This window comes from Carboxydothermus ferrireducens DSM 11255 (assembly GCF_000427565.1).
GTDB classification, from domain to species: Bacteria; Bacillota; Z-2901; order Carboxydothermales; family Carboxydothermaceae; genus Carboxydothermus; species Carboxydothermus hydrogenoformans.
The window spans coordinates 1-115,343 of sequence record NZ_ATYG01000002.1; the positions used below are offsets into that span (position 1 = coordinate 1).

Annotated in this window: 117 protein-coding genes, 4 tRNA genes, 1 other RNA gene, 3 riboswitches and 2 other annotated features (1 of these 127 running past the window's edge); of the genes, 14 read left to right on the plus strand and 108 right to left on the minus strand. The window is 42.7% G+C overall.

Translation table 11 applies throughout. The features are described from left to right. The coding region (locus CARFE_RS0101380) for an IS110 family RNA-guided transposase (RefSeq protein ID WP_028051471.1) at window positions 1-677 on the plus strand (677 nt) is incomplete at its 5' end. Between the two features lie 352 nt (window positions 678-1,029). On the opposite strand, the gene CARFE_RS0101390 is transcribed toward CARFE_RS0101380, so the two are convergent. Beyond that, complete coding sequence (locus CARFE_RS0101390) at window positions 1,030-2,292, minus strand: methylaspartate ammonia-lyase (RefSeq protein WP_028051472.1); 1,263 nt, start codon at window positions 2,290-2,292, stop codon at window positions 1,030-1,032. Window positions 2,293-2,469: 177 nt separating this feature from the next. Here CARFE_RS0101390 and hemE point away from each other — a divergent pair, with 177 nt between their 5' ends. From hemE to hemG, 3 genes are read left to right on the plus strand one after another with little or no spacing between them, the layout of a single operon-like run. Next, a complete protein-coding gene (gene hemE, locus CARFE_RS0101395) occupies window positions 2,470-3,522 on the plus strand; it encodes a uroporphyrinogen decarboxylase (protein WP_028051473.1) in 1,053 nt (350 codons plus the stop codon). Between the two features lie 3 nt (window positions 3,523-3,525). Continuing rightward, window positions 3,526-4,404: a ferrochelatase gene (gene hemH / locus CARFE_RS0101400; protein WP_028051474.1), complete on the plus strand. Its 879-nt coding sequence runs from the start codon at window positions 3,526-3,528 to the stop codon at window positions 4,402-4,404. Window positions 4,405-4,406: 2 nt separating this feature from the next. After that, window positions 4,407-5,792: a protoporphyrinogen oxidase gene (gene hemG / locus CARFE_RS0101405; protein WP_028051475.1), complete on the plus strand. Its 1,386-nt coding sequence runs from the start codon at window positions 4,407-4,409 to the stop codon at window positions 5,790-5,792. Between the two features lie 46 nt (window positions 5,793-5,838). Here hemG and cobT read toward each other — a convergent pair whose 3' ends face one another. The 4 genes from cobT to CARFE_RS0101430 form a co-directional block, all read right to left on the minus strand. Then, the gene (gene cobT / locus CARFE_RS0101410) at window positions 5,839-6,900 is read right to left on the minus strand and encodes a nicotinate-nucleotide--dimethylbenzimidazole phosphoribosyltransferase (RefSeq protein WP_028051476.1); all 1,062 of its coding nucleotides are present in this window, start codon (window positions 6,898-6,900) and stop codon (window positions 5,839-5,841) included. A 96-nt stretch (window positions 6,901-6,996) separates the two neighbouring features. Further along, a riboswitch (cobalamin riboswitch) is annotated at window positions 6,997-7,173 on the minus strand. A gap of 54 nt (window positions 7,174-7,227) precedes the next feature. Then, window positions 7,228-8,103, minus strand: a complete 876-nt coding sequence (nrfD, locus tag CARFE_RS0101420; RefSeq protein WP_028051477.1) for an NrfD/PsrC family molybdoenzyme membrane anchor subunit — start codon at window positions 8,101-8,103, stop codon at window positions 7,228-7,230. A 13-nt stretch (window positions 8,104-8,116) separates the two neighbouring features. Further along, a complete protein-coding gene (locus CARFE_RS0101425; protein ID WP_028051478.1) occupies window positions 8,117-8,713 on the minus strand; it encodes a 4Fe-4S dicluster domain-containing protein in 597 nt (198 codons plus the stop codon). 11 nt (window positions 8,714-8,724) lie between these two features. Further along, window positions 8,725-11,400 carry a molybdopterin-dependent oxidoreductase gene (locus CARFE_RS0101430; RefSeq protein ID WP_028051479.1) on the minus strand — a complete coding sequence of 892 codons (2,676 nt, stop codon included), beginning with the start codon at window positions 11,398-11,400 and terminating at the stop codon, window positions 8,725-8,727. Between the two features lie 430 nt (window positions 11,401-11,830). Between CARFE_RS0101430 and CARFE_RS0101435 the strand changes: the two genes are divergently transcribed. The 3 genes from CARFE_RS0101435 to aroH are packed head-to-tail and all read left to right on the plus strand — an operon-like array spanning window position 11,831 to window position 14,293. After that, complete coding sequence (locus CARFE_RS0101435) at window positions 11,831-12,841, plus strand: bifunctional 3-deoxy-7-phosphoheptulonate synthase/chorismate mutase (RefSeq protein ID WP_011343409.1); 1,011 nt, start codon at window positions 11,831-11,833, stop codon at window positions 12,839-12,841. Beyond that, the gene (locus CARFE_RS13860) at window positions 12,838-13,923 is read left to right on the plus strand and encodes a prephenate dehydrogenase (protein ID WP_051250101.1); all 1,086 of its coding nucleotides are present in this window, start codon (window positions 12,838-12,840) and stop codon (window positions 13,921-13,923) included. Before CARFE_RS0101435 ends, CARFE_RS13860 begins: the two co-directional genes overlap by 4 nt. A 4-nt stretch (window positions 13,924-13,927) precedes the next feature. Further along, window positions 13,928-14,293 (plus strand): chorismate mutase, encoded by a 366-nt coding sequence (gene aroH / locus CARFE_RS0101445; RefSeq protein WP_011343407.1) that lies wholly within the window; start codon window positions 13,928-13,930, stop codon window positions 14,291-14,293. Between the two features lies 1 nt (window position 14,294). Here aroH and CARFE_RS0101450 read toward each other — a convergent pair whose 3' ends face one another. The 5 genes from CARFE_RS0101450 to CARFE_RS16115 form a co-directional block, all read right to left on the minus strand. Beyond that, window positions 14,295-14,810, minus strand: coding sequence for a hypothetical protein (locus CARFE_RS0101450; RefSeq protein WP_028051480.1), 516 nt, complete (start codon window positions 14,808-14,810; stop codon window positions 14,295-14,297). A gap of 162 nt (window positions 14,811-14,972) precedes the next feature. Next, window positions 14,973-15,785: an arginase family protein gene (locus CARFE_RS15415; RefSeq protein ID WP_028051481.1), complete on the minus strand. Its 813-nt coding sequence runs from the start codon at window positions 15,783-15,785 to the stop codon at window positions 14,973-14,975. Between the two features lie 13 nt (window positions 15,786-15,798). Continuing rightward, window positions 15,799-16,161, minus strand: coding sequence for a methylglyoxal synthase (mgsA, locus tag CARFE_RS0101460; RefSeq protein ID WP_028051482.1), 363 nt, complete (start codon window positions 16,159-16,161; stop codon window positions 15,799-15,801). A gap of 12 nt (window positions 16,162-16,173) precedes the next feature. Beyond that, window positions 16,174-17,046, minus strand: coding sequence for a DMT family transporter (locus CARFE_RS13870; RefSeq protein WP_034541418.1), 873 nt, complete (start codon window positions 17,044-17,046; stop codon window positions 16,174-16,176). Window positions 17,047-17,140: 94 nt separating this feature from the next. Beyond that, window positions 17,141-17,296: a hypothetical protein gene (locus CARFE_RS16115; RefSeq protein ID WP_154652701.1), complete on the minus strand. Its 156-nt coding sequence runs from the start codon at window positions 17,294-17,296 to the stop codon at window positions 17,141-17,143. 370 nt (window positions 17,297-17,666) lie between these two features. On the opposite strand from CARFE_RS16115, the gene CARFE_RS0101475 reads away from it, so the two are divergent. Next, window positions 17,667-17,990: a YbjQ family protein gene (locus CARFE_RS0101475; protein ID WP_028051483.1), complete on the plus strand. Its 324-nt coding sequence runs from the start codon at window positions 17,667-17,669 to the stop codon at window positions 17,988-17,990. Between the two features lie 73 nt (window positions 17,991-18,063). Next, window positions 18,064-18,402, plus strand: an RNA gene (gene rnpB, locus CARFE_RS15435) — RNase P RNA component class A. 204 nt (window positions 18,403-18,606) lie between these two features. Here rnpB and CARFE_RS0101480 read toward each other — a convergent pair. From CARFE_RS0101480 to thpR, 11 genes are all read right to left on the minus strand, one after another. Continuing rightward, window positions 18,607-19,320: a C4-type zinc ribbon domain-containing protein gene (locus CARFE_RS0101480; protein WP_028051484.1), complete on the minus strand. Its 714-nt coding sequence runs from the start codon at window positions 19,318-19,320 to the stop codon at window positions 18,607-18,609. Window positions 19,321-19,324: 4 nt separating this feature from the next. Beyond that, window positions 19,325-20,431, minus strand: coding sequence for a Nif3-like dinuclear metal center hexameric protein (locus CARFE_RS0101485; protein WP_028051485.1), 1,107 nt, complete (start codon window positions 20,429-20,431; stop codon window positions 19,325-19,327). Then, entirely contained in the window at window positions 20,410-21,108 is a 699-nt protein-coding gene (locus tag CARFE_RS0101490; RefSeq protein WP_028051486.1) for a tRNA (adenine(22)-N(1))-methyltransferase, read from the minus strand. Before CARFE_RS0101490 ends, CARFE_RS0101485 begins: the two co-directional genes overlap by 22 nt. A 125-nt stretch (window positions 21,109-21,233) precedes the next feature. Beyond that, window positions 21,234-21,309: transfer RNA gene (locus CARFE_RS0101495), tRNA-Val, on the minus strand. Between the two features lies 1 nt (window position 21,310). Next, window positions 21,311-21,386: transfer RNA gene (locus CARFE_RS0101500), tRNA-Glu, on the minus strand. A 35-nt stretch (window positions 21,387-21,421) separates the two neighbouring features. Continuing rightward, window positions 21,422-21,496: transfer RNA gene (locus tag CARFE_RS0101505), tRNA-Ile, on the minus strand. Between the two features lie 95 nt (window positions 21,497-21,591). Continuing rightward, window positions 21,592-22,704, minus strand: a complete 1,113-nt coding sequence (gene rpoD / locus CARFE_RS0101510; RefSeq protein ID WP_011343392.1) for an RNA polymerase sigma factor RpoD — start codon at window positions 22,702-22,704, stop codon at window positions 21,592-21,594. A gap of 22 nt (window positions 22,705-22,726) precedes the next feature. Further along, window positions 22,727-24,454 carry a DNA primase gene (gene dnaG / locus CARFE_RS13875; protein ID WP_051250102.1) on the minus strand — a complete coding sequence of 576 codons (1,728 nt, stop codon included), beginning with the start codon at window positions 24,452-24,454 and terminating at the stop codon, window positions 22,727-22,729. 74 nt (window positions 24,455-24,528) lie between these two features. After that, entirely contained in the window at window positions 24,529-25,527 is a 999-nt protein-coding gene (locus CARFE_RS0101520; protein ID WP_028051487.1) for a deoxyguanosinetriphosphate triphosphohydrolase, read from the minus strand. Window positions 25,528-25,541: 14 nt separating this feature from the next. Continuing rightward, window positions 25,542-26,159: a flavodoxin family protein gene (locus tag CARFE_RS0101525; protein WP_028051488.1), complete on the minus strand. Its 618-nt coding sequence runs from the start codon at window positions 26,157-26,159 to the stop codon at window positions 25,542-25,544. Between the two features lie 81 nt (window positions 26,160-26,240). Then, on the minus strand, window positions 26,241-26,774 hold the full coding sequence (gene thpR / locus CARFE_RS0101530; RefSeq protein WP_028051489.1) for an RNA 2',3'-cyclic phosphodiesterase: 534 nt from the start codon (window positions 26,772-26,774) through the stop codon (window positions 26,241-26,243). 454 nt (window positions 26,775-27,228) lie between these two features. Here thpR and CARFE_RS0101535 point away from each other — a divergent pair, with 454 nt between their 5' ends. Next, window positions 27,229-28,407: a M48 family metalloprotease gene (locus CARFE_RS0101535; protein ID WP_028051490.1), complete on the plus strand. Its 1,179-nt coding sequence runs from the start codon at window positions 27,229-27,231 to the stop codon at window positions 28,405-28,407. 50 nt (window positions 28,408-28,457) lie between these two features. On the opposite strand, the gene ppdK is transcribed toward CARFE_RS0101535, so the two are convergent. From ppdK to recO, 6 genes are all read right to left on the minus strand, one after another. Further along, window positions 28,458-31,115, minus strand: a complete 2,658-nt coding sequence (gene ppdK / locus CARFE_RS0101540) for a pyruvate, phosphate dikinase (protein WP_028051491.1) — start codon at window positions 31,113-31,115, stop codon at window positions 28,458-28,460. Further along, window positions 31,115-31,948: a pyruvate, water dikinase regulatory protein gene (locus CARFE_RS0101545; protein WP_028051492.1), complete on the minus strand. Its 834-nt coding sequence runs from the start codon at window positions 31,946-31,948 to the stop codon at window positions 31,115-31,117. The genes ppdK and CARFE_RS0101545 overlap by 1 nt, the downstream gene beginning before the upstream one ends. 9 nt (window positions 31,949-31,957) lie before the next feature. Further along, complete coding sequence (locus CARFE_RS0101550) at window positions 31,958-32,599, minus strand: helix-turn-helix transcriptional regulator (RefSeq protein WP_011343378.1); 642 nt, start codon at window positions 32,597-32,599, stop codon at window positions 31,958-31,960. Window positions 32,600-32,702: 103 nt separating this feature from the next. Beyond that, window positions 32,703-34,775, minus strand: coding sequence for a glycine--tRNA ligase subunit beta (glyS, locus tag CARFE_RS0101555; protein ID WP_028051494.1), 2,073 nt, complete (start codon window positions 34,773-34,775; stop codon window positions 32,703-32,705). A 17-nt stretch (window positions 34,776-34,792) separates the two neighbouring features. Continuing rightward, entirely contained in the window at window positions 34,793-35,665 is an 873-nt protein-coding gene (gene glyQ, locus CARFE_RS0101560) for a glycine--tRNA ligase subunit alpha (RefSeq protein WP_011343376.1), read from the minus strand. 106 nt (window positions 35,666-35,771) lie between these two features. Further along, window positions 35,772-35,976: a binding site (T-box leader), on the minus strand. A 51-nt stretch (window positions 35,977-36,027) separates the two neighbouring features. Further along, entirely contained in the window at window positions 36,028-36,750 is a 723-nt protein-coding gene (gene recO, locus CARFE_RS13880) for a DNA repair protein RecO (RefSeq protein ID WP_011343375.1), read from the minus strand. A gap of 164 nt (window positions 36,751-36,914) precedes the next feature. On the opposite strand from recO, the gene CARFE_RS0101575 reads away from it, so the two are divergent. Continuing rightward, a complete protein-coding gene (locus CARFE_RS0101575) occupies window positions 36,915-38,585 on the plus strand; it encodes a long-chain-fatty-acid--CoA ligase (protein WP_028051496.1) in 1,671 nt (556 codons plus the stop codon). 36 nt (window positions 38,586-38,621) lie between these two features. Here CARFE_RS0101575 and ldhH read toward each other — a convergent pair whose 3' ends face one another. From ldhH to CARFE_RS0101725, 30 genes are all read right to left on the minus strand, one after another. Beyond that, the gene (ldhH, locus tag CARFE_RS0101580; protein ID WP_028051497.1) at window positions 38,622-40,742 is read right to left on the minus strand and encodes an L-lactate dehydrogenase (quinone) large subunit LdhH; all 2,121 of its coding nucleotides are present in this window, start codon (window positions 40,740-40,742) and stop codon (window positions 38,622-38,624) included. Then, window positions 40,742-41,269 (minus strand): LutC/YkgG family protein, encoded by a 528-nt coding sequence (locus CARFE_RS13885; RefSeq protein WP_051250103.1) that lies wholly within the window; start codon window positions 41,267-41,269, stop codon window positions 40,742-40,744. Before CARFE_RS13885 ends, ldhH begins: the two co-directional genes overlap by 1 nt. Window positions 41,270-41,357: 88 nt before the next feature. Beyond that, window positions 41,358-42,053, minus strand: a complete 696-nt coding sequence (locus tag CARFE_RS0101590) for a FadR/GntR family transcriptional regulator (RefSeq protein WP_028051498.1) — start codon at window positions 42,051-42,053, stop codon at window positions 41,358-41,360. Window positions 42,054-42,128: 75 nt separating this feature from the next. Further along, window positions 42,129-43,373, minus strand: coding sequence for a (Fe-S)-binding protein (locus CARFE_RS0101595; RefSeq protein WP_028051499.1), 1,245 nt, complete (start codon window positions 43,371-43,373; stop codon window positions 42,129-42,131). A 12-nt stretch (window positions 43,374-43,385) separates the two neighbouring features. Next, window positions 43,386-44,753: an FAD-binding oxidoreductase gene (locus tag CARFE_RS0101600; RefSeq protein ID WP_245570741.1), complete on the minus strand. Its 1,368-nt coding sequence runs from the start codon at window positions 44,751-44,753 to the stop codon at window positions 43,386-43,388. 62 nt (window positions 44,754-44,815) lie between these two features. Next, entirely contained in the window at window positions 44,816-46,561 is a 1,746-nt protein-coding gene (locus CARFE_RS0101605) for an L-lactate permease (protein WP_028051501.1), read from the minus strand. Window positions 46,562-46,887: 326 nt separating this feature from the next. Continuing rightward, the gene (gene era / locus CARFE_RS0101610; protein WP_028051502.1) at window positions 46,888-47,784 is read right to left on the minus strand and encodes a GTPase Era; all 897 of its coding nucleotides are present in this window, start codon (window positions 47,782-47,784) and stop codon (window positions 46,888-46,890) included. Continuing rightward, on the minus strand, window positions 47,774-48,409 hold the full coding sequence (locus tag CARFE_RS0101615) for a DUF502 domain-containing protein (protein WP_034541419.1): 636 nt from the start codon (window positions 48,407-48,409) through the stop codon (window positions 47,774-47,776). Before CARFE_RS0101615 ends, era begins: the two co-directional genes overlap by 11 nt. Beyond that, window positions 48,375-48,857, minus strand: coding sequence for a diacylglycerol kinase family protein (locus CARFE_RS13890; RefSeq protein WP_084138699.1), 483 nt, complete (start codon window positions 48,855-48,857; stop codon window positions 48,375-48,377). The genes CARFE_RS0101615 and CARFE_RS13890 overlap by 35 nt, the downstream gene beginning before the upstream one ends. Window position 48,858: 1 nt before the next feature. Beyond that, window positions 48,859-49,290, minus strand: a complete 432-nt coding sequence (gene ybeY / locus CARFE_RS0101625) for an rRNA maturation RNase YbeY (protein WP_028051504.1) — start codon at window positions 49,288-49,290, stop codon at window positions 48,859-48,861. After that, complete coding sequence (locus CARFE_RS0101630) at window positions 49,287-51,377, minus strand: HD family phosphohydrolase (protein WP_051250104.1); 2,091 nt, start codon at window positions 51,375-51,377, stop codon at window positions 49,287-49,289. The genes ybeY and CARFE_RS0101630 overlap by 4 nt, the downstream gene beginning before the upstream one ends. A 19-nt stretch (window positions 51,378-51,396) precedes the next feature. Next, window positions 51,397-52,353, minus strand: coding sequence for a PhoH family protein (locus CARFE_RS0101635; protein ID WP_034541439.1), 957 nt, complete (start codon window positions 52,351-52,353; stop codon window positions 51,397-51,399). A gap of 23 nt (window positions 52,354-52,376) precedes the next feature. After that, window positions 52,377-53,522 (minus strand): sporulation protein YqfD, encoded by a 1,146-nt coding sequence (gene yqfD, locus CARFE_RS0101640; RefSeq protein ID WP_028051507.1) that lies wholly within the window; start codon window positions 53,520-53,522, stop codon window positions 52,377-52,379. A 5-nt stretch (window positions 53,523-53,527) separates the two neighbouring features. Continuing rightward, window positions 53,528-53,779 (minus strand): sporulation protein YqfC, encoded by a 252-nt coding sequence (yqfC, locus tag CARFE_RS0101645; protein ID WP_011343360.1) that lies wholly within the window; start codon window positions 53,777-53,779, stop codon window positions 53,528-53,530. A 49-nt stretch (window positions 53,780-53,828) separates the two neighbouring features. Further along, a complete protein-coding gene (locus CARFE_RS0101650; RefSeq protein ID WP_028051508.1) occupies window positions 53,829-54,275 on the minus strand; it encodes a GatB/YqeY domain-containing protein in 447 nt (148 codons plus the stop codon). A 9-nt stretch (window positions 54,276-54,284) separates the two neighbouring features. Further along, on the minus strand, window positions 54,285-54,464 hold the full coding sequence (rpsU, locus tag CARFE_RS0101655) for a 30S ribosomal protein S21 (protein WP_011343358.1): 180 nt from the start codon (window positions 54,462-54,464) through the stop codon (window positions 54,285-54,287). 41 nt (window positions 54,465-54,505) lie between these two features. Continuing rightward, window positions 54,506-54,847: a histidine triad nucleotide-binding protein gene (locus CARFE_RS0101660; protein ID WP_011343357.1), complete on the minus strand. Its 342-nt coding sequence runs from the start codon at window positions 54,845-54,847 to the stop codon at window positions 54,506-54,508. 96 nt (window positions 54,848-54,943) lie between these two features. Next, a complete protein-coding gene (mtaB, locus tag CARFE_RS0101665) occupies window positions 54,944-56,248 on the minus strand; it encodes a tRNA (N(6)-L-threonylcarbamoyladenosine(37)-C(2))-methylthiotransferase MtaB (RefSeq protein ID WP_028051509.1) in 1,305 nt (434 codons plus the stop codon). After that, a complete protein-coding gene (locus tag CARFE_RS0101670) occupies window positions 56,245-56,991 on the minus strand; it encodes a 16S rRNA (uracil(1498)-N(3))-methyltransferase (RefSeq protein ID WP_028051510.1) in 747 nt (248 codons plus the stop codon). Before CARFE_RS0101670 ends, mtaB begins: the two co-directional genes overlap by 4 nt. Window positions 56,992-56,998: 7 nt before the next feature. Continuing rightward, on the minus strand, window positions 56,999-57,916 hold the full coding sequence (gene prmA, locus CARFE_RS0101675) for a 50S ribosomal protein L11 methyltransferase (RefSeq protein ID WP_028051511.1): 918 nt from the start codon (window positions 57,914-57,916) through the stop codon (window positions 56,999-57,001). 26 nt (window positions 57,917-57,942) lie between these two features. Next, window positions 57,943-59,088: a molecular chaperone DnaJ gene (dnaJ, locus tag CARFE_RS0101680; protein ID WP_028051512.1), complete on the minus strand. Its 1,146-nt coding sequence runs from the start codon at window positions 59,086-59,088 to the stop codon at window positions 57,943-57,945. A gap of 25 nt (window positions 59,089-59,113) precedes the next feature. Next, complete coding sequence (dnaK, locus tag CARFE_RS0101685; RefSeq protein ID WP_028051513.1) at window positions 59,114-60,928, minus strand: molecular chaperone DnaK; 1,815 nt, start codon at window positions 60,926-60,928, stop codon at window positions 59,114-59,116. 19 nt (window positions 60,929-60,947) lie between these two features. After that, window positions 60,948-61,532: a nucleotide exchange factor GrpE gene (grpE, locus tag CARFE_RS13895; RefSeq protein WP_034541420.1), complete on the minus strand. Its 585-nt coding sequence runs from the start codon at window positions 61,530-61,532 to the stop codon at window positions 60,948-60,950. Further along, a complete protein-coding gene (locus CARFE_RS0101695) occupies window positions 61,516-63,081 on the minus strand; it encodes a TCP-1/cpn60 chaperonin family protein (protein ID WP_028051514.1) in 1,566 nt (521 codons plus the stop codon). The genes grpE and CARFE_RS0101695 overlap by 17 nt, the downstream gene beginning before the upstream one ends. A 15-nt stretch (window positions 63,082-63,096) precedes the next feature. Further along, complete coding sequence (gene hrcA, locus CARFE_RS0101700) at window positions 63,097-64,122, minus strand: heat-inducible transcriptional repressor HrcA (protein WP_011343349.1); 1,026 nt, start codon at window positions 64,120-64,122, stop codon at window positions 63,097-63,099. An 88-nt stretch (window positions 64,123-64,210) separates the two neighbouring features. After that, on the minus strand, window positions 64,211-65,341 hold the full coding sequence (hemW, locus tag CARFE_RS0101705; protein ID WP_028051515.1) for a radical SAM family heme chaperone HemW: 1,131 nt from the start codon (window positions 65,339-65,341) through the stop codon (window positions 64,211-64,213). Beyond that, window positions 65,325-67,136 (minus strand): translation elongation factor 4, encoded by a 1,812-nt coding sequence (gene lepA / locus CARFE_RS0101710; protein ID WP_011343347.1) that lies wholly within the window; start codon window positions 67,134-67,136, stop codon window positions 65,325-65,327. Before lepA ends, hemW begins: the two co-directional genes overlap by 17 nt. Before the next feature lie 12 nt (window positions 67,137-67,148). Further along, window positions 67,149-68,693, minus strand: a complete 1,545-nt coding sequence (gene murJ, locus CARFE_RS0101715) for a murein biosynthesis integral membrane protein MurJ (protein WP_028051516.1) — start codon at window positions 68,691-68,693, stop codon at window positions 67,149-67,151. A 99-nt stretch (window positions 68,694-68,792) separates the two neighbouring features. After that, on the minus strand, window positions 68,793-69,776 hold the full coding sequence (locus tag CARFE_RS15420; protein WP_011343345.1) for a stage II sporulation protein P: 984 nt from the start codon (window positions 69,774-69,776) through the stop codon (window positions 68,793-68,795). A gap of 66 nt (window positions 69,777-69,842) precedes the next feature. Continuing rightward, window positions 69,843-70,160, minus strand: a complete 318-nt coding sequence (locus CARFE_RS0101725) for a phage holin family protein (protein ID WP_011343344.1) — start codon at window positions 70,158-70,160, stop codon at window positions 69,843-69,845. Window positions 70,161-70,306: 146 nt separating this feature from the next. Between CARFE_RS0101725 and rpsT the strand changes: the two genes are divergently transcribed. Then, complete coding sequence (rpsT, locus tag CARFE_RS0101730) at window positions 70,307-70,579, plus strand: 30S ribosomal protein S20 (protein WP_011343343.1); 273 nt, start codon at window positions 70,307-70,309, stop codon at window positions 70,577-70,579. A 27-nt stretch (window positions 70,580-70,606) separates the two neighbouring features. Here the strand turns inward: rpsT and holA are convergent, their stop codons facing one another. From holA to CARFE_RS0101820, 17 genes are all read right to left on the minus strand, one after another. Continuing rightward, window positions 70,607-71,590, minus strand: a complete 984-nt coding sequence (gene holA / locus CARFE_RS0101735) for a DNA polymerase III subunit delta (RefSeq protein WP_028051517.1) — start codon at window positions 71,588-71,590, stop codon at window positions 70,607-70,609. Next, on the minus strand, window positions 71,568-72,146 hold the full coding sequence (locus CARFE_RS16655) for a lytic transglycosylase domain-containing protein (RefSeq protein WP_028051518.1): 579 nt from the start codon (window positions 72,144-72,146) through the stop codon (window positions 71,568-71,570). Before CARFE_RS16655 ends, holA begins: the two co-directional genes overlap by 23 nt. A 40-nt stretch (window positions 72,147-72,186) precedes the next feature. Next, on the minus strand, window positions 72,187-74,364 hold the full coding sequence (locus CARFE_RS0101745; protein WP_028051519.1) for a DNA internalization-related competence protein ComEC/Rec2: 2,178 nt from the start codon (window positions 74,362-74,364) through the stop codon (window positions 72,187-72,189). A gap of 8 nt (window positions 74,365-74,372) precedes the next feature. Then, window positions 74,373-74,987 carry a helix-hairpin-helix domain-containing protein gene (locus CARFE_RS0101750; protein ID WP_028051520.1) on the minus strand — a complete coding sequence of 205 codons (615 nt, stop codon included), beginning with the start codon at window positions 74,985-74,987 and terminating at the stop codon, window positions 74,373-74,375. 3 nt (window positions 74,988-74,990) lie between these two features. Further along, window positions 74,991-75,419, minus strand: a complete 429-nt coding sequence (locus tag CARFE_RS0101755; RefSeq protein WP_028051521.1) for an RrF2 family transcriptional regulator — start codon at window positions 75,417-75,419, stop codon at window positions 74,991-74,993. Window positions 75,420-75,650: 231 nt separating this feature from the next. Further along, complete coding sequence (locus CARFE_RS13905; RefSeq protein WP_011343337.1) at window positions 75,651-76,160, minus strand: CGGC domain-containing protein; 510 nt, start codon at window positions 76,158-76,160, stop codon at window positions 75,651-75,653. Window positions 76,161-76,234: 74 nt separating this feature from the next. Further along, window positions 76,235-77,434, minus strand: a complete 1,200-nt coding sequence (locus CARFE_RS0101765; protein WP_028051522.1) for an ATP-binding cassette domain-containing protein — start codon at window positions 77,432-77,434, stop codon at window positions 76,235-76,237. Next, complete coding sequence (locus CARFE_RS0101770; protein ID WP_034541421.1) at window positions 77,427-78,392, minus strand: FecCD family ABC transporter permease; 966 nt, start codon at window positions 78,390-78,392, stop codon at window positions 77,427-77,429. Before CARFE_RS0101770 ends, CARFE_RS0101765 begins: the two co-directional genes overlap by 8 nt. An 8-nt stretch (window positions 78,393-78,400) precedes the next feature. Then, on the minus strand, window positions 78,401-79,306 hold the full coding sequence (locus tag CARFE_RS13910; RefSeq protein WP_034541423.1) for an ABC transporter substrate-binding protein: 906 nt from the start codon (window positions 79,304-79,306) through the stop codon (window positions 78,401-78,403). Between the two features lie 107 nt (window positions 79,307-79,413). Further along, a riboswitch (cobalamin riboswitch) is annotated at window positions 79,414-79,605 on the minus strand. Between the two features lie 61 nt (window positions 79,606-79,666). After that, the gene (locus CARFE_RS0101785; protein ID WP_011343331.1) at window positions 79,667-80,308 is read right to left on the minus strand and encodes a Crp/Fnr family transcriptional regulator; all 642 of its coding nucleotides are present in this window, start codon (window positions 80,306-80,308) and stop codon (window positions 79,667-79,669) included. Window positions 80,309-80,310: 2 nt separating this feature from the next. Continuing rightward, window positions 80,311-82,776 (minus strand): leucine--tRNA ligase, encoded by a 2,466-nt coding sequence (gene leuS / locus CARFE_RS0101790; protein ID WP_028051524.1) that lies wholly within the window; start codon window positions 82,774-82,776, stop codon window positions 80,311-80,313. A 108-nt stretch (window positions 82,777-82,884) separates the two neighbouring features. After that, a tRNA-Ala gene (locus CARFE_RS0101795) sits at window positions 82,885-82,959 on the minus strand. 199 nt (window positions 82,960-83,158) lie between these two features. Beyond that, window positions 83,159-83,521 (minus strand): ribosome silencing factor, encoded by a 363-nt coding sequence (gene rsfS, locus CARFE_RS0101800; protein ID WP_011343329.1) that lies wholly within the window; start codon window positions 83,519-83,521, stop codon window positions 83,159-83,161. A 36-nt stretch (window positions 83,522-83,557) separates the two neighbouring features. Further along, window positions 83,558-84,136 carry a bis(5'-nucleosyl)-tetraphosphatase (symmetrical) YqeK gene (gene yqeK / locus CARFE_RS0101805; protein WP_161625127.1) on the minus strand — a complete coding sequence of 193 codons (579 nt, stop codon included), beginning with the start codon at window positions 84,134-84,136 and terminating at the stop codon, window positions 83,558-83,560. A gap of 46 nt (window positions 84,137-84,182) precedes the next feature. Further along, window positions 84,183-84,434 (minus strand): RNA recognition motif domain-containing protein, encoded by a 252-nt coding sequence (locus CARFE_RS0101810; RefSeq protein WP_011343327.1) that lies wholly within the window; start codon window positions 84,432-84,434, stop codon window positions 84,183-84,185. 71 nt (window positions 84,435-84,505) lie between these two features. Next, window positions 84,506-85,111, minus strand: coding sequence for a nicotinate-nucleotide adenylyltransferase (nadD, locus tag CARFE_RS0101815; protein WP_028051526.1), 606 nt, complete (start codon window positions 85,109-85,111; stop codon window positions 84,506-84,508). Further along, a complete protein-coding gene (locus CARFE_RS0101820) occupies window positions 85,093-85,278 on the minus strand; it encodes an aspartyl-phosphate phosphatase Spo0E family protein (RefSeq protein WP_028051527.1) in 186 nt (61 codons plus the stop codon). Before CARFE_RS0101820 ends, nadD begins: the two co-directional genes overlap by 19 nt. A gap of 153 nt (window positions 85,279-85,431) precedes the next feature. Between CARFE_RS0101820 and CARFE_RS0101825 the strand changes: the two genes are divergently transcribed. Further along, window positions 85,432-86,469: a class I SAM-dependent methyltransferase gene (locus CARFE_RS0101825; RefSeq protein ID WP_028051528.1), complete on the plus strand. Its 1,038-nt coding sequence runs from the start codon at window positions 85,432-85,434 to the stop codon at window positions 86,467-86,469. Here the strand turns inward: CARFE_RS0101825 and CARFE_RS0101830 are convergent. The 9 genes from CARFE_RS0101830 to CARFE_RS0101870 all read right to left on the minus strand — a co-directional run bounded on the left by CARFE_RS0101830 (window position 86,459) and on the right by CARFE_RS0101870 (window position 94,819). Further along, window positions 86,459-87,709, minus strand: a complete 1,251-nt coding sequence (locus CARFE_RS0101830; RefSeq protein WP_028051529.1) for an Nramp family divalent metal transporter — start codon at window positions 87,707-87,709, stop codon at window positions 86,459-86,461. The genes CARFE_RS0101825 and CARFE_RS0101830 overlap by 11 nt on opposite strands. Continuing rightward, window positions 87,696-88,931 carry a magnesium transporter gene (locus CARFE_RS13915; RefSeq protein ID WP_051250106.1) on the minus strand — a complete coding sequence of 412 codons (1,236 nt, stop codon included), beginning with the start codon at window positions 88,929-88,931 and terminating at the stop codon, window positions 87,696-87,698. The genes CARFE_RS0101830 and CARFE_RS13915 overlap by 14 nt, the downstream gene beginning before the upstream one ends. Window positions 88,932-88,998: 67 nt before the next feature. After that, a riboswitch (M-box (ykoK) riboswitch) is annotated at window positions 88,999-89,165 on the minus strand. Between the two features lie 144 nt (window positions 89,166-89,309). Further along, window positions 89,310-90,557 carry a glutamate-5-semialdehyde dehydrogenase gene (locus tag CARFE_RS0101840; protein WP_028051530.1) on the minus strand — a complete coding sequence of 416 codons (1,248 nt, stop codon included), beginning with the start codon at window positions 90,555-90,557 and terminating at the stop codon, window positions 89,310-89,312. A gap of 13 nt (window positions 90,558-90,570) precedes the next feature. Then, on the minus strand, window positions 90,571-91,689 hold the full coding sequence (gene proB, locus CARFE_RS0101845; RefSeq protein WP_028051531.1) for a glutamate 5-kinase: 1,119 nt from the start codon (window positions 91,687-91,689) through the stop codon (window positions 90,571-90,573). Between the two features lie 7 nt (window positions 91,690-91,696). Continuing rightward, entirely contained in the window at window positions 91,697-92,158 is a 462-nt protein-coding gene (locus CARFE_RS0101850; protein WP_028051532.1) for a YbaK/EbsC family protein, read from the minus strand. Between the two features lie 56 nt (window positions 92,159-92,214). Then, window positions 92,215-92,559 carry a winged helix-turn-helix domain-containing protein gene (locus tag CARFE_RS0101855; RefSeq protein WP_011343317.1) on the minus strand — a complete coding sequence of 115 codons (345 nt, stop codon included), beginning with the start codon at window positions 92,557-92,559 and terminating at the stop codon, window positions 92,215-92,217. Window positions 92,560-92,564: 5 nt separating this feature from the next. Beyond that, a complete protein-coding gene (locus tag CARFE_RS0101860; RefSeq protein WP_028051533.1) occupies window positions 92,565-93,260 on the minus strand; it encodes an ABC transporter ATP-binding protein in 696 nt (231 codons plus the stop codon). A gap of 2 nt (window positions 93,261-93,262) precedes the next feature. After that, a complete protein-coding gene (locus tag CARFE_RS0101865; protein ID WP_028051534.1) occupies window positions 93,263-93,955 on the minus strand; it encodes an ABC transporter permease in 693 nt (230 codons plus the stop codon). Between the two features lie 9 nt (window positions 93,956-93,964). Next, window positions 93,965-94,819 (minus strand): extracellular solute-binding protein, encoded by an 855-nt coding sequence (locus CARFE_RS0101870; protein WP_028051535.1) that lies wholly within the window; start codon window positions 94,817-94,819, stop codon window positions 93,965-93,967. Window positions 94,820-95,071: 252 nt separating this feature from the next. Between CARFE_RS0101870 and CARFE_RS0101875 the strand changes: the two genes are divergently transcribed. After that, complete coding sequence (locus CARFE_RS0101875; RefSeq protein WP_028051536.1) at window positions 95,072-96,280, plus strand: MFS transporter; 1,209 nt, start codon at window positions 95,072-95,074, stop codon at window positions 96,278-96,280. Window positions 96,281-96,313: 33 nt separating this feature from the next. Here the strand turns inward: CARFE_RS0101875 and CARFE_RS0101880 are convergent, their stop codons facing one another. From CARFE_RS0101880 to mrdA, 25 genes are all read right to left on the minus strand, one after another. Continuing rightward, complete coding sequence (locus CARFE_RS0101880) at window positions 96,314-96,697, minus strand: PAS sensor domain-containing protein (protein ID WP_011343311.1); 384 nt, start codon at window positions 96,695-96,697, stop codon at window positions 96,314-96,316. An 83-nt stretch (window positions 96,698-96,780) separates the two neighbouring features. Further along, window positions 96,781-96,930, minus strand: coding sequence for a hypothetical protein (locus CARFE_RS16120; RefSeq protein ID WP_154652703.1), 150 nt, complete (start codon window positions 96,928-96,930; stop codon window positions 96,781-96,783). Between the two features lie 56 nt (window positions 96,931-96,986). Continuing rightward, complete coding sequence (gene obgE, locus CARFE_RS0101890) at window positions 96,987-98,276, minus strand: GTPase ObgE (protein ID WP_011343309.1); 1,290 nt, start codon at window positions 98,274-98,276, stop codon at window positions 96,987-96,989. 13 nt (window positions 98,277-98,289) lie between these two features. Beyond that, window positions 98,290-98,709: a Spo0B domain-containing protein gene (locus CARFE_RS13920; protein ID WP_011343308.1), complete on the minus strand. Its 420-nt coding sequence runs from the start codon at window positions 98,707-98,709 to the stop codon at window positions 98,290-98,292. A 60-nt stretch (window positions 98,710-98,769) separates the two neighbouring features. Beyond that, window positions 98,770-99,036: a 50S ribosomal protein L27 gene (rpmA, locus tag CARFE_RS0101900; protein WP_011343307.1), complete on the minus strand. Its 267-nt coding sequence runs from the start codon at window positions 99,034-99,036 to the stop codon at window positions 98,770-98,772. An 18-nt stretch (window positions 99,037-99,054) separates the two neighbouring features. Continuing rightward, a complete protein-coding gene (gene rplU, locus CARFE_RS0101905; protein ID WP_028051537.1) occupies window positions 99,055-99,366 on the minus strand; it encodes a 50S ribosomal protein L21 in 312 nt (103 codons plus the stop codon). Between the two features lie 18 nt (window positions 99,367-99,384). Then, window positions 99,385-99,439: a sequence feature (ribosomal protein L21 leader region), on the minus strand. A gap of 124 nt (window positions 99,440-99,563) precedes the next feature. Further along, window positions 99,564-100,457, minus strand: a complete 894-nt coding sequence (locus CARFE_RS0101910) for a bis-aminopropyl spermidine synthase family protein (RefSeq protein ID WP_245570742.1) — start codon at window positions 100,455-100,457, stop codon at window positions 99,564-99,566. A gap of 367 nt (window positions 100,458-100,824) precedes the next feature. Beyond that, window positions 100,825-102,003, minus strand: a complete 1,179-nt coding sequence (locus tag CARFE_RS0101915; RefSeq protein WP_028051539.1) for an Rne/Rng family ribonuclease — start codon at window positions 102,001-102,003, stop codon at window positions 100,825-100,827. Between the two features lie 11 nt (window positions 102,004-102,014). After that, complete coding sequence (locus CARFE_RS0101920) at window positions 102,015-102,626, minus strand: TIGR03936 family radical SAM-associated protein (protein ID WP_028051540.1); 612 nt, start codon at window positions 102,624-102,626, stop codon at window positions 102,015-102,017. After that, window positions 102,610-104,475: a TIGR03960 family B12-binding radical SAM protein gene (locus CARFE_RS0101925; protein WP_179393685.1), complete on the minus strand. Its 1,866-nt coding sequence runs from the start codon at window positions 104,473-104,475 to the stop codon at window positions 102,610-102,612. Before CARFE_RS0101925 ends, CARFE_RS0101920 begins: the two co-directional genes overlap by 17 nt. Before the next feature lie 66 nt (window positions 104,476-104,541). Continuing rightward, the gene (locus CARFE_RS0101930; protein WP_028051542.1) at window positions 104,542-105,390 is read right to left on the minus strand and encodes a site-2 protease family protein; all 849 of its coding nucleotides are present in this window, start codon (window positions 105,388-105,390) and stop codon (window positions 104,542-104,544) included. After that, a complete protein-coding gene (locus tag CARFE_RS15425; protein ID WP_011343299.1) occupies window positions 105,391-106,041 on the minus strand; it encodes a murein hydrolase activator EnvC family protein in 651 nt (216 codons plus the stop codon). 62 nt (window positions 106,042-106,103) lie between these two features. Next, window positions 106,104-107,039, minus strand: a complete 936-nt coding sequence (locus tag CARFE_RS0101940) for an MBL fold metallo-hydrolase (protein ID WP_028051543.1) — start codon at window positions 107,037-107,039, stop codon at window positions 106,104-106,106. A gap of 109 nt (window positions 107,040-107,148) precedes the next feature. Beyond that, window positions 107,149-108,282 (minus strand): rod shape-determining protein RodA, encoded by a 1,134-nt coding sequence (gene rodA, locus CARFE_RS0101945; protein ID WP_028051544.1) that lies wholly within the window; start codon window positions 108,280-108,282, stop codon window positions 107,149-107,151. Window positions 108,283-108,364: 82 nt separating this feature from the next. Then, window positions 108,365-108,985 carry a NapC/NirT family cytochrome c gene (locus tag CARFE_RS0101950; protein ID WP_154652704.1) on the minus strand — a complete coding sequence of 207 codons (621 nt, stop codon included), beginning with the start codon at window positions 108,983-108,985 and terminating at the stop codon, window positions 108,365-108,367. Between the two features lie 135 nt (window positions 108,986-109,120). Continuing rightward, on the minus strand, window positions 109,121-109,813 hold the full coding sequence (locus CARFE_RS0101960) for a formate dehydrogenase subunit gamma (protein ID WP_011343294.1): 693 nt from the start codon (window positions 109,811-109,813) through the stop codon (window positions 109,121-109,123). After that, on the minus strand, window positions 109,803-110,681 hold the full coding sequence (locus CARFE_RS15430) for a cytochrome c3 family protein (protein ID WP_051250107.1): 879 nt from the start codon (window positions 110,679-110,681) through the stop codon (window positions 109,803-109,805). Before CARFE_RS15430 ends, CARFE_RS0101960 begins: the two co-directional genes overlap by 11 nt. Before the next feature lie 18 nt (window positions 110,682-110,699). Next, window positions 110,700-110,867: a hypothetical protein gene (locus CARFE_RS16125; protein ID WP_011343292.1), complete on the minus strand. Its 168-nt coding sequence runs from the start codon at window positions 110,865-110,867 to the stop codon at window positions 110,700-110,702. Between the two features lie 12 nt (window positions 110,868-110,879). Further along, on the minus strand, window positions 110,880-111,080 hold the full coding sequence (locus CARFE_RS0101975) for a hypothetical protein (protein WP_011343291.1): 201 nt from the start codon (window positions 111,078-111,080) through the stop codon (window positions 110,880-110,882). A 34-nt stretch (window positions 111,081-111,114) separates the two neighbouring features. After that, entirely contained in the window at window positions 111,115-111,327 is a 213-nt protein-coding gene (locus CARFE_RS0101980) for a hypothetical protein (protein WP_011343290.1), read from the minus strand. Window positions 111,328-111,373: 46 nt separating this feature from the next. Continuing rightward, window positions 111,374-111,580, minus strand: a complete 207-nt coding sequence (locus CARFE_RS0101985) for a hypothetical protein (RefSeq protein WP_028051547.1) — start codon at window positions 111,578-111,580, stop codon at window positions 111,374-111,376. A gap of 389 nt (window positions 111,581-111,969) precedes the next feature. Beyond that, a complete protein-coding gene (gene minE / locus CARFE_RS0101990; RefSeq protein WP_028051548.1) occupies window positions 111,970-112,251 on the minus strand; it encodes a cell division topological specificity factor MinE in 282 nt (93 codons plus the stop codon). 15 nt (window positions 112,252-112,266) lie between these two features. Beyond that, the gene (minD, locus tag CARFE_RS0101995) at window positions 112,267-113,061 is read right to left on the minus strand and encodes a septum site-determining protein MinD (RefSeq protein ID WP_011343287.1); all 795 of its coding nucleotides are present in this window, start codon (window positions 113,059-113,061) and stop codon (window positions 112,267-112,269) included. 13 nt (window positions 113,062-113,074) lie between these two features. After that, complete coding sequence (gene minC, locus CARFE_RS0102000; protein ID WP_034541428.1) at window positions 113,075-113,455, minus strand: septum site-determining protein MinC; 381 nt, start codon at window positions 113,453-113,455, stop codon at window positions 113,075-113,077. Between the two features lie 68 nt (window positions 113,456-113,523). Next, window positions 113,524-115,343, minus strand: partial view of a penicillin-binding protein 2 gene (gene mrdA, locus CARFE_RS0102005; protein ID WP_245570743.1) — the 3' portion only. The gene runs 166 nt beyond the window's last position; 1,820 of the gene's 1,986 nt are visible here — the last part of the coding sequence; its start codon lies beyond the right edge, outside the window — the gene reads right to left on this strand; its stop codon occupies window positions 113,524-113,526.

The following is a 115,343-nucleotide window of genomic DNA, read 5'->3' on the forward strand; positions in this document are numbered from 1 at the left end:
TTTTAACCGAATTCCTTTCTCCCGACGAAATTGCGGCTCGACCGCTTGATGATTTAATTGATTTTTTGGTGGAGAAAGGTAATAAACATTTTGCTGATCCTAAAGCTACTGCTGAAAAACTAAAAATCGCTGCTCGTAATGCTCATAGGTTAAGGGGTAACCTTTTGGAACCTGTCAACTTGATTTTAGCTACTAGCCTTGAAACTATTAGAACTTTAGAAAAACAAATTAAAAATATTGATAAAGCTATTGCTAAAGAAATAGCCCATTTTAAGCATACCCTTGATTCTGTCCCTGGCCTTGGCCCGGTTATCTGCGCCGGTATTATTGCTGAAATTGGTGATATCCACCGTTTCCCTAATGATTCAGCTTTAGCTAAATTTGCCGGCTTAACTTGGCGAGAGCATCAGTCAGGTGAATTTGAAGCTGATACTACGCCACTTACTAAAACCGGTAACGCTTATTTGCGTTATTACTTAATTCAGGCTGCTAATTCTGTTCGTCAGTACGAGCCTGAATACCGTGAGTTCTACTCCCGTAAATTCCGGGAAAGCAAAACTCACCATCATCGCCGTGCTTTAGTCCTTACCGCACGTAAATTAGTGCGTATGGTTGATGCTCTGCTGCGCAGCAACCAACTTTATCTGCCCAAGGGGCAAAGGAGGAATCTTGCTTAATATTTTTTAAATCCTAATTTCCATTTTTGTTACTTGTTTCCATGTTGTTTGGATTCAGGACGGTTTTCTATTGCCTTTTTTAAGTCTTAACTTCGAAAATTTTTGACCTCATGGTCTTGACATATTACCGTAGGTCTTTTAATTTTTATCTGGAGGGAGGAAGTGGGTTCACACCTCACTCCCGAAGGTTTACTTCGGGCCAGTGGATTTGCAGTCCACGGGGGCCACCAGACCCTTTCCTCCCGTTTTTATGTTATATTAATTTATTTTATTTGTAAAATTCCATTTTGTTATTTTATCTCTTGAAATTATTGCAAAAAGTAATAAAAAAACCGGAAGGTTTTCCTTCCGGTTAACCAACTTTTTTCTGAAATGTGACCTTGTTTCTCTGTAAAATCGCCAGCGTCCGCATCATTTCATTACGCATAATGGTTAATCCTTCATCAACTCCCATCCCCGGTTTAACCAGGAGTTGAGCCGGGCCTGTAGCAAGTCCCACATGAACGGTAATTTTGGCCGATACATCGGTTTCATTGCAGCTACCGCCCAAATAGGCACCGGTACCCTTTTCCTTGGCATATAAAACCGCTTCGATAATATCGTTTACCCCACCTAAATCGGGAGATTTAATTTGCACCATCCCACCGGCACCAGCATCAACAAATTCTTTAATGTCAGATAGATTATTACACCACTCATCGGCTACAATAATCACCTTACTTCCCAAAGTAATAAGTTTTTCCTGCAAGTATTTTAGTCCTTCAATCTGCCTTTCTTTTGAGCCAAGGTCCACCGGCCCTTCTATTTGTAAAGGATGGGGAGCAACCTTTTCTTCCAGTCTTGCTAAGTAATCGGCTATCCGGTCTAAATTATCATTAAATACCGTTCCCAGGGTACCGTAAACGTCAAAGTGAAACACCGGCAGGTAATCGGGGTCACCCAAGGTTTTTATTCTTTGTTTTAACCACAATGCGTATTCGGTTAAATTTTTCCCTTCCTCCCCGGTTTTGGCAGGATGGTTAAATAAACCATGGGGCAGAACATCAACCCGTTTTAAGATCATTTTATCGGCATTGATATACCGGTCGTCCCCCGACTGGGCAAATAGCGGCACCGGATTTAAAGTAAGGTCGAGCCCATACTCTTCCGCAATTACTTCGGCCATAGTAGTACGGTTTATCTTAGCCACCGCATCTAAGAGGGCCTGAGTTAAACCGTAACGTAAAGCAGTGTGGTATCTCTTACCCTGTTTATCGGTAAGAGTAGTAAAATAGCGGGCTGCTTCCCTAAAGCGAACGAGGTTATACCCTACTAATTTAGGCTTAATCTCTTCCTCAAGGACTTCTATAAAATTTTCCGCTAAAAAGACCGGATCCCGGCCATCTACCCCTGAATATTGTACCGCCACGCAATCACCAACGGCTATTTCGCCGTTTTCCAAGAAAAGCATTATCGAGACCGCCTCTCCTCCCTGGCGCACCCGGGAAAAACCAGGGGTTAAAGGCTTCCCTTTATAGGTAAAGCCATCGGCGACAGCACCGCTCTTTATTGCTTTCTGGTCATCAAAATAAAACCCGGAACTTCCTTTAACAAAAAGGACATCTTTTATTCTCATTGCCACCGCCCCCGTTTTGTATATTGTATACAGTATAATTTTAACTTTATTTTAAAAAACCTGCAAGGGCGTAGGCTTCTTATTTAAAAAAAATTCTTTTTTCGATAAAGGAATCAGCAAGAGAATATTGAATATATATATTAATTTGTGAAATTGGTAGCAGAAAGGAGAAACGAAATGAACGATACTTTCTTAAAAGCTTGCCGTCGGGAAAATACTCCCTATACGCCGGTGTGGCTTATGCGTCAGGCAGGACGTTACATGGGAGAATACATGGAAATACGAAATAAGTATTCTTTTTTGGAAATGTGTAAAACTCCCGAACTGGCTGTAGAAGTAACCCTGCAACCGGTAAGAAAGCTTGGAGTTGATGCAGCCATCTTATTTGCTGACATCCTCCTCCCTTTAGAAGGAATGGGCATTGGTTTTCGTTTTGCCAGAGACGAAGGTCCGGTAATTGACAATCCGGTTAGAACCATAGATGATGTGAAAAAAGTTCGGGTTATTACTCCTGAAGAAGATGTTCCGTATGTTTTGGAGGCTATAAAAATTTTACGCCGGGAGCTTGCCGGCAAAGTACCGCTTATCGGCTTTTCCGGAGCCCCTTTCACTTTGGCCAGTTATATTATAGAAGGAGGCGGCTCCAAAAATTATATTCAGTGCAAAAGGTTAATGTGGGAAGCTCCGGAGGCCTGGCATGAGCTTTTAGGAAAAATTGCTGAATCCACAGTTCGGTATTTAAAAGCACAAATTGCGGCAGGAGCCCAGGCGGTCCAGGTTTTTGACTCCTGGGTAGGAACCCTTTCCCCGGAAGACTACGAAAAGTATGTTTTACCTCACAGCAAATATGTTTTTGACAATCTAAAAGAAACAGGAGTTCCGATCATTCACTTTGCCAATAATGCCGGTAGTATGTTAGAATTAGTAGCTGCTGCCGGCGGCGATGTCATTGGCCTTGACTGGAGGGTAAGTCTTGACCGGGCCTGGCAAACCGTTGGTTTTAACCGGGGCGTTCAGGGTAATCTCGACCCCGTAGCCCTTTTTGCCCCTAAAGAAGTAATTCGCCAGAAAGTAAAGGAAATTTTAATTAAAGCCGGGAAACGCCCGGGACACATTTTTAACCTGGGCCATGGCATCCATAAGGAAACCCCCGTGGAAAACGCCCAATACTTAGTTGAAGTAGTCCACGAATTGAGCAGTTTAAGTTATGAACAACTTTTGGAGGCTTAAAAGATGAAAGCCGTAGTTCTGGTGGCCTTTGGCTGTCCCGATTGTTTGGAAAACATTGGACCTTTTATGGAAAGAATCATGGGCCGAACGCCTCCGCCAGCACTGATTGCAGCTGTCAGGAGTCGCTACGAAAAAATCGGCGGAAAATCCCCGCTAACGGAAATAACCAGCCAGCAGGCCAGGGCTTTAAAAACTTTACTGGGTTCCGAGTTTTTAGTGGATTTTGCCTACCAGTACTGGCGGCCGGAAATCCCTGAGGTTGTTTTTAATTTAGTCCAAAAAGGGGCAAAAACTATTTATTTTCTGCCGATGTCCGCTTTTAATTCCCAGGTTTCCACCGGAGCCTATCAAAAAACAATAAAAAATTTAGAAGAAAAATTCCCGGAAATTAAATTTTATTTTAAAGGTGGACTGGCTGAAGAACCGTATTTCATCGAAGCTCACCGTCAGCTTCTAACAACGGCTCTACAACCTTTTTCTCCAAAAAACACCGGAATCATCTTTACCGCCCACAATTTGCCCAAAAAAGCTATAGAGCAGGGCGACCCCTATTTTGCCGAGTTTTTAAAGACGGTGGAAGCAATCGCCCGGACCTTTCCTTTTCCCTGGAGGTATGCCTTTCAAAGCAAGGGAAAATCGGGCGAAGAATGGTTAAAACCGGAAGTAGATGATGTAATTATTTCCTGGCAAAACCAGGGTGTGGAAAACATTATAGTTAATCCCATCGGCTTTGTAGCCGACCATATTGAAACGCTGTACGATTTAGATATCGAGCTTAAAGAAAAGTTTTCCACTGTTAATATCGTAAGGCTTCCAGCTTTAAATGACCATCCTTTATTAATTAAAGCTTTACACCAACTGGTACAAAAAATGGAGGGGTAAAATTGCCAGATTTCTTAATAATAGGTGGGGGTATAGCCGGACTTGCTGCTGCCTATGAATTATTCCGCGAAGGTCAGGATTTTATCTTAATTGAAGAAAACGATTATTTCGGTGGTAAAGTTAAAACAATAGAACGCGAGGGTTTTATAATCGAAGGTGGTCCCGACTGCTTTCTCTCGGAAAAGCCACAGGTATTTCAAATTGCCCGGGAACTTAAATTTGAAGATAAAATTATCGGTACCAATGATGAATTTAAAGGTACTTATATTCTCTCCGGCGGAAGGCTTCACGAGCTACCGGAAGGACTAATGATGATGGTACCTACCAGAATAATCCCCTTTGCTTTAAGCCCATTGATTTCCTGGCCGGGAAAAATCCGCATGGGTATGGACCTGTTTATTCCCCGGAAAAGAGATGATGAAGACGAAAGCCTTTACAGCTTTGTAACCCGGCGTCTTGGCCGGGAAGCTTTAGAAAAAATTGCCGAACCTTTAATTGGTGGGATTCACGCGGGAACCCCAGAAGAAATGAGCGTTAAGGCAAGTTTTCCTCGCTTTGTAGAGATGGAAAAGAAATATGGAAGCCTTATCCGGGGAATGCTGGCGGCGAAAAAAGCTTCCTCAAATAGACCTAAAACTAAGTCTAATACCACTTACTTTATGAGCTTTCAAAAGGGTATGGGAGAACTTGCCGAGAATATTGTTAAAAATCTTCCCGACTACAAACTTTTTACCGGCAAAAAAGCCGTTAAGGTTACCTATCAAAAGGGAAAATACCGGACCTATTTAACTGATGGGGAAATAATTGAAAGTAAGCACGTTATCCTGGCAGTGCCCGCTTATAATGCGGCAGAACTTTTGGAAGAGATAAATAAAGACCTGGCTGAACTTTTAGCCCAGACCGGCTTTGCCTCTTCCGCTACAATCACTTTAGCCTATAGAAAAGAAGACTGGCCTTTTAAAGTAAATACCTTTGGCTTTGTAGTTCCCAGGATAGAAAAACGACATTTAATGGCCTTAACTTATAGTTCTGTAAAGTGGAGCTACCGGGTACCCGATGATAGCTATCTTTTAGTCCGGGGTTTTTTAGGGGGAGCTACCAACCAGAACGATGTCTTTTTACCGGAAAAAGAGATGGTCGAACTGGTTTTAGCGGAAATAAAAGATATCCTCGGTGTTACAGCTAAACCCCTTTTTTACGAAATTTTCCGCTGGCCCAGGGGGATGGCCCAGTATAAGGTTGGTCATTTAGAGAGACTTGCCAAAATCGAGGAGTTGGTTTTTGAAATGCCGGGACTTGCTTTAGCCGGTAGCTCCTACCGGGGAATCGGAGTTCCCGATTGTATTAAAAGCGGCCGGGAGGCGGTAAGAAATCTTTTAAATAAGTAAAAGAGGGTGCCAAACTTACACCCTCTTTTTTCTTTAATAATTGCTTTTAAGCCATTCTTTCTTCCAGTAAGGCTGAAACTTCGCTCGATGCAAAACTTCCCATTTCCCGCATGACTTTGGTAGCGGCTTCCAGGAAAAAGGCTCCAAAAACTCCCCCGGTTCCTTCCCCAAGGCGCATCTTTAGATGAAGATAAGGGGTTAACCCCAGGTATTCCATCATCAGCTTATGGCCCGGTTCGTCGGATAAGTGGGAAGGAAAAAGGAAGTTTTTAGTCTTTGAATTTAGAGAAACGGCTAACATTGCCGCCGCGGAAGAAATAAACCCATCTATAACTACCGGCACCCTCCGGGCTGCTGCCCCTAATATTAGGCCAGCAAGGCCACCAATTTCAAAACCGCCAACTTTAGCAAGGACATCAACCGCATCGTTTTTATCCGGCTGATTAATCCTTAACCCTTTTTTGATTACCTCTATTTTCTTTTGTAAGATTTCAGCTTTAATCCCCGTTCCCCGACCTACCGCCTGCTCTACGGGAATATCCATTAAAACCGCTAAAATCGCTGCCGAAGGTGTAGTATTGCCGATGCCCATATCCCCGGTAATTAAAACCTTGCTTCCTTGAGCGATTAAATCCCGGGCAACCTCTACCCCGGCCATTATGGCTTGTAGGGCTTCCTCCCGTGTCATGGCCGGGCCTTGGGTAAAGTCAGACGTACCGGAACGTACTTTTTTAACGATAAGCCCGGGTAAGTTAAGCTCCGCCCTGACTCCCATATCTACAACCTTAACTTCTACCCCGGTATGCCGGGATAAAACGTTAATTCCCGCTATACCTTCAAGAAAACAGCGGGTCATCTGGGCTGTTACTTCCACGGGAGCAACGCTCACCCCATGTTCGGTTATTCCGTGGTCGCCGGCCATAACTACCACCGTTTTCCTGCTTAAATTCGGCGCAAGCTCTCCGGTAATCCCGGCTAATTTTACCGCCATTTCCTCCAGGACTCCAAGGCTTCCCGGCGGTTTGATCAGGCTGTCTAAGTGCCGCTTTGCTTTTTCCATAGGCTCCGGGTAAAGCTCCCCAATCTGGTTTAAAACTTCCGTTAACATAGTTCATCTCCCCCTTTTATAATTTAAAAAGCCCACAGCAGTTCTACTGCTGTGGGCTTTACCATCACCCACGCTTAAAGCGGTATCGCCGTACCGCTAAAGCTCCACCTTTTGGCAGGTCTTCTGGCTTCCGGGTCATTGCCCTTTGATAAAACCTTCCCGCAAAAAGCAGTGGTTTTATCGGCTCTCCGGTTACAGCGGCGGGACCGCGCAGGACTTGCACCTGACTTCCCTATTCTCCCCTGATGGGGCACCAAAAGGCGTTTATGAAATTTTCTTGGTTTTATATTCGCTATTAATTTGAAAATTCCTCTTTTTTTATAAAATTTAATACGGCCAGGGATAGGTCAGATAACCGTGTTTTAACAGGCAGTTTCTTAAAGCAAAGCCACCAATTAGTTGAGCAACCGCAAGGGCCCCAAATCCCCAGGACAAAAAGTTTCCGGTAAAGAACATATAACCGCTAAGAATTAACGGAAAAAGTAAACCCACAATTAAAAGGCCCACTTGAAAATTAAATTTCTTCCACATTTCCTGAAAACCGTACCAGGCTTCTACCGGGCCGTTATGGGCATGCTCGTAAAAAGCAATGAAACCTCCCGAAATCACCAAATTTGCCATAAACACTACCAGGTTAAAGGTAAACGTTGACCCATTATTAGCCGGGCCAAACAAAGCCGGTATCGCTGCAAAAGCAACTCCAAAACTATTTATTAAAAACAGCACAGGCAAAAGAGGAGTATGCCATAGCGGCACCGATACCGGAGCAGAAATTAATCCGCCGGAAATCACCGGAAATAAGAATCCGGCTAAAGCTCCTATACCGCCAAACAAAAGCCGTAAGCTTTCCAAGACCGGTATAGAAACGTAAAACGGCAAAACGTATAACAATGCACCGCCAAAACTTAAAGCAATTAAGACTACGTCCCAGGAAATCCCGGAGGTTTTAATATTATTTAAAGAATATATCGCATTCAGCGGCCGCTCTAAGTCAAGAAAAAGAAGGGTCAAACCCGCCAAGGCAAAAAGTCCCATCCCAATAAGCATGCCGTAATTGCCAACTGGCGACCAGCTAAAAAGGTAATGCAAAATAAACGAAAGAGAAATAAACGCCCCGCCAATACCTCCCAGCAGCAAGTATACCGCTAAAGGCCATTCATAAGCTTCCTGACGTTCAAAAGGCAGACTATTTTCAACTGACATCGGCCATCCCCCCTTAGTAAATGTAAAAGACCTTGGGTTTGGTATTTAAATCCGGTCTTAAAGGCTTGGCAATTCCTGAAGCCACCAGTTTGGCCACTTCACTGTGCGGATCATCTAAGTCCCCAAAAATCCTGGCATGAGCCGGACAGGTTGACACGCAAGCCGGTTCCAGGCCTCTTTCTACCCGGTCAAAGCAAAAAGTACACTTGTCAATATGCACCACTTTATGTTGTGAAAGTTCCCCGTGAATTTCCCGGTTTTTGGCAACATCGTTCTTATCGTAAACATACCGGGCCCCATAGGGGCAGGCCGCCATGCAGGCTTTACAACCAAGACAGGTATCATAATTTACCAGAATGCTGCCGTTTTCATCCCGGAAAGTTGCCTGAGATGGACAGATGGTTAAACAAGCCGGTTCTTCGCAGTGCATACAAATTGTTGGTACAAAATGCCGGCCGGTATTGGGATATTCACCTTTTTCGATATCCAGCACCCGGGTGCGCCACTTATCGGACCAGTAGGGCGTCTGATTTTCGGTGGCACAGGCGGCACTGCAGGCCTGACAGCCGACGCAGGTTCGAAGGTCAATTACCATTCCGTAGCGTGCCATTGTTCTCCTCCTTACTTTATTATCCTAACGGTAAATTCCTGAGACTTAAAACCGGTCACAAAAGGTTCTACTTTATACGGAACTAAATTATTTAAAGGAATACCCATTCCCGCTGCGTTTTCTAACAGGGGGTTTTTGGTACCAAAGCTTGACGAAATAAATACGGTATCCGGCCTAATCATTTCCGTTAAAAACACTACCGCTTTCGCAGAATACTCCGGATTTTGGGCGTTTTCCAGTACCACCACATCACCATCTTTTAAATTTAAACTCTTACCTTTTTTCCGGTTAACCCAGACCCCTAAAAACTTCCCGCCTTTTACTTTCGACAAAGCCATTAAAAGGGGGTTATTGGAGTTGGTAGAAGCATATGACACCGTTGGTACTTTACCGTAAATAAAATGAAACTCGTTGGCCGCAAGTTTTACATCTTTTGTTTCCGGCGGAATATAAACAAGTCCCGGGTCCCAGTTTTTCTGATAACCGTACATTTGGACGAAACCGGCCATTAAGTAGGAGTAGAACTCCAGCCGCCCGGACATGGTGGGAACCGGCAGGTGTTTTAAAAGGGTTCCATGCTCCATTAAATGCTCCTTGGTTTCTACCAAAATAACCCCTTTTTCCCGCATTTCCTTTTCGAGTTTTTCCGGAGTAGTTTTTAGCATCTTGGCATAATGTTTAAACGAAACGTTGCGCATGGCCCGGGTAAAGGTTTGTTTTCCTTCCAAAGCCTTGCCCACTTCCTGCTTGATATCTTCATGGTCAAAACCAGCCAAAGCCGCAACGGTAGCCATGAATTTTTCCAAATTACCAAAGCCTATAGCAAATTCAAATAAAATATCGGTAGTACCTTTAGCCTGTTCCGGTCCATCTACCGCTTTAAACCGGGTGGTGTAAGCGAGATCCGGTGATGGTCCGGCCCCGTAAATAAACGGCTCATCCCGTTCGATGTAGTTTAAGTTAGGTAAAATAACATCAGCATATAAGGTCGTATCTGAGGGCAGCACGTCAATAGCCACCACAAGGGCCAAATTGGGATTAGTCAGAATTTCCTGCCAGCGGCTTTCAGGATAGTAATGGCGAATAGGGTTGGATGCATTTAAGATAATTGCTTTAATGCGGTACGGTTCACCGTTAAACATTAATTTCCCTTCTACCGCCTCTTTTAAACCGTAATCGGAAAAAGCGGGGAAAACGATAGTTTCCTTGCCTTCGGCTTTATCCTGCATAACCTTGGCAATAGCATAATGGGGATGGCCATGATACCAGGAATTAGGATCAAAAAGGATTCCTGAAGCTTTTAAGGGAAATTGGATTCCCGGAAGGTACAGTACCGGACCTTCATCCCCGGCTTTCATTTTCTCCATCGCCAGCATGATTTTTTCCCGGTATTCGGCAGACATTAGCCAGCCGCCAACGGTATCGATACCACCTACTAACGCCTGCAGCATCGCCTGAAGTCGCCGGGTATTAATAACGTTTTCATAGCGCGCACCGTGCCAGCCGGGATCCATCATTGCCGGTCTAATCGTACCAAACTCCACCGCAATTCTCTCAATGGTTTCGGCAGGTATTCCGGTTTCTTCAGAAGCCCACTCTGGAGTATAAGGAGCTGATTGTTCTATTAAAAGTTCAAAAACAGTTTTCAATTTCTGGCCGTTAAAGGTTACACCTTCCGGTAAGGTTAAAACCGGCCGAATTCCCTTGCCATCAACATCGGTATAATTGTGGTTAAAGTAACCAGGAATTTTCCGGATTTCCCCGGAAATTTCATCATAAACAAAAAAGGCTTTGGGGTATCCCTGCTCGTTTTGCTCCATTAAAGGTACAAACATCCCCTGATGTTCAACCATTAAAAACGGCATATTGGTATGCTTTACCACATATTCCCGTTCAAAAAGTCCGCGCCGCAGGATAACGTGAATCATAGCCAGGAAAAAGGCGCTGTCAGTTCCGGGTTTGATAGGAAGCCACTCATCAGCTTTAGCCGCCAGTTCTGAAAGCCTGGGATCCAAAACGACAATTTTTGCCCCGCGTTTTTTAGCCTCCGCCAATCGAACCAGGCGGCTGGTGGAAGCAGCAGCAACTCCGGAATTGGTCATAGAAAAGATAATATATCTGGCATTTTCAAAATCCGCTAAAACTTCATCGTGGACGTTAAAGTTACCGGTGACCATATCGGTGCCCAAATGACCGCTGGCTACACACTGCTGCATAGGAGCAGCTACGATGTTGGGGATACCGTTAGCAATGGCAAAGCCCAAAGCTAAAGGCATGTAAAAAACACAGGAAGTCCATCCACCCATCATGGTAATTTCCCAGGGCATAATCTGGTGTTCCTGCATTTTTTGCATTATGTAGCTGTAAGCTTCTTCCCAGGTGGCGGGCTTAAAATTCCATTCACCCCGTTTACTTCCTGGAACCCGAATTAGAGGTGTAGTAAGCCTGGCCTGGTCGTAGGTCTGGCGAAAACCGGCCTGTCCCCGGGCACAGGCTTTACCCCGGTTTAGAGGGCTATTTTCATTTCCCTCAATTTTTACCGCAACTTTTTTCCCGTTAACCTCTTTTACCCCTACTTTGAGGTTGCAGACGGTAGAACAAAAGTTGCAAATTGTTGGTACCCACTCCACCTCCCTTGAAGAAGATCCCTGTTTCTTTTTAACTTCCTCCACCTTTCTTGGATTCATGCAACAAAAAACCCCCTTATTTTAAACTATAAATCGTCTCTTTTAGAATACTTTATTTAACAGTCAAGAGCAAAAGGTTATTTCGTAAATTCTTGTGTATATTTTCGCTATTTCTTGTTTTTTTAACGATAAACCTCTTTTTTCGCATTATTTGATAATATTTTATTAATTTTACGCTACAATTGAGCAATTTTAAAATTAATTTCTTAAAAAAATTTGTTACCCCCTATTGTTATTCGAGAAAAAATGTTTTATAATACCAGAAAAATTGGTATTGTTTTTTGTAGTTTAGTAGGATGGATGGGTAGGTTAGATTGCAGGACATAGCAGGATGGTAGGAAGGGAGAATAATTTTTTATACTCCCTTAGGGAGTTTTTTTCCTTTTCACCCTTCCTCCCTGCAAAATTTTCCAAGGGAGGTTTTTTATTTATGATTGTGGTTTTTAAAAAATCCGCTACCCGCGAGCAAATTGAGGCCGTTAGAAAGAAACTCTTAGCATCCGGGTTTACCCCCCACCTTTCCGAAGGGGTAGAAAGAACCATTATTGGCATTATCGGCGATAAGAGGAACTTAGCCGATTTAAACCTTGAGTTAATGCCCGGAGTAGATACTTTAGTCCCAATTTTAAAGCCTTATAAACTTGCCAGCAAAGAATTTCGGGAAAAAACGGAAATTAATATTAAGGGGGAAACGATAGGTTCCGGTAATTTTACCATCATCGCGGGTCCCTGTGCTGTAGAGAGTAGAGAAAGTTTAAAAGCAGTAGCTCAATTCTTAAAAGATAAGGGAATTAAGTTTTTACGCGGAGGTACCTTTAAACCCCGAACTTCTCCTTACTCGTTTCAGGGACTGGGTGAGGAAGGCGTAATCATTTTACAGGAAATCGGCCAGGAATACGGTCTCATTACCGTAACGGAAGTGTTAGAAGCCAAAGATGTAGAATTTGTTGCCGAAAGAATCGACATCCTCCAGGTAGGCGCTCGAAACATGCAAAACTTTGCCCTTTTAAAAGAGCTCTCCCAGGTAGAAAATCCCGTAATCTTAAAAAGAGGTTTATCCGCCACTATTGAAGAGTGGCTTTTAGCTGCCGAATACCTCCTGTCCGGCGGAAATCAAAAGGTTATCTTATGCGAACGGGGAATCAGAACTTTCGAAACTGCTACCCGTAACACCCTTGATTTAAGTGCGGTTGCTTTGGTGAAGCAATTATCACACCTCCCGGTAATCGTGGACCCCAGCCACGCCACGGGCAAAAGGGAATTAATTTTACCCTTATCCCGGGCCGCTTTAGCCCTTGGCGCCGATGGCCTGATGATTGAAGTTCATCCAGAACCGGAAAAAGCTTTATCGGATGGCCCTCAGTCTCTTAATTTTTCCGAGTTTTCCACGCTTTATGCCGAGTTAAATACTTTACAACAGGTTCTGGAGGGGTTTAAATGAGGGAAATGAAAATCGGTATCGTAGGGCTTGGCCTAATAGGCGGCAGTCTTGCTCGGGCTTTTAGCTACCTCGGTTACCAGGTTTACGGTATCGATACAAATTCGCAGTATGTTGAACTTGCTTACAGGGAAAAAGTAATTGTTAATAACCATTCCGATTTAAATCTCCTGACTTCCTGCGATGTCGTTTTTTTGGCAACTCCGCCTGAAACAACATTGCAGCTCATACCGGCTTTAAATTTTTTAAAGCCCGAGACCATAATTACCGATACCGTTAGCATTAAAGGAGAAATTATGCAAACTGCCCGGGAAAAATTAAATAATGCTAAAAATTTTATCGGCGGTCATCCTTTAACGGGAATGGAAAGAGGAGGTTATCAGGCCGGTCACCGTTTCCTTTTTGAAAACAGCTACTATTTTTTAATTCCCGGTCCGGACGCGCCCGAGGATACGGTCACCAAGCTCAAAGGGCTTTTGGAGAAAATAGGAGCTCTGGTAATTGTCAGCGATGTTACAACCCACGACCGGATAACCGCCCAATTAAGCCATTTGCCTCATGCCATTGCTTATTCGTTATGCCGGATGTGCCAAAAGGAAGAAGACAACGAATTGTTAATGAAACTTGCTGCCGGAGGCTTTCGGGACCTCACGCGCATCGCGGCCTCAAGCCCCGAACTATGGAGCGAAATCTTATTATACAACCGTGAAGAAGTGGCCAAAAGTATCGATTTATTTATTGGGGAGCTTCTTACTCTTAAAAATTTACTTATGGCGGGAAATAAAAACGAGATCAGCGCTTTTTTAAAAGAAGGCCAGGAATTCCGGACAAATTTAAACCAAAATGGCAAGGGCTATCTTTTACCCCTTTATGACCTTACCGCCAATATTCCCGATCGCCCTGGAATGCTCGCTAAAGTAACCGGGCTATTAGCCCGCTTTAACATAAACATTAAAGATATAGAAATATTAAAAGCCCGGGAGGGCGACGGAGGAGTCTTAAAGCTTTCCTTTGCTACCTTTGAAGAACGGCAAAAAGCTTTTTCCCTTTTAGAAAAAGAAGGGTATAGGCCGGTTTTACGTTAAGGAGGTGGAAACCTTGGAAGTAGTAAAAGGCATTCGCGGGGCAATAACCGTTCCGGAAAATTCGCCAGAGGCTATTGAACGCCAAACAAAAAAATTGTTGGCCGAAATAATGTCGAAAAATAGTCTTCAAAAGGAAAAAATTATCTCCATTTTTTTTACTGCCACTCCCGATTTAAACGCCCAATTTCCAGCTACTGCGGCACGCAAAGCCGGTCTTACAGAGATACCCCTGCTTTGTGCTCAGGAAATGGACGTACCGGGAAGCTTAGAGAAAGTAATCCGTGTTCTCATCCTTACTTATCTACCCGAAAACCAGAAGGTTCAGCACCTTTACCTTGAAGGAGCGAAAGTTTTACGCCCGGACTGGTAAGCTAAAAAATAATTGCTCCCTGTAACTCCTCTACCCGGTCATAAAATTGTTCATAGGAGACTTCCACATCCTTTAAGCCAAAAAAGGAAGCAAATTTTTCCATAGTTTTTTTACTTAATTTATTTTTCCCTTGTAAAAACTCCAAAAAATCTGCAAAAGTACTGTGAGGGGTAAGAATAGCTTCATAAATTTCCTTTAACTGTTCCCGGTCGTAATCTTCCGGCTCAAAACCGGCAATCGGATCGTTGTAATATTCATCCACCACTTTGCCGTCAGAATACAGAATAAAGCTCCAGCTTTTATCACCATCCGATTCAAGAAAAAACGCTTTCGTTTGCAGTTCATTAGTTAACTCCATTATTATTTTTTCCCCTATTGCTGAATCTTCAAATAAAATTGTTATCCATTCTCCCCTTTGCGGTAACATAATAACCTGACTATCTTTTTTCCTCGCTTCAATAAACTCTTTCACAAAGTTATAATCATAACTTCTAAGCTGAAAATTTTCAAAATACATTTGTTTATCACCCTTTATTCTTCTGATTTTTCTTTTTGCATAACCTTTTTTAACTTTATTTTAACTTTTACCACAGAGTATTATTAACATTTTCAGTGTACATTATTAAAGAGATGCCATAACCTACCCCATTAAATACCCCTGTAAAGGGGTACTTTATTTTTATTCTCCCAGTAAAATCTCTAATATTTCAAGGTTTGCCCTTTCGTTTTGCGATGTAGCCCACCTCTCCCCTATCCGCTGAATTTTAAGAAGTTCGCTCCCGTATTCTCCACAAATGTCAATGCCCCAAATTTTATATTTTTCTTTCAACATCGCTAACGCAGAAAGTAATTGGTTTAATCTTAATTCTCCCTGCTCCCAGGTGGTAACCGCATCAAGAGGGTGAAGGACATCTTTGTCTATACTTATATAAATATCCTTAACTTTTAAGCTTTTATGGATTTCCGTCCAGAGATTGTTTTCATCGTAGTATCTTACCGGAATTGTCGCTTTTTTAATTTTCTTCTTCTGAGTTTGGGGAAGAAAAAGGATAATTTTTTCTCTAACCGAGGTAGGCGGAGCGCTTTTTAAACCCGAAATTTCTGTAACTCCTACTACTATTATTTGCACAACCTTTTTTAACTCAGCAACATTTAAAAGCCAGGAACCGCAAGAAATATATCCGGGAAAAGTAGGGAGTAAATCTGGATGGTTGTCAAAAACCACTACCGCTACTTCCTGAATCGGAACTCTTTTAATTAAGTAATAGGCAAGGTGGTGAAATTCCCCCAGGCCGCAAAAATTCACGCCATAAACGGTATTGCTAAGTTTTTGACAGACCGCCTGGTAATTTTCGAGACTTGTCACAATTTTTAAGTTACTTTCCGGGGGTAAACTGATAATTTTGGGTTTGAATTTTAGTAAAAGGTTTTCCTGGAGCGTAACGCTTCCGTCCAGGTCAATAACCCCTACATCTTTAAAAATCAAACCCATTACCATCCCTCTTTTAATTTAAGGCTCGTAAAAACAATTCGGCACTGCTCCAGTTGGTGGCAATTGGCACATTATGAACGTCACATACCCGTAAAAGAGCTGTTATATCCGGCTCATGAGGTTGAGCCGTTAAGGGATCGCGAAAGAAAATTACCAGTTTAATCTCTCCCGCCGCTACCATAGCTCCAATTTGTTGATCTCCCCCAAGGGGCCCGGACAAAAAACGGTGGACCGTCAGCCCCGTATTTTCCGAAATAATTTTCCCTGTTGTTCCGGTGGCAAAAAGTTCATGGCGGGCAAAAAACTCCCGGTGGGTTTTTACAAAAGCAAGAAGATCATCTTTTTTATCGTCGTGGGCTATTAAAGCAACTTTCATCAAAATCCTCCTTTAACTTCTGGTAATTTTATAAATGGCAAACAAAATTAAAACAGCACCAAGGGTGGAAAGTGGCGTTAACTTTTCCCCTAAAACAAGATAAGCCACTATTACCGCTACCACCGGTTCAACCAGACTTACCACACTCATGGTAGTGGAGTTTAAATACTTCAGGCTTTCAAAATACAATAAAAAGGGAATAACGGTTGCAAAAATAATTACATACGATATTCCAAAAACATCTCTCAAGGTAAAAACCTGGTGCATTAAAGCTTTGTTTGGGGGAATTAAAAGCCACCAAAAAACTGCTCCAAAAAGCCAGCCGTATGCCAATACCGTTATAGGACTAAAGCGGTTTAAAACTTTTTTACCGTAAATAATATAAAAGCTTTGGGATAAAGCCGATAGCAAACCCGAAAGTAAACCCATAAAAGGTAGTCTTATCTCACCATTCTGGGTTACTATCAGAAAACTTCCTAAGAGCGACATACCAATAGCGGTAAGTTTGCTTCCGGTAATTTCTTCTGCTTTAAAAAAGATACCGTAAAGGGCTACAAATACCGGTGACAGATACTGTAAAAAGACCGCTGTTGCTACATTAGTCAAGCTTATGGTATAAAAATACGTCATTTGCACCAGCGATAAGCCAAAAATTCCTAAGATAAGTAAGGAGACTATATCATCTCTACTAATTTTCACATTGATTTTTAAAATAAAAAGCAAAATAAACAGCAAAAGAGCGCTTACGGTAAGTCTTATCTGTACCAAAACCACCGGATCTAAATTGTTAATCAATAAGTAGCGGGTAACGGTACCGTTTATACCCCACAAAGAAGTAGCCAAAATCGCCAAAACCAATCCCTTTATTCGTTCGTTATCCCCCACTCCCAAAACCTCCGTTTTTAGAATTAATTATACCATTTCTTTATTTAAAAAAAATAATAAAAAAAGGTGGCTTTTCGGCCACCGGTGGAGGGATTTAAAGAACAGCCCCGCTTTTTGCTTGTCTTTTTTCTCCACAAGCTCTTATTTGTTTTTTAAAAACTTTTAAAACCCTTTCTTTAGATTTCCGACATACCCTGCTTGTTTGCTGCCCTTTTTCTGCCAGCATCAAAAGCTCAATATTTGCTTCCATATATGCCTTAACCGCTACCCATCGTTATCTTAAATTAGAGCTTCCTGTTCTTTTAAAACCTTAGCTTATACCGCCTAAGTTCCCTTGCAAGAACTAAAGCGGGAGCTGTTTTTTAAATTCAGGGACATTTATCGGGAGGAGGGGATTGGGAGTGGGGAGGGGGGGACCTCTTTTTGTCCTCCCGACTTGTCCTTTCGTTTTCATAATAATTGATAATTGTTACTGATATATTAAGACAATGTTAAGAAATGGTTACAAATAATGAGTTTTTTCGACATTACTCGACACACTAATAAGGTAACTTATTTTCCCTATTATTACAGCATAATTTTTGTTAAAATAAAAAAAAATACCCGGGAGGTGTCCTTTAATGCTTTTAGCTACAAGCGGAAGATTGGATGGTTTTAAAGTTACAAAATATCTGGGTATTGTAACCGGAGAAGCAATCATGGGAACAAACTTTATCCGGGATTTACTTGCATCCATTAGCGATATTATTGGCGGTCGGTCGGGGGCTTATGAGCAACAGCTGGAAGAAGCAAGAAATATAGTTTTAAATGAGATGAGTGAGAGAGCCAAACGACTTGGAGCAAACGCCGTTATTGGAATAAGCTTAGACTATGAAAGTGTTGGGCAGTCAATGCTCATGGTAGTTGCAACGGGAACTGCCGTTTATATCGAACCCGAAATTTAAGATACCATTATTTGTTGCTTGCAGAGGTAACAGGAGAAAATTATAATTATTTAATGACAAAACTGAATAAAAGCGAGTAAGCCGGATGACCGCGGGGAGAAATCCCTGAGGAAAGTCCGAGCTCCATAGGGCAGGATGCCGGGTAACGCCCGGTGGAGGCGACTCCAAGGAAAGTGCCACAGAAACAAACCGCCGGCGCTACGCGCCGGTAAGGGTGGAAAGGTGAGGTAAGAGCTCACCAGCGGGCAGGTAACTGTCCGGCTAGGCAAACCCCATCCGGAGCAAGACCAAATAGGGGGACGATAGAGTGGCCCGCTCTGTCCCCGGGTTGGTCGCTTAAGGCCTCTGGTGACAGAGGTCTCAGATAGATGGTCATCCTCGACAGAACTCGGCTTACAGGCTTACTCGCTTGAAAAAAAGGCTATAAGCCCTATTCAAAAGGGCTTATAGCCTTAAAATTTGAAGGATAAATAGAGAGGAAGTTACCTTCATTATAAAGTAATATCTCCGTAAATTGCAATAATAATAAAAAATTTTTATGACCTCAAATCCATAAAAACCCTGATATTTCTTAATTTTTTCGTCGTTTTTTGTTTTATTTATCTGTTAGTTTTCATTATTCGGGATAATATAACAAACGTTTACAATTTGGGCAAATACTTCCTTCTCCCTGCCCGAGCTTTAATTTTTTGGTGAGTTCAAAGGGTAAACTCATAAAACACCCATAACACGTTTCTTTCTCTACCACCGCTACCGGATTTAAATACTTCTCTTTTAACTCCTTATATTTTGCATAATAGGGATTTTCTTTAAGTTTTTCTTGCTCCCGCGCTAACTTTTGCCGAAGAGCCTCTAAATTCCTTTGATATTCTTCTTCTGCAAACTTTATCTCTTCTTGCCATTTCAAAAGCCGTTCTTTACCCCTGGTGAGTTTATCTTTAAGTTTTTTCAATTCTTCTTTTAATTCTTCTTCCCGGTCAATAATTTCCAGTAACCGCTCTTCTTTATCGGATTTCTCGTTTTTTAATAATTCAAGCTTAAACTGATACTGTTCAATTTGCTTTAAATTTGTACCTTCCCGGTAAAGCTTTTGCTCAAACTCATTTATTTTGTCAGTCAATTCCAGTAATTCCTCTTCTAATTTCTTGATTTCTTCTTCCGTTTTTGCTAACTCGTCTTTAATTTCATAAAATATTTTTCGGGTGCTTTCCCAGGTTTTCCGGGCCATATTAAAACTTTCCCGATTAACCAATATCCGCTCATCATTTGCTAATTTCCGCTCTTCTTCTTCTAAAAGCATAAACTTATATAATTCGCTAATATACTGCAAAATATTACCCCCTGCTGCTTTTAAAAAATTTAAATACCGGCTCCCCCATCTCCACAACAATACTTAAGCCTTCAATTTTTCTTAAAAGGGGAAGCAAAAGTTCAGTAAATATTCTTTCCGTTTCCCAGTGCCCGGCATCGATAAAATTTAAACCGGCTTCTATCATTGAAACCGCTTCGTGGTATTTTATATCCCCGCTTAGAAAAATATCCGCCCCCGCAAACTTAGCTTTTGGCCAATAACTACCGCCGGCTCCCGTTACCACCGCCACTTTTTTCGGAACCGAATTTAAATCACCCCCGTATCTTAAATTTTCTATCCCTAATTTCTCCGCCACTAAAGCTAAAAAATCTTTAAAGCTTTTTTTACCGGTTAACCCGATTCTTCCCATTCCTCCCAGATAATTTTTGTTCTCCAAAGGATAGATATCGTACGCCACCTCTTCATAGGGATGGACTTTTAACATAGCCTTTACCACTTTTGCTAAAAGTCTTTCCGGAACAATTGTTTCGATCTTAACTTCTTCTACCCTTTCCAGCTTTCCCACCGCACCGATATACGGATTTGTACCTTCAAGGGGTAAAAAAGTCCCAATACCCCGGGTGTTAAAAGTACAGTGAGAATAATTGCCGATAAAACCCGCTCCTGCAGCTCCCATCGCTTCTCTAACCGTCTCCCAGTGGGATTCCGGAACAAAAACGGAAAGTTTATAAAGTTTCTCAAAAATTTCCTCCCCCAGGGGCTTAACTTCCTGAAGTTCTAAAAGCTCTGCTAAATAATCGTTTATTCCCCCGAAAGCCACATCTAAATTGGTGTGAATGGCATACACCGAAATTTGCTTTTCCAGAAGTTTTAACAGGGGCAGAGCTTCCTTTCGCTCAAAAGTCAGGGACTTAAGCGGTTTAAGAAAGAGGGGATGGTGGGTAATTATTAAATCAACCTTTTCGTTTAAAGCAAAATCAACGGTAGCTGCGGTGATATCCAAAGCCAGTAAGACCTTATGTACTTCCTTTTCAAAATAAATCTGCCAGCCGGGATTATCCCACTCCATTGCCAATTTCCGTGGAAATTTTTCTTCAATAACCGCCGCTATTTCCTGCGGATGGGCCAACTTTTTAACACCTCCTCAAGATAATTTAAAATCTCACTAATTTCCCTAACCTTTTCTAAATCTTTCACTTGCGCCTTTTGTAAATTAATCAGGATTTTCCGGTATTTTTCTTTTTGCCCTGCTAAATATTTTTTCGTAAGTTCATCCCTACTCTTAAGCAAGACCGGTCCTAAGCCAATTTCAACGTTATCTAAATTCTCCATTTTACCGGCCTCAGCAACAATAACTTCGTAAAGTCTGCTTTTTTCTTCCACCAGTTCCTCGGCAATAATTCGGTAACCTCTTGACACCAGTTTTAAGCGTAAAGCATAACTATCCGTCATCGGTTGCAGGATAAGGCGAACTTCCCGGGCAATTTCCGGTCGACCTTCGATAATCCGCGCAATAGTATTCCCACCCATACCCGCAATTACCACACTTTTAACTTCCCCCGGTTTTAAAGGAGATAACCCGTCTCCCTGTCTTAACTCAATTTTTTCCAAAAGCCCGTATTCTTTAACTTCGCTCTGAGCGTGATTCAGGGGCATTTCATTTAAATCGGTAGCAATTACTTTTGGACAGATATTGTGGATTACTAAATAAATTGGTAGTTTTGCATGGTCCGTACCAATATCCGCTGCAGGTTCACCGGTAATTACGTGTTTTGCTAACGCTTTTAATCTTTCCGTTAACTCCATTTTTCCTCCTGAGTAACTTTTTAAATATGTTTAATTATATTTTCAATAATTATACAGCATCTTCCTCAAAAAAGGTAGTAAAAACAAAAAACCCCAAACCTTACAGGTTTGAGGTTTATATTCCATGGTGGGCGGTGACAGGATCGAACTGCCGACCCCCTGCTTGTAAGGCAGGTGCTCTCCCAGCTGAGCTAACCGCCCCTGGTGACCCCACCGGGATTCGAACCCGGGTTACCGCCTTGAAAGGGCGGTGTCTTAGGCCTCTTGACCATGGGGCCACATACTCTTAACTTCGAGCCTTCCGGCCTTAACATGGTGGGCCCACCAGGATTTGAACCTGGGACCTACCGGTTATGAGCCGGCAGCTCTACCGCTGAGCTATGGGCCCGAATTTCATTTGTTACCGCGACATGATTTATTATATGAGATATTTTTAATTTGGTCAAGAAGTTTTTTAAAAGATTTTTGTGGTATTTTTTACTTCTATTCCAGAAAATCTTTCAGCTTTTTACTCCGGCTTGGATGGCGAAGTTTTCGTAAAGCCTTGGCTTCAATTTGGCGAATCCGCTCCCGGGTAACACCAAAGATCTGCCCGACCTCTTCTAAGGTCCGGGCACGACCGTCATCCAGGCCAAAGCGAAGTCTTAGGACCTTTTGCTCCCTTTCGGTTAAAGTTTTTAAAACCTCATCTAACTGTTCCCGCAGTAAAGTGTAAGAAGCTTCTTCTACGGGAGCTTTGGCATCGGGATCTTCGACAAAATCTCCGAGGTGAGAATCTTCTTCCTCTCCAATCGGTGTTTCCAAAGACACCGGTTCCTGGGCAATTTTCATAATCTCCCTTACTTTATCCTCAGAAATACCCATTTCCTTGGCTATTTCTTCCGGGGTAGGTTCCCGCCCAAGTTCCTGGAGAAGATTTCTCGAAACGCGAATTAATTTGTTTATCGTTTCCACCATGTGTACCGGAATTCTAATGGTCCGGGCCTGGTCAGCTATAGCCCGGGTTATGGCCTGTCTTATCCACCAGGTAGCATACGTGGAAAACTTGTAACCTTTACGATAATCAAACTTTTCCACCGCTTTTAATAAACCAAGATTGCCTTCCTGAATTAAATCCAAAAACAACATGCCCCTGCCCACATACCGTTTGGCAATGCTTACCACAAGGCGCAAGTTGGCTTCGGCAAGTTTCCTTTTAGCTTCTTCATCGCCTTCTTCCTTCCTTTTGGCAAGCTCTATTTCTTCTTCCGGCGTTAGCAAGGGAACGCGGCCGATTTCTTTTAAATACATCCGGACCGGATCATCGATAGCAATCCCTTCCGGAATGGTTAAATCTAAATCGACCTCGTCAATGTCGGAAGGCTTAAAATCAACGTCGTCATCTAAGCTATTAATAGAATCAAGCTCCAACTCCGGTATTTCCGGTACCACTTCTATTCCCTGGTTGGCCAAGTATTCGTACAGTTCATCGATTTGTTCCGAATTTATATCGACGTTTTGTAAGCTGTCAAGTAAATCATTATAGGTTAAAACGCCGCGCTTTTTACCTTTTTCAACAATTTCCATAAGCTTTTCATTTTGCATTATTTCCTTCATGCCGCATTCCCCCCTTTCTTCGTTAGTTTTTTTGGGTAAGTTCCTGCAGTTTGTTTAATAATAACTGGAGTTTTTCCCAGTTTCCTTCTTTTTCCGCTAAAGATATTTCCAATGTTAACCTTTGAACTTGCTGCTTTTTATAATGTTCTTCAAGATAGCGAACATACCCTTCATAAAGGGTCTTCGGATCCCCTTCCGGGCAGTTAATCCTTAAATAGGTCATGTAACTATATAATGGATCTTCCCGGTCAGGGAACTTATTTTCCTTTAGGTAATTAAAGACTTCCTGGTTTTTTCCCTGAAACTCATAGAAAAAAAAGTCATTTAAAAATTCTTTTTGATACTCAGGATATTCTAATAACAAACCCAATAACTCACTTTCAACTTTTAAAAGGCCATAATTTTTGTGTTCATTAGTTATATTTTCTCCAAAACTTGAATTATTTAAAGATTTTTCTTCATTTTTATAAATCTCTCGGCGAATTTCGTCCACTAATGCCCCTTCGCTCATTTTAAGCTTGCTGGCAATGCCGCCTATTCTTTCGGCAAACAAAGCCGGAGTTTTTTCGTACTCTAAAACCAGATAAGGGATAAGCTTTTTTAACAGCGCCCTTTGTTCGTTAAGATTTAAAGCGCTCTTTTCTTTAAGCTCTAATTCTAATAAAAATTCCGCAGGAGTTTTGGCTTTTTCTATTTCTTCTAAAAAAGCAGTTGCACCCCGATTTTTAATAAGCTCATCGGGATCTTTAAATTCTCCAAGACGAATGATTTTAATGCTTAAATCAGCCCTGGCCCGAACCAGCATTTCCAGTGCTCTATAGGCTGCTTTTTCTCCCGCCTGGTCGCTATCGTAAGCTAAGATTATTTCCTCAATATAACCGTAGTTTTTTAAAAAATTTAAATGTTCTTCGGTAAATGCCGTACCCAAACACGCAATAGCATTTTTAACTCCTGCCTGATGTAAAGAAATCACGTCAAAATATCCTTCAACTAAAATGGCCTGTCTTTTTTCCCTGATTGTGGTTCGGGCTTGTTTAAAACCGTAAAAAAGCTTACCCTTGTCAAAAATCACCGATTGGGGTGAATTAAAATACTTGGGCTTTTCCTCGCCCAGGGCTCTTCCCCCAAAACCTACCACCCGGCCCTCCCGGTCGAATATGGGAAAGATAAGCCTTCCAGCAAAACGGTCGGAAAAAGTCCCGCTATAACTTTTTGTCACAATTCCTATTTTAACCAGTTCCCCCGGATTATAACCTTTACTGCTTAAAAAAGCCGGCAAAGCTTTGGCGGATGGAGCAAAGCCTAACATAAAATCTTTAACCGTTTCCTCGGTAATACCCCTGCTTTGCAGGTAATCCCGGGCTTTCCCGGCAGCTTCGGTTTTTAAAATTTCATGGTAAAATTTTGCCGCTAAAAGTAACATTCGGTACAGATGTTCGTTTTTATTATACGCTTTTCCCGTTTCCGGAAGTTCAATGTTATATTTTTTCGCCAAATAAAAGACGGCTTCTTTAAAATTCAACCTTTCTTTTTCCATGATAAAACTAAAAATATCGCCGCCTTTTTGGCAACCAAAGCAGTAATACAGGTTTTTTTCCGGTGAAACCGAAAAGGAAGGGGTTTTTTCATTATGAAAGGGACATAATCCTACATAGTTCCTTCCCGACTTTTTCAGCCTGGTATATTCGCTTACTAAATCAACTAAATCGACCCGGTTCCTAATTTTTTCTACAACCTCTTGAAAGGACACGGTTTTCACCGCTCTCTTAATAATAGTTATTCTCTTTTTTTTCGCTTTTTCCTGCTGCTTCGACAAATAAGTTTTTAGGTTAAAGGATGAGGTATAAACAATTCTTTATATACTTTTAAGGCAAAACGGTCGGTCATCCCGGCAATATAGTCCGCTACAGCCCTTTCGGGTCCTTCGTTTTTAACGATATTTTGAAATTCCTCGGGTAATTGATATACATTTTCTAAATAATGTTCATAAAGCATTTTTATAAGAAATTTGGCTTTTTTCTCTTCTTTTTTCGGTTCGCTTCCAATATAAACCGTTCTAAACAAAAAATTTCTAAGTTCTAACATCGCCCATTCCACATCTTGACTCATCGTAATTTGCGGCTTATCCAAGCTATTTTTAATTACGTCAGTTACCATGGTGTTAATCCGGTCCCGGTGGCGAAAGCCAAGAATTTTTAAGCAGTCCCGTGGCAGTTCTTCTTCCCTTAAAACCCCCGCCCGGATGGCGTCATCAATATCGTGATTGATATAAGCAATCCGGTCGGCAAGCCGTACGATTTGTCCTTCCAGGGTTTCCGGCGGCTCCTCACTCCAGGTGTGCTTTAAGATCCCTTCCCGAACTTCCCAGGTTAAATTAAGTCCTTCTCCCTTTTCCAAAACATCCACTACCCGTAAGCTCTGGGCATTATGTTTGAAACCTCCGGGTAACAAACTGTTCAGCTGGTCTTCCCCGGCATGGCCAAAAGGAGTATGACCCAGGTCATGGCCAAAAGCTATAGCTTCCGTTAAATCCTCGTTTAAAAACAAAGCCCGGGCAATGGTCCTGGCTATCTGGGCCACCTCCAAAGTATGGGTAAGGCGAGTCCGGTAGTGGTCCCCTTCCGGGGCAATAAACACCTGGGTTTTATGTTTTAACCGCCGAAAGGCCTTGGAATGGACAATCCGGTCCCGGTCCCGCTGATAGGCGGTACGGATCGGACATTCCTCTTCGGGTTTAAGTCTACCCCTGGTAAAACGGCTCTTGGCCGCATAGGGAGATAATTCTCTAAGCTCCCGCTCCTCAATGGTCTCCCGGATTAACATAAATTATCGCTCCGTTAAAATAAAGTAACCTCCCGCTTTTCCCTTAAACTTTCGGTAGCCTTAGCTACCTCCAACACCCTTTTTACTAATATCTCAAGCCTTTTAACACCGTTTTGCTCCTCTTCGGCCGGACGGGTAAAGCACGCCCCCTGGTGTCCGGCATCGGCGGTAAACAAACCATCGCCTACAACGGTCATACCTTGAACCAGCATCATGTCGTGAAGGGTAGATATAGTGGTCTCCTGGCCTCCGAAGCGCGAACCACCAACGGTGGCCGCCGCTCCCACTACATTAACAAGAAGTTTTCTGTCCCTAAGTCTTCGGGTTTTATCCCAAAAAGCTTTTAATTGCGCCGATACAGTGCCGAAGTAAACCGGTGAGAGCATGATTATCGCATCGGCGGAACCAAGCTGAAGATAGGCAGCTTCTAATTCCGTTCCCTTGTAGCAAACCCCCGAACAAGGTGCCGAGCAATGGATGCAGTAAGGGATTTTTTGCCGGCGCATAATTTCATCAACATTGATAATTACAGTTTCTGCATTATACTCACTGGCAAGATTTTTTATTACCCCGGCAAGATAAGTACAGTTGCCATTTTTATTAGGACTTCCATTTAAAACCACAACTTTCATTCCGACTCCTCCTTTATACCTTCCTATAAATACGATTTCTAACGCTCTTTTTCCTTCATAAAATTTAATTTTAACAAATTCTTAAGCATTTTGTAATATTTCGTAGCTTTTTATTTTTTCGTAAATCGGACCTTCAGGGGTTAAAACGCTTTTTATTAAGTAAAAATTTTTAAAAGAAAATTCTTTCGGGTTAAACTCTGGTAAAGCTAAATCTTTTATTTCCCCTTTTACCCTGCCTATGGTTAAATGGGGCACAAACGGCTTTTCGTCAAAAGAAATATTATTTTCTTTTAAATTTTGACGTAAATTCTCGGCTATAGTTAAAAGCCCGGGACTTTCGATTTTTAAAAATAAAACTTTAGGCTTTTTTAAATTGGGAAAAGCCCCAAAATCTAATACTTTGATTAGTGATTCTTTGACTTGAGGTACGCTCTTTGCCGCCCGGTCAATTTGCAAAAGCTCCTTTTCCTCTTTTTCCCCCAAAAAAGCTAAAGTTAAGTGGTAGTTCTCTTTTGCTACCCACTTAACCCCGTTGTATTTAAATAAAGGTGTAATATCCTGATAAATTTCTTCTTTTAATTCCTCGGGAAAATCCACTGCAAAAAATAAACGCATCTTTATCCCCCACAAATATTAAAAATTAGGTATATTTAATATTAGCTAAAAAAGAAAAAAATCCTTTTTTCTCCTTAAGAAAAGAAAAATCCTGCCAATGCAGGAAAAATTAATTCTCAAAAATGCTTTGGCGTTTTTAGTAAAACCTATTTAGCTTAATTTTCTTTTCACCAGTTTGATAATTGCAAACACAAACGTTTAATAATATAAAGTACTTCTTTTTTAATGGGATTCCAGCAACTCACCTTTTTCAATGCTTGTTTTAGCTTGAAAAATACTGTAAACGCTTCTCTGGCCTATTTACAGTAAAAAAACAAATTCTTCTTGACAAAAAAATGTACCATTAAATTAAAATGTAAACGATGTAATGATTTATGCTAATTTTAAAAAATTTTCAGCTTTTTCTTTCCGTATTCTTTAACTATTACCAACACTTGTGAAAGGGTGAAAAGTTTTGATCTTATATGCGGAAATCGCGACCTGGGTCGTAAGTGCTGCACTTTTTACTTTTTGGTTGTCTTTTGCTTTAGCCGGTAGTTTAGCTGAAGCTACCGATGGCTATGTCCAGGGTCTTTGGGCTAAAAGCTTAGTTACTATTTTGGGCGGTTTAGCAGTAAACCTGGTAGGAATGGGACTTCCCAAAATAAAGGCAACTAAAATCTATTCTGCAAAGGTTTTAATTGATAAATACCCTCTTACCACTTGGCAATGTCTGTTGACTTTATTTAACGGAGCAAGATCAAAAAAAGTTATCAGAAATATCGCTTATTTACCGGGTTTAAAACAAGTTTCCAAAACCGCTGATGGTTCAACTTTAATCCTCGAAGACGCCGAACCCCCAAATAAGAAAATATTCATAATCACCCTGTTGGTCCTTTTTATTGGTATCTTTGCTTTATTTACAACACCCCTTTTAGTATCCCTTATTTTTCGTAATGTTAAAAAGTTACTAATACCTTACTTACCTTTAGAAGTCATCAAAGACCTTTTTAAGTATTTTAGTTGGCTTATCATTGGCAAAATGATATTACCCTATATAGGAACTTCAAAAAAATATTCATTTATTACCGTTCGCTTTTTTTCCAAACCACTAAAAAAGGCCCATGGATTTCCCGTTTTTGTAAGCCCCCTGGTATCCTTCTTAAGTTCTAAAGGAGAAATCCTTGGCCTTGCCGACCCCCAAGGCCGCATCTTTATCGATTCCGAATACGTAAAAAATGATAACTACCGGGAATATTTAATTGCCCATGAAGCCGGTCATCTTTTAGACCACAAATTTAAAATAATTGGGATGATTATTTCGCCGGTGCTCGTACCCTGGGGATTACTTATTCTGTTTACTTTAAGTAGTTACTACCAGGCCATGGGATATACAGCAATTGGGAAATTTTTAAATACAGCCGGTTTAGTGCTTATTTTCTTATTAATATTTTTCTGGGTAAAATATGACGAGCTTGGAGAGTTTAGAGCCGATGATTACGCCATAAAATTAATTGGCTTAACCGCCACGGAAAAAGCTTTAGAAGAATTAGCCATGGCTTTTAAAACTACCCCTGAGGCTTTATACGGAAAATCATCCTTTGATGTAAGATTAGAGAGGATTAGAACTAAAAAGTTCCAAAACATTAAATAAGGGGCTACCCATTTATTTTTTGGTGGTAGCCCCTTTATTTTTAAATTTCCTTATTTAGTTCCAACTATTTCTCCTTCCGCCACCGCAGCCTGAGCTGCAGCCAGGCGAGCAATCGGTACCCGGTAAGGTGAACAGCTTACAAAGTCAAGACCAATCTGGTGGCAGAACTCAACGGAACTGGGTTCGCCGCCATGCTCACCGCAAATACCGACCAGTAAATCCGGACGGGTTTTCCGTCCACCTTCGACGGCAATTTTCATTAATTTCCCAACACCTTTGCGGTCCAAGACGATAAAGGGATTTTCCTTTAAAATCTTCATATCTAAGTAGTGATTTAAAAACTTCCCTTCGGCGTCGTCCCGGCTAAAACCAAGGGTAGTCTGGGTTAAGTCGTTAGTACCAAAGCTAAAGAATTCGGCAACTTCAGCCAGTTCATCGGCCAGCAGCGCTGCCCTTGGCAACTCAATCATGGTGCCGGAGGTGTAGTGGAAGGTAACCCCTTCCCTTTCCATTACCTCCCGGGCAATGGCATCAATTCGTTCTTTAAAGAATTTCATTTCGTTAACATCAATGGTTAAGGGGATTTCCACCTCGGGATATACTTTATACCCTTCTTTGGTTAAGCGAGCAGCTGCATTAAAGATGGCCCGAATCTGCATTTCGTAAACTTCCGGATAAGTAATCCCCAAACGGCAGCCCCGGTGTCCGAGCATCGGGTTAAATTCGTGTAAAGATTTTACTTTCTTTAAAAGAGCTTCTTTTTCGGCAAGTAATTCTGGATTATCTCCCCGCACCCTGAGCTCGGTAGTTTCCACCAACAGTTCTTCTAAACTTGGCAAAAATTCATGAAGGGGCGGGTCCAGGAGCCGGATACATACCGGATAGCCTTCCATAGCTTTTAAAATACCGTAGAAATCCTCTTCCTGCATGGGAAGAAGGTGAGATAGAGCCTCTTCCCGCTCTTCTTTGGTTTCGGCTAAAATCATTCTTTGTACGTGAGGCAGCCGCTCGGGTCCCATAAACATATGTTCCGTCCGGCAAAGGCCGATACCTTTGGCTCCAAATTCCCGGGCTTTCTGGGCGTCTTCCGGGGTATCGGCATTGGCCCGAACCTCAAGCCGCTTTAACTCATCGGCCCATTCCAAAAGCTTAACAAATTCCGGAGATAGTTCTGGATCTTTCATCGGGACAGTTCCGAGAATTACCCGTCCGGTAGAACCGTCAATGGATAAGTAGTCTCCTTCTTTTACGGTAATATTGTCTACGGTAAACAATTTTTTCTCATAATCAATTTTGATGGCTTCACAACCGCAAACACACGGCTTACCCATGCCCCGGGCAACCACCGCCGCATGGCTGGTCATACCACCCCGGCTGGTTAAAACTCCCTGGGCGGCCACAATGCCGTGAATATCATCGGGAGTGGTTTCGGTCCGCACCAGTAAAACCTTTTTCCCTTCTTTGCCCAGTTTCTCCGCTTCATCGGCATCAAAAACTACAATCCCCGAGGCAGCCCCGGGAGAAGCGGGTAACCCCTTGGCAATTACCTCCACCTTGGCCGAAGGATCAATTTGCCGGTGAAGAAGCTGGTCTAATTGTCCCGGCTCCACCATTAAAATCGCTTCTTTTTTGGTAATTAACCCTTCTTCGACCATGTCATGGGCAATCTTAACTGCAGCCTGGGCCGTCCGCTTGCCGTTTCTGGTTTGCAGGATATAAAGTTTACCTCGCTCAATGGTAAATTCAATGTCCTGCATGTTTTTGTAGTGACTTTCTAAGAGTTTAGCAATATTGACAAATTGTTCGTAAACTTCCGGCATTTCTTCTTTTAACTTGGAAATGGGGCTCGGAGTACGAATGCCGGCAACCACATCTTCTCCTTGAGCGTTGGTCAGATATTCACCGTATAAAACCTTTTCCCCGGTGGAAGGGTTCCGGGTAAAGGCCACACCGGTACCGGAGTCGTTGCCCATATTACCAAAGACCATTGACTGGATGTTAACCGCAGTACCCAAATCATGGGGAATTTTATTTAAATTCCGGTAGACAATGGCCCGGTCGTTATTCCAAGACTTAAATACCGCTTCAATAGCCATGGTAAGCTGAACCATGGGATCAGAAGGGAAAGGCTTTCCAGTTTTTCTTTCTACCAATTCTTTATATCGAACAATAACTTCCTTTAAAGCTTCTGCGGAAAGTTCCTGGTCAAAGGTTACCCCTTCCTTTTCTTTTTGCCGGTCTAAAATATGTTCAAACTCGTGTTTGGGAATTTCTAAAACCACATCCCCAAACATCTGAATAAACCGCCGGTAAGCATCATAAGCAAACCGGGGATTTTGAGTGTTTTGCGCCAAACCTTCCACCGTTTCCTCGTTTAAACCGAGGTTTAAGATAGTATCCATCATTCCCGGCATCGAGAATTTAGCTCCCGACCGCACCGAAACTAAAAGAGGGTTTTGGGGGTCGCCAAATTTTTTACCGGTTTTTTCTTCAATATAAACAAGTTTTTCCTTGACCTCTTCCATTAAACCTTCCGGGAACTTACCTCCCAGCCGGTAATACTCCCGGCAAGCTTCGGTAGTAATGGTCATCCCCGGAGGTACCGGAAGACCGATATTGGTCATTTCCGCTAAATTGGCCCCTTTTCCCCCCAATAAATCTTTCATGTCAGCACGGCCTTCATGAAATAAGTAAACGTATTTGGTCATTACCTCCCTACCCCTTTCCTGTAAATTTCTAAAACCCTGGCTGCCGTTTCCTCCACCGCTTTATTACTCACATCAATTACGGCACAGCCAATTTTTTTCATAATACCCAGAGCATAATCCAGCTCCATCAAAATTCTTTCCATGTTAGCATAATCGGCCGTTTGGGATAGTCCCAATGTTTTTAGCCTTTCCTTCCTGATCTCAAATAAAATTGAAGGTTTTATGGTAAGCCCCACTATTTTTTGCGGGGGAATTTTAAACAATTCTTCCGGGGGAGTAGCCTCCGGTACTAACGGCACGTTTGCCGCTTTAATCCCTTTATGGGCCAAATACATACAAAGGGGAGTTTTAGAAGTCCGCGAAACCCCTATTACAACTAAATCAGCTCTTAATAAGCCCCGAGGTTCTTTGCCGTCATCGTATTTAACGGCAAATTCAATCGCTTCTACCTTGCTAAAGTAAGCTTCATCTAACCTGCGGATCAGTCCGGGCTGGTATTTAGGATTTTGCTTGGTGATTTGCTTTAAGCCCTCCAACATCGGTCCCATGATATCCACATGGGGAAGGGAAAGTTCATGGGCTCGCTTTTCCAGGTACTCTTTTAAGTCCGGACGCACCAGAGTATAAACCACCAAGGCCCCTGCACTTTCCGCTTCCTGTAACGCCTCTTCCACTTCCCGAACCGAACTTAAGTACGGCACCCGCCGTATATCAACCCGGCCCGAATCAAATTGACTGGCAGCCGCTTTCGCCACCACTTCCCCCGTTTCCCCGATTGAATCAGAAAGAATATAAACCACTGGAATTTGCTCTAACTTCAGATTAATTGCCAATACCTCCTTTTACTTTCCGGCCAGGCTGACAAAAAGCCTTGTAATGTTGGTTTTGGTAAACCTACCCACCACCCGGTATTTTTCCCGACCTTCATGCAGCACCGTTTCTACTACCGGAAGGGAATCTACCTGGTGGTGAATTAATTTCTCCGCTGCCCTTAACACCGACTCATCGGGATAAGTTACTATGATGTTTGGCATCCGCGTCATTACCACACCTACAGGAAGCTTGTTAATATCTTTACCGCCCATAGTAGCTTTGAGCATGTCCTTGCGTGAAGCCAGCCCTTCCAAAAAACCTTCCTCGGAAACAACAAAAATTGTCCCCACATCTTCAATAAACATCGTGACGATAGCATCATATACCGTAGATGTTTCCCGCACGACTATAGGGCGGGACTGAACTTCCTGCACCCGAATATTTCCTAAAACCCCGGCAATTACATCCCGGGGTTCCCTCCCGGTATAGTAATAACCTACCCGGGGTCTTGCTCCCAGCAATCCAGCCATGGTTAAAATCGCTAAATCCGGCCTTAGCGCTGCACGACTGATGTTAAGTTTTTGAGCAATCTCCTCCCCGGTAATAGGACCGTGATTGCGCACTATTTCAAGGATTTTTTCCTGACGTTTTGTAAGTTCGATATAATTCACCTACCTTAAGGAAATGTGCTATATTATTTAACTAGCTTACAGGATATATTATACTATATTTACTTAAAAAATACCTCCTAATTTAATAATTTTTTGCAAAAAATTAACCAACAATTTTGCTCAAATCGGCAATTTCCAGAACAAGTCGGGCAATTGCTCCAAGTAATCCGAGGCGATTTTCCCTTATCTTTTCGTCTTCAGCCATCACCAGCACTTCGTTAAAGAACCGGTCTAAAGGGTTTGCTAATGCCGCCACTTCTTCCATAGCTTTTAAGTAAGCTTTTTCCCTTAAAAACTCCTTAACATTTAGGGAAATCTCGCTAAACCTGGCAAAAAGCTCTTTTTCCGCCGGCTCATATAATAAACTTTCAGCTACTTCCCTTCCCTGTCCTTTACGGGCCAGGTTATACGCCCGGGTAAAGGTCGTAGTAAGGGCTGTGAAACTCGGATGGTTTCTGAGATTTTCTAAAGCCCGAACTCTTAAGTAAAGGTCATAAAAGTCATCTTTTCCGGTAGCCAGCACCGCATCAATGGTATCGTAAGAAAATCCCTCTTCCAGTAAAAGACCCTTAAATCTTTGGTAAATAAACTCCAAGAGTTCTTCATAAACTTCGGCGAAATTCGCTTTTTCCCGAACCTCGGCGGGTAACAAATTAAAAGCAGCATCAAAAGCCTTCTTTAAAGAAAAGAAGCGTTTGTTTTCAATTAACGTGCGAAGAAGTCCTAAAGCTTGCCGCCGTAAACCAAAGGGGTCCGCCGAACCGGTTGGAATTTGTTTTAAGGCAAAAAATGCCGTGAGGTTATCTATTTTTTCGGCACAGGACAGTAAAATTCCGACTTCAGAGGTTGCCACAATATCCCCTGAAAATCTTGGAAGGTAATGCTCAAAAATTGCATCGGCTACTTCCTTTCTTTCCCCGGACTTTAAAGCATAATCCCGACCCATAATCCCCTGGAGCTCGGGAAACTCATAAACCATATTGGTAGCAAGATCTGCTTTAGAAAGCTCCGCTGCCCGGGCGGCGTAACTTTTTACCTCATCATCACAATTAAGTTCCCTACCAATAGCCACCACAAGTTCCTTTAACCGTAAAACTTTATCCCATACCGTTCCTAACTTCTCCTGAAATACTATCCGGGTAAGTTTTTCATTATAAGCGGAAAGCGGTTTTTTCAAATCTTCCCGGTAGAAAAACCGGGCATCATAAAGCCTGGCCCTTAAAACCTTGGCATAGCCCTCGGCAATTTCCGCTAAATTTTCCCTGCCTCCGTTTCTAACAGCTAAAAATTTGTGGTACAAACTTCCATCATTTTTAAACAGGGGAAAATAGCGCTGGTGTTCCTTCATTGGCGTAATTATTACTTCTTTAGGTAGTTCTAAAAATTCTCTATTAATTTCTCCAATTACCACGGTAGGATACTCCACCAAATTGGCGTTTTCCAGTAAAAGTTCCTCATCCTGATCTACCACAACTCCTTCTTCGGCGCTTGCCCTATGTAACTGAGCCCTGATCATCTCAATTCTTTCATTCAGGGAAACAATAACATAATTCTCTCTCATTGCAACAAAGTAATCGGCTGCTCTATCTAAAACAACTTCCTTTTGCCCTAAGAAGCGGTGACCCCTGGATATCCTGTCCGCCTTAATTCCGGCTATTTCAAGGGGTATCACTTTTTCATCCAGCAGGGAAACAAGCCAGCGAATCGGGCGAATAAACTTAAAATCTATATCTCCCCAGCGCATGGGTTTGGGGAAAGACAGGCTTTTTATTAACTTCCGGGCAATTTCAGGCAACAATTCGTCTACCGGATTTCCCCCGGTTTTTTTCCGGGCAAAAACGTAAATAACCCCATTTACCTCTTTTTCGATTACTTCGTTAGGTTCTATCCCCTGGCTTCTGGCAAAACCTAAAAGAGCCCTGGTCGGATTTCCTTCGCTATCATAAGAAGCCTTCTTAGCGGGCCCCTTTACTTCCTGAATTTTTTCTTCGGTCTTCGGTAAAACTCCCTTAACGTAAAAAACAATCCTCCGGGGTGTTGCCTCGGAAATTACCGCTTCATACTGCACCCCAAATTCCTTTAAGAATTCTTCCCCTTTATTTTTGACCTCTTCAATAATCCCGGGAATAAAGCGCGCCGGTATTTCTTCAACACCAATTTCCAGTAAGTAGTCCATTTTTTCTCCCCCCTAAATTATTTTTTTAAAAGCGGAAAACCGAGACTCTCCCGCTGCTCAATGTACTTCTGCGCAACCAGACGAGCCAAGTTTCTGATTCTCCCGATATACGCCGTTCTTTCGGTTACCGAAATTGCTCCCCGGGCGTCTAAAAGGTTAAAGGTGTGGGAACATTTTAGGACAAAATCGTAAGCCGGCAGAACCACTCCCGCTTCAATTAGACGTTTTGCCTCCGCCTCAAAATCTTTAAACCAGGAAAAAAGCTTATCCACATCGGCCAGCTCAAAGTTATATTTGGAGTTTTCAATTTCCCCCATTAAGTGAACGTCCCCGTAAGTTATTCCATCGACCCAGACAATGTCATAAACGCTATCTTTTTTCTGAAGGTACATAGCGATCCGCTCTAACCCATAGGTTATTTCCGCCGATACTACCGGAAGGTCAATACCGCCGCATTGCTGAAAATAGGTAAATTGGGTAATCTCCATTCCATCAAGCCATACTTCCCAGCCAAGACCCCAGGCTCCTAAAGTTGGGGACTCCCAGTTATCCTCCACCAGGCGAAAATCGTGCTCTTCAAGGTTAATTCCCAGATATCTTAAGCTATCCATATAAAGCTCCACCACATTATCGGGGTTGGGCTTTAAAATCACCTGATACTGGTAATAATGTTGCAAGCGGTTGGGGTTTTCTCCGTACCGTCCGTCGGTTGGTCTTCGCGACGGCTCTACATAAGCCACCCGCCAGGGTTCCGGTCCTAAAGCCCGCAAAAAGGTATGAGGATTCATAGTTCCGGCCCCTTTTTCGGTATCGTAAGGCTGAGCAATAATGCAACCTTGCTGCCCCCAGTATTCGTTTAGCTTTAAAATAATCTCCTGAAAAGTAAGCATAAAAAACACCCCCATATTAGATATTAGAAGTTGGATGTTGGAAATTGGAAAAACCAATAAAAACAAACACCTTAATAAATTTAAAGCCCCTTTGTCCCGGCAAGCTGCCAGGGACGAAAGGGGCATCCTTCCGCGGTTCCACCCTGGTTGGCCAAAAAAGGCCCACCTCAAAACTTTGCAGGCTTTACTCCCCTTGGGGTTTCCTCCTGCCGGCTCCCCGGCGCCTTCACCGTTTATCCCTACCGGGTCACACCAGCCCCCGGCTCTCTTTAAGGGAAATCACAGCTACTCCTCCGGTTCACTGCCAATCCATTATTAATTTGTTTTGAAATAATTTACCAAAGCCTAAGAAAAAAGTCAAGTTAAAGAAGTCTTATTGGCTCACCCAATTGATAACCCAAAAAATATTCCAAGATGGTTTTAACTCTATCCACTACCCGCTCATCCAATAAAAGTTCCGGTAACTTTTCCGGTGAAGCAAGAAGTAAGGCGTTCATCCCTTTTACCACTTCCGGAAATATTTCAAAATAAATCCCCTCTATGGGCCTACAGGAAGGACAGACAATTCCTCCTTCCCCAGCTCCAAAATACCATACTTCACCCCGGTAAGGTTTGCGGCAAACGGCACAGTGAGTGGTTATGGGTCTAAAGCCGGTAAAAGCCAAAAGTTTTAATTCAAAATTTCGTAACACAATTTTGGGCCAAACTCCCGAATTTAGTAACCGTAAACTATATAAAACCCAATTGTATAGTTTAGGGTTAAGTTGCCCCAGAGGCCAAAAGCGATCCGTCAGCCACGCAATTTGCCCCGCCGCATGTAACAAATCTTTATTTCCATAAAGATTGGGAAAATACTCTATGCCTTCCGCTTGCTCAACGATAAAATAATCGTTACTTTGCCGCAAATAAATGTTGGTCCGGCTAAATTCCAGTAACGCTCCCCGCTTTTTGCTTTTTACCTTTTTTGCACCGTAAGCCACCGCTTTAATTTTTCCCAGCTCTTTCGTTATAATTGTCAACATCCGGTGGCCATCACCGAAGTCACTACCCTTTAACACAATCCCTTCATCCAAATAAAATTTCAATATCCATCCCTCTTCTGAACAATTAACTTTATGCTGTCATAATTATATCATTGTTTATTTAAAAAATTATTAGCAATAATTTTTTGAATTTTTAAAATTTTTATTGCCTGAATCCAATTCAAAAATATAATAAACTTAAGAAAACATTTTAAGGAGGGTTTTTCATGATTGATTTAAATAATCCCCCATCCTGGCCTTATTATCCAAAAAACGTGAAATATCACCTGGATTATCCCCCTATTTCTTTGGGTGAAATGTTAGATAAAACTGCCAACGAATTTCCCAACACCGACGCCACAATCTTTTTCGGTGCAAGAATTAAATACCAAAAGTTAAAAGAGCTCACCGATAACCTTGCCGCCAATCTGCAAAGCCTGGGAATTAAAAAGGGAGACCGGGTAGCCTTGATTTTACCCAATTCCCCCCAGGCCGTGATAGCCTTTTATGGTGCTTTAAAAGCAGGCGCAGTGGTTGTCTGGAACAATCCCATGTATACCGAACGGGAACTTCACCACCAGCTTACTGACTCAGGCTCCAAAATTGTGATAACTCTGGATTTAATTCTCCCCAGGGTGTTAAATATTAAAGCTAAAACTTCGTTAGAAAAAATAGTGGTAACCCGACTTTCAGAATTTATGCCACCTCTTTTAAAACTTCTGTATCCTGTCAAAGTAAAAAAAGAAAAACAGTGGGTTGAAATCCCGAAAGAATCATTTATCCTTGGTTTCCAGGAACTTTTAAAATCACCACCCCAGCCCCTTGCAAAAATTACCATTAATCCCGAAGAAGATTTAGCGGTACTCCAGTATACCGGAGGAACAACTGGCATTTCTAAAGGGGTAATGCTCACCCACCGTAATTTAATTGCCAATGCTATGCAGGTAAATGCCTGGGATCCCGTAAGAAGCAGCCAGGATATCATTCTGGCAGTAATGCCTTTCTTTCACGTTTACGGTTTATCGGTTGCTTTAAACCTGGCCGTTTTAACCGGCGCCACCCTGCTTATTATGCCTCGTTTTAACGTCGATGAAATGCTAAAAACCATAGTAAAATACCGGCCCACTCTCTTCCCAGGTGCCCCAACTATCTACGTTGCCATAATCAACCATCCCAGAATAAAAGATTATGACATTACCTCAATTAGACTGTGTATTTCCGGATCAGCACCGCTACCGGTGGAAGTTAAGAAAAAGTTTGAAGAAATTACCGGCGGCCGTATTGTGGAAGGATATGGCTTGACCGAATCATCTCCCGTTACCCACTGCAATCCTGTTCATTCAATGGAAAAGCCCGGTTCGGTGGGGCTGCCCCTTTCCGATACCCTGTGTATGGTAGTTGAACCTGACACATTAAATCCAGTAGCCATTGGCGAAGTAGGCGAAGTTGCCGTAAAAGGACCTCAGGTTATGAAAGGTTACTGGAATCGCCCAGAGGAAACCGCCCTGGTCTTAAAAGAAGGCTGGCTTTTAACAGGCGATTTAGGCCGCATGGATGAAGATGGCTATCTTTATATTGTGGATCGGAAAAAAGATTTAATAATCTCCGGCGGTTACAACATTTATCCGCGGGAAGTGGAAGAAGTTTTATACGAACATCCTAAGGTTAAAGAAGCGGTAGTAATAGGTGTTCCCGATGAGTACCGGGGAGAGGTGGTCAAAGCCTTCATTGTTTTAAAAGAAAATGAAACCGCCACTTCTGAAGAAATTATTAAATACTGCCAGGAAAAACTCGCCAAGTACAAAGTTCCAAAATACGTGGAATTTAGAACCGAACTCCCCAAAACTACCGTAGGTAAGGTTTTACGGCGGGCTCTCCGGGAAGAAGCAAAAAAGTAACCGGAAGGGACGGTTCTACCAGCCACCACTTTCTATCTATCGTAGAAAGTGGTGGTTTTCAGAACCGTCCCTAAAGGTTTTAGCCAGGATGGTGGCTAAGTGCTCTACCTTTACCGGAGCTCCCTGTTTTTTCAGGCCGCCGGCAATTTGCATTAAACACCCCGGACAGGTAACCGCTACTTTTTCTGCACCGGTTTCCATGATGCTTTGGTATTTATTCTGAAACACTTTTTCGGAGATTTCCGGATACTTTATGGAGAAGGAACCGCCAAAACCGCAGCACTGGTCGGAATTGGCCATCTCCACCAGGTTTGCCCCGGTTTTAACAATTAGCTCCCGGGGCTCTTTTACCTGACCCAGGCCCCGGCGGGCATGACAGGAGTCATGAAGGGTATAGCTCCCCGCCAGTTTTCCTTCACCCACCGCCAAATACTTATAAGCAAAATCGGTAAAATCGATTACCTTCCTCGATACTTCCCTAGCTTTCTCCCGGTACTCTTCGTCATCCTCTAAATATTTTTCATAATGCATTAGGGTTTCGCTGCAGGTAGGACAGGCAGTGACTATATAATCATACTCGTGCTTTAAAAACGCCTCAATGTTGTTTTTAGCCATCCTCACGGCAGCCTGTAAGTCTCCGGAGTAATATGCTGGAGCCCCGCAACATCCCAGATCTTCCGGTAAAACCACTTCATAACCGTTTTTCTCTAAAACCAAGAAAACATCTTCACCAATATCGGGATACATGTGTTCAATTAAGCAACCGCTGTAAAACAGCACTTTGCCCCTGGTACCTTTTTTCTTGGGACGCACCCGATATTTTTTATAAAGTCGCTCCTTGGCGAGAGCTGGAAACACCCTGAAAGAAGTAAGATTATCCAAACCAAAAGGTAAAGATTTAATCTCGCCGTTTTCCGCCACAATCCCCTGAAATTTTCGACCAAGGTCTAAAAGAGAGTTGAAAAGCTTGGGATTGGCCAGGATTCGTTCAAAGATAAATTTTTGCACAAACGGTTGTCCATAAGTTTCAACAACCCTTTGACGTAATTTTAACAACAATTCCGGTAAATTTATGCCCGCAGGGCAAACGGTAGCACATCTAAGGCAACTGCCGCAGAGGGCCTGAGGGTCTTTGGCCGCATCCAATCCGTGAAAGAAAGCGGTCAAAAGGGTACCGATAGGTCCGGTATAAACATGCCCAAAGACATGGCCCCCCACTTGCTGGTAGACGGGACACACATTTAAACAACCGGCGCAGCGGATACACTGGAAAAGTTCTGCGAACACCGGGTCGTCTTTTAGCTCAATGCGTCCATTATCCATTAAAATTACATAATGTTCCTGACCGGCTCCCGCAGTCATCACGGTCACGTAGCTGGTAATTTTCTGAGCGGTAGCGTTTCGGGGAAGAGCCCGCATGATTGGGATGGCATCCTTTAACGTTGGTACAATTTTTTCAACCCCCACCAAGCTTATCCGTATCCGGGGCAGGGTAGTTGTTAACCGGGCATTCCCTTCATTGGTAAAGAGAAAAATCGAACCGGTTTCTGCCACCGCAATATTTCCACCGGTAATCCCGACATCGGCTTTTAAAAACTTATCCCTTAATTCCTGTCGGGCAAGCTTAACCATTTGGGCAATATCCGGAGCTACTTCCCGGTCCAGTGCCCTGGAAAAAATAGCAGCAACTTCTTCACGGGTAAGGTGGATTGCCGGCATTACCATGTGGGAGGGCTTTTGCCCGTCAAGCTGTAAAATCCACTCCCCGAGGTCGGTTTCCACTACTTCAATGCCGTGTTTTACGAGCTCTTCATTCAGGTGAATTTCTTCGGATGCCATGGATTTTGATTTTACCACTGTTTTGGCGTTTTTGGCCTTTAAAATATCAACTATTGCTTTTTTTGCTTCAGCGGCCGAATGAACAATTATAACCCTGGCACCATTTTTTTCGGCATTTATTCTAAATTGTTCCACGTAAAAATCAAGCTTATGCCTGACCTCGGTTCTGGCCGCCTTGATCTCCCGGCGTAGTTCCTCAAAATCAAGGCCGGCAAAAACTTTTTCCCGAGCCAAAACATAATTATTTCCAAAATTGGTTAGAGCACGCCGTAAGGTAGGATTACCAAGGGCTTTTTTAATTTTCTCTTTATTCGCCATTATTCCTCACCCTCTTTTATAAATACTATAAGTCGGCCCGGTCCATGAACCCCGATGGTCAAAACCCTTTCAATATCGGCCGTTCTTGAAGGTCCGGTGATAAAGTTTAAGTATCCCGGTAACTTTCCAGCATAATGTTCAAATACATCTTCATATTTTTCCACAATCTGGCTTTCCTCCAGAACTGCAATGTGCACCGGCGGTAAAGTAGTCATTTTTCGAAGTTTTGGATCCTCCGCTACCAGCACCAGCGAACCGGACTCGGCTACACCTAAATCCGCCCCGGTAAGTCCTACTTCAACCTCTTCCGGTTTACGGTAATCTTCAGTAAGAAGTTCTACCGCCACTTTTTCCCTTATCTTTTCTAAAAGCCTTTTAACTTGCGGGTGAGGATAGTACATCACTTTCCGAACACCAAGACCGGCCAGTACTCCCGCCAAACTGTCAATCAACTGTTCATAGGTTTTACAGCAAATAACCTCGCCACCCACCGCAGTAAGTTCCGTAATAAACTTTTCCTTTAACACCCAATCACCACCTTCGGTATTATGTCCTGATGGTCTGACCTTAGATTTTATATTTTCCCTTTTTTAAAATCAAACTATTTTCAATCCATTACTCTTCTAACAATTTTTCTTCAGCCACCGTTAAATGTTCCTCTAAAACTTTTTGCGCTCTAATTTTATCGCGAGCTTTTATCGCCTCTAAAATTTCTTTGTGGTACTTATAAAAAATTTCAGGCATGCCCGGAGTTCTAAAAAGCCGCTCACGGTTTATTTTTAAAGACTGGCGCATGGTGTCGGCAATTGAATTCATAAGACGTACCAAAAGGGAATTATGGGTAGCAAGAGCCAATCCGTAATGAAACATAAAATCAGCCTCATCCCCTAAATCACCCTGCTTTAAATCTTTTTCCATTTTTACAACGGCATCTTCTAAGCGTTTTATATCTTCATCGGTAGCTCTTTCTGTAGCCAGTACTACTGCTCCGGATTCTAAAATCTTTCTTACTTCTAAAACTTCCAAAGTTGTGTCTAACAGTAACAACAGAGTTAGGGAATGAAAGGACTTATCCGCGGCCACTTCCCGGACAAAAGTACCCTCCCCCGGTCTTACTTCTAATACCCCTAATACTTCTAACGCACTTAATGCCTCTCTAACCGAAGCTCTACTGACCCCAAGGCTTTCGGCAAGTTCTCTTTCTGACGGAAGTTTATCCCCTGGCTTTAATTCACCCCGGGCAATTAGCAACCTAATTTGCTCGATTATTTCTTCGTAAATTTTTTTGGTTTTTATCTGCTGAAAATTCATGCGAAACCTCCGGCAAAAGTAATTTTTGCCTTTATATTTTCTCCCTTTTTCCGTTAAATCCTTCTAAGGGGTGAATTAATTTTCTTTATATCCTTCCGCCAGAAGTTCTGCCACATGTAAGACCTTGATATTCGAACCTTCTTTAGCTAAAGCATCATTTAACTGGAGCATGCACCCCGGGCAGGAAGTTGCCACTACTTCTGCGCCGGTTTCAATGATATCTAACGCTTTTTTCTTACCGATAGCTTTCGAGAGTGGATAATGGGTCAGGGAAAAAGAACCGGCCCCGCCGCAACAGACAGCAGGCTTTTTCATTTCCCTAAAATTTTCCCCCACAACTGCTTTTAATATTTCCCGGGGTTGTTTATTTACTTTAAGCTTCCGGTTTAAATGGCAGGGATCATGGTAAGTTACTTTTAAATTTAGTTTTTTAGGTCTTATAAAGCCTTTTTCCACCAGATATTCATTGATGTCCCGGGTCTTTTGGGCAAGCTTTTTGGCTTTTTCAAGGTATTCCGGCTCATCGGCAAAAAGTTCAACATATCCCTGTCGTAAAGTTACCCCGCAGGTAGAACAGCTGGTTATAACGTAATCGGCGTCCATCGCAAGATAGGTGTCAATTACATAACGTCCTAAGCTCTTTGCCGACTCTATATCCCCATGCACCCGGGCGGGAGTCCCACAGCAGCTTTGCTTTTCCGGTACTACCACCTGGGCTCCGTTGTGCTGCAAAACAGCAATTACCGCTTCCCCAACGTTAACATAAACGTTATTGATCATACAGCCGGGGAAATACAAAAGCTTTTCTTTCCCAGAAGTTTGTTTAGACCTGGCCTTTTCCACCAGAGTTTCCTTGGAAAATTCGGGTAACAACCGGTTTTCATGGTCTTCGAGGAGCCCAAACCTGAGTTTCCTTCCCGGCCGACCTTTAACCTTTTTCAGGGCAAGCCCCTGAAAACGGGAAGCCATTTTCAGGCCAAAATTAAAAAGTCGGGGTTTGCGTAAAACTTTAAAGATTGCTTTTTTCACCGGCGGTAAGCCATTTTCTTTGGCCAAATAGTCCCTGCCATATAAAAGAATTTTCTCATAATTAACCCCGCTGGGGCAGTTTTCCTGGCAGGCAAGACAGGTAAGGCAGGTAGCAATTTTTTCCGCCAGGTATTCGGTAGGTTTTAATACCCCTTCGGTAACCCCTTTGATGAGCTGAATCTTGCCCCGGGCCACTTCCGCTTCCATTTTTGTTTCCTTATATATGGGGCAAACCGCCTGGCAGTTACCGCAACGCATACATTTTAAAAACTCCTGTTTAATCTCGGTCACAAACCTTCCCCCCTACGCCATTTTCCCGGGGTTTAAGATATTATTGGGGTCAAAAGCAAGTTTTAAGCGTTTTAAAAGATTAACCCCCGCTTCCCCCATTTCCCAGAGGAGAAAACGGTTTTTCGCCATGCCAATGCCGTGTTCCCCGGAAAGCGTTCCTCCAAGTTCTAACGCCGCTTTGAAGATTTCTTCTACAGCTTTTTCCACTCGCTGCCATTCTTCCCGGTTAGTTTCGTCGGTTAGGATTGTAGGATGAAGATTTCCATCACCTGCGTGACCAAAAGTACCAATAGTAAGGTTATATTTTTCACTAATTTCCTTTAACCTCTTTAACATAGCCGGAACTTGACTCCGGGGAACTGTAGCATCTTCCAAAACAGTGGTGGGACTTACCTGGGCTAAAGCCGGTAATGCCGCCCTCCGTGCTTCCCAGAGTTTTTCCCGCTCTTCATCATTTTTGGCTTCAGATACTTCTCCCCGATTTTTTTCCAGGACCTGCCGAATAATTTTAGCTTCCATTTCCACCTGTTCGGGATAACCATCGGTTTCCACCAGTAAAATCGCCTGGGCATCTACCGGAAGGCCAATGTTTTTAAATTTTTCTACCGTCCGGATGGTTGTTTGGTCCATAATTTCTAAAGTTGCAGGAATAACCCGGTTTTTAATAATTTCAGCAATGGCGTTCCCAGCATCATCAATACTGTTGAATACAGCTAAGAAGCTTTTTTTGGCTACCGGTGCAGGAATAAGTTTTACGATAATTTTCGTAATAATCCCTAAGGTACCTTCGCTTCCCACCATTAACGCAGGCAGATCATAGCCGGTAACATTTTTCACGGTCTTGCCGCCAAATTTCAACAGTTCACCAGTACCAATTACCGCTTCGACGCCCATGATATAATGCTTGGTTACACCGTATTTTAGGCCCCGAAGCCCACCGGAACACTCGGCCACCGAACCGCCCATAGTAGCAGTAGTAACCGTTCCCGGGTCCGGCGGATAAATCAAGCCGTAGGGTTTCACCGCTTCATTTAAATCGTTGATGATTACCCCCGGCTCCACGGTAGCCGTAAGGTTATCCAGGTCAATCTCTAAGATTTTATTGAGACGATTTAACTCTACCACTACCCCTTTTGCCGTCGGCACAGTTCCACCGCTTAAATTTGTCCCTGACCCCCGCGGATAAAGAGGAATTTTATATTCGTTGGCCCATTTAACAATCTCGACTACCTCCTCGGTGCTTTCAGGAAATACCACCGCTAAAGGCATTTGGTTTTTTAACCCCGCGGTAGCGTCATAACCGTAAACAAAAAGCTCCTCCCTTTGCGTTTTTACCTTTTCGGAACCAAGAATTTTTTCTAACTTGGCCAGTGCTTCCACTTTAAAAACCCTCCTCAAAACTATCCGGGGGGAATAACTCCCCCCGATTCGTTTATTTCAGTTTATTTTTTATTAAACGCCGCGACTAAGCCCCAGAGGGCTAAAATTACCACTGCGGTAATCCCAAGAATGGTGAGTCCTGGACCGGTTTCTACCTGAGCTTGAGCCGCAGCTCCAGCACTTTCAATCATTTTGTAAACCGGAATCCAGCTTTTCAGGTAGTACGCCTGGAGATAAGTAATGATGCCTACCACCACAGCAAATAAGAAGCTGTGCAGCACGGTAAACCGGAAAAGCTCCGCTTCTTTGCCCACCAAGCCCACCGAAGCGGTAGCTACCGCAATGCTTTGCGGTGAAATCATCTTACCGGTAACTCCACCGGAAGAGTTAGCTGCAACAGTTAAGACCGGATCAATACCCAGCTTTTCCGCTGAAGCAGCCTGCAATTTAGCGAAAAGAGCATTAGCCGATGTATCCGAACCGGTTATAAATACCCCGAGCCAACCAAGCATTGGTGAAAGAAAGGCAAACGCTTTTCCTGTAACGGTTAGCGATAAACCCAGCGTTTGGCTCATACCCGAGAAGTTAGCGACATAAGCAAAACCTAATACCGCTGCGATGTTAATTAGCGGATATTTTAAGCTTTTAAGAGTATCAACAAACACATTAACCGCATCTTTAAAGCTAATTCGTAAAATTAAAATTGTAATTATTGCAGCAATAAGGATTGCCGTCCCCGCCGCCGATAGCCAGTTAAATTTAAAGACCGCTTCCATGGCTTTGTCCGCACCGGGCTTATAAATTAAACCATCAAGGCCGGGGACATGAAACTTAAGGGTAACAAGGTCTAACACATTTTTTACCTGATTTAACCCCCAGTCGCCCACCAAAATCGTTAATACAATAAACGGCGACCAGGCTTTTAAAATAGCCCCTGCGGAATGCTTCTTTACCTGTAATGTTGCCGGAGGTTCATTGGCAAATCGCCAGATATTTTTGGGCTTCCAAACCTTCAAGAATATGACCAAAGTGATGATGGAAACCAGGGAAGAAATTATATCCGGGAGCATCGGCGAAAGGTAGTTTGCAGAAAACCACTGAGCACCGGCAAAGGAAATACCGGTAACCAACACTGCTGGTAAGACCTCAAGAAGACCCTTCCACCCGGACATGATAAAGACCAACCAGGCAGGAATGGCCACCGATAAAAGCGGCAACTGACGGCCTACCATTTTACTAATCGCCATAGCATCAATTCCCGTTACCTGTCCGGCCACAATAATGGGGATACCTATTCCTCCAAAAGCAACGGGAGCAGTGTTGGCAATCAAGCAAATTCCTGCAGCATACAAGGGGTTAAAACCAAGACCAACGAGCATTGCTGCCGTAATCGCCACCGGGGTACCAAAGCCAGCGGCCCCCTCTAAAAACGCTCCAAAGGCAAAAGCAATCAATAAAGCCTGCAATCTCCGGTCCTCGGTAATCGAGGCAATGGAATCCTTAATAATTTCAAATTGTCCCGCTTTAACGGTAAGGTTATAGAGATAAACTGCAGTAATAACAATCCAGCCAATAGGGAAAAGACCATATAATGCGCCGTTTACCGCAGCCATTAAAGCAAGATTTACGGGCATCTTGTACTCAAAAACTACAACAATAATGGCCAAAAGCAACGTTAAAAGGCCAGCAATATAACCTTTCATCTTTTTGATGGCCAGCGCCCAGAACAGGAAAAAAATCGGAATCGCTGCCACCAAAGCCGATAACGCAATGTTGTTAAACGGGTCGTAGTTTTGCGTCCAGGTCACCAAATACCCCTCCTGAAAAAAATTTGTCAATAACCTAATCATACGGCCGTATGATGGTCTGACCTCTTGACTATTAGTTTACCATATAAATTTAAATTTTCAATATATTCTAAATGTTACAAATTTCACAATTGCCGGGTAAAACAACGGTTTTATAAAGGTCACTACCTCCTTTGGGTATGTTAGAATTCAGTATTCATCGGAATTCAAGATTGTTCCATATTTCACGTTTTTGTTTTATAACAGGCCCACTATAAAAAATTTTTATAGTATCACACCTCACCGGCACAAATAAAGCGGGCCTAAGCCCGCTCTATTGCAAAGGGTTATTCAAACTCCGTAAAACCAAAATTGCGAATCCAGACATCTTTGTTCCGCCAGTCTTCCTTTACCTTTACCCATAAATCAAGGTAAATATTACTACCCAGTAGCCGCTCAATTTCCAGTCGAGCCCTTTGCCCAATCTCTTTTAACATTTGCCCATTTTTGCCAATGATGATTCCTTTTTGACTCTCCCTTTCCACGTAAATTACTGCGGAAACATAAACGGTATTGCTGTTTTCCCGGGGTTTTATTTCCTCCACCACGACTGCTACCGAGTGCGGAATTTCTTCCCGGGTCAAATGCAGTATTTGCTCCCGAATGTACTCGGCAATGATAAATCGTTCCGGATAATCGGTAACCTGCCCTTCGGGGTAATACGGCGGCCCCTCGGGTAATAATTCAAAAATTCCCTCCACCAGTTCCGAAACTCCCGTTCCGTTTAAGGCCGATATGTAATAAGTTTTGGCAACCTTTAATCTGCTTTCAATTTGCCCAGCAAGGGTTTGGGCCTCAATCATCTTTACCACATCAATTTTATTTACCACTAAGATTATCGGAGTTTTTACTTCAGCTAAAGTCTTTAAGAGATAATTTTCCTGCGGACCTATCGGTGAATTGGCTTCGACCACGTATAAAAGAACATCTACTTCGTCCAAACTGGTTAAAGCCTGCTTTAACATAAACTCCCCAAGTTTATTTCTGGGTTTTTGTACCCCGGGAGTATCGATAAAAATAATCTGGCCTTTTTCCGAAGTCAATACTGCCCGGATTTTATTCCGGGTAGTCTGGGGTTTATCGGACATTATTGCAATTTTCGTCCCCACCACTTGGTTTAAAAGAGTGGATTTTCCAACATTGGGTCGGCCAACGATGGAAACAAAGCCCGATTTATAACTCATCTTTTTCTCCCCCCCTTTCTGGTTTGACTATCCCACCGGATACAATAATTTTTAGCGCATCTTCTACCGAAAGATTTAAGGGTATTATATCCTTTTCAGGTAAATATAAAAGCCAGCCCGAAGTTGGATTGGGGGTTGTAGGTAAAAAGACCGGTAAGAGCTTTTCCCGGGTTTTTTCGTTTATTTCGTCAAGCCCCGAACCGGTGATAAATCCCAGAGCGTAAGAACCGTCCTTGGGATACCTTGCTAACACCACGCTTTTAAATGCATCCCTTTCCGGATGTAAAAAAGTTTCAATTAATTGCTTAGAAGTCTTATAAAGGGAACGGGTAACCGGTATCTTTATGAATAACTGCTCAAATTTTTTCAGGATTTTTCTTCCTATAAAATTCGTAGCCAACATCCCCACTATTGGTACCAGCAGAGCTACTGTTAACACCCCAAGGCCTGGAATATCAATACCAAAAATTTGGGCAAAAAATCCCCGAAGGGGTCGGTCAAAAAAGGAAAACAAAGCAAATAAAATATAAATGGTTATGGCTGCAGGTGTAATTACCGCAAGACCGGTTAAAAAATAGTTACCTACTTTCTTAAAAATGTCCCTTCCCTCCTCGCGACCTGCCATAGCTTATGAAAGTATAAAGGAGAAATAAAAGCCCTATTAGCAAAAGTAAAATGTGAAGGGGATAAAACCTAATACGATAGAAGTTTAAATAAGAAAAACCCTTGATTTTTGGTATAATCACCAAAAAAAAGACCCCGATACTGTTTATCGCTGCCAGAAGCACCGCTCCTGCTGCTACGTCCTTAGCGATTTTTGCAAGCCGGTGATAATCTTGGGTAAATAAATCTACGGTCGCTTCTATAGCCGTATTAATCATTTCCGTTATTATCACCAGAGCTACGGCAAAAAAGACAAATAAATAGTCATAGCCGTTAAAAGGCAAAAATAAAGAAAGGGTTAAAACTCCAATACCCGCTAAAAAGTGAATTTTCATGTTTCTCTGGGTGCGTAAACTGTAAATTAAGCCCCAAAAAGCATAGCTAAAGCTTTCTTTCAAGCTTCGCCGCATATTAACGCTCCAATCCCAGAGCACTTAAAATTTTTTCTTCTTTTTCCCGCATAATACGGGTTTCTTCTTCTTCATAATGGTCATGCCCAAGTAAATGTAAAACCCCATGCACCGTTAAAAACGCCACTTCCCTAAAAAAACTATGACCGTATTCTTTTGCTTGTTCCGCGGCCTTTTCTAAAGATATCACCACATCCCCTAAAACTTCATCATCTTCATCATCTGCCAGGGGAAAAGATAAAACATCCGTTGGAACATCCTTTTGGCGGTATTCCCGGTTTAAAGACTGAATGTAAATGTTATCCACCAGCGCAATGCTTACTACCCCTACGCGTCCTTCCTCGTTTAATGTTAAACTCACAGCCTGGGTAATTATATTTAACAAAGTCTCATCCACGTCCACTTTATCCTGAAGATTGGTAATTTCCGTCAAGATTTTTTCTCCTTTCTGAGAGCTTCCACGTTTATATCCGGATATTCCACCCGGTTATGGAAAATTCCCGATAATACTTTATCAAAGGCTTGAGCAATGTTATGCAAATCCTGAAAAGTTAGGTTTGACTCATCCAGCTGTCCATCTAAAAGCTTGTCCTTAATTACTTTTCGGACCAATCCCTCTATACGGCCGGGAGTAGGAGATTTTAACGAACGCACCGCCGCTTCTACCGAATCGGCCAGCATTACTAAAGCTGCTTCTTTGGTTTTGGGCTTGGGACCGGGATAACGAAAATCCTCGGCATTTACCTCCGGTCCGTTGATATCAATAGCCTTTTGGAAAAAAAACTTTATGATGCTGGTTCCATGGTGCTGCTCGATAATATCGATAACGATTTGGGGTAATTTATACTCCCGGGCCAGCTCCACCCCATCCTTCACATGGGAGGTAACAATTAAGGTACTTAAATTGGGATTAAGTTTTTCGTGGGGGTTACCGCTACCAAATTGATTTTCCACAAAAAAGTACGGTCGTTTTAATTTACCTATGTCATGGTAATAGGCCCCCACCCGGGCCAGTAAGCTATTGGCATTTACTTTATCCGCCGCCGCTTCCGCTAAATTCCCCACCAAAAGACTGTGATGGTACGTTCCCGGTGCTTCCATTAAAAGCTTTTTTAAAAGGGGATGGGAAGGAGTTGCTAATTCCAATAAAGTTACCGCAGAAGTAATTTTAAAGGTCGTTTCTAAATAGGGTAAAAAGCCGTTGGTAAAAATGGCAGCTAAAATCCCATTTATCGGACCAAAAATCAATGCAGCTAAAAAAGCCGTACCTATAGGCGTCTTATCTATAAGTTCCAAAGCAAGGATTGCTACTAAAGCTACAATACCTATATTTACTCCCGCCCGGGCTAAATCCTTGCGCTGGCTTAAATGAGAAACCTCAAAACCTCCGGCAAGTCCAGAAAAAAAAGATACTATGGATAGCTTAAGGCTAAGTTCGGTACCAAAACCAATTAATAAAGCTAAAAGCGCCGTCATCAAAATGGACAGATTAAAGTCAATTAAAATGGCAATTAACATCGTTGCTGCACCTAAAGGTACAGCATAGCCCACCAGCGGGGTCATTTCCGGAAATGCTCCCACATTGATTGCTAAAATACTTTTAGCTAATGCTAAGATAAAAAAGGAAATTATCCCCAATAAAATCAGTAAGTTTAAATTTTCAAAAATTTCCCGTCGCTGTAAGTACAGGTAAAAAAGAGGAGTTAACATGGTAAAAAATACAAGAAATACCGCTCCAATTAAATTGCGAAATGAAGGTCTTGGTTTAAGTAACCCCAGAGCTTCCAATTTGGCTATATGCTCGGGAGTAACAATTTCCCCTTCTCCGATAATTTTCTGATTTTGCTTAATTGAAACCCACACTTTGGGTACCGCCTGGGCAGCACGGTCTCGAAGTTTTTCCGTGGCTTCCGGATCATATACCGCATTGGGTCTTAAAAAATAATTTAAACTTAAAATTAAAACCTCTTTTTCCGGGTAACTTAAGTTATAACGGTTAACCTTCTCGGTAAGGGTTCCTTTAATTTCCGTAAAATTTTCTGGCGTAATCTCCTTTTTTAACAGTTCACCCAAAATTTCCGTTGCCGCCCGTTGGGTTGCTTTCCAGCGTTCAAGGTTTATTCTGGCCAAATCTGCAGCCATACCTGCAGGCAAGGAAAAGGGTAATTCGTTAATAATCTGCTTTTCCTTTTGCTTTGGAGGCAAGTTTTGCTTTAAGATTTTTTCTATATTTAAAAAAAAGTTATTTACTTCCCCTAAAATAGCCGCATTGGTTTCGGGATTAATTAGATAAACCTTCGGTACCTGGCTCCGGGCCTTCTCCCGCGCTTCTTCGGTTTTGGCCTTGTCTTCAAAAACTATACTTCGCGGAGCCTTAATAGTTTCCGGTGCTACCTGACCCACCTGGAGATTTACCCGATGCGGGATAAATTCCAGGAACATTAAGAGGAGAAAGGCTACAAAAAAACCAAAAAACACCAATCCCCGGAGGAGTTTTTGGTTGTTTTTTAACCTTTCCATTATTTGCTTTGCTTTAAGTTTAAGAATGACCCGTTCCCTCCCTGTCCTTGATCTGCCGGGCTTTTTCGTACTGCTCAATAATTTCCTGGACTAAGGGATGCCTTACTACGTCTTCCCGGGTAAAATAAGAAAAGTTTATACCCTTAATTGGCTTTAAGATCTGTTCCGCCTCCACCAGACCGGATTCCTGTCCGCGGGGTAAATCTACCTGGGTGGTGTCCCCGGTTATTACCGCTTTTGAGCCAAAGCCCAAACGGGTTAAAAACATTTTCATTTGCTCCGGTGTCGTATTTTGGGCTTCATCTAAGATAATAAATGCATCATCCAGGGTGCGCCCCCGCATATACGCTAAAGGCGCCACTTCAATTATTTGTTTTTCGAGGTATTTCTGGGTAGTCTCCAACCCCAAAATATCGTACAAACTATCGTAAAGTGGCCGTAAATAAGGATTAACTTTTTCCTGTAAATCCCCCGGCAAAAACCCTAACTTTTCCCCCGCCTCAACCGCCGGTCTGGTTAAAATTATCCGGGCAACTTCTTTTTGCTTTAAAGCCAAGACTGCCATTACCACCGCCAGGTAAGTTTTCCCCGTACCTGCCGGTCCAATGGCAAAGACTATATCATACTTTTTAATGGCTTCGAGATACATTTTCTGTCTTAAGCTTTTGGGTTTGATTTTTTTACCCCGGGGAGTTATATAAACCGTTTCATCCCCTAAAAGCCCCAAAACACCTCTTTTTTCTGCGGAAAAAGCATAACGAATTTCCCGAGTGGTGATGGGATTTCCGGCAAGATAATAATTATAAAGATCTTCGACTAACCCCACTGCTTTATTTACCGCGTCTTCTTCCCCGGTTATTAAAATTTCTCCTTCTCTTAAATTAATGGTAACGGGCAAAAGCTCTTCAATAAGCTTTAAGTTTTCATCGTACTTGCCAAACAAAGCCCGAAAAAACTCCTTATCTGCTACTACCATCCGTTGTTCTTTTTTAGCCAAGGCTAATCCTCCTGTATCCCTAAGATTTGACCGATATCTTCTAACGCCTGAGCTTTCACCACTACTTCCACTGCATCCCCCAAACTCCGAACACTTTTGTCCATATAGGTTATCTGCTTCATATCTACTTCTTTTTTAAGTTCTTCTAATGCTAAATTATACGCCTTTTGCGCTCCTTCCTCAAGGGTTAGCTTTCTAACCTTTCTTTTAACTTCTCTGTAAGTCACTTTATAAAGTTCGATAGGAACGGCGAATTTCCTACCTAATGAAAGTTTATAACGCTTTTCCACCATGATAGCCAGCGCAAAGCCTTTTGGGGGCTTTTTTAACGTTATTTCTTTTTTCCCGAAAAAAAGCTTAACTAAACTACTCTCTTGTCCGGTGGGAACTAAGCGCTCTTCTCTTAAGGGTACCTGCACCTTTTTTTTATACCAGGTAACCGCCTTTACCGTTCCTTCAGCCACAATGGCCTTTCCCCGTTCATCAACCCCGGAAATTAGTACCTCCCCCGCGGTAACTTTCTGCCCCGGTTTAACCCTTAAGCTCCCCCGAAACACCAGTATCTCTTTAATAATTCCATCCCTTTTGGCCACAATGTCCGCCTTTTTGTATTTCTGCCGGTAACTCTCTTCCCGCATTTTACCAGTAATGATAAGCCTAACTCCCTTTTTTTCAATCCCCACCCAGGAGATCTCGGGCATTTGGGCCAAGATTTCCCTTTTTAGCATTTTTTCATCAACTGCTTTTTTCCTGACAAACGGTTTAACCTTCCGGGCTTTTAAAATATCTAAAATTTCTCTTTGTCTACCGGAAAAACCATCAATTTCAATAAACCAGATAAAACCGGTAAGAGAATAAATTATCCCTAAAAGTAAAAAAAGCCCGGCAATAATCCCTGGCCTTTTTAGAACTTTCTTCCACCAAAACCAAGCTCCCTCTTTAGCAATAACTTTTGTTTTTCCTCCCACCTTTTTCCCTATGGTTTTCACCTGACGAAAATTTTTTAAACTGGTTTTAAAGGTCAGGCCATCTGTAGTATATTTTACTTCCCTTAAATCAACCTGCCGGCTAAAGGCCAAATTTAAAAAACGTTCAACCTCACTGCCCTGAAATTTAAAATGAATTTCACCAAACAACCATTTCAGCAAGAAGTTTACCCCCTCTCGAAGTGTACCCGTTCAACTTGCCCGGTAATTTGCAGTTCTTCGGAGGTTATTAAAAAAATTTCTAAATTCTTACCTTCGATGGTTATTTTTTCATTAAACCTGATAATTTTTATTATCTCCGGGGAATAAGATTGGATTCCTTTATGTCCTTCCACAATTACCATCTCATTACCCAGAAAAACCACCCTGGGTAAATCGGCAAAAATTTCTCCCGGGGATATTGTCCATTTTTTAGGCATAAAAAAACCCTCCCTGCTAAATCAATATGCAGCAGGAAGGGTTTTCATGTTAGTTGGCCAAAAGCTTTTTCGCTAACTCCGCAACTACCTTACCGTCAGCCCGTCCCTTTACCTTGGCAAGTACCGCCGGCATTAATTTCCCCATATCCGAAGGTTTAGAAGCCCCGACTTCTCCCATCGTCACTTTAATTATTTCCTCTAACTCCGTTTCGCTTAACTGGGCTGGTAGGTAGCTTTCAAGAATTTTTATTTCTTCCTGAATTTTAGCAACTTCTTCGGTCCGTCCGGCTTTTTCATAACTGGGTAGGACTTCTTTGCGGGCCTTAATTTCCTTTTGGATGACTCCAATAATCTCATCATCGGTAAGGCTTCTTCCTTTTTCAATTTCAGCATTTTTAATTGCCGCTTTTACCAGTCTTAAAACATTAAGCCGTATCTTGCCCGCTTCCCTTTGTTTTAAACTCTCTTTTAAATCCTGTTCAATGCGGTTCAACATAAGATCACCTTAAGCATAACGCTTTTTCTTATTCCTGGCTTGAGCTTTTTTCTTCCTTCTCACGCTGGGTTTTTCGTAATGTTCTCTTTTGCGCATCTCAGCCATTAAACCGGCTTTTTGGCAAGATCTTTTAAAACGTCTTAAAGCGCTATCTAAACTTTCATTCTTGCCAACTCTAACTTCTGCCACTTTCTATCCCTCCCTCCTCCCCACCCCCTTTACCGCCTTAATTAGGCAAATTTACCTAACGGTCTACCGCCAATTAAGTGGAAATGGAGGTGGTAAATCTCTTGACCGCCGTCTTTTCTGCAGTTGCTGACCAGACGATACCCAGACTCACTAATCCCTTCTTTTTCCGCAATTTCCCTGGCTTTTAGTAGCAAATGTCCAGCAAGCTCCCGGTGTTCTTCTCCTAAGTCCGCTATATTTTCCACATGTACCTTAGGAACAATCAATATATGCACCGGTGCTACCGGATTGATGTCACGAAAAGCCACCACTAACTCATCTTCATAAACAATAGCCGAGGAAATTTCTTTCCGGGCAATCTTGCAGAAGAGACAGTCACTCATACCTTCACCTCCCCTCGGGAGAAAGGTACAATTCAATCCTTACAAAAGGAGATAATTCTACAATACACTATAAAATTCCTGCTGGCAAGAAAAATTTTAGCTATTTACCAGTTCTCCGCTAACATAGCCCTCTTTTATCTCGATAATTTTAACCGGATAAATTTCTCCCCGCTTTATATTATTGCCCGAAAACTTGACTCTTAAATAATTATCGCTATGTCCTTCCCAAAAGCCTTCCGTATCCTGTTCCTCGGGAATAACCTCTAAAATTTTACCGAGAAATTTAGAAGCATAATTTTTAAAAAGTTCCTCTTTTAAATTTAAAAGTAAAAGGCTTCGCCGCTCCTTTTCCCGCTCCGGTATCTGACCGGGCATTTTCGCCGCCGGCGTACCCGCCCGCGGTGAGTATTTAAAAACGTGAATATCCATAAAACCAACCTTTTTTACTAAATTGTAACTGTTTAAGAACTGCTCCTCGGTTTCTCCCGGAAAACCAACGATAACATCAGAAGTTAAAGCAATATCAGGAATCCGTTCCCGGATAGTTTCAATTAACCTTAAGTACTCATAAGAAGTATATTTCCTGCGCATCGCCTTTAAAATATCGTCATCACCACTTTGCAGGGGTAGGTGGAGATGACGGCAGAATTTAGGACTATTTGCCAGAACATCCAGTAGTTCCACGGTAAAATCCTGCGGTTCAATGGAGCTCAAACGAAGCCTCTTTAGTTCGGGAATTTTAAATAACTCGGCCACCAAATCGGCAAGTTTGGGCAAGTCCTGTTTTTCCTGGCCGTAAGCTCCCGTATGGATTCCCGTAAGCACAATTTCTGAAAAGCCGCTCTGACAGAGTTTTTTTACTTCCGCTACCACATCCTCTAAGGGGCGGCTTCTAAGGGGTCCCCGGGCATAGGGAATAATACAATAGGCGCAATAGCTATTACACCCTTCCTGAATCTTAACAAAAGCCCGGGCCTTACCCGGTGCGAGCTTTAAAGGCATTTCTTCAAATTCCAAGAGCTCTTCAAAACTGGCCACCGCATTTATTTTTGTCCGTTCCCTTAGTACTTTTTCCACTAACTCCACCAGGCGGTTTTTATGAACGGTCCCCAAAACAAGATTTACCTCGGGAATTTTTAAAATTTCCTCGGGAGCAACCTGAGCATAACAGCCCACCGCCGCCACCACCGCCCGGGGATTTTTTTGCACCGCTTTCCTGATCATCTGCCGGGATTTACGGTCACTTAAATGGGTAACAGTACAGGTGTTTATAACGTAAATATCAGCATAATCGCTAAAGTCAACTATTTCATACCCTTTTTCTAAAAAAGCTCCTTTTAACGCTTCGGTTTCGTACTGATTTACTTTACAACCTAACGTATAAAAAGCTACTTTTTTCACCTTAATTCTCCTCCAAGGTCACCCCACTGATATAAAACCATGGAAAGAACGGCCAGAGCTGCCGTTTCCGTACGTAAAATTCTTGGCCCCAAGCTAACAGTGACCGCCCCAAAACTTTTTAAATACTCAATCTCTCCGGGGTCAAACCCCCCTTCGGGGCCTATTATTACCGTAACGTTTTTTACCGCCTCTTTATTTAAAAGTTGCTTTAAAGAAGTTTGCTCCTCGCCTTCGTAGGGTACCAAGATTAAAGCATCGGAAATAAATTCCGGCAGGGCCTTTAAATCTATTACCGGAAAAATTTCCGGAACCCGGCTGACTCCCGCCTGCTTAGCCGCTTCATAAGCAATTTTCTGCCACCGTTCGCATCGATCCCTTTTCTTGCGTTCATCAAAAACCACTACCGTCCTGATGGTTTCCACCGGAATTATCCGGTAAACCCCCAGTTCCGTAGCCTTCTGCACGATAAAATCCATTTTATCGCCCTTCGGTACCCCCTGCACCAAAGTTACATTGACCGGAGGTCTGGTTACAACCTTTTTTTTCTCCAAAATCTTTAATTGAACTAAATCTTTTCTTACCGCTATTACCTGGCATAAGTAGCGAAACTCCTGGTCGTCCTGTAATGTTAGTTTTTCCCCGGGCTTTATTCTTAAAACCTTGGCTACATGTTTAGCATCGTCACCGGTAAGATAAGCATAATCCCCCTGGGTCTGCCCAGGGGGTAGAAAAAAGTACGGCATTTACACCCTACTCCTTTCTGGCAACCAGAAGGCACCAACCACCACTGTTTTTTCTTTCAATAATTTTAAAACCAACTTCCAAAAGTTTATCCATAACTTCCTTTTCTCTTTCTACAATAATTCCCGAACCAATAAAAATTCCACCGGTGGCTAATTTTTCGTAGGCATCCAAAGCTAACTCTTTAATTACCGCCGCAATAATATTAGCGATGATAACGTCAACGGTCTGGTTAAAACCATGTAAAAGGTCATTTTCTATCACCGTAATCTTATCTTCCAGGCGGTTTATAGAAATATTTTCCCGGGCAACTTTTACTGCTACCGGATCTATATCCAAGGCATAAATCTTCTCGGCTCCCAGCAAAGCGGAAGCTATCGCCAATATTCCTGAACCGGTACCAACATCCACCACTACTTTGCCCGGGCTAACGTATTTCGGTAAGGCCTCTAAAACCAATGCGGTGGTAACGTGGGTTCCTGTTCCGAAAGCCATCCCCGGGTCAATTTCTATTATTTTTTTATCTTCTTTGCCCGAAGGTAGCTTTTCCCAGGTAGGTTTTATTAAAAACTCCCCTACTTCAACGGGTTTAAAATATTTTTTCCAGCTATTCGCCCAGCTTTCCTCTTCAACTTCCTGAAAATAAAGGTTGAAAGGAATACCCAGAGATTTAAGCCTTTCATTGATCTGGCTTAACAGAGTGTTAATATTTTCCGTTAAGGGAAAATAAGCCCGTACCGTAGCCCTTTCCGCTTTTAAGACACTGTCGGGAAATTCATAAGCATCCCAGATCTGAGCGTTTATATACTGCCAAAGCAAAAGGGGGTCTTCAATACTTACCCCCCCGGTATTAAATTCCCAAAAAATATCAGCTACCGTTTCAGTGAAACAGCTTTCCACTTCCACCGCAATTTCAAGATATTTCACAGGCCTCACCCGTCTTTTTTATTTAATTATAACGCAAATTTGTTTTTAAACTTATTAAATTTTTCTTTAAAGGTTTCCTCTTTTTGCTTGGATATCTCCTCAAACTCCCGTAAAAGCTGCTTTTGCCGTTCCGTTAGTTTGGTGGGGGTAACTACTTTGACCGTTACGTAAAGATTTCCCCGTCCGGAGCCATTTACCACCGGTACACCTTTTCCTTTAATGGTAAATACGGTACCCGTCTGGGTTCCTTCGGGAATTTCTAAAATTTCCGTACCCCCATCGATGGTTGGTATTTCTACCTTTGCTCCCAATGCCGCCTGAACAAAGGAAATTTCCTTCTCTAATTTTAAATGGATATTTTCCCGCTTAAACAGCTTGTGCGGTTTAATTTTAATATAAACATAAAGGTCTCCTGGAGGCCCACCAAAGCGACCCGCTTCACCCCCTCCGGCAATTCTAAGCCTATGGCCATGGTCAATGCCGGGAGGAATTTTTACCGTTATCGACCGGGTCTTCCGCACCAATCCACTCCCACCGCATTCCCGACAAGGGGTTTTCGGTATCTTCCCTTCACCCCGGCAGGTAGAGCAGACCTGACTTCTTACCATGCGACCAAAGAGGGTCTTAACTTCCTGGTGGATCTGCCCCCGTCCCTGACAGGTGGGACAGGTGATGATTGGTGTTCCCGGTTCGGCCCCGTTACCGTGGCAGTGACCGCAGGTCTCGGTTCTGGTAACTCTTAATTCTTTTTCTCCCCCAAAGACCGCTTCTTCTAAAGTTAGCTCTAAAACGGCCTCTATATCGTCACCGGGTACCGGGCCCTGCCGGGCTTTTCTGCCGCTCCCAAAAACCATGTCAAATAAGTCGCCAAAACCGCCAAAACCGCTAAAAATATCTTCAAAATTAATGCCGGCCCCGCCACCAAAACCTCCTTGGCCGGCAAAATTCCCGTCAACTCCCGCATGGCCAAATTGGTCATAGCGGGCCCTTTTTTCCGGATCGGATAAAACTTCATAAGCTTCGTTAATTTCCTTAAATTTTTCGGCAGCGTTTGGGTCGTCTTTATTCACGTCCGGGTGATATTTGCGCGCAAGTTTTCGATAAGCTTTCTTTATTTCTTCAGGGGTGGCATTTCTTGCCACCCCTAAAATTTCGTAATAATCCCGCTTCAATTACCTCACCGCCTTTTGCGGGGAATTATTTATCGTCATTTACCTTGTAATCGGCATCATACACGTTGCCTTGGGTATTAGTTCCAGTTTGAGTTTGATTTTGATTTGCGGACTGCTGATAAATGCTGGAAGTTAACTCATAAAGCGGCTTAGTTAACTCTTCCATTTTCGCTTTCATTAGCTGTACATCTTTACTGTTCATTGCCTCCCGCAACTCGGCAATGGCTTTCTCGACTCTTGCCACTAAATCAGGATTAGCTTTATCCTTAAAGTCTTTTAAGGTTTTTTCTGCCTGATAAATTAAGCTATCCGCTTGATTGCGGGTTTCGACCTCTTCTTTCCGTTTCCGGTCTTCTTCCGCGTACCGTTCCGCTTCTTCCACCATCCGCTTAATCTCCGCTTCCGACAGATTGCTGGTATTGGTTATGGTAATACTTTGCTCCCGACCGGTACCCAGATCTTTGGCGGAAACGTGGACAATACCGTTTACGTCGATATCAAAGCGGACTTCAATTTGCGGTACTCCGCGGGGAGCCGGTGGAATACCGGTTAAGGTAAATCTACCCAAAGAGACGTTATCGGCAGCCATCGGCCGTTCGCCCTGCAGGACGTGAATTTCCACCGAAGTCTGGTTGTCGGCGGCAGTAGTAAAAATCTGGCTCTTCGAAGTTGGTATCGTGGTGTTTCTTTCAATTAACTTGGTAAACACTCCACCCAGGGTTTCAATCCCCAGGGAAAGGGGCGTTACGTCCAATAGAACTACGTCTTTAACTTCTCCCGCCAGCACTGCCGCTTGAATTGCCGCCCCAATGGCTACGCATTCATCGGGGTTAATCCCTTTATGGAGCTCTTTGTTAAAGAACTTGCGGATTGCTTCTTGAACCGCCGGTATCCGGGTGGATCCTCCCACCAACAGGATTTTATCGATATCTTCGGGCTTAAGGCCGGCATCGGCTAAAGCCTGCCGGGTGGGACCCATGGTAGCTTCCACCAGGTCAGCGGTTAATTCGTTAAATTTGGCCCGGGTTAAGGTAACATCAATATGCAACGGTCCGTTTTGGTTTGCGGCGATAAACGGAAGATTAATCTGGGTTTCCAGTACCCCCGATAATTCAATTTTGGCTTTCTCCGCCGCTTCTTTTAGCCGCTGCATGGCCATTTTATCGTTTCTTAAATCAATGCCGTGTTCTTTTTTAAAGTTTTCCACCAGCCAATCGATAATTCGCTGGTCAAAATCGTCTCCACCCAGGCGGTTGTTACCGGCAGTGGCTTTAACTTCAAACACGCCATCGCCAATTTCCAAAATGGAAACGTCAAAGGTTCCACCGCCCAGGTCGTAAACCAAGATAGTTTGTTCCCCTTCTTTATCAAGGCCGTAAGCCAAAGCGGCTGCCGTAGGCTCGTTAATGATTCTTAGCACCTCAAGGCCGGCAATTCTTCCGGCATCTTTAGTAGCTTGCCGCTGAGCATCGGTAAAGTAAGCCGGTACGGTTATTACGGCTTTCTCAATTTTTTCTCCCAGGTAAGCCTCCGCATCCTGCTTTAACTTTTGCAAAATCATTGCGGAAATTTCCTGGGGAGTATATTCTTTATCGTCAATTTTTACCCGGTAATTGGTCCCCATATGCCGCTTAATGGAAATTACCGTGCGTTCCGGATTGGTAATAGCCTGGCGTTTAGCTACCTGACCAACAATCCGCTCCCCGTTTTTGCCAAAAGCCACCACCGAAGGAGTGGTGCGACCACCTTCAGCATTGGGAATAACGATTACTTCTCCACCTTCCATTACCGCAATACAGGAGTTTGTAGTTCCAAGGTCAATACCAACAATTCTACCCATTATCTCTACCCCCTTTAAGTTATTGTTTTTTCGAAACTTTTACCAAAGCAGGTCTTAAAACCTTATCTTTATAAAAATACCCTTTTACCAGCTCCTCAATTACGGTATTTTCTTCTAAATCCTCCCGTACCTCCACCATTAAAGCTTCGTGGAGTTCGGGATTAAACGGCTGACCTTGAGCTTCTATCGCTTTTACTTCATGCTGGTTTAAAATTTCCAGTAACTGCCGGTGCGTAAGCTCAACTCCTTCAATCACTTTTTGCGGATCAGTGTCTTTTTCCTTTAAAGCCCTTTCAAAATTATCAAGCACCGGCAGGAGTTTTTTTAGAAACTCAATTCCCTCGTACTTTAAAAGCTCCTCTTTTTCTCTCTGGGTTCTTTTCCGGTAATTATCAAAATCGGCATATAACCTTAAATACTGATTTTTTAAGCGGTTATGTTCATCCAAAAGCTTATTGTATTCTTCTTCCCAATTTTTGGCCTCATCAATTTGTTGTTCCTCCTGGGGCCCGACAACCTCCTCTTTATCTTCCTGTTCCAAATTTTTATCTTCCGGTTCCAAATTTTCTCCGGTTACTTTTTCCTCTTTATCTTTTTCCTCCATCTTCCTGCTCCCCTTCCTTTAAAACTTCGTAATCTTTCATTTTAATTATGGTATTAATTTTCAATAACGAAATAGCTACCTCGCTGGCATTTTTTACTGCCTGGTAAACCACTTCAGCAGGATCAACCACTCCGCCGGCTATCATATCGATAAACTCACCGGTTTCAAAATCTAATCCCAAAGCGTAGTTATTTTTTTGGACCTGCAGGGTCATTAAGTCCCCCAACTTTTCCAGCCCGTTAAAACCGGCATTCTCCGCCATCACCCGAAAGGGAACTTTAAGAGCTTCAGAAAAAGCCATAACACCGTAGCTTTCCATACCGGGCAAGCGATTTTTCAGGCTTTCCACTTCCCGGCTTAAGTAGAGGAAGAAAGCTCCCCCTCCGGGCAAAACCCCGGAGCGATAAGCAGCGGCAAAACTTCCGGCCGCATCTTTAGCAATTCTTTCCTGTTCATCCACCACCTCATCGGTAGCCGCTCCAATTAAAACCGTGGCGGTAGCCTTTCCGGCGCCTCCTTCAATAATGGTAAAATCCAGCCGGGAATCATAAAAGCAGGTTCGAGCATAACCCAGCATTTTCTGCAACTCTTCTACCGGCTTATTTAAAGAAGTTCTTTTGGCCGCCCGGGCTCCGGTAAACTCTAAAACCCTTTTTAATTCCTTCTGGGTAATGCGGGTAATAACCATTATTTCATTTTCGTAACAAAACTCTTCGGCAATATCGCTGATTCCCCGGGTCAATAAGATTAGTTTGACCCCTAATTCTTTTAGTTTTTTGAGATTTTCCTGAAATATTTTCTGGTTTTTTAAATACTGCTCAAATCCGGCTTCGGAAGCAAGGGCTTCTTCTTCTACTTCTTCGGGATAAAGACCATCATCGAGAACCAAAAGGCGAACTTCCTGAAGTTTTTGTGATCCTTCCTCCCATAAGGGCGACTTATTAATAACCACTCCCGGAATAAGCGCAGTATCGGCCCCAACTTTTGCCAAGACCAAATCGGCTAATTTAAACCCGGGATCTTGAAGTTTATCTTCTAACATTGCTGCCGCATCCCGCAGGATAGCAGCAACCCTTTCATCACCCCGTCCGGCAATTTTGGCCGCCGCCAATAGCCTGTCGTCGGTAATACTTCCTACCTTAATCGCACTTTTTCTTATGAGGAAAAGAGCGTGATTTAACGCCCGGTTCATTCCCGCTAAAACTTTGGAAACCGGAACCCCTTTTAAAATTTGGTTTACTCCTTCAGAAACCAGCGCTCCGGCTAAAACTGCAGCCGTAGTAGTACCATCCCCCACTTCCCTCTCCTGAGCCCGGGCCATATTAACGACCATTCGGGCTGCCGGATGCTGGGCATCCATTAAAGTCAAAATCGTTACTCCGTCGTTGGTAACCACCACTTCCCCAAATCTATCCACTAACATCGCATCCAGGCCCTTGGGTCCCAAGCTATTGGCCACCACCTGGGTTAAGGCTTTTACCGCTGCTGCATTGGAAAAAAGGGCCTGATAGCGTTCTTCAATTTCCTGGGTTTGGTTTTCTTTTTTCAACCTTAAATCCTCCTGTTAAAAGTTTTTATTACCAATAATTTCCGACAAGTACTTGCTTAAAAACTCCACCGTCGCCACGGTTTTAGCGTATTCCATACGCGTAGGTCCTAAAACTCCTATAAAGCCCACGCTATTTCCGTAGGAAAAGTAGCCGGCAGCAATCATGCTGCAGTCTTCAATTTCTTTTAAATTTAACTCGCTCCCGATTTTCACGTTGACCCCAACATTTAACTGGGAAAAGATTTCCCTTATTTTCTCTTCCTGTTCCAATATGCTTAATAAGGTTTTTACCTTTTCCACATTTTTAAACTCCGGCTGGTTAAAAAGGTTAATTAGTCCGCCCAAGATTATCTTATGTTCCTGATTATCTTGGTTTAAATTACTGATTAATTCTAAAGTAATATTAATTAAATTCTGGTGCTGGGCTAATTCGTAGTATATTTCTTTAATAAGCGAATAACGAATCTTTTCGGGATTTACTCCGTAAAGTTTAGCATTTAAAATTGCTGAAACTTTTTCTAAATCCTGAGCAGTAATATCCCCGGGCACTTCAAAAGCCCGATGGTGTAAGGTCCCATCTTCTAATACAATAATTAACAATACCTTCCCCGGCTGTAAAAGCACTAACTGCAGGTGTTTTAACGGTACTTTTCCTGCCTCCGGAGAAAGCACAACGGCGGTATAACGGGTAAGGCTGGACAAAACTTTGCCCGTTTTTTCCAGCAAATCACCAATGCTGTTGATTTTATCTTCATAAACTTTCCGGATAAATTCTTCTTCTTCGCGGCTCAAAGAGGGTTTTTCCATAAGGTAGTCGACGTAATAGCGGTAGCCCAAAACCGAAGGAATTCTCCCGGCACTGGTATGGGGCTGCTCTAAATAGCCCATTTCTTCTAAATCTGCCATTTCATTCCTGATGGTTGCCGGGCTAATACCCAGGTCGTATTTTTTGGCAATAGTTCTTGAGCCTACCGGTTCAGCGGTAGAGATGTAGTCCTGAACTATTGCCATTAAAATTTTTCTTTTCCGCTCATCAATCATACCGCTTCACCCCTTTTTGTTAGCACTCTCTTTTGTTGAGTGCTAACTTCAAATTAAAAATAGCACTGTCAAGTGTTTTTTGTCAAGTTTAGATAAACTCAATTAATACAGTGTTGGCTACAAAACTCCCCTTGCGGGTTAAAAAAAGCCTATCATCTTCAAGGAAAAGCAGACCAAGTTCGATAAATTTTTGGATTTTATCGCCAAACTCTGCCATAAAGTCCCGCCGGTATTTTTTTTGAAACTCCTGAAGATTTAGCCCGGTTTTTAACCTTAATCTTAAAATTATTTCTTCTTTGGCATCTTCTTCTAAAGTTAATTTTTCCTCTCCGTAATTTTTTCCTGTTAAAAGCATTTCCCGGTACTCCAGCATCGTATTCGGATTCCAGAACCGGTACAGGCCTACCTTGCTATGGGCAGCAAGGCCAATGCCAAGATAAGGTTTATTTTCCCAGTAAGTAAGGTTGTGACGGGAATACTGCTGATTTCGAGCAAAGTTAGCAATTTCGTACCGTTCGTAACCGTTTTCCTCTAAAAGATTAATCGCTTCCTCCCAATATAAAACTACTTCATCCTCTTCCGGAAGTATTATTTCACCCTTTGCTACTTCTTCATAAAGGCGGGTATTTTCTTCTACCTTTAAATCGTATAAAGAAATATGTTCCGGCTTTAAGCTTATGGCCGTTTTTACAGTGTTTATAAAGCTTTTGCGCCCCTCGGGATAACCGATAATTAAGTCCAGGTTTAAATTGTTTATGCCCTCTTCCCTCAATAAATTGTACGCATCCAGCGTTTGAGCAGCAGTATGGGCTCTACCCATTTTTAAAAGAATCTCATCATTAAAAGATTGGGCCCCAAGGCTTACACGATTGACTCCTAAATCTTTTAAAAAGCGAATTTTTTCCCTATTTAACGTTCCCGGATTGGCTTCAACGGTAAACTCCAAAAGCTTATCGGAAATATACGGCGAGATAATTTCCCCCAGTTTTTCTAAAGCGTTCAGCGAAAGGGAAGTTGGCGTTCCCCCGCCCACATAAATGGTCTGGAGAGGCGCTAAAAAATCTTTTCGCCATTCCAATTCTTTCTTTATTAAGCTTAAATACGAAAATACCCCTTCACCCGCCGGCGCGGGAAAAGAGGTAAAAGCACAGTAATGGCACTTCTTAAGACAAAAAGGCATATGCAGGTAAAGGGCCTGAGCTTTATTTGTTATTATCAATTTTCAACACCGCCATAAAAGCTTCCTGGGGAATTTCCACCCTGCCAATTTGTTTCATTCGCTTTTTACCTTCTTTCTGCTTTTCCAAAAGCTTTTTCTTCCGGGTAACATCGCCGCCGTAACATTTAGCCAAAACATCTTTTCTTAAAGCTTTGACCGTCTCCCGGGCAATTACCCGCGAGCCAATTGCCGCCTGGATAGGAATTTCAAAAAGGTGGCGGGGAATCAACTCCCGCAGTTTTTCAACCAACTGTCGCCCCCGGTAGTAAGCTTTATCCTCATGAACAATGATGGAAAGCGCATCCACCGGCTCTCCGGCAATTAAAATATCCATCTTTACCAGATCCCCGGGGCGATAGCCGATAAATTCATAATCCAGAGAGGCATAACCCTTAGAACGGGATTTTAACTGGTCAAAAAAGTCATAAATAATTTCCGCCAGGGGCAAATCGTAAGTGAGCATTACCCGGTTTTCCGAAAGGTATTCCATATTTATAAAGACACCCCGGCGTTCAATGCACAAATCCATGATATTTCCCACAAATTCCTTGGGAACCATGATGGTTGCTTTCACATACGGCTCTTCAATGTGGTCAATCTTCCCCGCAGGAGGCAGTTTTGCCGGATTATCAATCTCCAGAACTTCGCCGTTAGTTTGCACCACCCGGTAAACAACGTTGGGAGCGGTAGTAATAAGGTTTAAGCCGTACTCCCGCTCTAAACGCTCCTGAATTATTTCCATGTGTAAAAGCCCCAAAAAGCCGCACCTAAAACCAAAACCCAGGGCCACCGACGTTTCCGGTTCAAAAGTTAGCGAAGCATCGTTTAATTTTAGCTTTTCCAAAGCATCCCTTAAGTCCTCGTACTGATTGGATTCTACCGGATACAGGCCACAGAAAACCATCGGTTTGACCTGCTTATAACCGGGAAGCGGTTCTTTAGCCGGGTTTTCAGCACTGGTAATGGTATCTCCTACCCGGCAGTCGCGCACGTTTTTTATCCCCGCAGCAATAAATCCCACTTCCCCGGCCCAGAGCCCCTCCACCGGGGTAAGGTAAGGCTTAAAAATGCCCACCTCGGTAACTTCAAACTCCTTATCATTGCTCATCATTTTTATTTTCATTCCCGGCTTTATAAAGCCATCAACCAAACGAATATAAGCTATAACTCCTTTGTAAGGGTCGTAATGGGAGTCGAAGATTAAAGCTTTTAAGGGCTTTTCCTCATCCCCTCTGGGGGGTGGGATCCTTTTCACAATAGCTTCTAATACTTCCTCTATCCCCTGACCGGTCTTGGCTGAAGCTAAAATGGCCTCACTGGTATCAAGGCCAATAACGTCTTCTATCTCCTTTAAGACCCTTTCCGGCTCGGCATTAGGCAAGTCTATCTTATTTACCACCGGAATGAGCTCTAAATCGTGCTCCATGGCCAGGTAAACGTTAGCCAGGGTCTGGGCTTCTATTCCTTGCGAAGCATCCACCACCAAAAGGGCCCCTTCGCAAGCGGCTAAGCTGCGGGATACTTCATAAGTAAAATCCACATGGCCCGGCGTATCAATAAGGTTCAGGTAATAGGTATTCCCATCCTTGGCTTTATAGGTAAGTTTTACGGCTTGAGCTTTAATGGTTATACCCCGTTCCCGCTCCAATTCCATCTGGTCCAAAACCTGCTCTTTTAACTCGCGCTCCGATAAAGCACCGGTAAACTCTATAAGCCTGTCCGCTAAGGTAGACTTTCCGTGGTCAATATGGGCAATAATACAAAAATTCCTGATTAACTCCTGGCGTTTGGGCATAATAAACCTCCACTAAACTTTTTTCCGGATTAAATTTAAGAAAAACAGCGCTTCTTCCATTTTTAAAAGCAAAGTGGTGGCCGCATATACCACTACTGCCCCTGCAATTGCCGCACCAACTTGAATTAATTGCCCGTGTTTGGTTACAGCAAATCCGGATAGCTCACCGGCAATTAAATAGGCCGTTACTCCCATTAATAACGAAGCCAAAAGCGATTTAACTCCGGAAATTAAAATGTCTTTCCCGTAAATTGAGCCAACTTTGCGACGGAAAAGCCACAGCAAAACAGCAAAGTTAAATATGCCCGTTAACGAAAAACCCAAAGCAAGCCCTCCATGACCCAGGTAGCGGATAAAGGCCACGTTTAATAGATAGTTTAAAAAGATGGTTAAAAGGCTGGTAGTAACCGGCGTAATCGTGTCGTGCAGGGAATAAAATCCCCGTAAAACCACCTGCAAAGCTGAGTGGGCAAAAAGTCCAACGCAGTAAAAGACCAGCGCCCAGGCCGTCGCTCTGGTCATTGCCGGGGTAAACTCTCCCATCTCAAATAAAAGCCGCACAATCGGCACGCTTAAAACCATCAGACCCACCTGAGCTGGCAGGATAATAAACCATATTGATTTTATCCCCATAGCTACGCTTTTTTTAAAATTATCCATTTCTCCCCGGGCAGCAAAGCCGGTCATAGTTGGAAAAATAGCCATGCTTATTGCAGAAGCAAATAACCCCAGAGGAAGATACATCAAACGATTGGCCAGCCTTAAAGCCATAATGCTTCCTTCCGACAATCCCGAAGCAAGATTTTGGTTAACGATTAGGTTAATCTGGCTTACCGCCAATCCCAACAGGGTAGGAATCATCAATTGAGCCATTTTTACTACTCCGGGATGGTGGATATCGATAATAGGCCGATATTTTAACCCGTACCGGGCTAAGCTTGGAAGCTGTACCATGAAATTTAAAACCATCCCGGCCACAACCCCGAGAGCAAAGGAGGTAATTCCCAACTTGCCGGCTAAGAAATAGCCGAAAAGAATTATCACTATGTTATATATTACACTACCCAGGGCCGGAGTAAAAAAATGCTGGTAGGAATTTAACATTCCCATTAAAAAACCGTTTAATCCCGTAAATAAAACCGACGGTAGCATTATCCGGGTAAGTTTTATGGTAGTATTTAGCCTTTCTCCGGTAAATTTGTGAGCTACAAGTTTTACCAGTTCCGGTGTAAACAAAAAACCAAGGCCAATACAAAAAAGCATAATTATTATTACTAAATTTATGACCGTGCTGGCCATTTTCCAGGCTTCTTCCTCTTCGTCCCTGGCTAAATACGAAGAAAAAACCGGAATAAAGGCGGCACTTAGCGCTCCTCCCACCAGTAAATTGTAAAGGAAATCCGGTATGGTAAAAGCCGCTACATAAGCATCACTTATCCCTGTAGCCCCAAATTTTACCGCCAGCAATTGTTCCCGTACAAAACCCAAGATCCGCGAAACAATTCCCAAAGCTAGGATTATCCCTGCAGCTTTAGCAACGTTTTTTCTGGTACTCATAACCCCAATAGCCCTTCCCTTTAAATTTAAATCCTTTAAAAAATATATCACTTTTTTTTAATTTGTAAAGGAAAAAAAATAAAGCCAGAAAAACTGGCTTTAACGCAGTAAATAACGAGCAATACCTTCGGCCAGAAGGTCGGCCGATTTTTTGGCCTGGACCAAAGAGTTACTTACATTGCCGATTTCCACCAAAACCAGGTGACTGGATAAATGCTGATTAAATCTTCCGGACTTATACCTTATTCCCCGGATTAGGCCGGGATAAATAGTTTCGGTTTCGGCAATAATTTTTTTGGTCACCAGCTCGTTTTCCTGCCAATGGGGCTGGGGTAAACGTTCTCCTTTACCAATTACAAAGATAATCGGTGCTAACTCTTCACCCATGACGTTTACCGTACGGTACCTGGGAGAAGCCTCGGAGTCCCGGTGAACATCTACAAGAAGTTTTAAGCTCTTGATTGCTAACAAATCAAGAACAGTCTTTTTGGCTTCGCTGTAGGAACGATTGTAATCGGTATCATGAACCTTTTCAATTAAAATTGTTTTTATTCCTTTTTCCTCAAGCTTTTGGGAAAGCTCCCGGGCGACATCTAAAACCTCTCCTTTCTCCCCTTTGGGGGCCCTCTCCCGTCCACCATCCCCTTCATAACTCTCACCGGCATGGGTACAAAAAATCCCTACCAACGGCTCTCCCGGCAAAGCCGGCAAATCTTCTCCCTCATCGATGTCACCGAACTTCTCTTCCCCACCATTTAAAACCGGATACCCCGCCAGCATAAGAGAGTACGGATCGTTAACTCTGGCGCCGGTTAAAAGCCAGAGGGCATACTCCTGACTTAAATTTCCTTCTTCATCGTTTTTCTGCTTAAAACCCAAAGTTTTTTGCAAATATCCCCGAGGGTTTTCTTCCCAGAGGTTTTCTTTTAATACTTCTATAAGCGCACTATTTTTTATCCCCTCAAATACTAACCCGGAAGTTTCAGGAGGCACAACGGTAGCGGTTATCCCCAACAAAAGAGCGTAAATTAGTAAAAATAAACTTACAGCAGTTCCCCGTTGTGCTTTTGCCCGGTATTCCATTTTTTCGCTACTCCCCGGTTTTATTTTTGTAAAAAAAATATATGAAGCCCTCCGAAAAATTATGATTCACCTCAGGGTCGTTGGAATAAAGCGATCCACCAAACCAATGATTATTGCCGCTATAATCGCTCCCGGTAAAGTAACCTGCAGGTACTGGGGAACTATATACCGGGCAAGGAGAAGAATTAAAACCGCCACCACAAAACCGGTAAAGCCCTTTCCTTTCTCTCCTATTATTTTTTCGGCCAAGTAGTTTAAGAAAGATATTACTAAGGCAGCTACCACAGCCCCAATTACGCCGCCCTTTACGGAAAAACCCGGAGTAAAAATGCTAACACCAATTAACGCTATTGCCGAAATCAGGATTTTTATAATTATTCCCATTTACATTTCACCTCCTTATAAAAGGATTTCCTATAATTTTGCATGTTATACAATTTATGGTTAGATAGGGCAAAAAAAAACAAGAAGGTATTCTTGCATTTTTTTGATATCTCTGGTAGAATACTTGCTGTTAGGAGGTGAGATTGGTGGCAAATACTAAGTCAGCAAAGAAGCGGATTTTAATTATCCGGAAAAGAACCATGCGCAATAAAGCTATCCGTTCGGCTGTTAAGACTGCAATTAAAAAGTTTGAGATGGCCCTTAAAGTAAAACCCGCCGAAGAAGCAAGGGAGCTTTTACGGCAGGCTGTACGGGCTTTAGATAAAGCGGTAACCAAAGGTGTTATTCATAAAAATACCGCCTCCAGAAAAAAATCCCGGCTCACCCGGAAATTCAATTCCGTTTATAAAGCATCCTAAAAAATACCCGGCTGATACTCCGGGTTTTTATTTTTTCATTAATAGAAAAAATCTCTCAAATAATCCGGTTAACTCCCTTTCACCGGATTTTATTTTTACATCAAGATCCGCCAGGGCAGTAATTCCTTTTTTCAGTTTTTCCTGACTTAAGTGCACCGCACTTCTTAAGGTTTTTTTTACCAGCCATTCGGGAATGCCGGTAATTTTCGCAATTTCCTGCAGTGTTTTACCTTTTTGCTGAAGAACTTTTACGGTATAGATTTGCCTTAAGTTTTTTGCCACAAGCCCGGTAAATTTAACCGCTTCTTCCTGATTGGTAAGCCGTTCTTTTAGCTTGGGTCGGTTTATTTTCCCGGAGAGTAGTTCTTCAACAAGATAAAAAACCGAGATTTCTTGATCCTGGCCGGAAACCTCCAAAACATCCTTTAAAGTAATGGTCTTTTCCGAAAGTTTATATAAAACCAATTTTTTAAACTCTTTTTCTAACTCCACTAAATTCTGCCCGTAACTCTGAGCTAAAACTATCAACGCTTCCCGTTCGAGATTAAAGCCTGCCCGGTCCGCCCAGGTTTTAATTAGTTCCTGGACTTCTTTTTCATCTAACCGGGAAAATTCAATCTCCTCACCATTTTTTAAAAACTCCTGATAGATTTTCTTTTTCTTATCAATAGGAAGTTCTGTGGAAAAAATAACCACCGCCTGGGGTGCCGGGTTTTTCAGGTAATTTAAAAGCGGTTCCTCGTCATGTTTTCCGGAAAAAAAGCGACAGTTTTTCACTACAATGAACCTTTGCCCAAAAAATGATACCGTTTCTGCCTTGGCTACCACTTCTTCAGGGAGAACTTCCTGACCATCCAGCTCTTCATAGTTAAACTCGTGGTTGCTTCCTAAATATTTTTTAATTTCTCCAAAAAGCCGCTCTTTAAAATACCGCTCTTCTCCGGAAAAAAGGTAAAGGGGTTTTAAAACCCCTCGGGTTAAGGCATTTTTAAACCGTTCGTAAGCTATCATTTCTCTCGTCTCCTTGATAAAACTTCTGCCACCTTAACACCTTTTGGACGTAATCCTTTGTTTCCGCAAAGGGTGGAATGCCGTTATATTTTCTTACATTGCCCGGTCCGGCATTATAGGCCGCCAGGGCAAGTTCCACGTCACCAAACCAGTCTAAAAGAGACTTTAAATATTTAATACCCCCCTCTAAGTTCTCTCTGGGGTCATAAGGATTCTCGACCCCTAACATCCGTGCCGTTCCGGGCATTAACTGCATCAGGCCCATGGCTCCCCGGGGGGATGTAGCATTGGGGTTAAAGTTCGATTCCTGCTTAATAACCGCCATGACTAATGAATAAGGTACTTCATATTTTTGCGAAAGCTCACGAACCATTTCGGCTATCTTGTTTTCCGAAGGAGATAACGCCGCTTCTTGTTTGGCCGCTACCAGGTCGGCAAAATTCAGGCTTTTAGGGATTTCGGAGGAAGAAAGAGCCTCTAACCTCTCCATTTGCTCTATCATCTGGGTTAGTAAAGCAAGATAATAATAAGTCAAAAGAGGTGTTAAATCAATCATCCTTCCACCCCGGTACTTTTTTCTTTAATTTTAATACAACTTAATAATTTTCGACAACTAAAGCCCCCTCAAGGTCGGTACGCCAAAGCTTTCCCTTACCTTTTAGAGCCGCTAAAAGCTTATCCCCGGGAAAACCATAAAGGTTATTTTGACCAACGGAAATAACTCCATAACCAAATTTTAACTTTTCCATAAAGCTTTCTGAAAAAAAGTTACTACCATGATGGGGGATTTTTACCACTTCATAATAAGCCCGAAGTTGGTTTTCCAGATCTTCTTCCGCTTCTCTCTCGATGTCCGCCCCAAAAAAGTAGGTTTTCCGGCCTATTTTACCCGCCAGCACTACACTGTTGTTATTGGGGTCTGAGCGGGTACCGGAATAGATTCTTTCCGGTCCTAATATCCGTAAAGAAACATCATCCAAACTAATAACGGCAGAAGTTTTAGCATAATAAATTCTTATTTTTCTTAACCGGAGTAAATTTAAAAGTTCCAGGTATTCCTGGTCTTCCCCTAAATATGGAGAAATTAAGACCGCCTTTACCGTGGCACTCTGGATAAGCGTTTCTGCACCCCCGTAATGGTCATTATGGGGATGGGTCAACACTAAAAGGTCTATAACCCCCGTGCCACTTTGGCGAAGATATGCTAAAACTTTTCTTCCCGCATCATAATTTTCGTTTTTTGGTCCGGTATCCACCACAATCGTGCGTCCGCGCAAAGTATGAATTACCGCTGCATCCCCCTGGCCGACGGCAAGAAAAACAGTTTTTCCGTGCTCTTTTGGTACTAAAAATATACCTAAAATTAAAAAGGCAATTACACAGAATTTTACAATATCGATCTTTTCTTTTTTTACCAACCAAAAATATCCTAAAAATAACCCGCAATAAAAAAGAAAAATTAATGTAAAAAAAGGCTTTTTTACTGCTATTGTCGCCCCGGGAATTAAAGCCATTTGACTGTTCATATTTAAAGTAAACACCGTTAGTAGTTCAGTTAGATGTCTTAAGGGAGATAAAAATAAACCGAAAATTCCGGAAGCCATAATAATACCGGTAAGGGGAACTACTAAAAGATTGGCTATAATTGAAAGGGTAGCAAAGAGGGAATAATGATAAAATACAATTGGCTCGGTTAAAATTTGCGCACCAACCGTAACTCCAATAGTGTCGGCCAAATAAGAAGGTAAATACAACTTTAATTTTTCCGCTAAAGGTAAACCTATTAAAAATATCCCCAGGGTTGCTAAATACGATAAGAGAAAACCCGCCGAAAAAAGCTCCTGAGGTTTTATTAAAAGATAAAAAAAGGCACTTAAAAATAAGTGATAAACCGGCTGATAATCCCGCCCCAAGAAAAAAGCCCCGACCAAAAACACCAGCATTAAAAAGGCCCGCACCGTTGCCGGGTTAAAACCGGTCAGGGCGGTATAAAAAAAGCAAAAAATTATTGTAAAAAGGTTTTGCCATTGCCGGGAAAGCCGTAACCCCTTTCCCAAAAAATAAATTGCCCCCGCCACCAACCCCAAATGCAGGCCGCTGACACTTAAAATGTGCACGACCCCGGTTTTCGCAAAACTATCGTAAACCTCCGGGGAAATTTCCTCATCGTCCCCTAAATACAAACCTTTTAATAACGCCGCAGTTTCGGGAGAATAGGTATTTAACCTTTCTTTAAGAAAATTTTTTACTGCTGCAAAGGGCCGAAGAAAAGAAAAGTTACCCCCGATTTTTTCCGCGGTTTGAGCGTTTAAAACCCCATAAATTCCTTGCCGTCTTAAATAACTTGGATAGTTAAACTCGCCGGGATTTTGCGGAGGAATTGGTTTTAGGAAACTTCCGGTAATTTTTAAAATATCTCCCGGAAGCCTTAAAACCATTTCTTTTTCCCGGACTAAATAGGTTTCTTTGGTTTTTAAATCCACTACTTTAAAACTGTTTTTATCATTTTTTACGGTAGACCCTTCCACCACACGGCAAATTCCCCGATATTCCCCTTCCCGAAAACCCGGACTCACATGAAGATTTAGGTTTACCCCTCCAAGAAGCATAAAAGCTACTAAAAGAACGGCTAAGCTTTTGCGTTCCCGGGGTAAAACAAGATATAAAAGCATAAACAATAAGGCCAAATACAGAAATAGCCGAAAAGGGATAAAACCCTGATCGGCTACGATAATTCCCAGTATGTAAAAAATGAAAGCAAGATAAATTTCCATATTCCCCTCTAATTAACCGTAATATAATCTTTTAGCGTTTCAAACTTTTTGTCCCCTATGCCCTTAACTTTTTTTAGATCCTCAATAGTCGCAAAGGGCCCATTTTGCTCCCGGTATTCAATAATCTTAGCTGCCGTGGCAGGGCCAACTCCCGGTAGTTTATCCAGCTCTTCGGCGGTTGCGGTATTGATATTTACTTTTGCTTCCTGGCCGCCGGAGCCCTTTAGAGCATTTTGCTGGCCAAACGCCTTGTTGGTCGAAGCTGAAGCCGTTGTTGTCTCATTTTTAAAGGGAATATAGATTTTTTGCCCATCGCTTACCTTAGCCGCCAGGTTAATACTGCTGTCGTCGGCTAAAGGTAACATTCCCCGCGCTTTTTCTATGGCATCCTTTACCCGGGCGCCTTCTTCTAAAACATAAACACCGGGTTTATAAACCGCTCCGGCCACATGAACAACCGCCGTTCCCTTTGGGGTAACCTCCCTGGTAATAACTTCCTGCTCGGCTGTTTCCTTAAGCGGAGGTGATTCCGGCCCGGTCCACCATAAATAGCAAACCAAGGCTAAAAGTAAAAAAATAATTCCATATAAAGAAAGTTTAGAACGGTCGTCAAAGGGATTCATAAGCTACTCCGCTAAAAAGCCACTTAACTGGCCTTCTTTGGAAAGCGTTAAAAGATTATGAGAGGAAAACTCCTCAATTAATTTTTGCTGAACTTTATGCCAAATCTTATGTAACGGGCAAATTTCCACTTTCTCACAAATATCCGGATGGTTAATACACTGACTTAAAACTATCGGTCCCTCCACCGCTTCAACTACTTCCAAAACAGTAATCTTTTCCGGATCTTTCAGGAGGACAACACCCCCCTGCGGTCCTTTTACTGTATAGACAAGGCCTGCTTTAACCAAAGACTGCACGATTTTTGCTAAAAAAGCCTCCGGCAACATCAGCCTTTCCGCCAGGGTTTTTACCGGTACTACCTGGCCTTTAGGCAGTTTTGCCAGATCCATCAAGGCAATTAAAGCATATTCCCCCTGTTTTGTAAGCTGCATGAATTTTCCCCCTGAAAAAATCAAGCTTTCTAAGGTATTTTACAATATATTTTATATTTTTTCAATATAAATAAAATTTGTCGAAAATTGTCGTATTTTCTTTATTTAAAGGTATTTTGGAGTTTTATTATCTACTTAGTTTATATTATTATGCCAAGCAAAAATATACTAATACTAAGTAAAATATAAAAAAGTAAAAATATAAAACAAAAACCCTGCAACTGCAGGGTTCTAATGGTGGGTTCCTTCAACTACCTCTACACCTTTTGCCAAAATAGTTTTTTTAATTTGCTCTTTGAAAGGACACCTGGGATAATCTCCGTCTAACAACATACAGGAACTTAAATGAACGTGCGTTAATTCATAAGGGAGAAGTTTTTCAATAAGCCTGGAAACGCGGCGCCCGGAGCAACCACCGCAGGTGAAAAAGCCGATAATTTCTGCCTCAGGCCCATAGCGGGCAAACTGCTGCTCCCTTTTATTAAAGCTATTAAAACAACCAATTCCTGGACAAACCTCGGAAACAATATGACACCGCACCACCGCAATTTTGGGTTTTTGCGGTTTCGGGTCGCTTACATCCCTGGCGGTCATTTTCCCCCGGGCTTCCATTACTTCATTTACCGTGATCTCCTCTACACCCTTTTGCTTCGCCCACTCCTCTACCTTCTTCTTGGCTTTTTCCCGCACAAAAAAGGGAACGTTATTCATGTACTCTAACGCTTCTTTCGTCCAGCGCATCTTCTTCTTCCCCTTTTGTTTTTTCTTTATTTTAACCTGGGCTTTTCTTTTATAGCTATGACTTTTATCACAGTTTAAGCCTCGGGATACCTTTGGGCGCCGGCCTTTATAAGGGAATTAACAATATAAGTAGCCCTTCCTCCGGAGTAATCCCTTTTCTCCATTTCTTCCGGCTTTACTATAAAAATTTTTTTCGGTTCCACTTCTAAAAGGGCTTCAATATTTTTTAGATTTCCCGGCCCTATTGGTACTGGAGCTACCACAATCTTATCCGCCTTCTTTATGACCTCCAAAAGCCGCTGGTAGCTTTCCTCGGAAATGGGCGAGAAAGGCTCTTCCTCCACCACTTCTGCCCCAAGTGCTTTTGCTGTCTGCCAGTCACTATCGCTTTTATTTAAAACCCCCGCTGAGATTTTCGCTCCCTGCTGGCTTTCCCGGAGCATTATGCTCCCAGCCATCCCTCCACCGCCTATGATATGCACCTTTTTCTTGCCGTCACTAACTCTATTAACTATTAACGGCAGTATCTGCGGAATGTTTAAAACCGGGTGATTCACAACAAGTGCTGGTTCCTGATAAGCTTTATAAATGTTTTCGAAGGTTAAAACATCTTTCGCCTCGCCGGTAATAAGTTTCCCTGCCGAAAATAAGTAGAGCTTATCAGCAAAAAAGGAAGCCAAGTTTAAATCATGAAGAACCGCTAAAACGCCAATTCCCTGAGCCGCTAAATCTTTTAAAAGAGATAGTATTTTTACCTGATAAAATAAATCCAGGTGATTGGTGGGCTCATCTAAGAGGATATAGTCGGCTTCCTGGGCCAAAGCCCGGGCAAGATAAACCCTCTGCCTTTCCCCTCCCGAAAGGGACAAAAGGGTTCGTTCCTCGTAACCGGCTAAACCTACCGTTTCTATAGCTTTTTTTACCGCTTGAAAATCTTTATTAGTCTCTAACCCTAAAAATCCCTGATAAGGGTACCTTCCCATCATTACCGTATCCCAGACCGAATAATCCCGTAAAGTTTCGGGTTCCTGGGGTACATACGCCAGCATCCGGGCCCGCACCTTTGCCGGTAGCAAAAATATTTCTTTTTCGTTTAGTTGTACCGTACCGTACTTCGGTTTTAATAAACCTGCCAGAATTTTTAACAACGTTGTTTTCCCGGCACCATTAGGGCCTATAATTACAGTAAACTTGCCCGGGTGGACTTCAATATTTATCCCCTCAAACAGAGTGATGTTGCCGTAACCGTAGGCCAAATTAAGACCTTTAAGCATGATAACCCCGCCTTATAAAAAGATAGGCAAAAAAGGGAGCACCGATAAAAGCGGTAATAACCCCTACCGGAAGCTCCGCCGGGGCTAAAATACTCCGGGCCAAAGCATCAGCAAAAACCAGGAGGATAGCTCCGGCTAAGGTTGATAAAGGTATTAAAAGGCGAAAATCCTTACCAAAAATAAGTTCTACCACCTGGGGAACTACCAGACCAACAAACCCTATGGTTCCGGAGAAGCTGACCGCTCCTGCAGTTAATAAACTTGCCAGTATTAAAAAAAGAGCTCTTTTTTTGGTAACCTCCACCCCTAACTGGACTGCAGTATCATCCCCAAAACTCATGGCATTTAAGTCCCGGGCCAAAACAAAAAGGAAACCAAGCCCAAATAAAAGGTACAGGCCAAGCACTCCCGCTTCTTTAAATCCTTTATTACTGAGTCCTCCCATCAACCAGTAAATAATCTGGTGCATATTTTCCCGGCTTATCGCTAAAACAAAAGTAACGATAGCTCCTAAAAAGCTATTTACAATAATTCCCGCAAGAATCAGCCGGTTTGGTTCCGGTTTTTTAGCAATAATAAAGACCAAAAATAACGCCCCAAGACTCCCTACAAAAGCCCCTGCAGGAAGAGCATAATAAGGAAAAGATTTCAGCAATGTTAACAAGGCTACAGCTGCAGCAGCTCCTGAAGATACTCCCAAAATATAGGGGTCGGCTAAAGGTGTCTTTAAGACCCCCTGGTACACCGTACCTGCCAGGCCGAGAGCTGCTCCCACCACTAACCCCAAAGCTATACGGGGTAGTCTTATCTTAAAAAAGATTGTTTTATACGGTTCTAAAAAGAGTTTCGTTATAGAAATTTTCACAGCTCCCAAGTTTGCCGCCAACAATATAACAAAAATAAGGAGGAGGAGTAAAATAACTCCTCCTAAAAATAACTTTACCCACCACGATTTCATTTTCTCACCTATTTTAAACCAGGATGAAGGGCTTTAGCTAATTTTTCAATCCCGTCAATGGTCCGGGGACCCGGTCGCACAATTAAATTAGGATCAATGCTGTCAATAACTTTCTTTTCTTTAACTGCGCGCAGTGCCTGCCAGAGTTCACGTTTGTATGGATGTTGGTCCGGTTTTAAATAAGCGGTATCAGCAAGTAAAATATAATCAGGATTTAAAGTTAAGAGCTTTTCATCGGAAAGGTTTACCCAGCTACCACTGGTTATGACGTTTTTACCACCTGCTTTTACGAGGAGATCATTAATGAAGGTGTTTGGCCCGGCAACATATAAACCGTACGCATAATCAACCTCTACCAAGACCGACGGTTTTTTGTTGTATTTTTTTAACTTTGCTGTAAGTTTATTTAATCTTGCCTGCATATTATTAGTAATGCTTACAGCTTTAGAGTATTTACCGGTAGCTCTACCAACCAGCTTTATGTTATTTAAAATATCGTTAAAGTTTTTCGGTTCTTTTAAAACAAACACCTTAATTTTTAAGTTTTGCAGTTTTTTAATAGCATCCGGTGAAATACTATCCTGAGCCACCACCAGGTCAGGTTTTAAGCTTACAATTTTTTCCACATTAACATTAAATGCATCGCCCACCTTGGCCTTTTTTTTGGCCGCTGCTGGGTAATCGCAAAAGTTAGTAACACCTACAATATACTTATCTAATCCCAGAGCAAATAAGATTTCAGTATTACTTGGGGCAAGAGATACAATTCTTTTGGGATAACTTTTAAAGGTAAAAACGTTTCCTTTAGAATCTTTTACCGTTATTCCCTTACTTTGCCCTGCCATTAATGGAGCTACCGCCAACAACAGAATGACGGCAACAGCTAAAAATACCACCCATCTTTTTTTCACCATTTTTTCGCCCCCTTATTTGTTAAATTTAGTAAAAAATCCGCTTCCCGGTTCGGTAAGCGGATTATAACCAAAAGCCTTACAATCCCTCCCTTCGCCGCGAAGGTAAGACAGATTAACTCTCACGGGCAGGTTTCCTGGCTTACGGCTCATCGCCTCTTTTAGCCTTCCCATCCGATTTAACGGACAGTGGCATCTCTAAAAGAGGCTCCCCGAGTACAGTGGCGGGCCCGCGCCGTTTGCGGAAATTCCGTCCGGCTTCCCTTTTAACCCTTCCGGGCACCCGTAGAGCGGGGTATTAACTTTTTCTATTAAACAAAGTTCGCTTAAACTCGCCCAATTCCTTTTTTGTGAAAAAAGTATTTAAGAGAAATCTTTTAATTTGTCATAATTTATAATTTCTAAGCTCCGCCCTTCGGCCCGAAGTACTCCTAAACGTTTAAACTCATTTATTATACGACTGGCCGTTTCCCGGGAAACCCCGGCTAAATTGGCTATTTCCTGCTGGGAAAGATTAATTACCGGGCCGTAGCGTAAGAGAACGCTACATACCCGGGCTAAACTATCTTTTAACGCTAACTCTTTAATTTTTTGATTGGCTAAATCTAAACGATACAACAGCACCTTGATAAGATTTAACGCAATTTCTCCGCGTTTTTTCAAAAGGTTCTCCATTTCCTCGTTGGGAATTACCAGGACTTCCCCCGGCTCTATAACCTCGGCGGTGGCAGGATAAGGACGCTTGGAAAATAGCACCACTTCGGCAAAAATATCTCCCGGTTCAACATAATGAAGGATGTGTTCCCGGCCTTCCCGGTCCTCTTTATAGAGCTTAATCCGCCCGCTTTTTAAAAAGTATACTGCCGCCCCCGGGTCCCCTTCGGAAAACAGAATTTGTCCTTTTTTCAGCCGGCGGGAATAAAGAAGATTCCCGATTTCCTTTAAATCATCCGGGGAAAGCTCCCCGAAAAGTGGTATCTTTTTTAAAACCTCCCAGTTTTCCATTGTTACCCCGCTACCACAATATTAATTAATTTTTCAGGTACTATAATAACTTTAATAATTTTTTTATCGGCGGTCAATTCTTTTATTTTCGGCGTATTTAAGGCAATTTCCTTTAACTCATCTTCCGCCACATTTCTCGGAACCATTACCCGGTCCTTGACTTTACCGTTAACCTGAATAACTATTTCCACTTCCTCGGTAATCAGAGCTTCTTCATCATACTCTGGCCATTTTTCTAAGTGAACACTTTGTTTATTGCCCAATGCCTCCCATAATTCCTCGGCAATATGAGGCGCAAAAGGTGCCAGAAGTATCACCAGTTTGTTTAACGCTTCTTTTAAAAGGCCGGGATTAATTTCCCCTTCTTTGTACTGGTAAAGACCGTTCACTAACTCCATAATTGCCGAAATTGCCGTATTAAAGTTAAACCTTTCTTCAATATCCTCGGTTACCTTTTTAATGGTGGCGTGTAACAGGCGATTTAATTCTTTATCTTTTGCCGAAAATTCCCGAAGTTCATCGGATATCCGGTCCTTGGTCTGGTAAATTAGCCGCCACACCCGGTTTAAAAAGCGAAAGCTTCCCTCTACCCCCTGGTCGCTCCACTCTAAATCCCGTTCCGGGGGCGCCGCAAAAAGAATAAACAACCGGGCGGTATCGGCCCCGTATTTTTCCACGATTTCTTCGGGACTTACCACATTTCCTTTGGATTTACTCATCTTGGCCCCATCTTTTAATACCATGCCCTGGGTCAAAAGATTGGTAAAGGGTTCGTCCACATGAACCAATCCCAGGTCATAGAGGACTTTGGTGAAAAACCGGGAATATAAAAGGTGCAAAATAGCATGTTCTACCCCGCCGATATACTGGTCCACCGGCAACCATCTTTCCACCTTTTCTTTGCTCCAGGGCTGTTGTTTATCCCGGGGCGAAGTATAACGATAGTAATACCAGGACGAACAAATAAACGTATCCATCGTGTCCGTTTCCCGGGTTGCAGGTCCACCGCACTCGGGACAGGTGGCATTTAAAAACTCGGGAACGTACTTTAAGGGACTTTCCCCGGTAGGACGAAATTCTACATTATACGGTAAAACTACCGGCAGCTGGTCCTCGGGTACGGGAACAATTCCGCACTTTTCACAGTACAGCACCGGAATGGGAGCACCCCAGTACCTTTGCCGGGAAATAAGCCAGTCCCGAAGCCTGTAGTTTACTCGATATTTACCAAATCCCCGCTTTTCCGCTTCTTGGGTAATTATCCTGATTGCCTCTTTGTTGGCTAACCCGGTAAACTCGCCGGAATTGACCAGAATTCCTTCTCCGGTATAGGCTTCCGTTAACTCCTCGGCTTTCAATTCTTGCCCCGGAGGGGTTATTACCACTTTTATCGGCAAATTGTATTTTTTGGCAAATAAGAAGTCCCGCTGGTCGTGGGCCGGCACCCCCATAACCGCACCGGTACCGTACTCCACTAAAACATAGTTGGCTAAAAGTATGGGAATCTCTTCCCCGGTAAAGGGATTTATAGCATAAGCTCCCGTAAAAACCCCTTCTTTTTCGGCGGTCTCGGCGGTTCTCTCAATTTCGGACAAGTACATCATTTTCCGTTTAAATTCCAAAACATCCTTTTCGTACTGAGTCCCCCGGGAAATTTTTTCAACCAGTGGATGTTCCGGCGCCAAAACCATGTAGGTTACTCCGAAAATAGTGTCGGGCCGGGTGGTAAACACCGATATTGTTTCCTCATGCCCCTTTATTTTAAAAGTAATTTCCGCCCCTTCGGATCTTCCGATCCAGTTTTCCTGCATAATTTTTACCTTTTCCGGCCAGCCGGTAAGCTTTTTAATATCCTGCAGAAGTCTTTCGGCATAAGCGGTAATTTTAAAGAACCACTGTTCTAACTCCTTTTTCTCCACCCGGGAATGGCAGCGTTCGCACTCCCCGTCTATCACCTGTTCGTTAGCCAGAACCGTCTGACAGCCGGGGCACCAGTTTACCGGAGCTTTTTTCTTGTAGGCAAGCCCCTTCTTGTAAAACTGTAAAAAGAGCCACTGGGTCCACCGGTAGTATTCCGGATGACAGGTAGCTACCTCCCGCCGCCAGTCGTAAGAAATACCTAACTCCTTTAACTGCCGTCTCATATTGGCAATATTATCCCAGGTCCAATCCGCCGGATGAACATTACCGTGTTTAATCGCCGCATTTTCCGCCGGAAGCCCAAAAGCATCCCAGCCCATTGGGTGTAACACTGCATAGCCCCGCATCCGCTTGTACCGGGCTACCACATCCCCAATGGAGTAATTGCGGACGTGCCCCATATGAAGTTTCCCCGAAGGATAAGGAAACATTTCCAAACAGTAATATTTCGGTTTTTCCGAAAAATCGTCCACTTCGTAAAGTTTTAATTCCTCCCATTTTTTCTGCCACTTCGGCTCAATACTTTTAAAATCGTACCTTTCCTGCATGTTATTCCCTCCATCATGGTAGGTATAACAAAAAACTCCTCGCCATCCCCTAAGGGACGGGAGGAGTGTTTTCCCGCGGTACCACCCTACTTGGCAAGAATACAATAATGGTGGAGCTGGCGGGGATCGAACCCGCGACCTCTTCCATGCCAAGGAAGCGCGCTCCCACTGCGCTACAGCCCCACATTCTTGCCCACTTGTTTTGGATAACGGAACATGCCGGCCAGAAGTACCTATCCCTCTGGCAACTCCGAGGCGAGTTCACTGTTTGGAGGCTACAGCCTTGCACCCGCCGGCTGCTCTCTTTAAGCCACAAAACAGTTACTGCTCCTCTTCACCGTTTTTCACTTTGTTAGTCACATGAGAAATTATATATAAATCATTAAACTTTGTCAACCACATCATGCCGGTAATTTTCGGCTGTCCGCCACAATCTTTCCAAATCGTAAAATTCCCGTTCCTCTTCCACAAACACATGCACAACCAGGTCCCCATAATCCATTAAAACCCAGCGGGCGGCATTTTTGCCTTCAATACGGTAAGGAGTTAGGCCGATTTCCGACAGTTTTTCTTCAATGTTATCGACAATCGCTTTGACCTGAATGGTCGAACTTGCGGAAACTATTAAAAAGTAATCGCAAATTGGCGTTAAAGAAGAAACATCTAAAAGGCTTAAATTAAATCCTTTTTTATCCAAAGCGGCATCCATTGCAATATTTATATGTTGAGGTAAAGTTTTTTCCAAAAAGACACCTCCCCTAAATTCCTTTTTATATTATAGCTAAATTTTCGATTTTTTTGCTACTTCCTCCCGAAAATAATTTAAAACCATGAGTGTCCGGGAATCAACCGTTTTATTTTTTTTCGTTAAATATTCTAAGGTATTTTCCAGGGCTAAAAGCATCCCCCGTTTTAGGTCTCGAAATGAGGCGATTAAAAGCTTCTGCCTTTGGGCAAAGTTTCGCCCCGGTTCAATTAAATCCGCTAAAAAAATAATCATATCCAAATCGGTCATGTCCACTGCCCCCAGGGTATGGCGGGAAACTGCGTTAAAAATCTCTTCATCATAAATCCCCAACATATCCCGGATAAAATATGCTCCCGCGGGAGCATGAAGCACCACCGGATTTAATTTATCTTCAGAGGTTATCTCATACCCCCTGACTTGTAAGTAGGCAATAAACCTTTCCTCCGGCCACTCCCGGGCTATATCGTGGACAATTCCCGCCAAAAAGGCTTTTTCTTTTTTTTCCGGAAGGTGCCTTTGGGCAAGATAATAAGCGGTCCGCGCAACCCCTAAAGAGTGACTTATTCTTTCTTCCGAAAGGTTTTCCTGTAAAATCCGTAAAAATCTTTTCACAATCCCATCCCCCTTAAACCGGAAAAAACCCCCGCAAAATCGGGGGTTAACCATTCCGCTCCCGGGCTTCGCTAACTACCAACTGTCGCCCTTCAACTTCTTTGCCATTTAATCCGGTCATAAATTTTTCCGCATCTTCATCCCGCACTTCAATAAAGCCGTATCCTCTGGAACGACCGGTGCTCTTTTCAAGGATTACCCGAGCTCCTATAACTTCCCCAAACTCCGAAGCTATTTCCTGTAACTGCTCTGACCGGATTTTCCAGGGTAAGTTGCCAACATACAATGTTTTGGTCATCAGATACCACCTTCACCTGAGACTTTGTTTTGTATTCTTATTATTGACCGGCCAGCCCGGTTCATACAAAATTACCGGTATAAATTATTTGCAACAATATAATCATATACCTCTACCGGTATTAAATGGGAATAGGGAAGCTTTTCCCTGATTCTCTGCCGGATTAAAGAACTGGAAATGCCAATCTCCGGCATTTCTACCACGATTATTTGAGCCCGATACCGGTTTTTAAGGTATTGGACCTGATTTAAAAAAACTTCTTTGGAAACCCCTGCACGGGAAACCGCAATTATAGGAATCTTTTTTAAAAGTTCTTCGCCTCTGTACCATCCGGTAATTTCCAAAAGACCATCGGCACCGGTAATGAAGTAAAGTTCATCATGGGGATAAAGTAATTTTAACTCCTCTACGGTATCAAAAGTATACGAAGGCTTATCCCGCAAAAATTCAATATTACTCACTGAAAACTCCGGATATTTTTTTAAAGCCAACCGTAACATTTGAAAACGATGCTGTTCACTTATTACTCCCTCTTTTTTATGGGGGGGGATTTTTGCCGGAATAAAGATCACCCGGTTAAGTTTGGCTTGCCAAAAGGCTTCCCGCGCCAGTACCAGATGCCCAAGATGCACCGGATTAAAACTTCCGCCAAAAATTCCTATTTTAGCTCCGGCCATAACCGGTCCTCCGGATTTTCCAGTTGTTTTTTCATATAATTAACCACCAGCTCATCTATGGCCTGGCTTAAACGGTACACTTCCTCATCCCGAAAATCTTTTTTCCGTTCATATATTTCTACAAGCTTTTCCCGTTCTTTTTGGATTTTTTCCCAAATTTGCTTCATTATATCACCCCACCACACAAGGCAAAGGTATTCGACGTTTAATTAAAAATTCCTGCAAAGTTTTTTGCCTTCTTTTGTCTATATTCGTCGTTATGGTACAATCACAATTAAGAAATTTTATTTTTCGTTGTATATGCTCAAAAGGAGGATTTTATGCTTAAAGAAGTACTAATAGAAAAAATAAAAAAAATGCCGCTTACCTTTCGGGATTTTATGGAATTAGCTTTATACCATCCGGACTACGGATATTATATCCGAAATGTTACCCTTGGAAAAGAAGGGGATTTTTATACAGCCCCAATTTTAAGTAAGAGCTTTGGTTATACTCTGGGAAAATACATCTTTAACCTCAACCAAACTTATGGCATACCCTTAACGCTGTTAGAATTTGGTGCTGGAACCGGGAAAATGGCTCAAGATATTTTAGTTTGGTTTGCTGCTCAAGGGCTTTTCCCGGAATATCACATTCTTGAAATAAGCGCTCATTTAAGAGAAGTCCAAAGAAAAAATCTTGAATGCCAGCAAAACCAGATAAGGCATCTTCCGGAATTTCCCAAAAATTTTTCGGGAATAATCATTGCCAATGAAGTAGTAGACGCATTTCCCGTCCACCGGGTAATTTACCAAAAGGGAATTTTTCAGGAAATTTACGTAGGGGTTGATGATAACGGTAAATTTTTTACCTACCCATCCCGGCTTTCTTCCCCCGAAATCGAGTTATACCTAAAAGAAGCCAACATATCCCCCGTTGAAGGGCAGATTTTTGAGGTAAACTTGGAAGCAGGTAAATGGCTGGAAGAAATTTATCAAAAACTCAACCGCGGCGCCTTTATTATAATCGACTATGGCTTTGATACCGCTGAACTCTACCACCATGTCCGCAGCACAGGTACGTTGGCGGCTTTTTCCCGCCACCGCCAAAAAGACCCCCTACAAAATCCCGGCGAGCAGGACATTACCGCCCACGTTGATTTTGGGATGCTCCGGAAAAAAGCTAAAACATTAGGTTTTAAAGAAGAGTTGTATTTAAGCCAGGGAGAATTTTTAATGAAAGCGGGAATTATGGAGTTTGTAAAACGGGATGACCTTACCCGGCCTTTAGAAAGCTACCAGGAAACTTTAAAAATAAAAAAATTAATCCTCCCCCCAATGGGAGAGGTATTTAAAGTCCTGGTTTTAATTAAAAATTAAAAAAGCTCGCCATAACCAAAGTTATCGTTAAAATAATAATAAAAATAACAGTAACCCAGACAATAATACTTTGCAGGCGATTATTAACCAGCTCACCCATTAGTTCTTTTTTACTGGTTAAAAGCACCATTAAAATTAAAATAATTGGTGATAAAATGCCGGCCAACTGCTGGGTAGCCAGCATTATTCCCACTAATGAAATTTTCGGAAGCAGTATTAATAAAGCACTTATAAAAATCATAAAGGTAAATATGCCGTAAAATACCGGGGCTTCGCCAAAACTTTTATCTAAACCCCGCTCAAAACCAAAAGCTTCTGTAACCGCATAAGCCGTAGAAAGGGGAATAACTATTGCTGCCAAAATAGAAGCTCCTAAAAGTCCTATGCCAAATAGTAATGAAGCATACTGCCCGGCCAGCGGTTTTAATGCAAGCGCTGCGTCCTGGGCTGTTTCAATTTTTATACCGGCTTTATAAAGGGTGGCAGCAGTGGTAACAATGATAAAAAAAGAAACTAAATCTCCCCAGAACGCCCCAAAATAGACATCGAGCTTTTCGTATTTATAATCCTTCAGGCTTAGCCCTTTGTCAGCAATGGAACCCTGCAGGTAAAACTGCATATAAGGGGTAATCGTCGTACCGATCATGCCAATAAAAGTCAGGATATAATCTTTTCTGGGTATAATCGAAGGGATAACGGTAGCCTTAAAAACTTCGGACCAGTTTGGTTTAACCACAAAGGCAGTTATGATATAAGAAAAAAATACGACAGTAAATAAAAGAAGAATTTTTTCCAGCCGGGAATAAGAACCCTTAATAATAACATACCAGATAAAAACTGCCATCAAAGGTACGGAAACAAATTTAGCCACACCAAAAAGTTCTAAGCTTGCAGCAATTCCCGCAAAATCGCCAATGCATACCCCAAGATTAGCAACAAATAAAATCACCATTGCCAAAAAAGTCACTTTTACCCCAAAATTTTCGCGAATAAGATCCGATAAACCTTTACCGGTGACCACCGCCATCCGGGCGTTCATTTCCTGGATTACCGCTAAGCTAAAGGTAATTAATAATAATCCCCAAAGCATGCGGTAACCGTATAACGCCCCTACGGCGGCATAAGTAGCGATACCTCCGGCATCATTTCCCGCATTTACCGTAATAAGCCCCGGGCCAATTATACTTAAAACATATAAACTTTTTTGCAAAAACTTATTAGTTACTTTAAACTTTTTCATGGTGATAACCTCCGGGCAAGAGTAAGTCCATCACATCATCCACTGTTATTATGCCGATAGGCCGATTATCTTTATCCACAACCGGTAAAGCTAAGAGGTTGTATTTAGCAATTACCGAAATAACTTCTTTGGCGCTTGCCCTATCCGCTACCGAAATAATCTTTTTCCGCATGATATTTTTTAATTTCTCCGAAGGCTTGGCCACAATTAAATCCCGCAGGGATAAAACCCCATTTAACTGCCCTTTTTCATTTAACACATAAAGGTAATAAATCATTTCCGCATCCGGCGCCATTTCTCTTAATTTATTAATAGTTTCTTCGGCGGTTAATTCTTCATTAAAAGTAATAAATTCTTTGGTCATAAGGCCACCGGCAGTTTTTTCATCGTATTCTAAGAGTTTCTTAATCTTTTCTTGATCATGTTGACTTAAAAGAGCAAAGAAACGCTGCCTTTTAAATTCCGGCAAATCTCCTAAAAAATCGGCTACATCGTCACTGGCCATTTGCTCTAAAATTTCCGATGCTCGTTTATCATCAAGATTTTCCAAGATATTAGCAGTAAAGTTAGCTTCCATTTCACCTAAAGCTTCAGCTAAAGTCTCATCGTCTAAAGAATTAATTAGCTTCGTTCTTTCTTTACTGTTCAATTGGGATAAAATTTCAGCTATATCCGAAGGGTGCAAATCTGCAATTTTACTCTGGGGTACCGTCAGCAAAATTTCTGGCGTTCCTTGATGAATTGGCTCCAGGTACTCCCAGGATATTAACTCTTCCTTTAAATTAAATTTATTGCCCACAAAGCCTACTCCCAGGCGGCGTAAAAGCCCCAGAAGCCCAATATCTACCGCCACCGGCCGGACCGTTCCCTCATAATAGGCAAGTTTAATATCATTTACCCTTACTACTTTACTTCCCAAAATATCGACAATTTGTTTGTCTAAAATATGTTGTCTTAACCAAAGACATTCCAAATTTAATTCATTTAAAGGGATATTTTTTAACCGACGGTTAAAAGCAAGAATGCGGCGGTTTAAAATTTTTACAAAGCTATATTCTACACTATATATTTTTTTACCCCTCTTAACGGCAACAAAGCAAATTTCGGGAAAAGTGTCACTCCCCTTTACTCCAATATCATAAAGTACACCTAATTTCTCTCCGGTAGGATCAATGGCAGGATTCCCTAAGAGCTCCGAAAAGTACATTTCATTAATGGACATACGCTTCACCGCCTATTTTAAAAAATAAAAAAACCTTCCTGGCCGCCGCCAAAAAGAAGGTTGTAAAAACCTTCTCCACTCGTCAAAGCTTTAGCTCAACCTGGCTTAGAGGAAACCCTCAGCTACATTAGGTAAAACCTTAAGCCGGTAATACCTGTTTACCCGTTGGTGTCTCTCGACATTTCCGGGCAGTAGCCTATATCCAGGAAGTAGCCTCACCTAACGAAGAAAATATTCATTTTCACATTTATTTTAAATCGACCTAAAACATCTGTCAAACACCTTATTTAGATAAGGGACGGTTCTGATATTTGGGTCAATACGCCAAAAGAACCGTCCCTTAATTTGCGGTATGGGACGTAAATATGGGAACGGAGTTTAGCCCCGAATCTGGCCGGTACCGTAGATAACGTACTTGGTGGTGGTTAACTCTTTTAAGCCCATTGGCCCCCGGGCGTGCAGTTTCTGGGTGGAAATCCCAATCTCCGCTCCAAAACCAAACTCAAAGCCATCGGTGAAGCGGGTAGAAGCATTGACGTAAACCGCCGCCGCATCCACTTCCTCGGTAAACCTTTTCGCTTTAAAGTAATCCCGGGTAACAATGGCTTCCGAGTGACCCGAACCGTACTTGGTAATGTGGGCAATTGCTTCATCTAAATCCCGAACCACCCGCACCGCCAAGATAAGGTCTAAAAATTCAGTGTAGTAATCTTCTTCCGTTGCCGGTAAGGCGTCGGGAATATACCGGCGGGTTACCTCACACCCCCTAATTTCCACCCCATTTTCTTTTAAGGCCTTCCCAATTTGGGGTAGGAAAACCGGAGCAATTTTTTCGTGCACCAGCAGGGTTTCCATGGCGTTACATACCGCCGGCCGCTGGCATTTGGCATTAATGATTATCCTTTCAGCCATTTCCAGGTCCGCGTCTTCTTCCACGTAAACGTGGCAGTTACCTACTCCCGTTTCAATTACCGGAACCGTACTGTTTTCCACCACCGTTTTAATTAAACCGGCACCACCCCGGGGGATTAAAACGTCTAAATAACCGTTTAGCCGCATTAAATAATTAGCCGCATCCCGGCTGGTGGTTTTAATCATCCCTACTGCCCCTTCGGGAATTTTCTCGCTCCGGAGCGCTTCTTCCATAAGGGTAACTAAAGCAAGGTTTGAGTTAAAAGCTTCCTTCCCACCCCGAAGGATAACTGCATTTCCTGCTTTAAGGCACAAAGCTGCTGCATCTACGGTTACATTTGGCCGGGATTCATAGATAATCCCTACCACCCCCAGGGGAACCCGCACCTGACCAATTACAAGGCCATTGGGTCGGCGGGTCATTCCAAGAACTTCACCAACGGGGTCGGGAAGTTTGGCTACCTGCCTTACCCCTTCCGCCATATCCAAAATCCTTTTTTCGTTTAACGTAAGCCTTTCAATAAAAGCCGGCGATAGGCCGCCTTTTTTCGCTTCTGCCAGATCCTTTTGGTTTTCGGTTAAAATTTTTTCCATATTCTCTTCCAGGTATTGGGCTATCTTTAAAAGCGCCCGGTTTTTTTGTTCGGTACTTAGCTGAGCAAGTTTTTTCGAAGCCTCTTTGGCTTTCTTAGCTAAATTTAACACTTCATCCATCTAACCATCCTCCTTAATCCACCAGCACCAGATTATCCCGGTGAATAATTTCGTCATAATCTTTATGGCCTAAAACGCCAGCAATTTCCCAGGAATGAAGTCCCTTAATTTTTAAGATATCCTGAGCCGCATAATTGGTAAGCCCTTTAGCAATCACCCGTCCCTTTAAATTTTTAACCGCAACTATAGCTCCTGTCGGAAATTCTCCTTCCACTCCCAGCACTCCCGAAGGCAAAAGGCTCTTTCCGCCACTGCAAAGGGCTTCTTCAGCTCCCAAATCAACTATGATACTTCCCTGCACTCTTGCCCCGGATAACAGCCACTGCTTTTTCCACTGCTTTTTCTTTTTCGGGTAAAAAAAGGTTCCAACCTCTTCCCCTCTTAAAATTCGCCATAAATTGCCATAATCTGCCCGGGCAATTACCATGGGAATCCCCGCATTTACCGCTATTTTCGCCGCCTCTATTTTGGTCTCCATCCCACCGGTACCAACTGCCGTCCCGCTTCCCCCGGCCAGCTTTTCGATTTCCTCATTAATTTCCAAAACCTCCGGAAGAAAACGGGCATTACTATTCTTCCTGGGGTCTGCGGTATACAAGCCATCGATATCGGAAAGAAGAACCAGAAGATCGGCCTCCACCAGTACCGCTACCCGGGCCGATAATGTATCGTTATCCCCAAAGCGAATTTCCTCTACCGCTACGGTATCATTCTCGTTAACCACCGGCACAACGTTGTAATTTAAAAGAGCACGGAAAGTATGTTTGGCGTTCAAAAAACGCTTCCTTACCGCCAAATCTTCCCCGGTTAAAAGCACCTGCGCTGCGATCACCTGGTATTCGGAAAAAAATTTTTCGTATAAATGCATTAATACCCCCTGGCCTACCGCAGCACATGCTTGTTTTTCCGGTAAATTTTTAGGCTTTTCTGGAAGGGCAAGCCTTCCCATTCCGGCAGCTATCGCTCCGGAAGAGACAATAATTATTTCGAATCCTGCATTTTTTAAATCGGCACATTCCCTTACAAAACGCTCCATAGCCGCAAGGTTAATTTTCCCCGTCTCGGGGTGGGTTAAGGACGAAGAACCGATTTTTACAACCAGCCGGCGGACATTTTTTAATATTTCGCGCATTGTTAACTCACTCCGTTACCCGGCATTTTTGGCCTCCGGTTATTTCTAAAAGCCTTGATACCGTTATTGGTACAGCTGAGTTGGGCGAACCTGCCGCAGCATAAACTACCGGAAACCGCTCCAAAGATTCATCGATTAATATCGGAAGAGGCTTTTTTAAAGCAAAAGGACAAACCCCGCCGGGTTTAAAGCCGGTTAACTCCTCCACTTCTTCCGCCCGGGCTAAACGCATTTTTTCGCCAGTTACCGCTTTTAACTTTTTAAAGTCAAGCTTAACGTCCCCCGCTGCTACCACTAAAACCGCTTTACTTTTACCAACGGCCACAATGGTTTTGGCAATTGCCCCTACTTCCACTCCCAACGCCTTAGCTGCTAAAGGAGCGGTACTGGTATCGGCATTTAAAACAATTACCTCCACCGGAGGATTTTGCTTTGACAAAAAATCTTTTACACGCTTAAGTGCTTCCATTTTTTCCTCCACCGCCACCCTTTTTGCCAAAACTATACCTTAATTTACCTATAATTTCAACGTTTCTGCCAAATTTTTTCTAAAAACTGCTCCCGGAATTTTTGGTCGGCATAATTTTTTATGTCATTTTTTAACTGCTCATACAGGACCAGTAATTTATGGGCTTCTGTCGTTAAACTAATACCGCCTTTTCTTCCCCGGCTGCTTTCCACCAGTTTAATCCCCAGCAGCTTTTCCGTAGTCTTAATTTTACCCCAGGCTGCCCGGTACGAAAGGCCAAGCTTTTCCGCCGCAGCTTTTAAAGAACCAAGCTCTAAAGCTGTCTTTAAAATTAAATACCTTCCTTCACCAAAAACTACCGCATTATCCTCTTCTATCCAGATTTTAGTTTTAATTTTCATACCCCTTACTCCTCAAATAATAATTGGAGATAATCGTCTAAAACTTGATAATTAAGCTTTAAAAACTCTTCCTTTGCCAAATCAAATTTAATTTCTCCATCCTTTAAATACCAAAACCGCTTACCCCACTTTAAAAGCTCCTTTAAATCGTGGCTTACGTAAATTAAAATCCTTCCGGGTTCTTGTTCTAAGTAGCTTTGAAGATATTTGTTTAGCTCTTTTTTTGTCAAAGCATCAATGCCTGTAAACGGTTCGTCTAAAAATAAATAAAAAGGTTCATAAATTAAAGTTCTAAGAAGATTGATCCTTTGTTTTTCGCCTCCGGACAAAACTTTCGGATTTTTCTTTAAAAGTGATTCAAGTTTATACTTCTCCGTAAACTCCCCAAGCTTTTTCTTAATTATCTTTTCCGGAATTTTCCTAAGCTTTAAAGGCAGTACTAAATTTTCTTCCACCGTTCCCCGGAAAAAATACGGTTCTTGCATTAAATATCCTATTTGCCAGTTGGCATCACGAGAATTGTAAAAAACAGCCCGCAAACTTTCCGGTTCGATTAGTGCAAGACTTCTTAGTAACGTTGATTTACCCGAGCCATTGGGCCCAAAAAGGCTAATTTTCTCTCCCGCAACTACTTTTAACTGGTTAATTTTAAGTATTTGCTTTCGGGCGCGAAAAACCTGCAAATTTTTTACTAAAATCACCGCTAATAACCCTTTCTTTGCCAGTAGGTAAGTATTCCAACTACGATAAAAGAGATCAACATTAAAATAATACTTAAACCAATTGCCAGACCAAAATTTCCCCGGCCCACTTCCAGTAAAATTGAGGTAGTTAAGACCCGGGTCTCCTGATAGATATTGCCTCCCACCATAATCGAAGCCCCAACTTCGGAAATAGCAGCACCAAAACCGGCAATCACCGCTGCCAGTAACCCAAGCCGTACTTCCTTTAATAACAGGTAAAGTTGCTGGTAACGATTTGCCCCCAGAGCTTTAACCTGGCGAAAAAAGTTCTCGGAAATTTGGCTAAAAGCCACAGCGGTAAATACTATTACTTCCGGTAAAGCAATGCAAAATTGAGCTAAAATCATGGCTTTGGGGGTATACAAAAGGTTTAAGTTACCCAGAGGTCCGCTTCTCCACAAAAACATAGTAAGCCAAAGGCCCACCACCACCGGCGGCAGGCCTAAAAGAGTATTAAAAATTCCAAGAATTATTTTCTGACCCCAAAATTTTTTGCCACCTAAAAAAGCACCTATCGGTAAGCCCACAATTGCCGCTAACAAAGTTGCCGTTAGGCTTACATTTAAAGTAAGATGTAAAATTTGGTAAAGTTCCGGGTCTCCGGTTAAAATCAAACGAATACTTTCTTTAATCCCTTCCCAGATAAATTCCATAAATTCCTCCTATTTTTGCGCATCAGGAATAAATAACGATTGCCCGTATAAATTTTTCTTAAATTCGCCGATTTCTTTTTGGACCTCCGGGCTTAACAAAAATTCAGCAAACTTTTTTGCCCCTTCATAATTTACCTTGGGATACTTTTGCGGGTTTACCAACATAACGTGATAATAATTTATAAGTCCCGGGTCCTTTTCCCGGACAATTGCCAGGTCAATCTTCCCTTTATAAGCAAGGTATGTCCCACGGTCGGTTAAAGAATACCCCTGTTTTTCCGAAGCAAGCTGCAAGCACGCTCCCATGCCCACCCCTGCTTCCTTGTACCAGGGTTGCCCTTTGGGATTTAACCCCGCAGTTTTCCAGAGACTTTTTTCTTTTTTATCGGTCCCGGAATCATCCCCCCGGGAAATAAAAAGCACCTTTTTCTCATAAATCCGCTTTAAAGCTTCGTTTAAATCTTTAGCCGATTTGACTCCTGCCGGATCATTTTTGGGGCCTACAAGGATAAAATCATTATGCATTACCGGTTGGCGGTCAATTACATACCCTTTCGCCACCAGCACCTCTTCATCTTTCGGTGCATGGGTTAAAAGAACATCCGCTTCCCCCTTTTCCCCCATTTTGAGAGCCTGCCCGGTGCCGACAGCCACTATTTTAAGCTTGTAACCGGTTTTTTTCTCAAATTCCGGCTTTAACTGGTCTAAAAGACCGGTATCCACCGTACTGGTGGTGGTAGCCAAGATCACTTCCGGGTTTTTCGGAGCGGTGGTTTTAGAAGTAACGGCTCCTTTTTCCTGGCAACCAGCGACCCCAAAAATTAGCAAAAAAAACAAACTTAGCAAAACCAAAATCCGCTTCATTCAAGCACCTCCAAATATATTATGTCTTTTTTGATATATTATTCGCTAAAAAATGCAAAATTCCTCCTAAAAACTTAAAAATTTTTCTAAAATAAGCGGAGGTTTTTGCCCTCCGCTGTTCGTTATTTTCCTCAAGTGTCTTTATTACATTATACTTATTTTCACAAGTCAAGCGCGAAATATTGTTTTAAGGCTTTATTAATGTTAAAATTATAGTTGACTGTTCGGTCAATTTTTGAAAGGATGATTTGGATGCAAAAAGATAAACCACAGAAAAAATTTTGGGGCTTAAGTCAAAACGCTTTCCTTTTTGGTTTTATCAGCATGCTCAATGATTTTTCCAGCGAACTTACCCTGCGAACCCTTCCCCTTTTTCTCTCCAATGTTCTGGGAATTAAAACCGAAATAATAGGCTTAATCGAAGGAATAGCCGACACCACTTCTACCCTCTTAAAGTTAATCTCCGGTTATTTATCCGATATCGTTAAAAAGCGAAAAGCCCTGGTTTTTCTCGGCTACGCCCTTTCCAACCTCTCCCGCCCTTTTCTTTACTGGACCACTACCTGGCCGGTAGTTCTCTTAATTCGCTTTCTCGACCGGGTTGGAAAAGGGGTCCGCACGTCTCCCAAAGACGCCCTGATAGCCGACTCTACTGAGCCGGAAAACCTGGGCAAAGCTTTTGGCTTTAACCGGGCTTTGGACCCCTTTGGAGCCGTGTTGGCTTTATTTATCGCTGCCGCCATTCTTCAGTGGAGTGAAGCAACGACCGTCTCCATGAGCCGGGAGATTTTTCAAAAGTTAATTATTATTTCCACCATTCCCGGAATCTTAGTTTTGCTTTTGCTCGCTTTTTTCATAAAAGAAGTACCGCCAAAAGGGGAAAAAACAGTTAAAAAGTTTTCCCTATCTTTTCATGAACTCGATCTGCGGTTTAAAAAGTTTTTGGTAGTTTTAATTTTATTTACCCTGGGAAATTCTTCCGATGCCTTTTTAATTTTAAAGGCAAAAGAAAACGGCATGACGATTGTTGAGATCTTTATTATGTTGGGATTTTTTAACTTAATTAGCGTTCTGGTATCCTACCCGGCGGGAGCTCTGTCGGATAAGATTGGTCGTCTTAAACTTATTGCCGGAGGTTGGATAGTTTACGCCCTATTGTATTTGGGATTTGCGGTGGCAAGCAATCCTAAAATTTTTGCCTTACTGTATATTCTTTATGGCGCCTATTACGGAATTACCGAAGGAGTGGAAAAAGCCATGGTTGCCGATTTAGTACCGTCGGAAAAACGGGCATCGGCTTATGGACTTTATAACGCCGCAATAGGTCTTTCTGCCCTTCCGGCCAGTTTAATTGCCGGTATTTTGTGGGATATCGTTAACCCTGCCGCCGCCTTTTACTTTGGCAGCATGATGGCTCTTCTGGCGGTACTGCTCTTACCCTGGGCCCTGAAAAGAAATTAAAAAAGGTTGGGAAAATCACCCAACCTTTTTATTTTAATCTTTAATTTCCCGGAAAACCGCTACCCCGCCTAACACCTGTCCAAGGGGATTGATAATTGGTGAGGTAGAAACTTCTAACGTTATTTTTTCTTCGCCTTTCGTAAAAATCGTTCTATACCGTTTTATCGCTTTTCCCTCTTTAATGGTTGATAAAAGGGGACAGTTATTTTCGCAAAGGCACTTTCCCTGGTCGTTTTGCGGAAAGTTCATCACTTCATAGCAGCTTTTATTTAAAACTTCTTTTCTGGTCTTTCCGGTAATTTCTACTGCCGCCTTATTCCAATAGATAATTTTCCGCTTTTTGTTAGTAACAAACACCCCATCGTTAATATTATCTAAAATATCCAGGGCATATCGGCGTATGGTAGTTAAGTTCATAAAAGACACCTCATATAAATTATATCACTATGCCGGGATTTTGTTAGTTATTAAAATTACTATTACCATAAACAGTTTTTATATTAAAATCCCCGCCGGTTAATTACCTCCCCCCGGATTTTATCCCGACGTAAAAAGCCAATATTTCCGAGAAAACGCCAAAAACTTGGAAGCTGCCGATAATCAAAATTTTCAATTATGGCCGCACAGAAAAACTCAAAAATATCCCGCATTCGCTTATACCGGCTAAAAAAGTGGATAAAATTGTCTCAACGGCAATTAAGATTTTTTATTCTTCCTCCAGCCCCTCGGTTTCATCGACAAAATAAAATTCAAACTTGCCGATCCGCACCAAGTCTCCCGGTTTTACCCCGGCACGTTTTAACTGTTCTTCCAAACCCATTCGGGTAAAGGTCCGCTGCAAACGGTCAACCGCTTCCTCGTTATCCAAGTTGGTCATAGCCACCAACCGTTCAATCTTTTTCCCTTTAACTACAAATATTCCATCAACTTTTTCCACCACAAAACCTTCTTCCGGCTGCTCTTTTATTACTTTCTGTGGTTTTACCTCCAAACTCTCCCGCGGCAAAGTCGAAATAATTTCCCAGAGGCGATAAATAAGCGGTTTAAGTCCTTCACCGGTAAGGGCCGAAATGGGATAGATTTCGTACTTTCCGGCAATATGCTGTTTTAATTTTTCTAAGTTTTCCTGCGCATTGGCCGTATCCATTTTATTGGCAGCAATTACGAGGGGTTTGGTTAAAAGCTGTTCGTTGTACAGCTTAAGCTCTTTAAGAAGCACTTCAAAGTCGTCTACCGGATCGCGTCCTTCAAAGCCGCTCATGTCTAAAACCATTAATAAAACCCGGGTACGTTCTACATGTCGTAAAAACTGGTGTCCCAACCCTACTCCCGCATGGGCACCCTCAATTAACCCGGGAATATCGGCCATGACGAAACTCTGTCCTTCGCCTACTTCAACCACTCCCAGGTTGGGAGTAAGGGTGGTAAAAGGGTAATCGGCAATTTTGGGGCGAGCCGCACTTACCCGGGAAATTAACGTTGACTTTCCAGCATTGGGATAGCCTACCAAACCCACATCGGCTAAAAGCTTTAGTTCCAGAAGAAGCCAGCGTTCTTCCCCCGGCTCCCCCAGTTCCGCAAACTTTGGTGCCTGGTGGGTGGGGCTGGCAAAATGGGCATTGCCCCTGCCCCCCCTTCCGCCTCTTGCTACCACTACTTCCTGGCCGTGCTCGGTGATATCGGCCAAGATTTCGCCGGTTGCTTCATCTTTAACCACCGTTCCTACCGGTACCCGAATATAGAGATTTTCGCCGGCTTTACCATGACGGTTACTCCCTTTGCCATGCTCACCCCTGGGTGCTTTATAATGCCTTTTATAGCGAAAATCCAAAAGCGTATTTAAACCTTCATCCCCAACTAAAATAACACTGCCACCGCGGCCGCCATCGCCTCCATCGGGACCGCCATTGGGCACGTACTTTTCCCGCCGGAAAGATACACAACCATTACCCCCATCTCCAGCTTTAACATAAATTTTTGCCGTATCATAAAACATATTTTTTACCTCCCTATAACAGCTGTTCCTGGCTTTTCTGGTCGTTAACTATTAGTTCTATCCTGGGAAAATGATCTAAAATAATTTTTACCTCTTTTTTGCCATTAAAAGTTTTCAGGAGCTCCCAGTTTTCTAAAACAAAACGTTCAACAACAGGTCCAAAATCTTTATTATATTGTCCCCTTTTATCACCGGAAATTGTCAGGGTAGCTTCCACACTTTCCAGCAAATAATAAAGCTCGGTAAGAATTAATGCCGTTTCCGGGTTAAACAGGCGAAAGAATTCCTGACGTTCCTGGATATTCCGGCTTATCCGGTCAATATACTCTAAAACTTTGTCATATTTACCTAACTGAAAAAAACCCCGCAAAATTTGCAGATAGTTCAAAAATTCATGCCGCTCCCGGCGAATAATTTTTATTGCTCTTTCCATGTATTATCCTCTCACTCTTATTTTTTCATAATAAAAAATTAACCAGCCCTGCTCGGCTGGTTAAATTGCTACATTTTGGGGATAAACGCTTACCTGCTTTTTGTTTTTCCCTTTCCTCTCAAAAACAACATAACCATCAATCTTGGCAAATAAAGTATCGTCACCGCCAATACCTACGTTGTTACCGGGATGAAACTTGGTCCCTCTTTGCCGAACCAAAATACTTCCAGCGGTAACAAACTGACCGGCATATCTTTTAACGCCAAGACGTTTCGCTTTTGAATCCCGACCGTTCTTAGAACTTCCAACGCCTTTTTTATGTGCCATTTACCTCACCTCCCGGCCTTACGCCTCAATTTTTTCCACAATAACTTCCGTAAACGGCTGCCGATGACCGTACTTTCTCCGGTAATTTTTCTTCGGTTTGTACTTAAAGACAATAATTTTGCGGCCTTTCCCGTGACGTACCACTTTTAAGTTGACCTTAGCTCCTTCAACATAGGGCTTCCCGGCTTTAATGCTGCCATCTTTAACTACAGCCAGAACTTCATTAATGGTGACTATGCTTCCCGGCTCCGCATTTAACTTTTCCACAAAAATTTTGTCTCCTTCGGCCACTTTGTACTGTTTGCCGCCGGTTTGAATAATTGCGTACATGCTCCAAAACCTCCCGCATTAGACTCGCCAAAAAAGGCAAGGCCCAAAGCCTATTTAACGCCTTTTTTGAGCGGCTTACCTTAAAATTTTATCTTAATTTTTTCTTTTTTGTCAAGTAATATCTGTTATTCCGCCGTTCTTAAACGTATGCGCCCCGTGGCGGAAATACCCTCACCGGGGCGCAAATTTTTCGGAGATTATCGGGGGAGTGTAACACATGCTTCGTCGTCGTAATACAGGTCCCGCCCGAGCTCCACCCGGCCGGTAAAGAGGGGCCGCGGTTCTTCGGTTAGCTCCAGGCGGTAGACGGTGCTCACGTAGAAGGAAACATCGGGCTCCTTGACCGCCACCGGGGCCATGCGGGCCACCGGATAACCCTGGGCCACGATGTTTTCCAGCTGGTATTCCTGGAAAGCACCGAGCATATCGGTGATGGCAAATCCCATATCAAGGATGCCGCGCTGGATGTCGCGCCACTTTTTCCACGAGGCTTCGAGGAATGAAAGGCCGAAATACCCGGCCGAACCGGGACCCCGCAACGCTTCGGTACAGCGGCTCAAGAAGAGGAAGATACCGCGCACCGTTTCCACCGGATCGGTGAAGAACACGTCGAACTGGCCCCGCAGGTTCTCGGGCAGCGGATCTTGCACATCGTAGACTTCAGCGTGGACGTTGTCCCAACCCCGGTCCCGCGCTACGTCGCGGATGAAGCCAACAATGCGTTCGTCCACATCCAGGACGAAGATGCGCCGCGGTAATCCTGAGAGCGCGGCCGCAATGGCCGTAAGGTCATCATCGCCTAACAGCAGGAGATCGCGACCCACCAGATCGCCCCGCTGGGCCATCAGGGCCAGACGCAGCACGGTGGTCTCCACCGTCACATACCCCTGGTCAAAGTTGGGCGTTGCTTTTGGCCGCATGGTCACGATTTTTTGGAATGTTTCAAGGACCCGGTCGAAAGGCGGGCGCAGGACGATGCCTCGTCCCGCACAGGTCTCACAGCGCTGCTCGGCCACCCGATCCAGCCCTAAGGCTTCGACCTGCCGGCGTCCCGCTTCGGTGAGCACGAAGCGCTCACCGTCGTAGGTCACAAGCTTGCTCTCCAAGAGCGACTGCAGGACCTTCAGCACTTGGTGGGTCTGCGCTTGCCCAGCTCGCATCAATTCCCAGTAGGATTTGGAACCTCCGTACAGTGCACGGAGCAAAAGCGCATCAATCCGACGAACTTCTGCAGCACTACCTGATGTTGACATAGGTACCGCTCCTTTCCCTCAAAGAATAGAAACGGACCTTGCTCCATTTTCCCTGGTCCACTCGGAGAAATTGCCAAATATGTATTATACCTCTTTTTATTGATATAGTCAATCAATAAGGTTGGCGATTGTTATTAATCTGTGATATTGTCACTCTTGTATCCGCTCAACGGGTCAAAGTCGAGGACACATAAAGGTGATAAAGTCACAGACGCTTGACAGTAATATCTGTTATTCTCCCGGTGCCCTGGCAGACACTGCACTCGTGGGTAAAAAGCTCGCCAATGGAAAGCCCTATTTTCTGCCGGGCAATTTCCACCAACCCCGAAGGAGTTTTCCCGGTAATCTTTACTTTGGCTTTATCCCGCAAAAACTCTTCTTCCATAACCCTTAAAATCTCTTCCCACCGTTCCTCCTCCAACAGGGAAATAAAATCTACCACGATAATTCCACCGATATTTCTTAACCTAATCTGCTTGGCAATTTCCCGGGCCGCTTCTAAATTTATTTTAAAAGCGGTTTCTTTTAAATCTTTTTTTCCGGTGAATTTTCCAGAGTTTACATCAATGGCGGTTAAAGCCTCGGTTTTTTCGATGACCAAAATACCGCCGTTTTTCAGCCAGACCCGCTCCCTGGTAAGTTTTTCCAATGTTTTTATCAGGTTAAATTCTTCCATCACATTAAAGCTTTTATAAATCGGCGGCAGCAACACGCGAAACCTTTCGCGAAACTTCTGCCCGATCTCCAAAAGTTCAAAATCATCCACATAAAGGGCAGTAAAGTCTTTGTCCAGTAATTCCCTAAGACACCAGGTAAAAAGGTCATCTTCTTTATAAAGTAAAGCCGGGGCTTGAGCAGTTTTACTTCGCTCTAAAATTCCCTGCCATTCTTCATAAAGTCGTTTGGCTTCCTGCAAAAGGTCTTCTTCCTCACCGGCTAAAGTTCTAACAATAAACCCGCCGGGAAGATTCAAGTTTTCTAATACCCTATGATAATACTCCCTTTTGTCTTCCGTAAGTTTCCTGGAAATACCTTTCATCTCTTTCTGGGGAAAATAAACAAGGTTTCGCCCCGGAAGGGAAATCACCGTAGACAGCTTGGCGCCTTTTCGGGCTGTAGGGTTTTTAACTACCCTCACCAACACTACATCCCCGGGCTTAACGTTTATCTCATCAAGAGGTAAATAGCCGTTTTTAGCCAAACCTAAATTTACAAAAGCCGCCTGTAACCCTGGAACTACTTTCTCTACTTTCCCCAAATAAATATCGTTAATCTGCGTTTGTTCGTCTCGCCGTTTCACAAAAAGCGAAAAAGGACTTCCGTCAACCATTACCGCCGCTAAATCGTATTCCGGCTGTCGATGAAAAACTAAAGTCTTATTCATGATAGCTCCCTTTAACTTAAAATAATTTCTTCCCGAATATATTCAATATCCTCGGGCAAATAACCCAAAAAAATTTTAGCTACCTCTTCCGGACGCAAGGAGTTTTCTCCAACCCTTATAACCACCTTAATGCCATTTTCCTGCACCTCTAAAGCTTCAACCGCCTGCCAAAAATCAATTTGTTTTTCTCCCCTCTTGGTGTTTTTTACTATCCGCGGTTTATCCGTTAAAAGCTTTTCCTTCCTGGCTAAAAGTTCTGTATTGGAAAGATTGATTTTTATCCGGTAAACAACTTTGCTTACCCGCGACATTAAGCTTTTATCATCTAAATACGGCTTTACTTCTAACACTTTAAAACCGGAAGGTAAAACACTGTTTAAGCGTTCTTTTATCTCCTCGGGAGGTAAAAATTGCTTTAAAGTTAATTCCATTAGCTCCCCTTGACTTTCATGCCCCAACGCTAAGGGCAAGGCTATGGAAAACTTGGGATGAGGGTTAAAGCCTTCTGAAAAAGCCATCGGCAAATTCGCCCTGCGAAAAGCCCTTTCAAAAACCCGCATGGTATCCAGGTGCGATATGTATTTTAATTCTCCTCCCCGGGAATACTTAAGCAAATATTTCACTAACCTTCCGCCCTCCTGTCAGCACCGGGGAAATTTCCAAAGCAGGGCAAACCCCACATCCGGTACACTTACCCTCCCGGCAATCAGCGGTGTTCTTTCCAGCCATGGCGTCCCGATACTCCTTTTTAAGAAACCTCTGACTTATTCCCCCGGCAAATGGTTCCCAGGGCAAACGGTCATCCAAAGAAAAGCTCCTTCGGGCATACGCTTCAAGGTCAAATCCTTCTTCTAAAAAAGCTTTTTGCCACAGCTCATAATTAAAATATTCCTGCCAGCCGTCAAACTTGGCGCCTAATTTATGCGCCCGGTAAATTACCCGCCCAATACGCCGGTCCGCCCTGGAAAGGGCTGCCTCCAAAAGGCTCGTTCGGTAATCGTGCATTTTTAAACTAAGACGCCGGTCTTTTTTAGCCAATTTTTCCAATATTCCCTGCCGCCTTTTAATTTCTTCCGCTGAAATTATACCCAGCCACTGAAAGGGAGTATGGGGTTTGGGAACAAAGTTCGAAACCGAAACCGTAACTTTCAGCCGTCCCCGGGGTACCCTCCCTTCTTTAACGCCGATATCGGCAACTTTCTGGGCTAAATGAATAATCCCCGCAACGTCTTCGTCGGTTTCATAAGGCAGGCCAATCATAAAGTAAAGTTTAATTGACTGCCAGCCTGCTTTAAAAGCAGCTTTCACAGTATTAATGAGGTCTTCCTCGGTAACCCCTTTATTAATAATATCCCGCATCCTCTGGGTTCCGGCTTCCGGAGCAAAAGTCAAGGTAGCTTTCCGCACCCGCTGCAGTTCGGACGCCAAATCTACTGCAAAGGTATCAATTCGCAGGGAAGGAAGGCTAATATTTACCCCCGCTTCCTGGTACTTATCCAAAAGCTTTTTCGCTACCTCCCGAATATACGGGTAATCTCCGGAGCTCAAGGAAGCCAAGGATATTTCTTCATAGCCGGTTTTCTCCATAATTTCTTCTGCTTCTGCCAAAACCAATTCCGGAGCTTTTTCCCGTACCGGGCGGTAAATCATCCCCGCCTGGCAAAAACGGCAACCCCGGCTGCATCCCCGCATTATTTCCACCATGGCCCGATTATGAACAATATCAAGATAAGGTACTATGGGAGATGGCAGGGAGTGTCCGGATAAAAAGCCTTGAGCAATTCTTTTGGTAAATTTCACCGGAAGATCTTTTTTAAGCGGCATAAACTCGGTCAACCTTCCGGCTTCATCATAACTAACCCGGTAAAATTTCGGAACGTAAACCCCCGGAATTTGCGCTAAAGCCAAAAGGGTATCGTTACGCTCCCAGCCTTTAACTTTGGCTTCCTTTACCACTTCGATAATTTCCGCTAATACCTCTTCCCCTTCTCCCAAAACAAAAAAATCAATAAAATCGGCTAAAGGCTCCGGGTTAAAAGCCCCCGGTCCTCCGGCCATAACAAGGGGCCATCCCCTTCTCTTTTCGGCAAATATTTCCACTCCACCCAATTCTAACATATTTAAAATATTGGAATAGCTTAGCTCGTATTGCAGGGTAAACCCTACCAGGTCAAACTCCCAAAGAGGCTTTTTATTTTCCAGAGAAAAAAGAAAATAACCCTTTTCCCGCAAAAGCTTTTCCATGTCTTCGGCAGGAGCAAATACCCTTTCCAAAAGGGCATCATCCCGGCGATTTACCGTTTCGTATAAAATTCTAAGTCCTAAATGGGACATCCCAACTTCATATAAATCCGGAAAACAAAAGGCAATTTTAACCAAATTTTTCTCCCAGGGCTTTTTTACCGCATTTAATTCATTGCCCAAATATCTCGCCGGTTTCTGGACTAAAGCTAAAAGTTTAGCAAAATTCACCTTTTTCACCTCATTGCTATTTTACCACAAAATTTCCCGTAAGAAAAAAATAAGCAGGAAAGCTTCTCATTTTGGTAAAAGCTCTCCCACCGGTTTTAACAGGCCAAACTTCACAACCCCCTCCATTATTTGCCGTTCGCTTAAAACTCCTAAGATTTCCTGGTTCCGTTCCAACACCACCACATACTGGTAATGGGACGGTAAGAATTTGTCTACCACCTCTTTTAGTGAAGTATTTCGGGCTACCGTCAAAACCTTGGAATTTAAAATTTTCTGCTCATTTAAAATTTTTTCCTTATAAGTTAGGTTTTGTAAAAAGTAAAAGCTGTTTTTTACCCTTTCCCGAGAGGCTAAAAAAATCAATAACACTCCCAAAATTACCACATCGGCACCATTTATCCGGAATAAAAAGCCGTAAATTCCCGCCGCCACCACCGCAAAAGCGGTTACCAGCGAAATATTGGAAACAATCCGGGTAGCTATTCTTAAATTAGTAACCCTGGTTAAAACCGCCCGCAACATTCGTCCCCCGTCCAGGGGAAGAACCGGCAAAAAATTAAAAACCGCCATGATAAAGTTAAAATCCAATAAAAAAGCTACATTTGCGTTAAAAAAGCCATTATTGATTATCCCTAAAGCAAAAAACATCAAAATTAAATTGGCCAGCGGCCCCACCGCCGCAACTAAAAGCTCCTTTCCCGGAAAGAATTCTACCGGATTGGAAGTTTCTATTACCCCTCCAAAGGGTAACAGGGTCAAAGAAACAGGTTTCTGAAAAAGTTTTTTATACAGAAAAAGGTGAAATAGTTCGTGAAACAAGAGTGAAAATAAAAGTATGCCAATTTTGGCAAATGCTCCTAAAGCCAGATACATTAAGAGAAAAACCCAGAACAGCGGGTGAACTTTTAATTTCATTTAGCTCTTTACCTTAAAGACCGGTGCCGGATCAACGGCAAGACCTTTATCGTGAAATTCCACATGCAGCATCCCGCTGTTCCCGGTACAACCTATCTCCTGCCCTTTTTCCACCAGTTCTCCTGCTTTAACCCATACTTCCTTTAAATTTGCATATAAAACCTCCTGTTCGCCCCAGGAAATAATTAAATAGTTATCGTACCCCTTTTTATAACCGGTTTTTACCACCGTCCCGTGAGCTGCTGCTTTAACCGGTTTATTGGGTTCACCCAGTATATCCAAGCCCCCGTGAAAAAAGCCATCACTATCTAAGCCAAATCCCCGGATTACTTTTCCATCAACCGGAATTTCTAAATTAGAGGCAGTAAGAGCCTCTTCATTTCCCATCCCAATCTCCAAAACCCGGTCAAAAACCGGTTGAACCTCCGTCTCGGTAGTTAAAACGTATTTCACAGCTTCCTTAAGCTTAGATGCTCCCGGTAAATCTTTACTTACCCAAAAAGTAAAACCCGCTACAATTACCACCACCAGCAAAAACTTGTAAAAAAACTTAAATTCGCGTTTTTTCCCGGGGGGTCGATAAATACTTTTCTTTCTTATGTAGGGTTTGCTCCAGTCTCCGTAAATTTTCAGGTTGTCCTTGTCGGACATAAAAATCCCTCCCCTAAGATGTTTTACTACATCTTATGAAGAGGGATAATTTTTCATGACTTTTATTTTGTTAAGTAATGAAGTATGCCGGCAGCATTTAATTCCAGGTCAAGCTCAAAGCTGTTTTTAATATCGTCATCAAGGAAAACACCCTTTTTGGCTGCTTCCAAATATACCCGGTAGGTTAAAGCCTGCCGCATTTCCTTTATGCCAAGATTTTGCGCTAAAATTTCCCGGCCCAAACGTTCGTATTCTTCCACTTCCCTTATTAAGTAATGAAAAATTTCCCCGGGATTTTCTACCACCCCAAAATGGGTATAGTAAATCCTTTCCAATCCTAATTTTAAAAACCGTTTTAACTCTAAAATCATTTTTTCCGGCTCAAACTCCGTAGCCGGTGTTGAAGGATAGACAAACACCTTTCCGTACCGGTTTTTAATGATGTTATTTAAAACTCCCGCCATATCGCCGGAAAAAAGACCCCGGGTTAAACTATCGGTAATTACCTGATGGTGGCGGGCATGCCCTGAAGTATGGTAGACGGTAAGCACTCTGCCCCCTAAATCAAATTCCTGACCGTCGGCAGTTTCCAGAACTCTTTCGGCTGGAGCCGGAATTATTTTTTCAAAAAACGGTAAAAACCGCTCTCCGTAGATAGCTTTAGCAGCAGCTTCCAATTTTTCCGGGGATATCATATGTCTTGCCCCCCGGGGATGTACCGCAAGATATGCCCTGGGTAGATACCGCAAAAGGTTTCCAGCTCCTCCGGCATGGTCCAAATGAATATGCGTTACAAAAACATAGGAAATCCTTTCCCGGTCAATTCCCAGAACTTCTAAGGCTTCTAAGATATACTTGGTAGATGGCGTAGGTCCGGTTTCCACCAAAGCTACCTTTTCTTTCCCCGCCACAATAAAACAGCTCGTTCTGCCGGCAATCCCCTGTTCAAACAAATCAACCTGCCAGATATTGTCACCGGCTTTATAAATTACCGCCACACCAAGCCCCTCCTCCTGGAAAACCCGTAATTAATTTTTCTCCATTATACTTAAATTTGTTTTCTTTGTTAAGAGAATTTTTTGAAAATTTAACTATTTCCCTTAAAACCTAAAACGATAATTTTTTCCTCCTTAAGTAAACATTAAGCGCCAGGCCCACCGATAATAAATTGGACCACATAGCACTTCCTCCGTAACTTACAAAAGGTAGGGGTATACCGGTTACGGGCATAATCCCGCAGGTCATCCCAATATTAATAAAAGTGTGAAAAGCAAGCTTGGCCACAACTCCGGCTACCAGTAAACTTCCCAGTAAATCCTTGGCCTGCTGGCCAATGCGAATCAACTGCCAAAAAAGAGTCAAATATAGTACCAGTAGCACCGAAGCACCGATAAAGCCCAGTTCTTCCCCTAACACGGAAAAAATAAAATCGGTGTGCTGCTCGGGCAGAAAGTTCAGCTGATTTTGACTGCCCCGAAAAAGTCCTTTCCCCCAAAAACCTCCCGAACCAATGGCAATCTGTGACTGAATCACGTGGTAACCCGCTCCCTGCATATCCTTCCACGGGTCTAAAAAAATAATTAACCGATTTAACTGGTATTCCTTTAAAGGAATCCAGATTTGGGGAAAGTGAAGATGGAGAGCAATCCAGCCAATCGCCAAAACCAGGCCCCCGCCAAAGAGACTAAATAAGAGTTTACGGTTTGCCCCCGCTACATAAAGCTGAGCAAAAGTAATGGCGACAAAAACCAGCGAAGTACCTAAATCCGGCTGCTTTAAAATTAACAGCATAGGGACACCAATATGGACAAACACCCGGATAAAATCGCTAAGTTTATCAATCTGTCCCTGACGGGCAGCTAAATAATTGGCCAGAGTTATAGTTATGATATCTTTTGCAAACTCCGAGGGTTGCAAGGAAAAGGGGCCTATTTTAATCCAGCGCTGCGCCCCTAAAGCTTCCCTCCCGGCAAATAATACGGTCACCAACATAACAAGGTTAAAAAGATAGAGGAATTTGGCATAGCGCGGAAAGTCATCATAAGGAATGTACAAACTACCAAACATTAAAAGAAGACCAGAAAAAACCCAGAGTAGCTGGGTTTTAGCTAAACCAAGAACATCATCGGGAGAAGTTGCCCGGGTAGCGCTGGCGATTAACACAAGTCCTAAAATAATAATTAAAAAAACATTGACCAGCACTCCCCAGTCAAGTTCCTTTAACATCCGGCGAAATTGCATATGCTCCACTCCCACGTCTTGTTCGCGTTTAATTATACCAAACTTTTGCTCATAAAAAAAGAAACGGCCTAAAAGCCGTAATTTATTTAGAAGCCAAATTTATTTTGCTACTACTTTGGATGTGACAGGTATCGCACGTCTTCGACGCCATTTTCCCATTATGGCACTTATTACAGACACCTTTATCCACCTGATTTTGCCTAGAAGTAAAAGTAGAAATCTTTTTGAGAATAGCATCATTATAATAGGTGGTCCATTCACTTTTTTCCGGAAAATTAGCTTTACCGTGGGCTACATTATAATGACAATCTACACAATATAGGCCTTTTTGAAAGTGAATTGGATGGGGATCTTTTAAGTCCCAGGAAGGAGTAATTTTTCGATTTCTCAGGTGGCATTTTTCACACTTTTGATCCTGAACCACTATTTTCTTTATGACTTGGCCGCTGGGCTTTAAAACCCGATGCCGATAAACCATTTTAAATAAATCCGGGTTTTCATGACAGCTAAGACAATTAACAGTACTATGGCTAGTTGCTTTCCAGCTATAATAAGCGTATTTCATTTCGTGGCAGCTTACACAAAACTCTGGGTCATTTATTTTTCGCTCAAAAGTCACCGATACATAGCTGTAACAAAAAAAGCTAAACACCGTAAATAATAGCACGAAGGTAATTACACCCCATACCTTTTTCCAATTCAAAGCAAGCACCCCTTTCCCGTTAATGGAGTCCAAGAGGTAAATAGTAACTTAAAAACCAAATTAATACTCCAAAGTAAAAAAGCATTTCTAACAGGATTAAAAAGGTGTTATTTTTGAATTTTCCTGTTGCCATTTCTACCCCTCCTTGCCCCGAACTTCTTTTAATTTTTTAAGTTCCAAAGGATGCTCCTCTTCCATTTGTTCTTCGGTTAATTTACCATGAAACCAAACGAGATTTCCCGGGAAAAAGTCAGGATTAAAATGAACGTTAAAGAAATGCCAGGTAAAAATTACCACAATAGCTAAAATTGCCTCATCGCTGTGAGCTGCTCGAGCAGCATCGATAACTGTTCGGGGAAAATATTTTGCGGCTACGTCAGGGAACCACATCATAAGTCCAGAACCACCGATAATGAAAATCCCCCAAAATACCGCCCAATAATCAAATTTTTCTTTATAAGAAAAGCGGGTGAATTGCGGCTTTTCCGGTGATAAACCTAAAAAGTATTTAAGATTTTGGTAAAGATCTTTAAAATCTTTTAGCGTCGGTAGAGCTTCAAAAGAGACTTTCTTAGTTACAATAACATAGATTAAAAGGTACAAAAGGTGATACAAGCAACTGCCGATGAGCATAATGACAGCACCGACTAAGTGCAAAACTAAAAGATTTTCAAATCCTCCAACCAGTTTTGTAAAAACCTTAGCATAATTGCTTTGCTCGTATTTAATCGCTAACCCGGTAAAGGTACAGATAAAAAAGCTTACAAACATCATAATATGCTGTATCCGATGATGAATGTTAAACCTTTCATAAGTCCTACCGGTCATAGCTTTCCCCCCCTGTCACCTCTAAGGCTTTCTGCTCTCTAATCTTTTTGTATCGTCGATATAATTCCATTTCAATGTGGATTAAAGTTAAAGTCACCACGGAAATTGTTAGCCAGACAAAAAACTTCTTCGTATAATAAACCACTTTACCGTTTCCCGTTGATGTTTTCACAAAGTGCTCGGCTCCCCGGGCAAAATTTTTGCGGGGAAAAACGTGACAACGGGCACAAGTGTTAGGAACATTCGCCGGGTTGGTAAGGGAACGAGAATCGGTTTTGGTAAAAATATTGTGTTTTCCATGGCAATCGGTACAGGTAGCGGCAGTTTTACTGCCCAAAGCTACAGCCTTACCGTGAAAACTTTCTTGATAGCTTTTCAAAACATTCCCTTTATGACACTGGCTACAGGTTTTTACAATGTTATTGCGGTAAGTAGACGCGCGCGGATCAGTTCCCCTAAAAATGGTATGGGCCGTATGGCAGGAAAAACAATATACGTCTTTCCGGTCATGAACCGATCCCTTAAAGGTTTTTAAAATATAATCGTGACAGTTTTTACATCTGTTATTAATTTCCTGCAAAAATTGTTGACGACTTTTGACATTAGGGTGCGGATAAGAGTTAAATCCAGGATGACAGGATTGACACTTATTGGTTCCATGCATTGAGTCGCGATATTTTCCGGAATCAACGTAAAGAGAAATATTAACCCCCTCCCACTCCATTTTTAAACCAACCGCCCCGTGACATTTTAAACATTCTTCATTACCTTTTAAATTTTCTTTATTTTTATCAGCCAAGGCCACATTGGGAATCCAAAAAAGCCAAAAAATTAGGAAAAAAAACATTATAATTCTTTTATCGAACATCCGCTACTCCCCTCCTCTTTAATCGGTATAACTAATCCCGTTAATTTCCCGGACCGAAATCACTACTCTTCGTTTACAAAAACGGCATTTAATGATAATCTCCTCTTTGTTTTTTTGAGCAACAATTTTTTTACACCGGCACCGAATCGCTTCCGGTTCTCCTGGATTTTTCTCCCGTTCGCTCATCGCTCCTCCTCCTTAAATTACTGGTGGCCAAACTACAAACATCACCGCGGTAAATATTAAAGCAAAAAGTAAAAGACCAACCATTAAGGTTAAAATTCCACGCTTAAAACCGGTTAATTCCCGTTTAACTTTAAAGAAAAACAAATAATAGCTTAAGGAAAAGGAAAAAACGCTAATCGTTATCACCAAAAGCCAAAACAAAAAAATTACCATAATTAACACCTCGTTTACCGAAAATGAGTTTTTCTTAAAACCACGTCATAATGTTCGGCGGATAAATTATAAAGTATAGCACCAAAACCATGGCGATAAAGGCCAAAAAACCAGTAGTTAGGGACAAAGCTATATATCCTGGGGTAAAGGGTTTTTTTTCATGATAGAAAATAAAATACCATAGTCCGCACTCGCAAAACACAAAAGTAGCAATAATTAGGAGAAGCCCAATAACTGCCATCAACATATTTTTCCCCCCTTTCTTTTGCAAAATAAAGCAAAAGGCCAGCGTTTTAAACGCTGGCCTCTGGGCTAAAAGCCTCCGGACTGGAAGGTGGTATTAAATTTTGGGAAAATTGCCTGCCAGGATTTACCCTTCGAATCTTCGCGCCGTCAAAATAAAGGTAAACATACTGTTTACAGTGACGGCACTTAATGATAATCATACTTCCTTCAACCTGACAAACAATTTTTCCACAGTTACATCGTAAATCCACCACCTTCATCCCCCTCCCTAAACTGCATTAGCTCTAAATGTATCCTAACTATATAAATTAGTTACAAAAAGCACAAAGTTAGCTAAAAAATTACGGCAGCAGTAATAGAGTTAATTTTAGCTGAAAACACAAAATGCTGGCAAAAAAAGCCAGCATTTTTTACTGCTGGCCTCTGGACTTTAAAGTCTCGGGACTTTTTCCTCTTATTTACTTTTCTTAGTATAAAATATGCAGGAATAATAACAACAATACCTAATTTTTTCTGTTTTTTCCGTTAAAAAATTAACACATTTATTTTGGGTTGTAAAACCGAAAATATTACAGTGCTTGTTATTTATTCTCTATATTTTTCGCTTTTCTTAGATATGCTAATTATCTCGCAAATTATTTCGCTAATTGGTTTGAACCCGGACACTTCTTTTAACGTTTTTAATCGGTATATTGGCAATAAGCGCTACCTGGTCTTCATGACTATCGATATTTACTTCCAGAGCTTTTTCGTCAATTTCCATGTATTTGGTAATGACAGCAATTAAATCCTCTTTTAAATTTTGTAAGAGCTCGGGTGAAACATTGGTTCTATCCTGAACTAAAACCAGTCTAAGGCGTTCTTTCGCCATGGTTTTGCTGTTTTGCTGTTCCTTCCCAAACAGTTTCATTAAAATTTCCAGCACGGCCGTCCCCTCCCCTTAGCGGTTGATACCGAACAACTTTTTAACCTTGCTGAAGAACCCTTCTTCCTCTAAGTTCATCAGCGGAACCTCTTCACCCATTATCCGCCGGGCAATATTCCGGAAAGCCTGGCCCGCCCGGGAGTTCTGGTCATAGACAGCCGGCTCGCCTTTATTGGTAGTTACGATAATAGTTTCATCATCGGGAATAACCCCTAAAAGGTCAATAGCTAAAATTTCGATAATATCTTCGATTCCCATCATATCTCCCGTCCGAACCATCTTGGGTCGAATACGGTTAATTATAAGCCGGGGATTATTAATCCCCTCAGCTTCCAGTAAACCGATTATGCGGTCCGCATCCCGGACCGCCGATACTTCCGGAGTAGTTACCACAATTCCCCGATCGGCTCCAGCTACCGCGTTTTTAAATCCCTGCTCGATTCCCGCCGGACAATCAATTAAAACATAATCAAACTCCTTTTTAAGATCACTAACCAAATTCCGCATTTGTTCGGGACTTACTGCCGTCTTATCCTTGGTTTGCGCCGCCGGCAAAAGATACAACCCTTCTAAACGCTTATCTTTGATAAGCGCTTGCTTTAAACGGCAATTTCCGTGGACAACATCGACTAAGTCATAAACAATCCGGTTTTCCAACCCCAAAACCACATCAAGATTTCGTAAACCTATATCCGTATCCACCAAAACCACTTTCTGGCCCATCATCGCTAAAGCTGTACCCAGATTGGCGGTAGTCGTCGTTTTACCGACGCCTCCCTTTCCCGAGGTAATGACAATTGCTTCCCCCATAATCTTCCTCCTTTTATTTTAAAAGCTTTCCAAGGTTCCCTTCGTAGCTTTCAATAACTACCATCCCGTCTTTAATAAGGGCAATTTCCGGGCTAAAATTGTCTTTTGTTATTTCTTCATCTTCCGGCGGTCGGGTAATATGATCAGCTATGCGAAGTTGAGTTGGTAAGAGCTTAAAAGCTAAGACCACCGCTTTTTTAAAACCTTCAGCGCCGGCGTGAACCACTCCCCTGACCGTCCCCAGAACGATAATGCTCCCGGCCGCTACCACTTCTGCTCCGGGATTTATATCCCCAAGGATTACCACGTTTCCCGCATAATTTACCTTTTGCCCGGAACGTAAGGTTTTATCTATCAGCAAAGTATTTTCTAAGAAAAACTCTCCTCTCAACATCGTAAAGCACCTTTTCTCTAAAATTGGCTAAGTTGATGTATTCTACATCTTTAGAAAAATTCCTGCTCTTATTCCACCGGGCCAAAAACCCTGGTATTTACTTTTGGCACCTTAAAATACGCCGCTAAAACATCCCTGGCCACCAAACCTGCCGAAGAACCACCATGACCGCCATGTTCAATAATGGCCGCAACTGCAATTCGGGGATTTTCATAAGGGGCATACGCCACGAATAAGCCGTGATCGTCTTTACCGAAAACCTGAGCTGTTCCGGTTTTTGCCGCCACCGCTACCGGAAATCCTGCAAACACTCCTCCGGCAGTTCCTCCGGGCATCGTTACTTCCCGCATCCCCTGCCGCACGTAATTCAAAATATTCTCAGGGATCTTTGCTTTACTTAAAACCCTGGGTTTTACCTCCTCTATAACCTTTCCCCGATTGTCCAAAACTTTTTTTACCAAATGAGGTTGGTAACGAATTCCCCCATTGGCTATCATGGCTACATAATTGGCAAGCTGCAAAAGGGTATAATTGTTATAACCCTGGCCGATGGCCATATTAAGCGTATCATACTGCTGCCACTCGGTTTCCCAGCGGTAAATTTCAATTTGCCGGTTAATTGCCTGAATTTTTTTGTCCCGTTCCGCCTCCAACCGCTTTTTCTCCTCGGAAGTTTTAGCCCGGGCTATTCTTTGCTCGTAATCACTTTTTATTTTATCTATTCTGGGCTTTAAATTTTTCTCGATAATGGCAGTATTGGTTTCCTTTTTCCACTCGGGAGTCGGTAAAAGTCCCGAACTCTCCCCGGGAAGGTCTATGCCTGTCATCATTCCCAAACCAAATTGTTTACCCACTTCTACAATTTTTTCTACTCCAAGCCGCCGGGCCATCGTCCAAAAATAAACGTTGCAAGACTCTTTAATGGCTTTAACAAAGTTTACAACTCCGTGGCCCCTTGGGTTCCAGTCTTTAAAAGCACGGTTTCCCAGCTTGTAGTAACCAGGATCGAAAATTGTTTCGGAGGGAGTAGTTACCCGATTTAAGAGGGCAGCCATGCCGGTGACCATTTTAAAGGTGGAGCCTGGAGGATAGGTAGCTGATACCGCGCGATTATAAAGCGGCCGATCGGGATTTCTTATGTACTCATCCACCTGCTTTTGGGTTAACCCCTTGGGAAAAGCCGCCGGATCAAAAGTGGGGTAACTGGCCAGGGCCAGCACTTCCCCGTTTCTCACATCAAGGGCCACTACCGCACCCGCTCTGGCATCGGGATAACGATTTTGCAGCGCTGCAATAGTTTTTTTCAAACTTTCTTCCGCAGCTTTTTGCAGGTCTACATCAATTGTTAAAACTAAGGAATTACCCTGCTCCGGTCGGGTTTTTATCCCTAAGTCCCGGACAGGATTGCCCCTGGCATCCACTTCAATTTCCCGACCACCATTTTTTCCGCGTAAAACCGATTCATAAAAACTCTCTAAGCCCGTTTGTCCGAACATATCCCCCAACTTGTATCCTTCGGCCTGATGCTCTTTTAGCTGGGTATCTTTTATCTCCTGAATATATCCCACCACGTGAGCCAATAAATTACCGTAAGGATAATCCCGGGCGGGCTCGATGCTTACCGTAACTCCCGGAAGTTCGTACCTTCTCTCTTCAATTTTCGCTACCACCTCCCAGGGAACATCGGTAGCTAAACGAATCGGTTCATACGGCCGTGCTTTAGAGTTTTTAATTTTTAACCGCAGTTCCTCTTCGGAAACCTGAAGGATTTGCGCAAGTTTGGGTAAAATTACATCGGCATTTTTTAAGCCGGTAAACAGTAAAGAAACGGTATAAACGGCTTTATTGGTAACTATTTTTTTGCCATTCCGGTCCAATATTTCTCCCC

Coding starts and splice junctions, on each gene's coding strand:
- thpR (WP_028051489.1), bottom strand. CDS start 26,774: ATGCGTTTATTTTTTGCAGTGGATTTTCCCGAGGAATTAAAAGAAGAA.
- murJ (WP_028051516.1), bottom strand. CDS start 68,693: ATGAGTACCAGAAAAAACGTTGCTAAAGCTGCAGGGATAATCCTAGCT.
- CARFE_RS13890 (WP_084138699.1), bottom strand. CDS start 48,857: ATGCGGCGAAGCTTGAAAGAAAGCTTTAGCTATGCTTTTTGGGGCTTA.
- CARFE_RS13905 (WP_011343337.1), bottom strand. CDS start 76,160: ATGCGCTGGACGAAAGAAGCGTTAGAGTACATGAATAACGTTCCCTTT.
- hemH (WP_028051474.1), top strand. CDS start 3,526: ATGAAAGCCGTAGTTCTGGTGGCCTTTGGCTGTCCCGATTGTTTGGAA.
- glyS (WP_028051494.1), bottom strand. CDS start 34,775: ATGGACTACTTACTGGAAATTGGTGTTGAAGAAATACCGGCGCGCTTT.
- CARFE_RS0101975 (WP_011343291.1), bottom strand. CDS start 111,080: ATGGTAATTTTTTTGTTTTGGCTTTTGGTGATAACGATTAGCGTTTTT.
- CARFE_RS0101725 (WP_011343344.1), bottom strand. CDS start 70,160: ATGGGAATAATTATAAAAATCCTGATTTCGGCAATAGCGTTAATTGGT.
- CARFE_RS0101435 (WP_011343409.1), top strand. CDS start 11,831: ATGATTGTGGTTTTTAAAAAATCCGCTACCCGCGAGCAAATTGAGGCC.
- CARFE_RS0101870 (WP_028051535.1), bottom strand. CDS start 94,819: ATGAAGCGGATTTTGGTTTTGCTAAGTTTGTTTTTTTTGCTAATTTTT.
- CARFE_RS0101850 (WP_028051532.1), bottom strand. CDS start 92,158: ATGGAAGCACTTAAGCGTGTAAAAGATTTTTTGTCAAAGCAAAATCCT.
- rodA (WP_028051544.1), bottom strand. CDS start 108,282: ATGCAATTTCGCCGGATGTTAAAGGAACTTGACTGGGGAGTGCTGGTC.
- leuS (WP_028051524.1), bottom strand. CDS start 82,776: ATGCAGGAAAGGTACGATTTTAAAAGTATTGAGCCGAAGTGGCAGAAA.
- obgE (WP_011343309.1), bottom strand. CDS start 98,276: ATGTTTTATGATACGGCAAAAATTTATGTTAAAGCTGGAGATGGGGGT.
- lepA (WP_011343347.1), bottom strand. CDS start 67,136: ATGCCCAAACGCCAGGAGTTAATCAGGAATTTTTGTATTATTGCCCAT.
- ppdK (WP_028051491.1), bottom strand. CDS start 31,115: ATGACCAAATACGTTTACTTATTTCATGAAGGCCGTGCTGACATGAAA.
- CARFE_RS0101390 (WP_028051472.1), bottom strand. CDS start 2,292: ATGAGAATAAAAGATGTCCTTTTTGTTAAAGGAAGTTCCGGGTTTTAT.
- yqfC (WP_011343360.1), bottom strand. CDS start 53,779: ATGCCTAAAAAATGGACAATATCCCCGGGAGAAATTTTTGCCGATTTA.
- dnaK (WP_028051513.1), bottom strand. CDS start 60,928: ATGGGTAGAATTGTTGGTATTGACCTTGGAACTACAAACTCCTGTATT.
- CARFE_RS0101525 (WP_028051488.1), bottom strand. CDS start 26,159: ATGAAAGTTGTGGTTTTAAATGGAAGTCCTAATAAAAATGGCAACTGT.
- hrcA (WP_011343349.1), bottom strand. CDS start 64,122: ATGATTGATGAGCGGAAAAGAAAAATTTTAATGGCAATAGTTCAGGAC.
- proB (WP_028051531.1), bottom strand. CDS start 91,689: ATGCGCGAAATATTAAAAAATGTCCGCCGGCTGGTTGTAAAAATCGGT.
- CARFE_RS0101630 (WP_051250104.1), bottom strand. CDS start 51,377: ATGGAAAGGTTAAAAAACAACCAAAAACTCCTCCGGGGATTGGTGTTT.
- CARFE_RS0101830 (WP_028051529.1), bottom strand. CDS start 87,709: ATGAAAAAGTTTAAAGTAACTAATAAGTTTTTGCAAAAAAGTTTATAT.
- CARFE_RS0101425 (WP_028051478.1), bottom strand. CDS start 8,713: ATGGCACGCTACGGAATGGTAATTGACCTTCGAACCTGCGTCGGCTGT.
- grpE (WP_034541420.1), bottom strand. CDS start 61,532: ATGGAGGAAAAAGATAAAGAGGAAAAAGTAACCGGAGAAAATTTGGAA.
- CARFE_RS0101755 (WP_028051521.1), bottom strand. CDS start 75,419: ATGCAGCTTACAAAACAGGGGGAATATGCTTTAATTGCCTTGATGGAT.
- CARFE_RS0101825 (WP_028051528.1), top strand. CDS start 85,432: ATGCTTAAAGAAGTACTAATAGAAAAAATAAAAAAAATGCCGCTTACC.
- CARFE_RS16125 (WP_011343292.1), bottom strand. CDS start 110,867: ATGAGCGAACGGGAGAAAAATCCAGGAGAACCGGAAGCGATTCGGTGC.
- CARFE_RS0101770 (WP_034541421.1), bottom strand. CDS start 78,392: ATGAAATCGTGGTGGGTAAAGTTATTTTTAGGAGGAGTTATTTTACTC.
- CARFE_RS0101865 (WP_028051534.1), bottom strand. CDS start 93,955: ATGGAATTTATCTGGGAAGGGATTAAAGAAAGTATTCGTTTGATTTTA.
- CARFE_RS0101915 (WP_028051539.1), bottom strand. CDS start 102,003: ATGAATAAGACTTTAGTTTTTCATCGACAGCCGGAATACGATTTAGCG.
- CARFE_RS0101855 (WP_011343317.1), bottom strand. CDS start 92,559: ATGAAAATTAAAACTAAAATCTGGATAGAAGAGGATAATGCGGTAGTT.
- CARFE_RS0101635 (WP_034541439.1), bottom strand. CDS start 52,353: ATGGTAGTAGCAGATAAGGAGTTTTTTCGGGCTTTGTTTGGCAAGTAC.
- CARFE_RS0101430 (WP_028051479.1), bottom strand. CDS start 11,400: ATGAATCCAAGAAAGGTGGAGGAAGTTAAAAAGAAACAGGGATCTTCT.
- nrfD (WP_028051477.1), bottom strand. CDS start 8,103: ATGTCAGTTGAAAATAGTCTGCCTTTTGAACGTCAGGAAGCTTATGAA.
- CARFE_RS16120 (WP_154652703.1), bottom strand. CDS start 96,930: ATGCGGGATATTTTTGAGTTTTTCTGTGCGGCCATAATTGAAAATTTT.
- cobT (WP_028051476.1), bottom strand. CDS start 6,900: ATGTTAACGGAAGTTTTAAACCAGATTGGGGAGCTTTACCCGGAGCCT.
- CARFE_RS0101575 (WP_028051496.1), top strand. CDS start 36,915: ATGATTGATTTAAATAATCCCCCATCCTGGCCTTATTATCCAAAAAAC.
- CARFE_RS0101810 (WP_011343327.1), bottom strand. CDS start 84,434: ATGACCAAAACATTGTATGTTGGCAACTTACCCTGGAAAATCCGGTCA.
- rplU (WP_028051537.1), bottom strand. CDS start 99,366: ATGTACGCAATTATTCAAACCGGCGGCAAACAGTACAAAGTGGCCGAA.
- CARFE_RS13860 (WP_051250101.1), top strand. CDS start 12,838: ATGAGGGAAATGAAAATCGGTATCGTAGGGCTTGGCCTAATAGGCGGC.
- CARFE_RS0101650 (WP_028051508.1), bottom strand. CDS start 54,275: ATGTTGAACCGCATTGAACAGGATTTAAAAGAGAGTTTAAAACAAAGG.
- CARFE_RS0101615 (WP_034541419.1), bottom strand. CDS start 48,409: ATGGCAGGTCGCGAGGAGGGAAGGGACATTTTTAAGAAAGTAGGTAAC.
- CARFE_RS15415 (WP_028051481.1), bottom strand. CDS start 15,785: ATGGGTTTGATTTTTAAAGATGTAGGGGTTATTGACCTGGACGGAAGC.
- CARFE_RS15430 (WP_051250107.1), bottom strand. CDS start 110,681: ATGTTCGATAAAAGAATTATAATGTTTTTTTTCCTAATTTTTTGGCTT.
- CARFE_RS13910 (WP_034541423.1), bottom strand. CDS start 79,306: ATGGTGAAAAAAAGATGGGTGGTATTTTTAGCTGTTGCCGTCATTCTG.
- era (WP_028051502.1), bottom strand. CDS start 47,784: ATGAGTTATAAATCGGGCTTTGTTTCCATCGTTGGCCGACCCAATGTT.
- CARFE_RS0101880 (WP_011343311.1), bottom strand. CDS start 96,697: ATGAACTTAACTACCATACGCCGATATGCCCTGGATATTTTAGATAAT.
- CARFE_RS0101980 (WP_011343290.1), bottom strand. CDS start 111,327: ATGTTGATGGCAGTTATTGGGCTTCTCCTAATTATTGCTACTTTTGTG.
- CARFE_RS0101960 (WP_011343294.1), bottom strand. CDS start 109,813: ATGACCGGTAGGACTTATGAAAGGTTTAACATTCATCATCGGATACAG.
- CARFE_RS0101785 (WP_011343331.1), bottom strand. CDS start 80,308: ATGGAAAACTGGGAGGTTTTAAAAAAGATACCACTTTTCGGGGAGCTT.
- CARFE_RS0101820 (WP_028051527.1), bottom strand. CDS start 85,278: ATGAAGCAAATTTGGGAAAAAATCCAAAAAGAACGGGAAAAGCTTGTA.
- CARFE_RS13915 (WP_051250106.1), bottom strand. CDS start 88,931: ATGTCCATTAATGAAATGTACTTTTCGGAGCTCTTAGGGAATCCTGCC.
- CARFE_RS0101670 (WP_028051510.1), bottom strand. CDS start 56,991: ATGCCGTACTTTTTTCTACCCCCTGGGCAGACCCAGGGGGATTATGCT.
- CARFE_RS16655 (WP_028051518.1), bottom strand. CDS start 72,146: ATGATTGATTTAACACCTCTTTTGACTTATTATTATCTTGCTTTACTA.
- nadD (WP_028051526.1), bottom strand. CDS start 85,111: ATGGCCGGAGCTAAAATAGGAATTTTTGGCGGAAGTTTTAATCCGGTG.
- glyQ (WP_011343376.1), bottom strand. CDS start 35,665: ATGCTTACTTTTCAGGAGATTATTTTAAAGCTAAACGAATACTGGGGG.
- CARFE_RS15425 (WP_011343299.1), bottom strand. CDS start 106,041: ATGTCCGACAAGGACAACCTGAAAATTTACGGAGACTGGAGCAAACCC.
- CARFE_RS0101490 (WP_028051486.1), bottom strand. CDS start 21,108: ATGGAGTTAACGGAAAGATTAAAAGCGTTAGCAAAACACGTAATTACC.
- rpmA (WP_011343307.1), bottom strand. CDS start 99,036: ATGGCACATAAAAAAGGCGTTGGAAGTTCTAAGAACGGTCGGGATTCA.
- minC (WP_034541428.1), bottom strand. CDS start 113,455: ATGTTGAGAGGAGAGTTTTTCTTAGAAAATACTTTGCTGATAGATAAA.
- CARFE_RS0101520 (WP_028051487.1), bottom strand. CDS start 25,527: ATGTTAATCCGGGAGACCATTGAGGAGCGGGAGCTTAGAGAATTATCT.
- CARFE_RS0101475 (WP_028051483.1), top strand. CDS start 17,667: ATGCTTTTAGCTACAAGCGGAAGATTGGATGGTTTTAAAGTTACAAAA.
- mgsA (WP_028051482.1), bottom strand. CDS start 16,161: ATGAAAGTTGCTTTAATAGCCCACGACGATAAAAAAGATGATCTTCTT.
- rpoD (WP_011343392.1), bottom strand. CDS start 22,704: ATGAAGGAAATAATGCAAAATGAAAAGCTTATGGAAATTGTTGAAAAA.
- CARFE_RS0101840 (WP_028051530.1), bottom strand. CDS start 90,557: ATGGATGAAGTGTTAAATTTAGCTAAGAAAGCCAAAGAGGCTTCGAAA.
- CARFE_RS15420 (WP_011343345.1), bottom strand. CDS start 69,776: ATGGAATACCGGGCAAAAGCACAACGGGGAACTGCTGTAAGTTTATTT.
- CARFE_RS0101750 (WP_028051520.1), bottom strand. CDS start 74,987: ATGAATCCCTTTGACGACCGTTCTAAACTTTCTTTATATGGAATTATT.
- ldhH (WP_028051497.1), bottom strand. CDS start 40,742: ATGGCGAATAAAGAGAAAATTAAAAAAGCCCTTGGTAATCCTACCTTA.
- CARFE_RS0101660 (WP_011343357.1), bottom strand. CDS start 54,847: ATGAGTGACTGTCTCTTCTGCAAGATTGCCCGGAAAGAAATTTCCTCG.
- CARFE_RS0101745 (WP_028051519.1), bottom strand. CDS start 74,364: ATGGAAATTTATCTTGCTTTCATTTTTTACATACTGGGAATTATCGTA.
- CARFE_RS0101765 (WP_028051522.1), bottom strand. CDS start 77,434: ATGCTTAAAGGTCTTAATTTGGCCTACGGTTACGGCAACATCACTCTG.
- CARFE_RS0101590 (WP_028051498.1), bottom strand. CDS start 42,053: ATGAATTTTCAGCAGATAAAAACCAAAAAAATTTACGAAGAAATAATC.
- CARFE_RS0101930 (WP_028051542.1), bottom strand. CDS start 105,390: ATGAAATTAAAAGTTCACCCGCTGTTCTGGGTTTTTCTCTTAATGTAT.
- holA (WP_028051517.1), bottom strand. CDS start 71,590: ATGATAGCTTACGAACGGTTTAAAAATGCCTTAACCCGAGGGGTTTTA.
- CARFE_RS0101450 (WP_028051480.1), bottom strand. CDS start 14,810: ATGTATTTTGAAAATTTTCAGCTTAGAAGTTATGATTATAACTTTGTG.
- hemE (WP_028051473.1), top strand. CDS start 2,470: ATGAACGATACTTTCTTAAAAGCTTGCCGTCGGGAAAATACTCCCTAT.
- minD (WP_011343287.1), bottom strand. CDS start 113,061: ATGGGGGAAGCAATTGTCATTACCTCGGGAAAGGGAGGCGTCGGTAAA.
- CARFE_RS13920 (WP_011343308.1), bottom strand. CDS start 98,709: ATGGAAAGAGCAATAAAAATTATTCGCCGGGAGCGGCATGAATTTTTG.
- CARFE_RS16115 (WP_154652701.1), bottom strand. CDS start 17,296: ATGGAAGCAAATATTGAGCTTTTGATGCTGGCAGAAAAAGGGCAGCAA.
- CARFE_RS0101875 (WP_028051536.1), top strand. CDS start 95,072: ATGCAAAAAGATAAACCACAGAAAAAATTTTGGGGCTTAAGTCAAAAC.